Origin of the sequence: Streptomyces sp. NPDC101191, from assembly GCF_044767915.1 — a bacterium.
Classification (GTDB): Bacteria; Actinomycetota; Actinomycetes; order Streptomycetales; family Streptomycetaceae; genus Streptomyces.
Genome location: NZ_JBIWOU010000007.1, coordinates 394,773 through 486,061, shown reverse-complemented (window position 1 = coordinate 486,061; position 91,289 = coordinate 394,773). Strand labels below are relative to the sequence as shown.

Here is a 91,289-nt window from a genome sequence, read left to right as displayed (position 1 = left end):
GTACTCACCCTCGCGGGCTTTCCTCCGGGCGCTTCCTTCGTTTCCGACTCTATCAGATCTTTCCGATCCGATTTCCTCGGTGCTTTCCGGTCCCGAATTCTTGGCTTTCGCCTTTCGGGCCCTTCGGCGGGGTCAAACACTACCAGGCTTTCTCACTCCCCCCGACCACGCTCTCCGCGATGCAAGCACGCAGAGGTGTAGACCACTGGGGTTAGTATCTGGCTTGATAGGTGCTGCCGACCCACGACTCAATGTCGCGTTGGGGTCAGGCAGGAGTACGACAGTACATCCCTACGTCACCTGAGGCAAATCGTTTCCGGTAGTCCCTAGGTCCGCCCAACTGGTACGTCTCGGGCGGAACCGGGACTTCCTATGACATAGGCTTCTGAACAGTACGCCGTCCAGGACAGGTAGTGACGGCGCCACACAATCTCCGCCCCTGGGAGGCCTCCCATGACAACCGTGACGTCGCCACTCGCTGGACGCGCCATCGGTCTCGCTGCTGTACCCGACCCCGTCTTCTCCGGCGCGATGGTCGGTCCCGGCACCGCCATCGACCCCGTGCGTGAGCCCTCCGAGGCCGTCTCGCCCGTTGACGGCGTCGTCGTCTCTCTCCACCCCCACGCTTTCGTCGTCGTCGACGACGAGGGTCACGGTGTGCTGACCCACCTCGGGATCGACACCGTGCAGCTCAACGGTCAGGGCTTCGAGCTCCTCGTGAACAAGGGCGACACCGTGACGCGCGGACAGGCCGTCGTGCGCTGGAACCCTGCCGAGGTCGAAGCGGCCGGCAAGTCCCCTGTCTGTCCGATCGTGGCGCTCGAGGCCACCGCAGACTCCCTCTCCGATGTCCTCGACGCCCAGGACGTCAAGGCCGGCGACGCGCTCTTCTCCTGGAGCTGACCGCCGGCCCGTCCTTGATGACGGGCACGAGTACGACATTCATCGCGGCGGTTCCGGCCGCCGCTCTACCGGAGACGGGTGAGATGGAGACAACGCTGCGAGGCGTCGGGGTCAGCCACGGGGTGGCGATCGGCGAGGTCCGGCACATGGGCACGGCGGTCCTCGAACCGCCGGCGAAGCAGATCGCGGCCGATGAGGCGGAGCGCGAACAGGGGCGCGCCCGCCAGGCCGTGGAGGCCGTGGCCGCGGACCTTATCGCCCGGGGCAACCTGGCCGGTGGCGAGGCGCAGGCGGTGCTGGAGGCCCAGGCGCTGATCGCGCAGGACCCCGAGCTGGCCGCCGACGTGGACCGCCGGATCGCGGTGGGCAGCACGGCGGAGCGGGCCGTCTACGACGCGTTCTCGCACTACCGGGAGCTGCTCGCGGGTGCCGGTGAGTACATGGCGGGCCGGGTGGCCGACCTTGACGACGTGCGGAACCGGATCGTGGCGCGGCTGCTCGGTGTGCCGATGCCGGGTGTTCCGGACAGCGACGAGCCGTACGTGCTGATCGCGCGGGACCTGGCGCCCGCCGACACGGCGCTGCTCGACCCGACGCTGGTGCTCGGTTTCGTGACCGAGGAGGGCGGCCCGACCAGTCACAGCGCGATCCTCGCGCGGGCGCTGGGGGTGCCGGCCGTGGTCGCGCTGCCGGGTGCGGGCGAGCTGGCCGAGGGCACGGTCATCGCGGTGGACGGTTCCACGGGCGAGATCTTCGTGGAACCGAGCGAGGAGAAGCGGGAGGCGCTGACCAAGGCCGCCGAGCAGCGGAAGGCGGCGCTGTCCGCTTCCAGCGGTCCCGGGGCGACCTCGGACGGGCACAAGGTGCCGCTGCTGGCGAACGTGGGCGGTCCCGCGGACGTTCCGGCGGCGGTCGAGGCCGGTGCCGAGGGCGTGGGTCTGTTCCGTACGGAGTTCCTGTTCCTGGACGACAGCAAGCAGGCGCCGTCCGAGGAGAAGCAGTTCGAGGCGTACCGCAAGGTGCTGGAGGCATTCCCCGAGGGCCGTGTGGTCGTGCGGGTGCTGGACGCGGGCGCCGACAAGCCGCTGGACTTCCTGACGCCGGCGGACGAGCCGAACCCGGCGCTGGGCGTGCGGGGTCTGCGGACGCTGCTCGACCACCCGGAGGTGCTGCGCACGCAGCTGTCGGCACTGGCGAAGGCCGCCGAGGGTCTGCCGGTGTACCTGGAGGTCATGGCGCCGATGGTGGCCGACCGTACGGATGCGAAGGCCTTCGCCGACGCGTGCCGTGAGGCGGGGCTGCGGGCGAAGTTCGGCGCGATGGTGGAGATTCCGTCCGCCGCGCTCCGGGCGCGTTCGATCCTCCAGGAGGTCGAGTTCCTGTCGCTGGGCACGAACGACCTGGCGCAGTACACGTTCGCCGCCGACCGTCAGGTGGGTGCGGTGTCGCGGCTGCAGGATCCGTGGCAGCCGGCGCTGCTCGACCTGGTGGCGCTGTCCGCCGAGGCGGCCAAGGCCGAGGGCAAGAGCTGTGGTGTCTGTGGTGAGGCCGCGTCGGATCCGCTGCTGGCCTGTGTGCTGGCGGGTCTGGGCGTGACCTCCCTGTCGATGGGTGCGGCGTCGATTCCGTATGTGCGGGCGACGCTGGCCAAGTACACGCTGGCGCAGTGCGAGCGTGCGGCTGCCGCGGCGCGTGCCGCGGACACCGCGCACGACGCGCGCATGGCGGCGCAGGCGGTGCTGTCCGGGGAGTGATTCCCGGTCGGCGGCCGGGGCTGCCGTGGTTCTGTTCGAAGGGGCTTCCCGCCCGTGTGGCGGGGAGCCCCTTCGGCGTCAGTGGGGGTGGGTGGTGTCGGGGGGTGCGAGGGGGAAGCCGGCGCGGTAGTCGACGTGGGGTTCGGGGGCGATGGGTTCGCCGGTGAGGGCGTCGGTGCAGTAGGCGTCGAAGACCTCGGCCTCGGTGAGGGGGTGGAGGTGTCCGCCGCGGAGGCGCCAGCCGTGGAGGCGGTCGGGGGCGCCGGGGGTGGTGGTGCGCAGGACGACGCCGCCGGGGGTGTCGAGGGCGAGTCCGGCGGCGAGGACGGTGACGAATTCGGCGCCCTGGGAGCTGTCGAGCCGTGCGGGTCCTGTGGTGTCGCGGACGGTGTGGAGGGTGGCGCGGACGGTGTGGAGGGTGGCGCGGACGGTGTGGAGGGTGGCGAGGAGCTGTTCGTCCTCGGCGGGGATGCTGCAGACGAGGTGGTGGGTGCCGGCTCCTGCGGCGTCGAGGAGGCGGAAGAGGAGCTGGGAGGCGTGGTCGAAGGAGGCGCGGCCGATGTCCTGGCCGCAGTCCGCGCAGGTCCCGGCGTCGGCGAGGAGCAGGGTGGCGTACTCCCAGGTGGCGCGGCGGGCGGCGGTGTCGACGAGGGTGGGGACGAGTGTGGTGAGGGGTTGGCCGTTGTAGAGGACGCGGGCGCCGGTGGCGGCGCGTTCGGCGGTGTAGCGGCTGCGGCTCGTGGGGTGGTCGGGGTCGATTCCGGTGTCGGCGCAGTAGTCGGCGTACTCCTCGGGGTCGAAGAGGGCGACGGTGGTGTGGCCGCCGTCGGCGGCGAGGGTCTTCAGGAGTTCTTCGACGTGGTGCAGATAGTGCCCGTGGTCGTCGAAGGCGAAGGTCGCGTACTGCCGCATGGTGGTGAAGTCCTCCTCGTCGGCGAGGAGGGCGACGGTCTCGGCCACTTCGCGGCGCAGGGCGCGGCGCAGTGTGGCGGTGGTGTGGTGCGTGTTCATGTCTCCCCCTGAGCGCTGTCGATCAGTGCTCACTCACCGTAACCGCGGGGACTGACAGTGACGACGGGGCCGGTTCGATCACGCGGTCGCGGGTCACGCGGTACTGGGCGGCGCCGGCGGCGACGAGGGCGAGGCCGAGGACGGGCCAGGCGAGGGGGCCGACGGTCATGACGCCGGTGACGAGGAGGGGTCCGGCGAAGCGCTGGGTGGACTGGGCGAGTCCGTGGACGCCGAGGTAGGCGCCCTGGGCCTCCGCGGGGGCGAGGGCGACGGAGAGTTCCCAGGAGGCGGTGGCGTGGATGATCTCGGCGAAGGTGAGGGCGATGACGGCGACGACGAGGGCGCTGATGGCGAGGGTGCGTCCGCCGGCCGCGGAGGCGGCGAGGCCGAGGGTGCCGATGACGAAGAGCCCGGCGAGCGGGACGAGCAGGCGGCGGGCGGCCCGGGTGGTGGCGCCGTAGCGGGAGAGGGGGACCTGGAAGAGGACGACCAGGACGGTGTTGAGGACCAGGAGCAGCGGGGCGAGGCCGACGGGTGCGGCGGTGGCGTGGACGATCCAGAGGGGGACGGCGACCTGGAGGATCGTGTCGTCGAGGAAGAGGGCGGCCTCGGTGGCGGTGTAGGCGAGGAAGGTGCGGTCGCGCCAGGGGTTGGCGGGCCGGGCCTTGGGGGCGTCGGCCGCGGTGGCGGCGACGCGGGAGGGGGCGGGGGGTTCGGCGCAGCGGAGGGTGAGGGCGGCGATGACGAGGTAGGTGACGACGTTGCCGACGAGGAGGAGGCCGTAGGCGCGGGTGCTGCCGGTGGCGAGTGCGGCGGCGGCGCCGAGGCCGCCGATGGACCAGCCGATGTTGACGGTGGTGCGCTGGATGGCCTGGTAGCGGACGCGGTCGGGGCCGGCGAGGCGGGCGGCGTAGAGCTTGATGAGGACGCTGCCGGCGCGGTCGGGGAGGGCGCCGAGGGCGGAGTAGAGGGTGAGGAGGAGGAAGTGGTCGGTGGTGAGGAGGGCGAGGAGGGCGGCGCCGCGCATGAGTTGGGCGCCGACGATGACGCGGACGAGGGGGAAGCGGTCGGCGAGGCGGCCGGCGAGGGGGGCGCCGGCGATGCCGACGCCGCCGGAGACGGTCATGAGGAGGCCGACCTGGCCGAGGCCGAGTCCGGAGACGTAGGTGAAGTAGAGAGCGGTGCAGCCGGCCCAGAGGCCGGTCCCGGTCTTGTCGATGATGCTCACGAGGAGCATGCGGCGGCCGTCACGGCCGCCGGGTATGCGGTCGAGAGCGGTGCGGTGCCATGAGTCGGTGCGGCTCACTCGGTTCCCCCTTGACGCGAGTTTTGTATTGATACATAATTCAGTACGTGGCAACACAATATTCGATCAGTGGGGCGACGGCCAAGGGGATCGCCGCGTCCGTCGAGCGCGGCGTCACCGAGGGCGAGCTCGCTCCGGGCGACGCGCTGCCTCCCGTACGGCGGCTCGCCGACGAGCTCGGCGTCAGTCCCGGGACCGTCGCGACGGCGTACAAGGAACTGCGGCAGCGCGGGCTGGTGGTCACGCGGGGCCGGGGCGGCACCGTGGTGGCGGAGGCCCCTTCGGTGGCCTCCCGGCGCCCGCCGCGAGTACCGCCGGGGGTGGTCGACCTGGCCACCGGCCTTCCTGACCCCGCCTTCCTGCCGGTGCTCCGGCCCCCCGCCGAGGTGCGCCCGGTGTACGGCTCGCACCGTGCCGCCCCCCGACTCGTGGCGCTCGAGGAGCTGACGCGTGCCTGGTTCGCCAGGGACGGCGTACCGGCGGAGCGGGTGACGTTCGCGCACGGGGCGCTCGACTGCATCGCCCGGCTGCTCTCCGTCGAGCTGCGGCCCGGGGACGCCGTCGCCGTGGAGGACCCCGGATTCCACCATCTCCTGGACCTCGTACCGGCCTTGGGGCTGCGCATGGTGCCGGTGACGGTGGACCGCGAGGGGATCGTCCCCGAGTCGCTGCGGACGGCGCTGCGGACCGGGGTGCGTGCGGTGGTCTGCACCCCGCGGGCCCAGTGCCCCACCGGCGCGTCCTTCTCCCCCGCCCGGCGCGACGAGCTGGTGGGACTGCTGCGGGAGTTCCCCGAGGTCCTGGTCGTCGAGGACGACTACAACGTGGAGTTCACGGGCGCGGTCGCGCCCACGCTCAGCGCGGTGGGTCTGGACCGCTGGGCGCAGGTGCGGACGGTCTCCAAGCGGCTGGGGGTCGACCTGAGGTGGGCCGCGGTCGCCGGCGATCCGGTGACCCTGGCGCGGCACGACGGGCGCATGGTGATGACGTCCGGGTGGGTCAGCCACATCCTGCAGGAGACGGTCGTCGGCCTGCTCTCCGATCCCGCGGTCACCCGGCTCGTGGCCGCCGGCGAGGTCGCGTACGCGCAGCGGCGGCAGGCGCTGACCGCCGCCCTCGGCTCGTACGGCATCCGCTGCCTCGGGGAGAGCGGGCTCAACGTGTGGGTGCCGGTGCGCGACGAGTCGGCGGTGGTGAACGGACTGCGGACACTGGGCTGGTGGGTCGCGGCCGGGGCGCGGTTCCGGATCGCCGCGCCGACGGCCGTACGGATCACGACGTCGACGCTCGTCCCGGCGGAGGCCGGGCGGCTGGCGGCGGACTTCGCGGCGGTGCTCGGCGACGCGCAGGCCACGTACGGAGGATGAGGGGAGGGAGAAGGGCCCCGCGGCGCGCGCCGCGGGGCCCTTCTCCTCTCGTGCCGTCCGTTTACCCGGCGCGGCGGGTGCGGGCCAGCTCCTCGTAGAAGTGCAGCAGGCCGATGTCGTCGACCGAGCCCGGGTTGACCGCCTTGGCCATCGGGGTGCCCTGGAGGAGGCGCTTGACCGGGACCTCGATGCGCTTGCCGGTCAGGGTGTGCGGGACGGCCGGGACCTCGATGATCTCGTCGGGGACGTGGCGCGGGGAGAGCTCGCTGCGGATCGTGCTCTTGATGCGGCCGATCAGCTCCTCGTCGAGGGTGGCGCCGTCGGCGAGGTGGACGAAGAGCGGCATCCAGTAGCCGCCGTCCGGCTCCTCCAGGCCGATGACGAGGGACTCACGGATCTCCGGGAGGCGCTCGACGGCCTCGTAGATGTCGGCGCTGCCCATGCGGACGCCCTGACGGTTCAGGGTGGAGTCGGAGCGGCCGTGGATGACCACCGAGCCGCGGTCGGTGATCGTGATCCAGTCGCCGTGGCGCCAGACGCCGGGGAACATCTCGAAGTAGCTGTCGCGGTAGCGGCTGCCGTCCGGGTCGTTCCAGAAGTGGATCGGCATGGACGGCATGGGGCGGGTGACGACGAGCTCGCCGACCTCGCCGACGAGCGGCTTGCCCGACGGGTCCCACGACTGCAGGTCGGTGCCGAGGCCGGCGGCCTGGAGCTCGCCGATGTGCACCGGGAGGGTGGGAACGGCGCCGGCGAAGCAGGAGCAGACGTCGGTGCCACCACTGACGGAGGCGATCCACAGGTCCTCGCGGACCTCGTCGTGGAGCCAGCGGAAGCCGTCGGGCGGCAGCGGGGAGCCGGTGGTGGCCACGCACTTCACCCGGGAGAGGTCGAAGTCGCGGCGGGGGTGGACGTCGGCCTTGGCGCAGGCCATGACGTAGGCGGCGGAGGTGCCGTACAGCGTGGCGCCGGTGCGCTCGGCGACCCGCCACTGGGCGCCGGTGTCGGGGTAGCCCGGGCTGCCGTCGTAGAGGACGACGGTGGTGCCGGTGAGCAGGCCGGAGACGAGGAAGTTCCACATCATCCAGCCGGTGGAGGTGTACCAGAAGAACACGTCCTCGGGGCCGAGGTCGCAGTGCAGGCCCAGCTGCTTGACGTGCTCGACGAGGATGCCGCCCTGGGACTGCACGATCGCCTTGGGCAGGCCGGTCGTGCCGGAGGAGTAGAGGACCCACAGCGGGTGGGAGAACGGGACCTGCTCGAAGACCGGCTCGGTGTCGGCGGCGGTGAGCGCGGACCAGGCCAGGGCGCCGTCCGGGGTGGGCGTGCCGAGCAGCGGGATGTGCACGACGGCGCGCAGCGAGGGCAGTTCGGCCCGGAGCTCGGTGACGGTGTCGCGGCGGTCGTGCTCCTTGCCGCCGTAGCGGTAGCCGTCGACGGTGAACAGCACGACGGGTTCGACCTGCTGGAAGCGGTCGAGGACGCTGCGGGCTCCGAAGTCGGGGGCGCAGGAGGTCCAGACGGCGCCGACGGCTGCGGTCGCGAGGAGCGCGACGACGGCCTCGGGGATGTTGGGCAGGTAGCCGCTGACGCGGTCGCCCGGCCGGACGCCGAGGCGGCGCAGTTCGGCGGCGAGGGAGCCGACCTGGCGGCGGAGCTCGGCCCAGCTGATCGGGGTCGGCTCATGTGTTTCGTCCACATGGAGCAGAGCCGTGTCGTGGGGGCGCTCCTCCGCGGCGCGCAGCGCGTGCTCGGCGTAGTTGAGGGTGGCGCCCGGGAACCAGTCGGCGCCGGGCATCGAGCGGTCCCCCAGGACCCGCTCGTAGGGGGTGGCGAAGCGGAGCTCGAACCACTCGGCGACGGCGGCCCAGAAGGCTTCGAGGTTCTCGACGGACCAGCGGTGCAGGGCCTCGTAGCCGCCCTCGGCGGGGGCTCCGTGGCGCTCGGCCGCCCAGGCCTGGAAGCGGGTGACGGCGGCCGCGGCGACGCGGTCCTCGTCAGGCTGCCAAAGCGGCTCGGTCTGGGCTGATGTCATGGGTCGGCTCCCTGGCTGTACGCGGGGTCTGCGTGTGTCTCGCGCACGTGCTGGGGTGTGCGCGTGACGCGGCTGACAGGGACGATGCCATGTGATCCTCTTTCGCACCAGGGTTCCCCGCCCATGGTCGGGCAGCTGAATATGTGCTCCCACCACGGGTGAACGGCAGTTGAACGAACCCCGCACGCCCTCACCCGGATGGCAGGGTGAGCCGCATGGACGGTCGTGAGCTGGTGCGCTCGGTGAAGGTGCTGGGTTCGGTGCAGGGGTTGCAGGCGGTGCGGTCGGCGTTGCGACAGCGCCGCACCGACGCGAGGGCGCTGCCGCCGAGGGGGGCGGAGCGGGCCCGGGTGCCGGGTCCGGTGGACACGGCGGAGCCGTTGCCGGGCGGGGGGATCGTCCGATTCGCCCGTTCGGTGCTGCGGATCTCGGTGTCGGCGGGCGGCACCGTCTTCTGGGGCTGGGACGAGGCGGGGCCGCTGCCCTCGTACGCGCTGGCCGGCGAGCCGCCCGAGCCGGACCCGCGGGCCGTCCTGGAACCGGACACGGACGGCGGCTGGCGGGTGGTGTCGGAGCGGGTGACGGTCGCGGTGTCCCGGCACGGGGCGGTGGAGGTGCGCACCCCGGGCGGGGTGGTGCTGCGCCGCGACCTGCCGCCCCGCTGGTGGGAGCCGGTGCGCGGCGGGGCCGCGCGCTGGGTGCAGCGCAGCGAGGTGCCGGCGGACGCCCGGTTCTTCGGTCTGGGCGGCCGCTCCGCCGGGCCGCGGCTGCGGAACGGGTCCTACCGGCTGTGGAACACCGACCCCAAGGGGCGGTTCGCTCCCGGGGACGATCCGCTGTACATCACGATGCCCGTGCAGCTGGTGGTGGCGGACGCGGGCACCCATCTGGCCTTCCACGACAACTCATGGGACGGGCGGATCGTCCTGACGGAGGGCGAGGAGGGCGCCGGGTCCGGGCACGACAGGCCGGGGACCAGCGAGGTGCGGATGGACGGCGGGCCGCTGCGCTGCTGGGTCGTGGTCGGCACGCCCGCGCGCGTGCTGCACGGCTGGGCGGCGCTCACCGGCGCGCCCGCGCTGCCGCCGTCGTGGGCCCTCGGACCGCAGCACGCGCGCTGGGGCTTCGGCAGCGAGCACGAGGTGCGGCGCATCGTGGACGGCTACCGGGACCGGGAGCTGCCGCTGTCCGTGCTGCACCTGGACATCGACCACTACGACGGGCACCGGGTGTTCACCGTGGACCGGGAACGCTTCCCCGACCTGCCCGGGCTCGCGAAGGAGCTGCGCGGACGCGGAGTGCGTCTCGTGTCGATCGTGGACCCGGCGGTGAAGGTGGAGCCGGGCAACGAGGTCTACGACGGCGGGCGGGCTGTCGGGGCGTTCGTACGCGACGACCGGGGCGACGAGGTGCACGGGGTGGTGTGGCCCGGGGAGTGCGCCTATCCGGACTTCACCGATCCGGAGGCCCGGAAGTGGTGGGGGACGCTCTACGAGGAGCGGCTGGGGCAGGGCTTCTCCGGTGTGTGGCACGACATGAACGAGCCGGTCTCGTTCGCGCCCTTCGGCGACCAGACGCTCCCCCGCTCGGCCCGGCACAGTCTGGAGGGCCGCGGCGGGGACCACCGCGAGGCACACAACGTGTACGGGCTCATGATGGCCCGCGCCGGGTACGAGGGGCTGCGCGCGCTGCGGCCCGATGAGCGCCCCTTCCTGTTCTCCCGGTCCGGCTGGGCGGGGATGCAGCGGTACGGCGGGACCTGGTCCGGCGACGTGTCCACGGGCTGGCCGGGGCTGCGGGCCTCGCTGGCCCTGGTGCTCGGGCTCGGCCTGTGCGGGGTGCCGTACTCGGGACCCGACGTGGGCGGCTTCGACGGGAGCCCGTCCCCCGAGTTGTTCGTGCGCTGGTACCAGCTCGGCGCGTGGCTGCCGCTGTTCCGTACGCACGCGGCGATCGGCGCGGGGCGGCGCGAGCCGTGGGAGTTCGGGCCGGAGGCGCTGGAGCACGCGCGCGTGGCACTGGCGGAACGGGAGCGGCTGCGGCCGTACTTCGTGACCCTGTCCCGGCTCGCGCGGATGACGGGGGCGCCCTATGTGCGCCCGGTGTGGTGGGGGTCGCCGGAGGACCGGGCGCTGCGCGACTGCGAGGACGCCTTCCTGCTCGGCGACTCCCTGCTGGTGGCGCCGGTCCTCACCCGCGGCACGGACCGGCGGGCCGTACGGCTGCCGCGCGGGCGCTGGTACGACACGGCGACCGGGCAGCCGTACGAGGGCCCCGGGCAGGTGCTCCTCGACGCGCCGCTGTCGCGCGTGCCGGTGCTCGCCCGGGCGGGCGCGGTGATCCCCGTGCGGGACGAGGAGGACGGGGAACTGGTCCTGGAGGTGTGGGCGCCGGCCGCGGGGAGGACGGGCGGCGGCCTGGTGGTGCGGGACACCGGCGACGGCTGGGAGCCGGCGGAGATCGAGCGCTATCAGTCGCGTCTGGCGGACGGGCGGGTCGTGGTGGAGCGGGTGACGGACGAGGGCGTGCGGGAGGCGGAGCTGCCGGTGCGGGTCCGCGGGGTGGTGGGCTGATCGGGTCCGGTGTCCGCGAGGGGTGTCGGACGGCGGAGCCGACGGCTGACGCAAGCCGGAGACCGACGGATCTCCGACGGCGGATCCGAGGACTCACGCAAGCGGGAGACCGACGGATCACCGACGGCGGGTCCGAGGACTCACGCAAGCCGGAGACCGGCGGATCACCGACGGATCACCGACGGCGGAGCCGACCGCTCACGCAAGCCGGAGACCGGCGGATCAGCGAGATCGGACCCGCCACCTCGTGCGGTCGGATCCGGTCGGCCCTGACCTCACCCGTACGCCCCCGCGAAGAACCGCCGCACGACCTCCGTGTGCAGGGGGAAGGCGAGTTCCTCCGGGCCGTGGAGGAGGTGGTGCCCGCTCGTCTCGTCCGTGGCGGCCGGGGGCGGGAGCTCGGCGGCGGGACGCGGCGGGAGGAGGCCGAAGAGGAGGAGGTGGCCGGCCGGGGAGCTCAGGGCGTCGGCGAGTCGGACGTCGGCGGCCCCGGCCGGGATGCCGGTCTCCTCGCGCAGTTCGCGCACCACGGCCTCCTGCCAGTCCTCGCCGAAGTCGATGAAGCCGCCGGGCAGGGCGACCCGGCCGGACTGCGGCGGGATGGTGCGGGTGATGACGACGAGCGCGGTGCCGCGCGCGTCGGTGACGGGCAGCAGGGCGACGGCGACCGGGAGCGGGTTGCGGTAGGCGGTCGTGCCGCAGGCGGGACAGGGGCGGGGCCAGCCGGCGTCGGCCGGGTAGGGGGCGCCGCAGGAGGAACAGTGCGAGTGCGGTGAGGAGTCGGTCACGAGCCGACCGTATGCGATCACCCTTTCCCGCCGCTGCCGTACCTGATAGACGGTCACCATGACAGGACTGAAGCGACTGACACGACGTGCCTCCGTTCTCCGCGGTCTCTGCGCGCTGGCCACCACCGGCCTGCTGACCGCCATCACCGCCGTCCCCTCCGCCGGTGCCGCCCCCTCCGCCGAGGCCGCCGGTGCCGCGCCGGAGCCGAAGGCGCCGCGGGAGTTCGTGGCGCTCGACCGCGTGGACCGGACGATCGTCCAGGAGATGCGCTACACCACCGCGCACAACTTCGTGGGTGAGCGGGTCGACGGCTACCGGCAGCCGGTGTGCATCCTCACCCGGCCGGCCGCCGAGGCACTGCACCGGGCGCAGGCGAAGCTGCTCGCCCGCGGCTACACGCTGAAGGTGTACGACTGCTACCGGCCGCAGCGGGCGGTGGACCACTTCGTGCGCTGGGCGAAGAACCTGGACGACAAGCGGATGAAGCGCGAGTTCTATCCGCTGGTCGACAAGTCGCGCCTGTTCGCGGACGGTTACATCGCGGAGAAGTCCGGGCACAGCCGCGGCTCGACGGTCGACCTGACGGTCGTGCGGCTGCCCGCCCTGCCCACCCGCCCCTATGTGCCGGGCGAGCCGCAGGCGGAGTGCTTCAGGCCGCAGGCGGAGCGCTTCCCGGACAACTCCGTCGACATGGGCACCGGCTTCGACTGCTTCGACACGCTTTCCCACACCGACGACCCGCGGATCGGCGGCGTGCAGCGGGCCAACCGGGATCTGCTCCGTGCCGCGCTCGCCGAGCAGGGCTTCGTCAACCTGCCCGAGGAGTGGTGGCACTTCACGTTCAAGCCGGAGCCGTTCCCGGCCACCTTCTTCGACTTCCCCGTGGCGCGGAGGTCGGTGGCGGGTCACTGACCCTTCCCCCCGCCGGGCGCCCGTGCCAGACTTCTGACGCATCGTCAGATCACGGGAGGGGCGACGGATGGCACGGACGCGCAGGCCGGTGGTGGCCGGCTGGTTCAGCGACGACACGCTTCCCGAGGGGGAGTTCAGACTCCTGGGGACCCGCTGCACGGCCTGCGCCTCGGTCTTCTTCCCCCGTGAGGACGACCGGTGCCGCAATCCGCGCTGCCCCGGCGGGGGCGAGCTGGCCGAGACACCGCTGTCCCGGCGCGGCACGGTCTGGTCGTACACCGACGGCCGCTACCGCCCGCCCGCGCCGTACGTCTCCGACCCGGACCTGCCCTGGGAGCCGTACACGCTCGTCGCGGTGGAGCTGGCCGCGGAGGCCATGGTGGTCCTCGGACAGGCCGCGCCGGGCGTGCGGACGGCCGATCTGACCGTCGGCGCGGAGGTGGAACTGGTGCCCGGTGTGCTCCACGAGGACGCCGAGCACGTCTGGACCACCTGGCACTGGCGGCCGGTCGCCGGAGGGGGCGCGGCATGACCGACATCGCCGTCCTCGGCGCGGGCATGCACCCGTGGGGCAAGTGGGGCCGCTCGTTCGTCTCGTACGGCACGGCGGCCGCCCGGGCCGCGCTCGCCGACGCGGGGCTGGAGTGGGCGGACGTGGGGTCCGTCGTCGGCGCGGACACGGTGCGGGGCGGCTATCCCGGGTACGTGGCCGGGGCCACCTTCGCCCAGGCGCTCGGCTGGCAGGGCGCCCGGGTCACCAGCGTCTACGCGGCCTGTGCCTCCGGCGCCCAGGCCATCGGCACCGCCCGGGCGCAGATCCTCGCCGGGCTCGCCGACGTGGTCCTCGTCGTGGGCGCGGACGCGGCCCCGAAGGGCTTCTTCGCCCCCGCGGGCGGCGACCGCCCCGACGACCCGGACTGGCTGCGCTTCCGGGTGCTCGGGGCCACCAACCCGGCCTACTTCGCGCTCTACGCCCGCCGCCGGATGGCCCTGTACGGGGACACGCCGGAGGACTTCGCCCAGGTGAAGGTCAAGAACGCGGCGGCCGGCGCGCTCAATCCGCTGGCCCGCTACCGCAAGCCGGTGACCGCGGCGGAGGTCGCCGCGTCGGCGGTCGTGGCCGATCCGCTGCGGCTGCTCGACATCTGCGCGACCTCCGACGGGGGCGCGGCGCTCGTCCTGTCGAGCATGGACTTCGCACGCCGGCACGGGCGGCCGGACCCGGTCCGCGTCCGGGCGGTGTCCACCGTCACCCCGACGTACCCCAGGGCCGTCCTGGACCTGCCCGACATCGCGACGGACTCGGCCGTCGCGGTCTCCCCCGCACCGCACACCTTCCGGGCCTCGATCGCCCGCGCCGCCTACGAGGAGGCGGGGCTCGGACCGGAGGACCTGTCGCTGGCCGAGGTGTACGACCTGTCCACGGCCCTGGAGCTGGAGTGGTACGAGGACATCGGCCTGTGCGGGCGGGGCGAGGGCGCGAAGCTGGTGCGGGACGGGGTGACGGCGCTCGGCGGGCGGGTGCCGGTCAACGCGAGCGGTGGGCTCGCCTCGTTCGGCGAGGCCGTGCCGGCGCAGGCGATCGCGCAGGTCTGCGAGCTGACCTGGCAGCTGCGGGGCACGGCGGGCGACCGGCAGGTGCCCGGGGCGCGGGCCGGCATCACCGCCAACCAGGGCCTGTTCGGCCATGGTTCGGCGGTGGTGGTGGTCCGCTGAGCGGCGGCTCGTCAGGACGGCAGCGCGCCGAGCTGACGCAGCTGCGCGAGGACGTCCACGACGCCGCGGATCTCGACGATGCGCCCCTCGGCGAAGCGGAGGACGAAGATCTCGCTGTAGTCGACGGTCCTGCCGGTGGGCCGCAGGCCGCGGTACTCGCCCAGGTGCGTGCCCGTCACCCTGTTCCTGCTGACGACCTTGTCGCCCTCCGCGACCGTCTCCTCGACGGTGACGTGGAGGTCGGGGAAGGCGCGCAGCAGCACCTCCCAGACCTGCTTGAGGGCGGCCACGCCGGTCGCTCCCGTCGGTACCGGCGCGTGGAACCGCACGTCCGGTGCGACGAACGCGTCCATGGCCTTCGCGACGGTGTCCGGGTCGCCGCTGTTCGTCGCGGTGTGGAACCGTTCGAGCGTCGCCCTGTTGCGGATCGCCTCTGCTGCCGACATGGTCTCTCCTCTGCCTGGTCCTGAATGGTGTCCCGGCAGGAGGACGAGACGGCGGTCGGGAATGTGACACGCGGCGAGGGCGGGCCGCCCTCGCCGCTCAGGTGGCGACGGGGGCGGGTCCGTGGCCGGCGAGGACCAGGGCGTGCTCGACGACGGCCACGAGGACGTTCTTGACGGACTCGCGGTCGCGGGCGTCGCACAGGAGCAGTTCGACCTGGGGGTCGAGGTCGAGCGCGCCGCGGACGGTCTCCGGCGGGTAGCGGCGGGCACCCTCGAAGCAGTTGACGGCCACCGTGAAGGGGATGCCGCGCCGCTCGAAGTAGTCGATGGCGGCGAAGCTGTCCTCCAGGCGCCGGGTGTCGGCGAGCACGACCGCGCCGAGGGCGCCCTGGGCGAGCTCGTCCCACAGGAACCAGAACCGGTCCTGGCCGGGGGTGCCGAAGAGGTACAGGACGAGGTCCTCGCGGAGCGTGATCCGGCCGAAGTCCATGGCGACGGTGGTGGTCGACTTGGACTCGACGCCGTGCAGGTCGTCGACCGGCCGGCCCGCCTCGCTGAGGATCTCCTCCGTCCGCAGCGGCCGGATCTCGCTCACCGCGCCCACCAGCGTGGTCTTGCCGACGCCGAAGCCCCCCGCGACGAGGATCTTCAGCGTCACCGGCTCGACCGGCGGCTGCTTGCGGCTGGAGCTAGAGCGCCCGAAGGCCATTGATCACCTCGCGAAGGATGCTCACGTCCGGCAGCTCGGCCGGCGGAACGGGGCGGGTCACGTGGACGAGCTCGTCGTCGACGAGGTCGCCGACCAGGACCCGTACCACCCCGACGGGGAGGTCGAGTCCCGCGGCGAGTTCGGCGATCGACTGCGGCTGCTCGGCGCAGCGTTCGACGATCTCCACATGCTCGGGGGACAGCGTCTGGTCTCGGCCGGGGTCGTCGGCGGCCGGTTCGGGCACCACCAGCGCGATCAGGTCGAGCCGGTGGCGGGTGGCGGCGCTGGTGCGGCCGCGGGTCATCGCGTAGGGGCGGACCACCGGGCCCGCCTCGTCGTCGAACCAGTGGCCGACCGCGTCCTCGTGGGACTGGTCTGCGTCGGTCATGCCGTCCCCCCTACTCATCCTCCGTTGGGCAGCCCGGTCCTGGGCGCCGTGGTGAGATGCGCTCCGACCCGCTTGACCATGAGGGTCATCTCGTACGCGACCTGGCCGACGTCCGAGTCGGCGTCGGCGAGGACGGCCAGGCAGCTGCCGTCGCCGGCGGCCGTGACGAAGAGGAAGGCGTCCTCCAGCTCGACCACCGTCTGCCGGACCCTGCCCGCCTCGAAGTGCCGGCCCACGCCCTTGGCGAGGCTGTGGAAGCCGGAGGCGACGGCGGCGAGGTGCTCGCCGTCCTCGCGCGAGAGGTCCTGCGAGGCGCCGGTGGGCAGGCCGTCGCTGGAGAGCACCAGGGCCTTGCGGATGGAGCCGACGCGCTCGACCAGCTCGTCGAGGAGCCAGTTCAGCTCCCCGTTGCCGTGGGCGGAGCTCTGGCTTGCTGCGGCGTTCGGTGCGGTCATCGACCGTCCCCCTCGGGTGTCGTTCCTGGTGCTGTCGTTTCGGCGTTCTGCCGTCGGCCGCGCTGCCAGCCGCGCTGCATGGACGCCATGCGGCTGCGCACCTCCTCGGCGTCGCGCTCGAAGGAGTCGGAGTCGGTGCCGGAGGGTGCGGCCGCGGCGGCCGGCTGCTCGTCGGCGCGCCCGTCGCCGGCGCGCAGCTGCGGCGCGAGGCTGGCCTGCCGGACGCGCCGGGGCAGCCCCCCGAACGGGGCCGGGCCCTCCGGCGGTACGGGGACGAGGGTGGGGCCGGGCCGCACGCGGGCGAGCTCCATCGTGTCGTCGGCGCCGGAGCCCGTGGCGGACGAGGGCCCGGCCTCGGCGCGGAGTCCCGTACGGGACTCCGGCCGGGCGCCGTTGCGGGATCCGTTGCGGGGCTCGTCCCCGTCGGACGGGCCGCCGGCCGGGTGGGCACGGCCCGCCTCGTCGACGCGGCGGCCGTGGTCGACGACGAGGGTCGGCGGCCGGCGGCGCGGCAGCGCGACGGGGGCCGCCGGCGTGTCGTCGTCGCCGCGGCCGCCCGGGGCATGCGGGTGCTGGTCGCCACGGCGGCGGTGCTCGCGGGCCCGGAAGAGTCCGCCGCGCTCGCTCTCGGTGTCGAGCAGGTCGGCCGCGCCGCTCAGCAGGTCGTCGAGGCCGTCGCCCAGGGGGGCTTCGAGCTCGACGGGACCGTCGAGGCCGGTGTCACGGACCTGGGTGAGGGCGGGGCGGCGGCCCGGCAGCCCCTCGGGGCCGGGGACGCCCTTGCGGTCGGGGCCCTTGCGGTCCGGGTTCTTGCGGTCGAGGCGGAAGCCGGCGCCCTGGGTCTCGGGCGCGTCGGTGAGCAGCGCGGCCGGGATGAAGACGACCGCCGTGGTGCCTCCGTACGGCGAGGGCTGCAGCGAGACGCGGACGTTCTGGCGCTGGGCGAGGCGGCTGACCACGAACAGGCCGAGACGGTCGGTGTCGGAGAGCTCGAACTCGGGGGTCTCGGCGAGCCGGAGGTTGGCGTCGAGCAGGGCGTCGGGGTTCATGCCGAGGCCGCGGTCGTGGATCTCCAGGGTGAAGCCGTTGGCGACCCGCTCGCCGAGCACCTGCACGGCGGTGTGCGGGGGCGAGAACACGGTGGCGTTCTCGAGGAGTTCGGCGATGAGGTGGGTGAGGTCGGCGACGGCGGGGCCGCCGACGCCGAGCCGGGGCAGCCGGCGGACCTCGATGCGCTCGTAGTCCTCGACCTCGGCGACCGCGGCGCGGACGACGTCCATGAGCTGGACGGGCTTGCGCCACTGGCGGGAGGGCGCGGCGCCGGAAAGGATGACCAGGCCCTCGGCGTGGCGGCGCATGCGGGTGGTGAGGTGGTCGAGCCGGAACAGGTCGGCGAGCTCGTCGGTGTCCTCGGTGCGGCGCTCCATGGTGTCGAGGAGCGTCAGCTGGCGGTGCAGCAGGACCTGGTTGCGGCGGGCGAGGTTGACGAAGACCTCGGCGACGCCGCGGCGCATGTCGGCCTGCTTGACCGCGGCCTCGACGGCGGCGCGCTGGAGCGTGTTGAGGGCCTGGCCGACCTGGCCGACCTCGTCGTCCTCGTAGCGGAGGTGGGGCACCTCGGTCTCGACGTCGACGTGTTCGCCGGCGGCGAGGCGCCGCATGACGCTGGGCAGGCGGACGCCGGAGACCTCCTGGGCCTCCTTGCGCAGCCGGCGCAGGTCGCGGACGAGGTCGCGGCCGATCCGGACGGAGACGATGACGGACACGAGGAGCGCGACGAAGCCGAGGACGCCGGCGACGCCGGCCTTGAGCAGCACGCTGTACGCGGCGGGCTGGACGCGCTCCTGGTAGCGGTCCCCGGCCGCGGTGTTCTCGCGGGCGAGCGCGTCGAGGACGGGGCTGGTCTGCTCCTGCCAGCGTTCGGCGGTGACGGCGCGCGGGTTCTCGGTGGCGCCCGCGTCGATGAGCGCCTCCTCCGACCTGCGCAGGGGTGCGGTCTCGGCGCCGGCCCAGTACTTCTCGAAGCGGTCGCGTTCGGCGCCGGGAAGGATCTCCAGGTTGGCCTCGTAGTAGACCTTGCGGCCCGCTGCGAGGTCGCCGATCGTGCGGATCTCCTCGGCGGTGACGCGCTCGGCGAGGAGGGCGGACACGACGAGGGCGTCCTCGCGGGAGAGGAGCTCGCGGGCGCGGGTGATGCCGACGAGGGCACGGCCCTGCTTGTCCATCTCGACGTTCTCGAGCGCGTGGAGGCTCAGCAGGAAGCCGTAGCAGGGATCCACGAGGCGGTTGTAGAAGTCGAGGGCCTGCACCCGGCCGATGCTGCGGTTCTCGACGGAACGGCGCAGCGAGGAGAGGTCGTCGAGGGCGTCGAGGAGGCTGCTGAGCCGCTGGGCGGTCACGGGGTTCATGTCGCCGCGCACGCCGGGCTCCGCGGCGTTGCGCCGGATCAGCGCGATCTGCCGGTCGGTGGCCTCGCGTTGCACGCGCAGGGTGGTGAGGGCCTCGGCGGCGCGGGGGTCGGCGAGGTAGACGAGGGACTGACGGCGTTCCTTCTGGATGACGCGCGCCGTGTCCTCGATGGGGTAGCCGATCTTCTCGACGATGTACCCGACGTCGAGGAGTTGGCGGGCCTCACGGCCGGTGAGGACCGTCGCGAAACCCCACAGGCCGGTGAGCGAGACGAGCGGCACGAGGAGCAACGCCACGATCTTCCTGCGGATGGACTTCCCGCGAAAGCGCATGGCCTCCCCCAGCTCGGCCCCCGCCGCCACGGAGGTCTCTCATGTCGGCACGCCTAGATGTCAACACGAAAGGTCAACATGAAGCGTCAATCTTCATCTTCAACAAACGGCGGCGTGAGCCTACTACTGCATCACGGCCATCTCTAAGACGCGTCCGGGCGATTTTCAGCCGGTCGAGTGAGTGTTGATCATGAGATGTCCCGGTATTCGGGGAGTTGGGTTGCGTCAGTGTGGCGTAGGACACCTGACAGTGAGGCATTTTCCGTCCTCGGACCAGCGATTGACAGATGGCTGGAACTGTTTGTTCCGCTCGCGGTCTGCGGGGACCCCGGCGAAACCTTTTCCCTCCGTGGTGCGTCATTCTGTACCGGGGAGGGCTGTGTCCGCGTAAAGCGACGCAAGACGGGCAGACGCCACCCTGGAGACGTCGGTGGTGGGGAGAGACAGCGCGATGGAACACGAGGCGCGACCGGTGGGACAGTTGTGGGTGGAGGACGAGAAGGGCCGGCGGCGGATGCCCGATCCGGTCCGCAGGGCGGCGGTGCGGGCCCTGCTGCTCACCTCGGTGACGATGATTCAGGCGATGGTCGCCTTCTTCTGTTCGGTCACCGGATCGTGGCTGGCGTTCCCCGCGACCGTCGCGGCGGTGGCCGGCACCGTGGTGGCGACCTGGAGCGTGCTCGACGTGTGGATCACCCGTCAGGTGTGGCGGCAGCGCAACGGCGTCGTCTCGGAGCCGAGCAGCGCGGAACGCGGAACGCGTCGTGAGAAGCACCGCGAGGACCGGGCGCCGCTCACGGAAGCCGCCTGAGCCGGACCGCGCGGAACGGGTGAGGGCCCGCCCCCGGCCGGGGGCGGGCCCTCACCCGTTCCGTCACTCCTCGCCGGGCGTCCCCGCCGGCTCCAGCGGCGTACGGCGGAACATGCGCGTCGCCGTGATCTCGCCGTGGATGGTCTCGCCCTCCATCCGCGGCTGCGGCAGGCCCGGACGCAGGTGCTCCTCCACGCTGATGTACTTCAGACCGGCCCGCAGGTCGGCGTCGTTCCGCAGCCGGATCACCAGCGGGAACTCGGCGAGGGCGGTCGTGTCGAACAGACCGGTGGTGTACAGCAGCTGGACGCCCAGGGCGTCCGACACGGCCCGCTGGAGCTCCAGGAGGTACGTGGCGTTGGCGCGGCCGATCGGGTTGTCGAGGAACAGCGTGCCCGCGTGACGGTGCTTGTCGCGGCCCCGGTCGTTGGAGCGCAGCGCGGCCATCGTGCAGTAGAGGGCGATGGCGGCGGTGAGCAGCTGGCCTCCGGAGAAGACGTCGCCCATCTGCCCGACCGGGACGCGCTCGGCGCGCAGCACCGCGTCCGGCTTGAGGATCTCCACGGCGATGCCCTTCGGTTCGAGGGCGGCCTGGACACCGCGGAGCAGCAGGGACATGCCGTCCCGGCGGAGGTCGGAGTTCTTCTTCACGGCCGCGCGGGTGGCCTCGTCGACGACCTCGCCGAGCCGCTCGGTGAGCGTGGCCTGGTCGGGTTCCTCGAAGCGGATGCGCAGGAACTCCTGGCCCGACCACTCCCCCAGGCCCTCGGGCAGCCGGGAGAGCCGCTGGGCCGAGCGCAGCGTGGTGAGGGCGGACTCCACCAGGCCGCGCAGCCGGTCCACGATCGAGTCGCGGTTGCGCTCCAGCTGCGCCAGCTCGTCGGTGAGCACGCGCAGCCGCGGCGCGAACGCCTCGGCCCACTTCGCGGCGTGCTCGGGCAGGGCGGCGGCGGGCAGTTCGCGGATCTGCTGCCGGGCCGGGGTGCGGACCTGCTCGAAGCGCGTCGCGTTGGCGTGCCGTACGAGGATGTCGCCGGCCTCGCGGACGGCGGCGTCGGCGCCGGACAGGTCGGCGGCGCAGGCGCGCAGTGAACGCCGGGCCTCCGCCGCGGAGTCACGTGCCTCGGCCAGCGGGCCCGGGTACGGCTCGGGCTGCTCCTGCTCCTCGTCCGCGTGGTCGCGGAGCAGGTCGCGCAGGAGGGCCGCGGTCTCGTCGAAGCCGCCGGCGGCGTCCTCGGCTGCCCGGTGGGCCTGGAGCAGGCCCGTGTGGGCGGCGCGCGCGGCCTCCAGGGCGTCGGTGCGGGCGGCGAGTTCGGTGGTGGCGGTACGGAGCAGGGCCTGGGCGTGCTCGGCGTCGGCCGGGATCAGCTCCTCGGGCAGCGCGGTGTGCTCCTCGCCGTCCTCGGGGGCGAGCCGTTCGGCCTCGCCGCGGAGCCGGCCCAGCTTCTCGCTCGCCTCGGAGGCGCGCGTCTCCAGCTTCTGGACCAGGGCCTCGGCGCGGGCGGCGGCGGCCTGGCGGGACGGGCCGTCGGCACCGTCGGTGGACTCCAGGAGCTGCTCGGCGCGGGTGCGGACCTTGTTGGTGAGCCGGTCGAGCTCGGCGAGGGCGGCGGACTCGTCGCTCTCGGCGCGGGCCTGCTCGGCGCGCAGGTCGGCACCGACGCCGACCTTCTCGTACACCTGGGAGGCGGCCCGGTAGGCCTCGCGGAGGGTGGGGAGCGCGACGCGCGGCGCGTCGGCGTCCTGCTCGGGGAGGACTTCCGGGGCGCCGGCGATCTCGGCCCGCTCGGCGCGCAGGGCCCGGGCGGTGCGGTGGGCGTCGTCGGCGGCGCGCTGGGCGGCCCGGCGGTCCTCGTCGGCGGCGCGGGCGCGCTCCAGGCAGGTCTGGGCGCGGGCCTCGGACTCGGTGGCGTCGTCGGCGAGTTCGCGCAGCTTGGCCTGCCAGGCGGAGCGCTCCCGCAGCCGGAACGCGAGGCCGGCGAGGGCGTCGGCGGCCCGGCGGGCGCGCTGGGCCGCCTCCTGGCGCTCGTCGCGCACCCGGGCGGCGTCGGCGGCGGCCTCGGCGGCCTCGGCCCGCACGGTGCGGGCCTCGGTGAGGGCGGCGACCGCGGCCTCGGCGGCGGTGCGCGCGGAGGCGGCGACGGCGGACAGCTCGGCGAGCATGCCGGGCAGGCAGTCGGCGCGCCAGGCACCGATCCGGGCTGCGAGGGAACGGTCGCCGGTGAGCCGGGCGGCGAGGCTGCGGATCTCCTCGTCGCGGGCGGCGGCTCGGGCACGCAGTGCCTGGCGCTCCTCGTCGGCGGCGTGCTCGTCGTGCATGGCCGGGTTCGGCGGCACGAGGAAGACGTCCGTGTCCTGTCCGCTGTCGGGCGCGGGGACCGGCGCGAGCAGCGCGGCGGCGGTGCCGACGGCGACGGTGGAGCGGGGCAGCAGGGCGGCGGCGCCGAGCACCTCGCGGGCGCGGGTGTACGACACGGGGTCGGTGATCACGACGCCGTCGACCAGTTCGGGGCGGGCGGCGAGGACGGCAGCGTGGTCGGCCGGGTCGACGGCCTGGGCGAGATAGCGCCAGCCGGGGAGGGCCGGGATGCCGTGCTCGCCCAGGTACTCGACGGTGGCGAGCACGTCGGGACCCGGCGGCAGCAGACCGCCGTCGCCGAGGGCGCCCAGGATCCGGTTGTCGTCGGCGGCGGCCGTACGCAGGTCGAAGAGCTTGCGCTCGGCGGAGGCGATGGACTGGTCGAGCAGCGCACGCAGGTCGTCGGCGTACCGGTCGAAGTCGGTGACGGTGAGGGGGCCCTGGGAGCCGTCGGCCGGCTCGGCGCCGGGTCCGAAGGCGGCGCCGGGGGCGGAGGTGTCCGCGGCCGGGTCGCCGTGGCGGCCCGGGACGTCGCCGGTGGCGCCGGAGCGCTGGCCCGGCAGCGGGGCGGTGGGGGCGCTCGGCAGCGAGAGGAGCTCGGCCAGGCGCGGGTCGGCGGCGAGGGACTCGGCGGCACGGCGCTCGGCGTCGTAGGCGTTCTCGGCGGCCTCGGCGGCGTCGGAGGCACGGGCGGAGGCCAGTTCGGCGCGGGACTCGGCCGCGGCGGCCTCGCGGGCGCGCTCGGCGGCCGTGCGGGCCACCTCGCGGGCCGCGTCCCAGGCGGCGACGGTGGTCTTCTCGGCGTCGCTCGCGGCGAGCGCGGCGCGGGCCGGGTCGGCGTCGGGGGCGGAGTCGTCGAGCCAGCCGGCCCGGACGGCCTCGGCCGTCTCCTGCTCGACCTCGGCGAGCCGCTGCCGCAGGTGGCCGGCCTCGCTGCGGGCGCGCTGGGCCTCGGTCGCGGCGGCGGTGGCGTCGCGGTGGGCGGCCTCGCCGGCCTCCTGGAGGGCGGCCGAACGCTCCTCCTCCTCGGCGGCGTGCCGCTCGCCCTCCTCGGCGGCGGCGGCCAGGGCCCGTACGAGGTCGGCGGCGGCCGTGGCACGGGCGGCGAGCGCCGGTGCGGCGTCCCGCTCGGCCTCACGGATCGCGACGGCCACCCGCGCGGAGCGGTCGCTCGCGGCGCGGTGGCGGAGGACGGACTCGGCGGCCTGCCAGGCGGAGTGCAGGGTGCGGGCGTCGGTGAGCTCGCGGCGCTGCGCGGCGGCGCCCTTCTCGGCGGCGGTCAGGGCCAGCGAGGCGTGCCGGAAGGCCAGTTCGGCGGCGACGAGGGCGCTGCGGCCGCGCGCCGTCTCCGCGTCGGCGACGGCGTGGGAGGCGTGGGTGACCTGCTCGGCGAGTTCGGCCGTGCGGCCGCGTTCCTCGGCGGCACGGGCGGCGAGCCGGCGGGCGAGGCCCCGGGTGCGGCGCTCGGCAGCGGCATGCACGTCACGGGCGCGGGCGCGGGTGTCGGCGGCGTCGACGATGCGGGTGAGCAGGTCGACGGAGCCGGCCGTGAAGTCCCGCTCGGCGGTGAGCTCGGCACGGCGGCCGAGCTTGTTCCCGAAGCCCGCGACCAAGTCGGCGAGGCCGTCGGTGTCGCGGGTGTCGGTGACGGCGCGCAGCAGGAGGTCGGTGAAGTCGGAGTCCTTCTTGACCGCGAAGAGGCCGGCGGCCTCACCCTCGTCGGCGTTCATCTCCCGCTGGTAGCGGAAGAGTTCGGGGTCGAGGCCCAGGTCGCCGAGGTGCTCGTTCCAGCGGTCGTGGATCTCCTCCCAGAAGACCTCCAGGTGCGGGTAGGCCTTGCCGGCCTCGGTGAGGGCGTCGCGGAAGCCCTTCATCGTGCGACGCCGGCCGGAGGCGCCGGAGCTGCCCTCCACGGGCGGGCGGACGGCGGTGGCCTCGGCGACGGGCAGGTTGTCGAGGCTGAGCCCGGGGCCGGGGCGGAAGGAGTACCAGGCCTCGGCGAACTTCCGCGGGTCGTTGGAGACCTGGCGGCCGCGCCACTCGCTGGCCTTGCCCACGACGACGAGTTCGCCGGTGAGGGTGTGCTGCCACTCCAGGGCGACGTGGCCGCAGTCGTCGGCGAGGAGGAACTTGCGGAGCACGCCGGAGCTGGCGCCGCCGAGGGTGTTGCGGTGGCCCGGGAGCATGACCGAGAAGATCAGCTTGAGCAGGACGGACTTGCCGCCGCCGTTCTCCAGGAAGAGCACGCCGGCGGGGGCCGGGCGGCGCGGCGGGCCGACCGGCTCCTCCTCGAAGAACTCCGCCTGGGTGGGAGCGGGGTGCGGCACGGGCGCGCCGACTCCGCGCAGGTCCAGGACGGTGTCGGCGTAGCGGGCACCGGCCGGACCGATGGAGTAGAGGCGGACCCGGGACAGCTCGTACATGCGGCGGACTCTCGTCGTGTCGTTCGTGGATCGGGCGGCGTGGAACGGGCGGTTCGATCAGGCGTGGACGTGATCAGGCGTGGAAGGGCAGGCCGGCGTCGGCGGCGATCTCCAGGTCGTCGCCCTCGGGCGGCGGCAGCAGGGTCGCGGAGCCGTCGCTGACGGGCACCACGCCCAGTTCGAGGAGCTCGGTCAGGGCGGCGCTGCCGGCCATGTCCCGGACCTGGAGCTGGTAGCGGGCCGTGGTGCGGTAGGAGCCGCCAGACTCCTCGCCGGTGCGCTGGAGGAAGCCGGAGTCGGTGAGGAAGGCGACGGCCTTGCCGACGATGCCGGTGGTGGAGCCGGCGAGGCGGCGGGCGTCCTTGGTGGCGCCGGTGGCGCTGCGGCGGGCGTAGATCCGCCAGGCGGCCTCCAGGCCGGGGGCGTCGGTCGCGGGGTCGGTGTTCTCGCCCTGCTGCTCGGCGCGCTCCTCGAGACGGCGGCAGGCCTGGCGGACGAAGGCGTCGACCCCGTTGACCGTGAGCCGGCCGATGTAGCCGTCGTCGGCGAGGTCCTCGGGGCGCGGGAAGGCCATCGCGGCGACGGCGAGGTGGGCGAGGCCGTGCAGGAAGCGGTCGGCCGAGTCGGTGGAGGCGCGGCGGGCGTAGTCGCCCATCCGGACGGCGAAGACGGAGTCCTCGCCGGCGGTGACGGCCATGCCGGCGCGCGGGGAGACCTCCAGGACGACGAGGCCGAGGCCGGTGGCGACGGCGTCGGCCAGGCGCGCGAACGCGGGGTCCTCGCGGTAGCGGCGGAGCAGCTCGGCGTACTCGGCGTCGCGGGCGGGCAGCAGCTTGGGCTGGAGCCCGAAGGAGACGAGCCGGGCCGCGTCGGCCGCGTCGGCGGGCGTCACGGCGGTGTTCGCGGCCGGCGTCTGCGGGGCCTCCGGCTCGCTCCACGCGTCGGTGTGCTCGACGTGGTGTTCGCTCACGGCTGGGGCTCCTCGGTACGGCGGTTCGGTGACGCGGGTCGGGGCAGGGGCAGGCGTACGGGCGTGACGGTGACCGGCGGCGGCACGGGCGCCCGTTCCACGGCACGCCGGTCCCCCCGCGGCAGCGGCACGGGGCGGACGTACGGCCGCGGGGCCCGGTCCGCCGGCGGTCCGGCGGGCAGCGGGACGACCCCCACCCGCGGCCCGTCCGAGCGGGCCTCCTGCTCCTCCACGAGCGGCCGCGCCACGGTCACGTGCGCCACCCGGGGCCCGGGGGCCCGCTCGGCAGCGGGGCGCGGGGTGGCGGCGGGTACGGGGAGGGGCGGCGGGGCGTGGGCCGGTGCCGGGACGGGGGCCGCGGTAGAGGCTTCGGCCGGTGCGGGGACGGGGGCTTCTGCCGGTGCCGGGGCGGGTGCCGCGGTAGAGGCTTCGGCCGGTGCCGGCAGGGGCGCAGGCGCGGCGAGCACGTCCGAGTGCGGTGCGGCCGGTGCCGGGACGGCGAGCACGCCGGGGTGCGGCTCGGCCGCCACGGACGCGGGCATCGCGTCGGAACGCGGTGCGGCCGGTGCCGGGACGGCGAGGACCTCGGCGTGCGGCTCCGTCGGTGCCGGGACGGCGGGCCGGTCGGTGTGCGGTTCGGGTGCCGTCGACGGCCCGCCCTCGGGCAGGGCGTCGGGGCGCGGTGCTGCCGCGGTGGAGGTCTCGTCCTCCGTGGGCGGGGCGGTCACGTGGCCTCCGTGCGGTCGGCAGCCATGCCCACGGCGTCCAGCAGGGCCGTACCGACGATGAGATCGGCGCCGCCGAACTCGGGGTCGTCGAGGGTCGTGCCGTCGTCGACGGCGAAGAGGAGACGCTCCTCGCCCTGGCGGTAGGCGGTGCCCACCGGCGGGCTCGCGGCGTGGACGGCGAGGAGGGCGACCAGGTACGGGAGGTCCGGGTCGCGGCGGCGGGCGTCGGCGAGGAGGCCGGAGAGGCGGCGCGGCGCGTCGTGCTCCAGGTCGAGGAGCTCCATGGCGCTCGCCAGCTGTTCCTCGCTGAAGCGGCTGTCGTCGGGGGTGGCGATCAGGTCCGGCTCGGGCATCTCGGCGCCCAGGTGCTGGCGCTCCACCGGCGGGGTGAGCAGCAGGTCGACCAGGTCGCCGACGCGGACGGACGCGGGCGTGCGCAGTCCGGTGCCGTGGGCGAAGAAGGCGTCGGTGACCCTGGTGGCCTGCTCGACGGGGAGCGGCAGGATCGGGGCGACCAGCTGCCCGTACAGGTCGAGGCCCGTGTACGCGGTGGGGGCGGCGAAGGCCTGGCGGTCCTGCTCGGCGCGGAACAGCGGGCCGGCCTCCAGGAGGCGGGACTGGAGCTGGGTGTGCCGCCGGATGCAGTCCTTCACTATGTCGACGAGCTCGGCGGCCCGGCGCTTGTGCTCCTGGTCCTCGGCCTCGTCGCGGGCCCGGCGGATGTTGGTGAGGATCGCGTTCTCGTGGCGATAGCGGTCGGCCACGTGGTCGAGCGCCTCGGCGATCATGTCGGGCACGGCGTTGAGCCAGTCGACCGCGCGGACGTTGCGCCGGGTGGCCTCCAGGGTCTTGCGGAGGGTCTCCGCGTACTGCACGGTCCGGTAGCGGGCCTGCTCGGCGGCGAGCTGGGCGTCGGCGAGGCGGCCCCGGCTGATGAGGACCTCCAGCTTCACCTCGGCGGCGATCTGGGCGCTGGTGACGTCCGTGTCGAGGGCGCCGACGAGCACGTTGACGGCCTCGTCGGTGGTGCGCAGATAGATCCCGCCGCCGTAGCCGGGGACCTCTTCGATCAGCTTGAAGTCGTAGTCACGCCGCGTGTAGACGCCGTCGGTCCCGAAGGTCCCGTACACGGCGCGGAAGCCCCGGTCGACGCTGCCGACGTTGATCAGGTTCTCCAGGACCCAGCGGGCCACGCGCTCGTGCTCGGCGGAGGGCCGCTCGGGGGCCTGGGCGGCGACCCGGGGCAGCAGGCGGGCGATTATCTGCTCGCTGTCGGCTCCGGTGTCGAAGTCCATGTTGAGCGTGACCAGATCGATGGCGGAGAGGGCGACCTCGGCCATCGCGTAGACCGAGTACTCCCCCGCCAGGTTCGCCTTGCGCGTGTCCAGGTCGTGCAGCGGAGCGGTGCACGCGAGCGCGCGGAGCCGCCGCGCGAGCCCTTCGTCGGCGGCCGGGCCCTGCGCGGGGCGCGGCCCCGCGCTGAGCTGGGGCGGAGCGAGGTCCGTCGAGGCAGGCGAAGTCACGGTGCACAGAGTAGGTCCTCGCACAGACAACGGTCGAAACGGCGCTTAAACGACCCCGGCCCACGCCCCCGTACGCCCCCGGTCAACGCGGCCGTGCGCCCCCGGCCCACGCCCCGGCGCGCCCCCGGTCAACGCGCCGTGCACCCCGCTCCACGCGCCCGCTTCCCGCCGGCGGCTCCGGCGCCACGCCGGCTCGCGGCCTCGGCCCCTCGCATCCGTCTCGTGCCGACGGCTCCGACGGCACGAGACGGACGCGCGCGCCCCCCGCATGCGCCCCCGCCCGCGCTTCGCCTTCCCCTTCGTCTGGGATCCGTCTCCGCCTCCGCCCCCGCCGCCGCCATCAGCGCTCAGGCTCGTCGACCGCCTTCGCGTACGCCTCGCCGATGCGGGTGCGGGAGTCGTCCAGGTAGCGGGCGAGGAGGTGCTCGGCCCGATCGCGGTCACCCTCCCGCAAGGCGTCCAGAATCTCCCGGTTTCGCAGGAGATAGGGCTCATGGAGGCCACGTGGGTCGTCCACGATGTGGAAGGCGAGCCGGAGTTCGGCGAGAACACCGCGCATGAGTTCGTCGGTGCGGGCGCTGCCGGCCAGGGCGACGAGTTCGCGGTGAAAGTGGATGTTGGCGGTGGAGACGCCCTTCCAGTCCTCCTCCCGCGCGGCCCGCCCGCCCTCCGCGACGGCGGCCGCGAGCCCGGCGACCGGGAACGGGGGCTCGCCGAGTCCCCGGACGACGGCGCACTCGACGAGCCGGCGGGTGCGGTAGATGTCGGCCACGTCGTCGACCGCGAGAACCCGGACGAACACCCCCCGGTTGAGCCGGTGGACGAGCAGCCGCTCATGGGTGAGCAGCCGGAACGCCTCGCGGAGGGTGTTGCGGGAGACCCCGAGGGCGCCGCCGATGCTGTCCTCGGACAGACGGGTCCCGGGCGGGAAGAAGCCCTCGGCGATCCGCGTGCGCAGGATGTCGGCGACCCGTTCCGCCGTGCTCGTGCGGCCCAGCAGCGCGCGGTCGTCCGCCAGTTCGCCGATCGAGTCCATCGTGCCTCGTTCCCTCCGTCGTTCGCCGCCGAGTCAATCGCAGGACCTCCGCCGAGACAAGAACAGACCTCCGCGAGGGTTGTCGGATCGTTGAACGATCCCTACATTGAACGACACCGCACGGCCAGTCAGCACGTCTCTCCGGCACCCTCCCCTCCCCTCTGCGAGGTGCAGATGAGCACGACCCAGACTCCGCGGCAGTCCCTCGGTGAACGCCCCGACGACACCGGCGCGTTCGCCTGGCTGCGCGCCCTCGGACCGCGCGGCAGGCGCGCGTTCGGCGGAGCTTTCGGCGGCTATGCCCTTGATTCGTACGATTTCTTCACGCTGCCGCTGTCGATGGTGGCCATCGCCGCGTACTTCGGCCTCGACAAGGGGCAGACCGGTCTCCTGACCACCGTCACGCTCGTCGTCTCCGCCGTGGGCGGCGCGCTCGCCGGCATCCTCGCCGACCGCATCGGGCGGGTCCGGGCGCTGATGATCACGGTCGTCACGTACGCCCTGTTCACCGTCCTGTGCGGCTTCGCGCCCGACTACGAGACGCTCATGGTCTTCCGCGCCCTCCAGGGCCTCGGCTTCGGCGGCGAGTGGGCGGTCGGCGCGATCCTGGTCGCCGAGTACGCCTCCGCCAGGCACCGGGGCCGGACCCTCGGCGGCATCCAGAGCGCCTGGGCGGCCGGCTGGGCGCTCGCCGTGATCGTCTACACCCTGGTCTTCCAGTTCGTCGACGCCGACACCGCCTGGCGGGTCATGTTCTGGACCGGCGCCCTGCCCGCCCTGCTCGTCGTCTACGTGCGCCGCGACGTCGAGGACGCGCCCCAGGCCGCCGAGGCGCGGCGCGCGAGCACCGACCGCGGCTCCTTCACCGCCGTCTTCCGGGGCCCGCTGCTCCGCACCACCCTCTTCGCGGTGCTGCTCTCGACCGGCGTCCAGGGCGGCTACTACACGCTCGCCACCTGGGTGCCCACCTACCTGAAGACCGAGCGCGGGCTCACCGTCGTCGGCACCGGTGGCTATCTCACCTTCCTCATCTCCGGGGCCTTCATCGGCTACCTCACCGGCGGCTACCTCACCGACCGGCTCGGCCGGAAGAACAACATCGCGCTCTTCGCGGTGCTGTCCGCCGTCGCCGTCCTCGCCTACACCCACATCCCGGACGGGGCGAACACCCTGCTCCTCGTCCTCGGGTTCCCCCTCGGCTTCTGCATGTCGGCCATCTTCAGCGGCTTCGGCTCGTTCCTCGCCGAGCTCTATCCGACCCCCGTCCGTGGCACCGGACAGGGCCTCACCTACAACACCGGGCGCGCGATCGGCGCGCTCTTCCCGACCCTGGTCGGCTACCTCGCCGACAGCTGGGGCGTGGGCGGGGCGCTGGTCTTCGGCGCGGTCGGCTACGGACTCGCCGTCCTCGCCCTGCTGGGCCTGCCGGAGACCCGCGGGAGGGAGCTCGTATGACGCGCGCGACCGACCCGGCCCCGGTTCCCGACGCGGGGCACCGCGCTCCGGCCTGACCGGAACCGGGCTCTCTTGCGCACGATGGAAGGAAACCTCTTGTGACCACGGTCTCGATCGACCTCAACGCCGACCTCGGCGAGGGCTTCGGCCGCTGGACGCTGACCGACGACGAGCAGCTGCTCTCCGTCGTCACCAGCGCCAACGTGGCCTGCGGCTTCCACGCCGGGGACGCGGCGACCATGCGGCGCGTCTGCGAGCTGGCGGCGGAGCGCGGGGTACGGATCGGGGCCCAGGTCTCCTACCGCGACCTGGCCGGCTTCGGCCGGCGCGCCATGGACGTGCCGGCGGACGAACTGGCGGCGGAGGTCGCCTACCAGATCGGCGCCCTGGGGGTGTTCGCCCGGGCGGCCGGCGCTCGGGTGGCGTACGTGAAGCCGCACGGCGCCCTCTACAACCGCGTGGTGCGCGACGAGGAGCAGGCGGCGGCGGTCGTGGCGGGGGTGCTCCTCGCCTCGGCCGGCGGGACCGGGCCGGAGCTGCCGGTCCTCGGACTGCCCGGCTCTCGGCTCCACGAGGCCGCGCGGAAGGCCGGGCTGCCCGTCGTCGGCGAGGCGTTCGGCGACCGCGCCTACCGGGCCGACGGCACCCTGCTGCCACGGGGGCAGGAGGGCGCCGTGGTGACCGAGCCGGCCGAGGTCGTGGAGCGGTCGGTGTCCATGGCCCGGTTCGGCGTGGTCGCCGCCCACTGCGGGCGCTCGGTAGCGGTACGGGCCAGGTCGCTGTGCCTGCACGGCGACACGCCCGGCGCCGTGGACCTGGCCCGCCGGGTGCGGGCCGAGCTGGAGTCCGCCGGGGTCCGGGTGGAGGCCTTCGCATGAGGGCGCGCAGGGTGTTCCGGGTGGGGGAACGCGGACTGCTCGTCGAGCTGGCGAGCGGCGAGGCCACGGAGGCCTTCCACGCCGAGTTGCTGCGCCGCCGCGCGGAGGGCGCGCTGCCCGCCGTGCGGGAGATCGTGCCGGCGGCCCGGACCGTGCTCCTGGAGGGAGTGACCGGCCCGGACCGGCTGGCGGACGAGCTGCGCTCCTGGGACGTTCCCGCGCTCCACGCGCGCGTGGCGGCGTCCGTGACCGTGCCGGTGCGCTACGACGGGCCCGATCTGGCCGAGGTCGCCGCCCTGTGGGACGTGTCGGTCGAGGCGGCGGTGCGGATCCACACGGAGACCGCCTTCCGGGTCGCCTTCTGCGGCTTCGCGCCGGGCTTCGGCTACCTCACGGGTCTCGGGCCGCGCCACGAGGTGCCGCGCCGGGCCACTCCGCGCACGGCGGTGCCGGCCGGGTCCGTCGCGCTCGCGGGGCCGTACACGGGGGTGTATCCGCGCTCCTCGCCGGGCGGTTGGCAGCTGATCGGGCGGACGGAGACGGTGCTGTGGGACACCGCCCGGGAGCCCGCCGCGCTGCTCTCGCCCGGCACGCGGGTGCGTTTCACGGCGGTGTGCCGATGACCGACCGTGCCTTCGCCGTCGTCCGGGCCGGGGCACTGACCACTGTGCAGGACCTGGGGCGCGCGGGGCACGCGCACCTGGGAGTGCCCCGCTCGGGAGCGCTCGACCCGGGCGCGGTACGGCTCGTGAACCGGCTGCTCGGCAACCCCGAGGACGCCGCCGTCCTGGAGACCACCCTCACCGGGTGCGCGGTGCGCCCGCGGTGTGCGGTGACGGTCGTCGTGGGCGGGGCGCCGTGCCCGGTCCGGGTCGACGGCCGGCCGACCGCCTGGGGCTCGCCCGTACGGGTCGGGCCCGGGAAGCTCCTGGACGTGGGCACCGCGGAGCGCGGGCTGCGCTCGTACGTGGGGTTCGGCGGCGGCGTCGCCGTCGACCCGGTGCTCGGCAGCCGCTCCACCGACCTGCTGTCCGGGCTCGGCCCGGCGCCGCTGGCGGACGGAGCGGTGCTGCCGCTGGGAGCGGTCGCGGCCGTACGGGGGTCGGTCGACGCTCCCGCCTGGCCGGGCCCGCCGGACGAACTCGTCCTGCGGGTCCGGCTCGGGCCGCGCGACGACTGGTTCACCCCCGGCGCGCTGCGGGCGCTCGCCACGCGCGCGTGGCGGGTGTCCCCGGCGACGAACCGCATCGGGCTGCGCACCGAGGGACCGGCCCTGGAGCGGGCGGTCGGCGGCGAACTGCCCAGCGAGGGCATGGTCCTGGGAGCGGTGCAGGTGCCGCCGGACGGGCGTCCGGTGGTCTTCCTCGCCGACCATCCGACGACCGGCGGCTATCCGGTGGTGGCCGTGGTGCGGGAGGCGGACCTGGCGGCCGCGGCGCAGGCGGTGCCGGGGACGGTGGTGCGCTTTGTGCCGTATGCCTGAGGCTCCGTGGAGCGGCTCCGTCAGACGGTGAACTGGCGGCTCGCGCAGTACTGGAAGCTGCCGGTGGAGCCGTTGCGCAGGCAGACCCTCAGGGTGTAGGTGCCGGCCGGCATGGTGCCCGGGAGCCAGGTGTCGTCGTCGTTGCACGTGTCGGAGCCGTGCTCGGCGTCCACGTACGCGTAGTACCCGTGGTCGGAGCTGCGCCATATCTCCGCGGTCGCGCGCAGGCCGTCCGGGGTGCCGTGGTCGCACACCTGCAGGAAGGTCACGTCGTGGAACGCGGAGTCCACGTAGACGACTCCGACGCCGTAGCCGCCCCGGGCCGAGGTGCCGGACGCCTTGGCGATGGTGGCGGCGTGGGCGCTGCCGGCCGTGGCGAGGCCGAGGGCGACGGCCGCGGCGAGGGTGCCGGTGGTGGTGAGCGTGCGTCGCAGGTTCATGGGCTGCTCCTCCGTGAGGTGGCGTCGTGGTGCTCGGGTCGGTGACCGGGCACCACGCTTCTGCCGCCGGAACCGCAGGTCAACGGGGTCGGGCTGTCCCGGACAGTCCCGGACGCGTCACCGGTCGGGGTTCTCCTCGGGGGGCGGCCCGTAGCCCCCGCCACCGGGCGTGCGGACGACCAGGACGTCGTCGGGGCCGACGTCGGTGCTGTCGACGCCCTCCAGGTACTCGACGGTGCCGTCGGCGCGTTCGACCGAGTTGGCCCCGAGCGCTCCCGGGGCGCCGCCCGCCATGCCGTACGGCGGGACGCGGCGGTGGCCGGTGAGCAGGGCGACGGTCATCGGTTCGAGGAAGCGGATGCGGCGCTCGACCCCGCCGCCACCGGGCCAGAGGCCGCGGCCTCCGCTGCCCTCGCGGACGGCGAAGGAGTCGACGCGGACGGGGTGGCGCCACTCCAGGATCTCGGGGTCGGTGAGCCGGGAGTTGGTCATGTGGGTCTGCACGGCGTCGGCGCCGGCGAAGCCCTCCCCCGCGCCGGAGCCGCTGGCGACGGTCTCGTAGTACTGCACGCGGTCGTTTCCGAACGTGACGTTGTTCATGGTGCCGGAGCCCTCGGCCTGGACGCCGAGGGCCGCGTAGAGGGCGCCGGTGACGGCCTGGGAGGTCTCGACGTTTCCGGCGACGGTGGCGGCCGGGTAGCTCGGGGCGAGCATCGAGCCGGGCGGGACGCGCACGTCGAGCGGTTCGAGGCAGCCGCTGTTGAGGGGGATGTCGTCGTCGACGAGGGTGCGGAAGACGTAGAGGACGGCGGCCATGACGACGGAGGTCGGCGCGTTGGTGTTGCCGGGCTGCTGGGGCGAGGTGCCGGCGAAGTCGAGGACGGCGGAGCGCTGTTCGCGGTCGACGCGGACGGTCACCTGGATAACGGCGCCGCCGTCCGTCTCGTAGCGGTAGGAGCCGTCCCGCAGGCGGGCGACGATCCGGCGCACGGACTCCTCGGCGTTGGCGCGGACGTGGCGCATGTAGGCGTGGACGACGTCGAGGCCGAACTGGTCCACGGTCCTGCGGAGTTCCTCGATGCCCTTCTCGTTGGCGGCGATCTGGGCGCGCAGGTCCGCGAGGTTGGTGTCGGGGTCGCGCGAGGGGTACCGGGCTCCGGTGAGCAGGGCCCGGGTCTCCGCCTCGCGGAGCCGGCCGTCGCGGACGAGCAGCCAGTTGTCGAAGAGGACGCCCTCCTCGTGCACGGTGGTGCTGAAGGCGGGCATGGAGCCGGGGGTGATGCCGCCGATCTCGGCGTGGTGGCCGCGCGAGGCGACGAGGAAGCGCAGCTCGGTGCCGGCGTCGTCGAAGACGGGGGTGACGACGGTGACGTCGGGCAGGTGGGTGCCGCCGTGGTACGGGTCGTTGATGGCGTACACGTCGCCGGGACGCAGTTCGCCCTCGTTGCGGCGCAGGACCTCCTTGATGGACTCGCCCATGGAGCCGAGGTGGACGGGGATGTGGGGGGCGTTGGCGATGAGGTTGCCCTCGGGGTCGAAGAGGGCGCAGGAGAAGTCGAGCCGTTCCTTGATGTTGACGGAGTGGGCGGTGTTCTCCAGGCGCACGCCCATCTGCTCGGCGATCGCCATGAAGAGGTTGTTGAAGACCTCCAGGAGGACGGGGTCCACGTCGGTGCCGGCGGCCGTGCGGGCGGGGCGCGGGGTGATCCGGCGCAGGAGGAGGTGCCCCTCGTCGGCGGCGGTGGCGGCCCAGCCGGGGTCGACGACGGTGGTGGCGTCGGCCTCGGCGAGGACGGCGGGGCCCGTGACGGTGTCTCCGGGACGCAGGTCCTCGCGGCGGTGCAGCGGGGTGGGGGTGGGCTCTCCCCCGCTGTACGTGGTGACGGTGGCCCGGGGCGCGAGGTCGCCCTCCCGCGCGCCGTGCGGGACCACGACGGGGCCGTGCGCTCCCGCGGTGCCGACGGCCTCGACGGAGACGGCCTCGACGACGAGGGGCGCGTCCATGGTGAAGCCGTAGCGGCTCCGGTGGGCCGCGGCGAACGCGGTCCTCATCTCGTCCGGTGCGGCGAGCGGGACCGGCAGGCTCGCGTCGGTACCGGCGTAGCGCAGCAGCACGCGCGCGTGGGTGCCGATCGCCTCGTCGGGCAGTCCGTCGGCGCGCAGTGCGTCGCGGGTGCGCCCGGCGAGCTCGTCGCAGAGCCCGGTGACGCGCGCGCCGGCGCCGGGGGCGTCGAGTGCCGCCCCGACGGACTGCTCGCGCATGGCGGTGGCGTCGGCCAGGCCGATGCCGTACGCGGAGAGGACGCCGGCCAGCGGCGGTACGAGGACGGTGTCGATGCCCAGGGCGTCGGCGACGGCGCAGGCGTGCTGGCCGCCGGCGCCGCCGAAGCAGGCGAGGGCGTAGCGGGTGACGTCGTGGCCGCGCTGGACGGAGATCTTCTTGACGGCGTTCGCCATGTTGAGGACGGCGATCTCCAGGAAGCCGGCGGCGACCTGCTCGGGCGTGCGGCCGCCGCCGGTCTCCGCGGCGAGGGCGGTGAACCGTTCGCGGACGACGGCGGCGTCGAGGGGCTGGTCGCCGTGCTCGCCGAACACGGCGGGGAAGTGGTCCGGCTGGATCCGCCCGAGCATCACGTTGGCGTCGGTGACGGTCAGCGGGCCGCCGCGGCGGTAGCAGGCGGGGCCGGGGACCGCGCCGGCGGAGTCGGGACCCACGCGGTAGCGCTGCCCGTCGTAGTGGAGGACCGAGCCGCCGCCGGCGGCGACGGTGTGGATGTTCATCATGGGGGCGCGCATCCGGACCCCGGCGACCTGGGTGCCGAGCTCCCGCTCGAACTCGCCCGCGTAGTGCGACACGTCGGTGGAGGTGCCGCCCATGTCGAAGCCGACGACCCGGTCGAATCCGGCCTGTTCCGAGGTACGGGCCATGCCGACCACGCCGCCCGCGGGGCCGGACAGCACGGCGTCCTTGCCCCGGAAGTGGGCGGCCTCGCGCAGGCCGCCGTTGGACTGCATGAACATGAGGCGGATTCCGGCGAGTTCGCGGGCGACCTCGTCGACGTAGCGGCGCAGGATCGGCGAGAGGTAGGCGTCGACGACGGTGGTGTCGCCGCGGGGCACGAGCTTGATGAGGGGGCTGACCTCGTGGGAGCAGCTCACCTGGGTGAAGCCGGCGGCCCGTGCGAGATCGGCGACGCGGGACTCGTGAGCGGAGTGGCGGTAGCCGTGGAGGAGGACGACGGCGGCGGAACGCAGCCCCTCGCGGTGGGCGGCGGCCAGGGCCTCCGCGACGGCGGGCTCGTCGAGCGGGGTGAGGACCTCGCCGTGGGCGTCGACCCGCTCGGGGACCTCGATCACGCGCGCGTAGACGGACTCGGGGAGCACGATGTGGCGGTCGAAGATCCGCGGCCGGTTCTGGTAGGCGATGCGCAGGGCGTCGCGGAAGCCGGCGGTGATCAGCAGGACGGTGGGTTCGCCGCGTCGTTCGAGGAGGGCGTTGGTGGCGACGGTGGTGCCCATCTTGACGGCGGCGATCCGGTCGGCGGGGACGGCTTCGTCGGGGCCGAGGCCCAGGAGGAGCCGGATGCCGGCGACGGCGGCGTCGTGGGGGCGGGCGGGGTCGTGCGAGAGGAGCTTGCGGGTGACGAGCCGCCCGTCGGGGCGCCGGCCCACGACGTCCGTGAAGGTGCCGCCCCGGTCGATCCAGAACTCCCAGCGTCCGGTCATTCCCTCATTGTGGCCGCGAGGGCGCGGGTGAGGGCGTGTTCGGCGCGTGCGTCGAGGCGGGCGCTCGTCCCCGTGGCCGCGTGGCGGAGCTCGGCGGCGGCGAGCAGGAGCAGCTGGGGCAGCAGGTCGCCGCAGCGGCGCAGCACCCATGCGGTCCCGGCGGTGGCGAGCCAGAGCACGGCGTCGGTGCGGGTCGGCGGGGTCTGCTCGGGTTCGGGCGACGGGGGTGTTCCGTGGGCGAGCCCCCGGTCGCGGAGCAGCCGGTGGAAGGCGCCCGCGACGGCACGGTGGCCGCGTTCGCCCGGGTGCAGCCGGTCGGCGCTCCAGAGGGACCGGTCGTCGGTCCAGGCCGGGGCGTCGAGGTGGAGGTGGACGGCGCCGTGGCGGGTGGAGAGCGCGTGCACGACGGCGTTGACGGCCCGCTGCCGCCGGGCCAGCGGCCGCGCGAGGGGGACGGGCAGGCCGAGCATGCGCCCGGGGTCGGGCAGGCAGGCGGTGAGCAGTACGGTCCCGGCCTCGGTGAGCTCGGCGCAGACCCGGTCGAGGCGGCGGGCGAACTGTCCGATGTCGAACGTGCGGCGCAGGGTGTCGTTGACGCCGACCACGACGGAGGCGAGCTGGGGCCGCAGCGCCAGCGCCTCGGTCAGCTGGGTCTCGGCCACGTCCCCGCTCTGCGCCCCGCTGACGGAGAGGTTGGTGAAGGCGACGCCCGCGCCGTCGGGCCGCAGCCCCTCGGCGAGCAGGGCGGCCCAGCCCCGCCACTGCTCCCCCACGCGGTCCCCGACGCCCTCGCTGAGCGAGTCGCCGAGCACGACGAACCGGGTGACGGGCGACGCCTCGGGCGGACGGGCCGGCGGCACGGCGCCGCCGAAGGGAGCGGTGGCCCCGGGCGCCGCCGCGGTCCCGTCCCCGTCGGCGGAGGCGGGGACCGAAGCAGCGGCGGGTGCCACCGCGGCAGCGGTGGCCGGAGCAGCGGCCGCCGGGGCAGGCGCGGGAGCCGGGGAGGTCGCCGGGGCAGGAGCGGACACCAGAGCGACCTCCGAGGCAGGCACGGGAGCCCGGGAGATCGCCGGGAGAGGAGCAGACACCGAAGCGACCTCCGAGGCAGGCACGGGAGCCCGGAAGGTCGCCGGGCCAGGAGCGGGAGCGGTGGCGGACATGATGACCTTGGCGGTCTCGGCAGCCGGGGCGGCCACCCCGGACGGGGCGGTGCCCCCGGACAGGGCGGTCACCCCGGACAGGGCGGTGCCCCCTGACGGAGCGGGCGCCGTGGGGGCGGCCGGGGCCTGACCGGGCGTCATCGGCGGGTCTCCTGAGGCGTGCTGACGTCGAGGGACGTCCCGCACGCGTCATGGGCCGCGAGGAAGGCGGCGGTCGCGCGCGGCCAGGAGAAGAGTTCGGCGCGGGTGCGGGCGGCCGCACGGCGCGGCTCCTCGGCCCGGGCGATCAGGGTGCGGACGGCGCGGGCGAAGGAGGCGGGATCGTCGGCGGCGCAAGCGCCCGCGTCCGCGACGACCTCGGGGAGGGCCGAGGAGGCACTGCACACGACGGGGGTGCCGCAGGCGAGCGCTTCGAGGGCGGCGAGGCCGAAGGTCTCGGCGGGTCCCGGGGCCAGGCACACGTCGGCCGCCGCCTGGAGGTCGGCGAGGGCCTCGCGGTCGGCCAGGTGGCCGAGGAAGCGCACCGGGAGCCGCCGGTCCCGCGCGCGGCGCTCCAGGGCGCGCCGCAGCGGCCCGTCGCCGGCGACGACGAGCGCGGCCCGCACGCCCTGGGCGCGCAGCACCGCGAGCGCGTCGAGGGCGGTGCCGGGGCGCTTCTCGACGGAGAGCCGCGAGCACAGCACGAGCAGCACCCGCTCGCCGGCCGCGTAGCGGGCCCGCACCACGGCGCTGCGTCGCTCGGGCCGGCAGCGGCCCAGGTCGACGCCCAGCGGCGCCCGTACGACATTGCGCGCCCCGATCCGCACGAACTCCCGCTCGGCCCATTCCGTGGTGCAGACGATCCTCGAATAGGCCCATGCCGTACGGCGGTTGAGCCGGTCGGCGGCCCGCTCCGCGAGCGCGCCCGGCACGCCCCAGGTGCGGAGCACCCCGTCGGCGGTCTCGTGGGAGACCATCACGGACGGCACCCGGGCGCGGCGGGCCCACTCCCCCGTCCACCGCAGCGTGGTGCGGTCGGAGACCTCCAGACGGTCGGGCGCGAGCTCCTCCAGGAGCCGGCGCAGGCGGGGCCGGTCGGCGAGGACGCGGTAGCCGCCGGTGCCGGGGACCCCGGGGCCGGCCAGGGTGATCACCCGGCCCTGTTCGGTCTGCCGGTCGCTCGCCACGTCGCCGGGGATGACGAGGACCGGCTCGTGGCCGGCGGCGCGGTAGCCGCGGCCGAGCTGGTCCAGGGCGGTGCGCAGGCCGCCGGAGGTGGGGGTGACGAAGTTGGCCAGGCGGACGATGCGCAGCGAACCTTCGGTGCCGGTCACGCGGCCACCGCCGTCCGCTCGCGCAGCACGTCCCGGTAGTGCCCGATCAGTTCGTCCCCGACGGCCTCCCAGGTGCGGCGTTCGACGGCGGCCCGGCCCGCTGCGCCGTAGGCGGTGCGCAAGGCGGGCGCGGCCGCCAGGGCGGCGACGGCGTCGTGCAGGGCGTCGGGGTCCCCGGCCGGGACGAGGAGCCCGGTGCGGCGGTGCGCGACCAGGTCGAGGGGCCCGCCGGCGGCGGGGGCGACGACGGCGACGCCGCTCGCCATGGCCTCCTGCACGGTCTGACAGAAGGTCTCGTACGGCCCGGTGTGGGCGAACACGTCGAGCGAGGCGAAGATCCGGGCCAGGTCGGTCCCGGTACGCCGGCCCAGGAACACGGCGCCGGGCAGCGCGTCGCGCAGGCCCGGCCCGCTGGGCCCGTCGCCGACGACCACGGCCCGGACGCCGGGCAGCCGGCAGGCCCGGGCGAGCAGGTCGACGCGCTTCTCGGGCGCGAGCCGGCCCACGTAGCCGACGATCGTCTCGCCGCCGGGAGCGAGCTCGCGGCGCAGCCGCTCGTCGCGGAGCCCGGGGCGGAAGCGTTCGGTGTCGACGCCGCGCCGCCAGAGCCGTATCCGTCCGACGCCGTGGGCCTCCAGGTCGCGTACGGCGGCGGTGGACGGTGCGAGGGTCCGGTCGGCGGCGCCGTGCACGGCGCGCAGCCGGCGCCAGGCGGCGGACTCGCCGGCGTTGAGGTAGGTACGGGCGTATCCGGCGAGGTCGGTCTGGTAGACGGCGACGGCCGGCAGCCCGAGGCGGGTGGCGGCGGTCATGCCGCGCACGCCGAGGACGAAGGGGCTCGCCAGGTGGACGATGTCGGCTCGGTGCGCGGCGATGGCGGCGGCGACCCGCCGGCTGGGCAGCGCGACCCGCACCTGGGGGTAGCCGGGGAGCGGCAGGGAGGGGACGCGGACGACGGGGCAGGGCGCGTCGGCGTCCGGGCCCAGGGCGGCTGCGGGAACCGCGGGGGCCACGACCAGGGGGTCGTGGCCGCGGCGGACGAGGTGGCGGGCGGTCTGCAGGGCGCAGTGCGCCACACCGTTGACGTCGGGCGGGAAGGACTCGGTGACGATGACGACACGCATACCCGTGTTGTCGTCGGATTCGGCGTGTCCCCGTCAAAGTGGATCTGGACACCCGGGGAACGTCCCATGAGCAATTGCCCCGGGCGTCACGCGGTACGTCCCGGCGCGGGCGCGCCACGCCGCGGCCCCCGGCACGGAAGCGGGGGCGGCCCCGTCGGCCGCCCCCGCTCACCCGGTCACGTGGGCGTCAGACCTGCAGGTCGAGGTCCGGCCCTATCCGGTTGCGCACGGCCGTCTGGACCTCCGCCTCCTCGGCGGGGTCGGCGGCGAGCCGGCGCAGGCGCTCGGCGACGCGTACGTCACCCGTCTCGGCGTGGAGCGCGGCGAGCTCGCGGGTCGTCTCCTCGCAGTCCCACAGGCACTCGACCGCGAATCCGTTCGCGAAGCCGGCGTCGGTGGCGGCGAGGGCGCGCGCGGTGCGGCCGCGGAGCTGGGAGGAGGCGGTCTCGCGGTAGACGTGGCGCAGCACGGGGGCGGCGCACGCGATGCCGAGGCGTCCGGCGCCGTCGACGAGGGGATAGAGGGCGAGGGCGTCGGGGCCCTGGGCCCGGACCGTCTCGCGGAGGGCACCGAGGACGAGGGGGGAGTCCTCGGGGCCGCCGCGGAAGGCGAGCGTGCCGGCCGCGGCCGCGCCGAGCGCGTCCGGGCGGTGGATCCAGCCGCGGGCGCGGTCGACGGCGGCTTCGCCGCTCATGCGCTGGTACGCGGCGACGGCGGCGTCGGCGACCGTGCGGGAGCCGTCGCCGACGGCGAGCTCGACGAGGTCGAGGACCGCGGGGTCCTGCGACTCGGCGAGGTAGTGCAGGGCGGCGCAGCGGGCTCCGTCGGGGCCGCTGCGGGCGGCGCCGAGGATGGTGTCGCGGTCCTCGGGGCCGGCGACGGCCGTCAGGCAGCGGGCGGCGGGCCCGTGCAGCTCGGCGCCGCGCTCGTGGCCCTCCTGGGCCCAGTCGAGGACGGCCTGGACGCTCCAGCCGGGGCGGGGGCCGGTGGGGCGGAGCTGGCGCTGCCAGCGGTCGAAGGAGCCCTGTTCGCGGGCGGCCTTGATCCGGGCGCCGACGGACTCCCTGGGGTCCTCGGCCCACAGGCGCCAGGGCCGTGGCTCGAAGGCGTCGCGGACGGTGGCGGCGAGCTCGGCCTCTCCCTCGGCGGTGGCCGGGAAGCGGGCGAGCACGGGTGCGGCGAGGGCGCGCAGGCCCGCGTCGTCGTCGCGCAGGGCGAGCTCGTCGAGGGCCCACGCCCAGTTGGTCCCGGTGGCGGCGTAGCGCCGCAGGAGCAACAGGGCGTCCTGGCGTCCGTAGGAGGCGAGGTGCCCGAGGACGGAGAGCGCGAGCCCGGTCCTGCACTCCTCGGTGTCGAGGTGGTCCTCGGCTCCGAAGAGGTGCGCCTCGATCTCCTCCAGACCTCCGTGGAGGTCCAGGTAGAGCCGTGCGTAGTAGAGGGAGCGGTTCTCGACCTGCCAGTCGTGGCGGGGATCGTCGAGAACGCAGTGGTTGAGGGCCGCGACGGCCTCGGCACGTGGCGCGGCGAGCGCGTGGAGGGTGCCGTCGCCGCGGCCCCTCTGCAGCAGACCGAGCAGGGTGCCGCTCGGCGCTATGACTGGATCGAACATGGAAGACGCCTCACATCAAGCTGTCGACACGACCGGGGGGAGTCCCGGGATGAACCGGGTCAGGCTGTTCGCCTAGGCCGTGCGGCAACATGTCGGGCCGCCCGTCGTCCTGCGCTTGCCAGTGACCATCTTCCTCTGCCTCTCGTCGGTGGCCCCCTGCGGGCCCGACGTCATGATGACCCACCCATTTCGCCACCGCGACCACATTTACGGCGCCGTCTCACCTGGGGTTCAACCCTTGTTCACCCGGTTCGTTCACCGTGCGCCGAAGAGGTCCAGGAGTTCCGTCTTCCCGAACATCCGCGCCGTATCCACGGCGGACGGAGTTCCGGCTTCCGGATTCGCCCCGCCGGCGAGGAGCGCGCGGACCACGGCGTCCTCGCCCTTGAAGACGGCGCCGGCGAGCGGGGTCTGGCCGCGGTCGTTGGCGCGGTCGGCGTCGGCGCCGCGGGTCAGCAGGGCGGTGACCGCCGCGGCGTGGCCGTGATAGGCGGCGAGCATGACGAGCGAGTCGCCCTTCTCGTTGCCGAGGTTCACCGGGACGCCGGCGTCGAGGTACGCGGCGAGGGTCACCGCGTCCCCGGTGCGCGCCAGGTCGAAGACCTTGGAGGCCAGCTCGACGACCTCGGGGTCCGGGGTCTCGTTCTCGCTCATCGTTCACAACCACCCTTCGTGCTCGTCCCCGCACGCCGGGCGCGGCCGTACGAGTGAATCGACAGGGTACTGCCCGTCGGACGACATGAGGGGGCGCGTCCGCGGCAAGGATCACCGCAGCTCGCACCGGGGAACCGGTGCACTACCGCACCCGGCGGGTTTCGCCACCCGGGGGGCGGGTGGCCGTCCGCCGGTCAAGTGAAATAGCCAGCGATTCACCCAATTGCACCTTTAGTCATATAGATACTCGCCGTGAACCTGGAAGGACTCAAGGTGACTGTCCCCTCAACCAGGAGAACACCTCATGATCCTGTCCTTCTCAGTGGTCGTCCTTCTCGGCATCGTCTGCTTCTTGTTCTTCAAGAAGGACGGACTCAAGGTCTCGCACGCGCTCGTCTCGGCGCTCTTCGGCTTCTACCTGGCGGGCACGGCCATCGCCCCCAGCATCACCGCCGGCGGCCAGAGCCTCGCCAGCCTCTTGGGCGGGATCAAGTTCTGACCTCCCTCCACCCCTTCCACCCCTTCAGGAGTACGACGTGGCCCGGCGACCACTCCCCCGCATTCTGAGCAGCGGCAGCGCCCAGATCGCTCGCAGCCGAGAGATCGCGCGCACGGCCGCCGACAGCGCCACCGACGTGCTCCATCCGCTGATCACCATCTCGCGTGGTCTGCGGAAGCTGGCCGCGACCGCGCGCGCCAGGTGGGCCGCGACCCCCAAGGAGCGGCGTGGTCCCACGCTGTTCCTGGTCGCGGCCTGCATCCTGGTCGTCGCCCTCGTGCCGTACGGCCCGCTCCTCGCGCTCGTCGCGGTGATGGGCGCGGCCGCCTGGCAGGGCCGTGAGCGCCCGGTCGTCAAGACCGGGCCCGACGAGGCGGAGATCGCCCGGCTGAAGGGCCTCTACGAGGCGCTGGTGCCGTATCTCTCGCACCCGGACGACCCCGAGCCGCTCTTCTCCCACGGCGGCGACTGGAGCGGCGCCTTCTCGGACCACGCCTTCGACGAGGACGGGCGGCTCACGCAGCTGCGGATCTCCTACCCCCCGTACTTCACCGACGGCGAACCGGCCGCACGGGCCCGGATCGAGCAGCTGCTGCACGCCAAGTCGGGCCGCGGCCGCGAATACCTCTTCGACTGGGACGAGGAGGGCAACCGGCTCACCCTCCACGTGCTGCCCGCGCTTCCCACGACGATCGCCGCGCAGCGCTTCGTCACCGTGCCCGGCGAGACCGTACTCGGCTTCACCGACGCGGACGCCGTCCAGCGCACCGTGCCGGTCCGGGCCTCCGACGGCACCGAGGACGCCCCGGCCGTCGTCTGGCGCACCGGCCCCCGCTCCACCGAGCCGCACCTGCTCGCCGTCGGCCAGCCCGGCAGCGGCACCACCTCCCTGCTGCGCTCGATCGCGCTCCAGGCCCTGCCGCACGGCGACGTCCTGATCGTCGAGGGCAGCGGCACCGGCGAGTACGCGTGCCTCGTCGGCCGGGACGGCGTGCTCGCCGTCGAGTGCGGCCTCTCGGGCGCGCTCGCCAGCCTGGAATGGGCCGCCCACGAGACCGAGCGACGTCTGATCGCCGCGAACCGGGCCCGCCAGGCCGGGCACGCGGCGCCCGAGGACACCCGTCGCCCGCTGTGGATCCTGCTCGACCGGCCGAGCGTCCTCGGACACCTGGCCGCCGCCGACGGCCGTCCCGACCCGCAGGACCTGCTCCAGGTGCCCCTGCGGCACGGGCGCGCCGCACAGGTGACGGTCGTGGTGGCCGAGCAGTTCGACAGCCTGGACGCGCTCGGCGAGACCGTACGGAGCCACACCCGCGCCCGGGTCGTGCTCGGGCCCGCCGCGGCGGAGCAGATCGCGGCCGTCCTCGGCGCCGGGCCGCACACCACCCCGGTGCCGGACGTGCCGCCCGGACGCGGATACGCCCGGCTCGGCGCCGGCCCGGTGCTCCGCCTGCAGGTCCCGGCGACGCCCGACCCGTACGACGACGCGACCGCCGAGGCGCACCGCAGGGCGGTCCTGGAGCTGCTGCCGGAGCGCCGTACGGCGACGTCCGCGGCGATCGAGACCGTGCCGGGCTCGGCCCCCGAGCCGGAACCTGACACCGACACGGCGCCGGCCCTGCGCAAGGAGCCGGGCGCCACCCCGTTCCCCTCCCCCGTCCCGGCGGAGGGCTGAGCGCCCGCCGTACGCACGAGTGAGGGGCCGCACCCATCCCGGTGCGGCCCCTCACTCGTGCGTGCGCCCGGACGCGCCTCAGGCCACGAAGGGCCGGGGCGTCTCCACCCCGGCGCCCGCGCCCGAATCCACCAGGCGGGCGGCCGCGGCCAGCCGGGCGGCGGCCTCGTCGGCGACCGGGCCGCCGACGGTGAAGGGCAGCCGGACGTAGCCCTCGAAGGCGCCGTCGACGCCGAAGCGGGGCCCGGACGGGACGCGCACGCCGACCCGTTCCCCGACCTCGGCGATCCGCGAGCCGGACAGGCCTCCGGTGCGCACCCAGAGGGTGAGACCCCCGCGCGGGACCTCGAACTCCCAGTCGGGCAGCTCGCGGCGGACGGCGGACACGAGCGCGTCGCGGTTCTCGCGGGCCTGGCCGCGGCGCAGGCCGACGGCCTCCTCCCAGCCGCCGGTGCGCATCAGCCAGTTCACGCCGAGCTGCTCCAGGACGGGGGTGCCGAGGTCCGCGTAGGCGCGGGCCGCCACCAGGGAGCGGATGACGTCGGGCGCGGCGCGCACCCAGCCGATCCGCATGCCGGCCCAGAACGCCTTGCTCGCCGAACCGACGGTGATCACCGTGGCTCCGGCGGGGTCGAAGGCGCAGACCCGCCGGGGCATGTGGAGGTCCTCGTCGAGGAACAGCTCGGTCATCGTCTCGTCGACCACGAGCACCGTGCCGGCCGAGCGGGCCGCCTCCACGAGCTGCCGTCGCTGGTCCTCGTCGGCGAGGGCGCCGGTGGGGTTGTGGAAGTCGGCGACGACGTACGCGAGGCGGGGAGCCGCGTCCCGCAGCACCTGGCGCCAGCGGCCGAGGTCCCAGCCGGCGAGCCCCTCGGCCATGGCGACGGGCACGAGCCGGGCACCGGCCTCCCGCATCAGCTGGAGGATGTTGGCGTACGACGGGGACTCGACCGCGATCCGCTCGCCGCGGCCCGCGAAGAGGTGGCAGATCGCGTCGATCGCGCCCATGGCGCCGGTGGTCACCATGATCTGCTCGGGCATCGTCGGGATGCCGCGCTCGGTGTAGCGGTCGGCGAGCATCTGCCGCAGCGCGGGCAGCCCGGCCGGGTAGTCGCCGTGGGTGTGCGCGTACGGCGGCAGCTCCTCCAGGGCACCCTGGATGGACCGGGTGAGCCAGGGCTCGGGCGCGGGCAGCGCGGCGCAGCCCAGGTCGATCATCGAGCCGAGCGACTCGGGCGGCAGCGGTTCGAGACCGCGGGCGGGCAGCGGATTGCCGGCCGGGACGGCGGTCCAGCTGCCGGCGCCGCGCCGGGACTCCAGGAAGCCCTCGCTGCGCAGCGCCTCGTAGGCGGCGGCGACGGTGGTCCGGCTCACGGTGAGGGCGAGGGCCAGTTCGCGCTCGGCGGGCAGCCGGGCGGCGACCGGGACCCGGCCCTCCAGGACGAGCAGGCGGATGCCGTCGGCGAGGGCGCGGTAGGCGGGCGGCTTGCGGGCGCCGTGCACGGCGGGCCGGGGCTGCTGCGCCTTGAGCTGTCGGGCGAGCTGGGCAGGCCCCACGGCCGAGGTCCACTGGGCCATGGAAATCAGTCCACCTTCCGCGAATTGGCCATGGTTGGCATGTCGCCTCCCGCCACAGAGTGTCATGAGCCAGTCCACCATCACCACTCCGGTCGTCACACACCGGGTCGTCTCCCAGGGGGGCAGTCCCTTGTCCATCGCCTCCGGTCTCCGCGGCCGGCATCTGACCCGCCGACTCGTCCAGCTCTACGCCGGTCTCGCGCTCTACGGGATCAGCTCGGCGCTGCTCGTGCGCGGCGGCCTCGGCCTGGAGCCGTGGGGCGTGCTGCACCAGGGCCTCGCCGAGCGGACGGGGCTCAGCATCGGCGTCGTGTCGATCATCGTGGGGGCGGCCGTGCTCCTGCTGTGGATCCCCATCCGGCAGAGGCCGGGCCTGGGCACCGTCTCCAACGTCTTCGTCATCGGCCTCGCCATGGACGGCACCCTGGCCCTGGTCCCGGAGACGGACGGCCTCCCGGCCGGGATCGCGCTGCTGCTCCTCGGCATCGTGCTGAACGGCGCGGCGACCGGCCTCTACATCGCGGCCCGCTTCGGCCCCGGCCCGCGCGACGGCCTGATGACCGGTCTGCACCGGCTGACGGGCCGCTCCATCCGGCTGGTCCGGACGGCGATCGAGGTCGCGGTGGTCGCCACGGGCTTCCTGCTCGGTGGCTCGGTGGGCGTCGGCACGGTGCTCTACGCGCTGGCGATCGGACCCCTGGCGCAGTTCTTCCTGCGGTGGTTCGCGGTGCCGGAGGAGGACAGCGGTTCTCACGGCGCCGACGCCCCGGCGACCGCGTCCGCCGCCCCGGACCCCGGATCACCCCTGCGGGAGGGTGGATCCGCCCTCTCGGACCCCGCAGCCGGTGTCCCGGACCCCGCATCCGGGGTCGCGGACCCCGCATCCGGCGTCCGGGCGGCCTGATCCGACATTCCGGATTCGGGCTCCCGTCCCGTCGTACCGGGAGCAACGATTCAGATTCCCGGCTCCGAACCCGTTGCCCGCACTACACCCGATCAGGCCATACTGCGGCGGTGACGCGCGTACCCCACCCCTACCTCGCCCATCCGGCCCCCATCCCCTTCGCCCACCGCGGCGGCACGGCGGACGGTCTGGAGAACACCGCGGCCGCCTTCCGGCGGGCCGACGCGGCCGGCTACCGGTACTTCGAGACCGATGTCCACACGACCGCGGACGGGCGGCTCGTGGCCTTCCACGACTCGACGCTGGACCGGGTCACGGACGTCCAGGGCCGGATCCGCGACCTGCCGTGGGCGGCGGTCCGGGAGGCCCGGGTGGCCGGCAAGGAGCCGCTGCCGCTCTTCCAGGACCTCCTGGAGGAGTTCCCGGAGGCCCGCTGGAACGTCGACCTGAAGACCGAGTCGTCCCTGGTGCCGCTGCTCGACCTGATCCGCAGGACCGACGCCTGGGACCGGGTGTGCGTCAGCTCCTTCACCGAGTCCCGGATCGCCCGGGCCCAGAAGATCGCCGGGCCGAGGCTGGCCACCTCGTACGGGGTGACCGGCGTCCTCGCCCTGCGACTGCGTTCCCTCGGGATCCCGGCGGCGCTGCGCGCGGGCGCGGTCGCCGCCCAGGTCCCGGAGCGCCAGGCCGGCATCACGGTGGTGGACCGGCGCTTCGTGCGCGAGGCGCACGCCCGCGGTCTCCAGGTGCACGTGTGGACCGTGAACGATCCCGCACGGATGAACTCTCTCCTCGACCTGGGGGTCGATGGCATCATGACCGATCATCTGGAGACGCTGCGCGAGGTCATGACCGAGCGGGGAGTCTGGTCCTGAAGGGCCGGAACCCGCGCGCGCGTCCCGTCCACGGGGACGAACGAGGGGGCGCACGCGTGACCGCAGGGACCACCGATCCGGACGGCCTGACCGTCGACCCGGCCGAGCGCCGGCGCGAGCAGCGGGGCTGGTACTTCTACGACTTCGCGTGCTCGGTCTACTCGACCAGCGTCCTGACCGTCTTCCTGGGGCCGTACCTGACCTCGGTCGCGAAGGCGGCGGCGGACGCGGAGGGCTTCGTGCACCCGCTGGGCATACCGGTGCGGGCCGGCTCCCTCTTCGCGTACGCCGTCTCCGTCTCGATCGTCGTCGCCGTGCTCGTGATGCCCCTGGTGGGCGCCGCGGCCGACCGTACGGGCCGAAAGAAGCCGCTCCTCGCCGCCTCGGCGTACGTGGGCGCGGCCGCGACCACGGGGATGTTCTTCCTGGGCGGCGAGCGCTATCTCCTCGGGGCCTTCCTGCTGATCGTCGCGAACGCGTCGCTGTCGGTGTCGATGGTGCTCTACAACGCGTACCTGCCGCAGATCGCCGAGCCCGACGAGCGGGACACCGTGTCCTCGCGCGGCTGGGCCTTCGGCTACACCTCGGGCGCGCTGGTCCTGGTGCTCAATCTGGTCGTCTACTCGGGCCACGAGTCCTTCGGCCTCTCGCAGGGCATGGCGGTACGGATCTGTCTCGCCTCGGCCGGTCTGTGGTGGGGCGCCTTCACGCTCGTCCCGCTGCGCCGGCTGCGCGACCGGCGCATCCCCCGCGAGCACGGCGAGGGCGCCGTCGGCAGCGGCTGGAAGCAGCTGGTCGCCACGCTGCGGGACATGCGCCGCCATCCGCTGACGCTGTCCTTCCTCCTCGCGTACCTGATCTACAACGACGGCGTGCAGACGGTGATCTCGCAGGCCTCGGTGTTCGGCTCCGAGGAACTGGGCCTGGACCAGACGACGCTGATCACGGCGGTGCTCCTGGTGCAGGTCCTGGCGGTGGCGGGCGCGCTCGGCATGGGCCGGATGGCGCGGTCGTACGGCGCCAAGCGCACGATCCTGGGGTCGCTGGCGGTGTGGACCGGGATCCTGCTGGCCGGCTACTTCCTGCCGGCCGACGCGCCGGTCTTCTTCTACTGTCTGGCGGCGGCGATCGGCCTGGTCCTGGGCGGCAGCCAGGCGCTGTCGAGGTCGCTTTTCTCACATCTGGTGCCGCGCGGCAAGGAGGCGGAGTACTTCTCCGCCTACGAGATGAGCGACCGGGGACTGAGCTGGCTGGGTCCTTTGGTGTTCGGTCTCGCGTATCAGCTGACCGGGAGCTATCGGGATGCCATCATCTCCCTGGTGATCTTCTTCGCCGTCGGCTTCGTCCTGCTCGCCAGGGTCCCGGTGCGCCGCGCCGTGGCCGCCGCGGGCAACCCCGTGCCCGACCGGATTTAGACGCGGGAATGAAAGAGCGGTAGTGTACGCGTTTGGCCTGCCAGGCGGACCGTTACTGCGTGCTCACTTGGTGAAGACGTTGCGTTACATCTGCTGCCAGATGTGACAAAACGGGCACTGGTGGGTACAACAAGGGGCGGCACGACGGGCGACGCATGACCCGGAACGGGAATCTTTACCGCCGACCGGACGTTGACCGGATGACGACGACAGCGACACCTGTCCTGTGGGCGACAAGCCCGGGAGGCACGATTCATGAGTGAGCGAGCTCTTCGCGGCACGCGCCTCGTGGTGACCAGCTACGAGACCGACCGCGGCATCGATCTGGCCCCGCGCCAGGCGGTGGAGTACGCATGCGAGAAGGGGCATCGTTTCGAGATGCCCTTCTCGGTCGAGGCGGAAATTCCGCCGGAGTGGGAGTGCAAGGTCTGCGGAAGCCAGGCACTTCTGGTGGACGGGGACGGCCCCGAGGAGAAGAAGGGCAAGCCGGCGCGTACGCACTGGGACATGCTCATGGAGCGGCGTACCCGCGAGGAGCTGGAGGAGGTGCTGGCCGAACGGCTGGCCGTCCTTCGGTCCGGCGCCATGAACATCGCCGTGCATCCGCGCGACAGCCGGAAGTCCGCCTGACGGACGGCCGCACGGCCTGAGAGAGCAACGCCGCGGGGCCCGGTACACACATCGTGTACCAGGCCCCGCGGCGTTCGCGTGCGTGCGGGACGGTCCGGCCGGTACGGGTTCCTCGTCCGCGTCTCGCCCGTACGGCCCTGCACGGAGACGGCGCGGGGCTCGCCCGTACGGCCCTGCACGGAGACGTCGCGGGCCTCGCCGTACGGCCCCTGTACGGAGGTCCGGACGGCGGAGGTCCGTCGGCCGGACGGACGAAACCCCCGGGGCCGGACGGTCGCGGAGCCTCGGCAGGTCCCGTAGGCCTCGGCGCAGGCCCGACGGCTGGGCACGGGTGTCCCGCGGGGGGCTGGGCGGCGGGTCCCCTGGAGCGCGCGGCCCTCACGACGCCGGGCAGAGGTCCGACCCGGGCCCCGCCGATGCCCGGAGGGTCCAGGGACGCGGGCGAGGTGGGCAAGAACGCGGCGGACGCCCCTCCCACGCGGCAGGACCTGCGCGGGAGGGGCGTCCGCTCGACGTCGGCTTAGGGCATCAGGGCATCAGGGGCGGACGCGACCCGTCGGACCGCCGCGCCCCCTGGGGTGCGTCCTCGCGGATGACCTCACCCTGCACAACCTTCCCGTCCGGTCGGTGGATGCGGGCCTGCTGGAAGGCGTCCTGGAGGCTTCCGGGCTGCGCGGCGCTCATCCGGCGCTCCACAACCTTCTCCGCGTACCTGCCGACGGCCGTGCGGACCTGCGGGACGAGCAGCAGCAGACCGGCCGCGTCGGAAAGGAGGCCGGGGAGCATCAGGAGGAGTCCGCCGAGCATCAGGAAGCCGTTGCGGTCCTCCGCGCCGGCCCGGTCGGTCGCCGAGGGCGCCTCGCCGCGCTGCGCGGCCTCCTGGGCGCGCTGGAACGTACCGGTGAGGTTGGCGAAGGCCCGGCGGCCGGCGCGCTTGATCACGGCGGCGCCGAGCACGGCGCCGGCGAGGAGCAGCAGGAAGACGGCGAGGCCGCCCACCGCGTTCGCCACGACGGTGAGCAGCCAGATCTCCAGGACCAGCCAGGCGGCGAGGCCCAGCGGGAGGAACGTACGCGCGCGGGAGCGCTGGGGGGCGAGGGGAGGCGGTGCGCCGGTCGTCATGCCCCCAGTGTGCCTGGGGGCCCGCCGGAACGTCGTAAAGGAGAGATCAGTGCGACGGACCGGGCGCGGGGTCAGGCGGACCGGCGGCCGAGCAGCTTGCCGACCTTCTGCGCGCGGGCCGAGAGTCCCCAGCCGGTGACCCGCCACAGCGCCTCGACGAGGATGTCGCGGCTCATCTTGGAGTCGCCGATCTCGCGCTCGACGAAGGTGATGGGCACCTCGACGACGTGGTAGCCGGCGGCGACCGCGCGGCGGGCCAGGTCGACCTGGAAGCAGTATCCGGCGGAGGCGACCTCGTCGAGGCCGAGGCCCTCCAGGGTCTCCTTGCGGAAGGCCCGGTAGCCGCCGGTGACGTCACGGATCGGCACGTCGAGCATGAGGCGGGAGTAGAGGCTGCCGCCACGGGAGATGAACTCGCGGGACTTGGGCCAGTTCACGATCCGGCCGCCGGGCACCCAGCGGGAGCCGAGCACCAGGTCCGCGCCCTTGAGGGCGGTGAGCAGCCGGGGCAGCTCCTCCGGCTGGTGGGAGCCGTCGGCGTCCATCTCGACGAGCACGCCGTAGCCGTGGTCGATGCCCCAGCGGAAGCCGGCCAGGTAGGCGGCGCCGAGGCCCTCCTTGCCCTTGCGGTGCAGCACGTGGACGTGATCGTCCTCGGCGGCGATCTCGTCGGCGAACTTGCCCGTGCCGTCGGGGCTGTTGTCGTCGGCGACGAGGACGTGCGCCTCCGGCACCGCCTCCCGCACCCGCGCGACGATCGGCTTGATGTTCTCCGCCTCGTTGTAGGTCGGGATGATCACCAAGGCCTTGCCGAGCGGGCCGTAACGCCTCTGGCCACCGTCGTTCACTACTGCCCCTTCGGATACATACGCGAGCCCCCACCATAGCGAGCCTTGCGTGCGGGGTGCGGGATCGGGGCCCGGCGTCCTTCGGGCCGACCCGGGATCCGCTGGCTGCGGATCGACCGAGGCCGTTGTCTACTGAACGCCGGGGCCCCACCCGGGTCGCACCCTCCGCCGGAAAAACCTTCCCTCGCCCCCGAGGCGCGGGCGGCGTTCGGTGCCTGCGTGGAGGTTTGAAACCGGTCGGACGTCCTTGGTGGACGCGCCGAACCTACCGGCCGGTGGCGCCCCGCTGTCAACACCCGTTTGACCTGCGGCGATGAACCGTTCCCCCTGGTCGGCCAGGAAGATCCGCAGGTCGTGGGCGACCGCGGCCGGGATCGAGCGGCGGTACGAAATGTCCTTACGTCACTCGTTCGGCCGTACGAACACCGTTTGCCCGAAGACGACGGTCCGGAGGCATACGGGCAGCTCGCCACCAGGGGACAGATCGGGCAGACCGGGCGTCCCGGAGCGCGGATCGGTCGACCAGCGGGCCACCCGGTCGTCCGGCGCCTGGACCACCAGTTCGCCGGTGCGCCAGATCGCGTAGTCGGCCGGGGCACCGGGCACGAGGGTGCCGGCGTCGTCGCGGCCGACCGCGCGCCAGCCGCCCCGGGTGTGCGCGGTGAAGGCGGCGCGGACGGAGATCCGATGCTCGGGCGTCCGGTGGAACGCGGCCGCGCGCACGGTCCCCCACGGGTCGAGCGGGGTGACCGGGCTGTCCGAGCCGAAGGCGAGCGGCACGCCCGCGCGCAGCAGGGCGGCGTACGGGTTGAGGGCCCGGGCCCGCTCGACGCCGAGGCGGTCGGCGTACATGCCGTTCTCACCGCCCCAGTACGCGTCGAAGGCCGGCTGCACGGAGGCGGTGAGGCCCAGCTCGGCGAAGGCGGCGATCGACTCGGGGCTGAGCATCTCGGCGTGCTCGACACGGTGCCGGGCGGCCCGGATCCGGGCCAGGCCCAGCTTGTCGGCGGCGCCGCGGACGCCGTCGACGACCGCGTCGACGGCGGCGTCGCCGATGGCGTGGAACCCGGCCTGGAGGCCCGCCTCGGTGCAGCCCACGACGTGCGCGGTGACGGCGGCCGCGTCGAGGTGTGCGACCCCGGCGCCGGACCGGTCGGCGTACGGCTCGTGGAGGCAGGCGGTGTGCGAGCCGAGGGACCCATCGGCGAAGAGGTCTCCGGCCGCGCCGAGGGCACCCAGCGCGCGGGCCCGCTCGACGTCGAGGTCGGCCCAGTAGCCGACGATCCGGGGGCCGGGCTCGCTGCGGGCGAGGTCCAGCAGTCCGGTGAAGTCGTCCTCCGAGGAGATCTCCGGGCCGCCGCATTCGTGCAGGGTGCCGATGCCGAGCGAGGCGGCGTGCTGCCGGGCGGCGCGCTGCGCCTCGGCGCGCTGCTGCGGGGAGAGCGCGGCGTACGCGGCGGCCCGGACGGCGTGGTGGGCGTCGCCGGTGAGCGGCTGCCCGTCGCGGAAGCCGTCGCGCTCCCGGATGCCCGGGACGAGGTCGAGCATCGCGGTGGTGACGACGGCCGAGTGGACGTCGATCCGGGTGAGGTAGAGGGGGCGGCCGCCGGTGAGCTCGTCCAGCTCGGCGCGGCCCGGCGGGCGGCGCTCGGGCCAGCGGGCCGCGTCCCAGCCGTGGCCGATGAGGATCCGGTCGGCGGGGCGGGCGGCGGCGTAGGCGCGGATCCGGTCCGCCGCCTCGGCGAGCGAGACGGCGGCCGACAGGTCGAGCCCGGTCAGGGCGAGACCGGTGGCGGTGGTGTGCACATGGGCGTCGACGAACGCGGGGGTGACGAGCGCGCCCTCCAGGTCGACCACCTCGTCCACGCCGGAGACGAAGGCGTCGGCCGCGCCCTCGGAGCCCACCCAGGCGACGTGCCCGCGCTCCACCACCATGGCGGTGGCGAAGGGATCGGCGGGGCTGTGGACTTCTCCACCGCGCAACAGCACGGTGCGGTGTTCGTACGCGCTCATCCCACCAGGCTAGGGCGTGGTGGGACCCGAAACGCGCGCCGGGGCCCGGTGCGCGCGAGGTCGAGCCGCGCATGATCCGGAGGACCCGGGCCTAGGTGTGGGACAACACACCTAGATGCGCGGCGGCCGGGACTCGTAGGGGGTGGACAGGACGACGGTGGTGCGGCTGGAGACGTGGGCCTGGGAGCGGATGCGGCTGAGCAGGTGCTCCAGCTCCAGCGGCGTCGCGACCCGGACCTTGAGGATGTAGTTCTCGTCTCCCGCAACGCTGTGGCAGGCCTCGATCTCGGGGATGTCCGCGAGCCGGTCGGGGGTGTCGTCCGGGGCGCTGGGGTCGAAGGGTTTCACCGAGATGAAGGCGGTGAGCGGCAGGCCCACGGCCTCCGGGTCGACGACGGCGGCATAGCCGCGGATGACGCCGCGCTGCTCGAGCCGGCGAACGCGCTGATGCACGGCCGACGTGGACAGGCCCGTGGCCTTGCCCAGGTCGGTGTAGCTCATGCGTCCGTCCTTGACCAGCAACTCGACGATCTGACGATCCAGCTCCTCCATGCGGTGACCCTATTGCCCCGGAGGGGCGGCGGCACAGTCCGGACCGGCTCCTATCCCACCCTTTGGGCACTTGCGGGGCACCTGCGCCAGGCATGTGACGAACGCCACAGGTTTTGCGGGGTCTCGGGCGTGACCTCACGGTTATGCGGTCCGCCGCATGGGAATTGGTTGCTGTGGTCGAGGCCACTCAGATCCGGCCGACCCGTCCGAGGGGGAGATTCTCCATGCAGGAGCCTGTTGATTCCGTCGACACGTCCGACGAGCTCGACGCGTACGACACCTTTGAGATGTACCGGGTGATCTGCCCGGACTGCGAGCAGCCGATCGCGCTGCTCGCGGACGAGGACGTCCTGCCGGAGCACGCGCTCTGCCCGACGCCGTGGAACCCCTTCGTCCTGACGGTCTGCAGCGGCACCGGCCGGTTCGCCACCGAGACCCGTCCCGCCGACGAGACCCTCGAGGTCCAGGAGCAGGACACGGCCCTGCTCCTGACGCTCCCCCAGGGTCTGGACTGGCGGATGCAGCCCTTCTCGCACGTGGGCGGTCCGGGCTCGCGGCCCATCAAGCCTGCCCAGCTGCGCCGCGCGGCCTGAGCCGCGCGACCCGGCCCCGTTCACCAGTAGCGCCCCTGCACCATCGCCGCGAGCGTGGCGTGGTGCAGGATCAGCCCGTCGACGTCCCCGGCGTTCGCCGGCACCTGGACCTCGCCGAAGTACGCCTGGCGGTACGCGATCCTGAGCATCACGATCGCGTGCCGCAGCGCCGCGTACAGGGTGTGGAACTCCATGGCGCGCGGCGTGTGACCGGTGAGTTCGGCGTAGCGCCGTTCAATGGCGTCGCGGCGGAGGAAGTCCGGCAGTCCGGGCTGGCCGAAGCCCACGGTGAGGTCCTGGAAGAAGCGGTGCAGATAGACGGTCCAGCCGAGGTCGACCTCGCGCGGGGCGAAGGACGCCATCTCCCAGTCGAGGACGGCCGCGGGGCGGAATCCGTCGTAGACGATGTTGCCGATCCTGGCGTCGCCCCAGATGAGGACCGCCGGGCCCTCGTCGTCGGGCCAGTGCCGCTCCAGCCAGTCGAAGGCCGACTCGATGAGCGGTGAGGGTGCGAGCCCGTCCACCACCCACGCGTAGTAGGCGCGTTGGGCGTCGACGTGGCGGCGCAGCGGGCTGGCCTCGCCCGCCGGCATGAGGAACTCGGCCTCCTTCGCGGGGAAGCGGTCGTGCAGCCGGGCGAGCACACCGACCGACTCGGCCTCCAGCTCGGCCCGTTCGGCGTCCGTTGCGGCGTGCAGCCAGTTGCCCTCGTACGTGTAGGGCATGACGTCGGGCGGGACGCGGCCCTCGGCGCGGGCCATCACGAAGAACGGCGCGCCGAGCGGGCCGGGGTCCTCCTCCAGCCAGAGCACCCGGGGCACGGGGACGTCGGTGTGCTCGCCGACCAGGCGCATCACCCGGTGCTGGCGCGCCATGTCGTAGACGGGGAAGACGGTGTACGCGGCGGGGTCGGCGGCGAGCCGGAGCGCGCAGCCGCGGACCGGGGCGTCGGGGTGTTCCAGGTCGAAGAGCAGCGTCTCGCTGGACATGCCGTTGGAGCCGGGTACGGAGAGTCCGGTGACCCGGGCGCCGGGGAGCCGCCGGTCGAGCCAGGCGGTGAGCCGGCGGCCCAGCTCCTCGGGGTCCCGGGTGGTGGTGCGGGGTCGGGGCGCGGTGGCCATGGAGGCTCCTCGGGGCTCAGGGGGCGGTGGCGGCGTAGTCGGCGAACCCGCTGGGGTCGTGGCGGCCGAAGGAGCCGTGCTCGAAGATGCCGTAGCCGGTCCGGCCTTCGAGGGTGAAGCGGGCGGCGTGGTCGGTGACGCCGTAGGCGGCCATGGGGTGGGCGGTCGGGTCGGAGAGGTCGTAGACGCGCCGGTCGGTCCAGTTCCGGCCCTGCCAGCTGCCGTGCTGCCAGTCGGGGGCGGGCGGGTAGCCGGCGCCGACCGCGAGCGGGGAGGAGGCGAGGATCTCGACGCCGATCTCCAGGGGCTTGCCGGCCGGGTCGGTGACGTGCACGACGGCCCGTTCGGGGTCGCGGGTGCCGGGGCGGTAGGTGATGTCGGTACGGGGCCAGCCGAGCTGGGCGTCGCGCCGTCCGTCGCGTACCAGCAGGGCCTCGTTCAGGGTGCGGTAGCCGTCGGCGTCCTCCTGGGCGATGACCATGAGGAAGCGGTCCTCGAAGCGCATCGGTATCCAGAGCCAGTGGAAGCCCTCGGGGCGGAACTCCTCGGCACGGCCCGGCTCTTCGCCCGGCAGCGGGCGGACTCCCCAGCTGCGGTCGCGGGTGCCGGTCCACTCCCCCGCGGTGACGGCGAACTCCTCGCCGCCCGCCCGGATGGTGCCGGTGGCGTGGCCGGCCTGGACGAAGCGGCGACCCTCCAGGGTGAGGCGGTCGCCGCGGCGCTGGGTGTGGTGCGGCTCCCAGACGGTCGGGAAGTCCCCGGTCCACGCGAGATCGAAGGACAGCCCGTCCGGGTCGTCCGGGTCCGCCTCGCAGTGCAGACCGAGCCTCTTGAGGGGCTCGTCCACGGTGATGCGCAGCGGGCCGACCGAGAGGTCCATCCGGTCCTCGCCGAGGGCGTCGGAGGCGCGCACGGCGTGCAGCCGGTCGCCGGTGCGCAGGGTCGCGTAGGCGTCGACTACGCCGGCGTTGGGGTAGACGCCGAGACCGGCGATGAGCAGGGCGCCGCCGTGGTGGTCGAAGACGTGGAAGATGCACCGGTCATAGGCGTTCCGGTCGCCGCTGACGTGGTGCTTCATGGACAACGGCGCCTGGTGCACCGGGTATTCGTCGAGCGGGACGGGCCGGTCGTCTGACACGTGTGACCTCCTGGTCGGCGAGCAAGAATTGACGGTACGTCAGAAACTGCGTCGGGGGCCAGAGTCGTGCAGGGCGGCGGGCACCCGCGGGGCGGGGCGAGGGGACGATGGGGCGACTGGGGACGGGGGCGCGGGGGCCACGCGGCGACTGGGGACGGGGGCACGGGTACGGGTACGGGTACGGGTACGACGGGGCTACGGGGCACGGAAGACGACCGGGGAACGGGAACCGGCCCCGCGGAAGCGGAAGCGGCGGCGGGGCGGAGGCGCGCGGTCTCCGGGGGCGGTCGACGTGGGGCGCCGAAGCCCCCGGGGACGCGTCGAACTGCCGCTCTACGGGCCTCGGCGGTGACCGGCGGCGGGCCGGGAGCGTTGGACTGGGCATGAGCACGCTGTATACGACACCCAGCGGATACGGCCGGCACAGGCAGCCCGGGCCGCACTTTGAAGAATCGGTTCAGCAGGAAGGCCGGGCAGCCGTGCCGGCCGCAGCGCCGGCGGCCGCCCCCGCGCCGGCGCCGGCGCCCGGACCGATGCAGTCGCCCTCCCGCGGACCGATGCCGTCGCCCTCCCCGGGACCCGCGCCGGGGGCCGCGCCGGTCCCGCAGCCCGTGCCGGTGGCGGTGGCGGTGGCGGCGCCCGCGGCGGCGCCGACGCCGACCCAGGTGACCGCGTCCGCACCACCACCCCCGTCGCAGCACCCCGCGGACCCGCCCATCTACTCGGCGGTGCTCCTGCTGTGGGCCAGCCACGGCCGGACCCTGCCGGGCCACCGCGACCAGGAGTGGAGCCGGCTGGCGGCCGGTCCCGTCTGGGCCGACCGCACCGTACGGGTCAACGGGACTCTGGTCCGGCCAGGTGACGTGCGATGACCACGCGCTGGATCTGATTGGTGCCCTCGACGATCTGGAGCACCTTCGCCTCGCGCAGGTACCGCTCGACGGGGAAGTCCGCGGTGTAGCCGTAGCCGCCGAGCACCTGCACGGCATCCGTCGTGGTCCGCATCGCCGCGTCCGAGCAGAAGAGCTTCGCCATCGCCGCCTGCCGGCCGAACGGGCGGCCCTCGTCCCGCAGCCGCGCCGCCTCCAGGTACAGGGCCCGGCCGGCCTCCACCTGCGTGGCCATGTCGGCGAGGAGGAAGCGCAGGCCCTGGAAGTCCGCGATCGGCCGGCCGAACTGGCGTCGCTCGCGCGCGTAGCCGACGGCGGTGTCCAGTGCGGCCTGCGCCAGGCCCACCGCGCACGCCGCGATGCCGAGGCGCCCCGAGTCCAGGGCGGCGAGGGCGATCGTGAAGCCCTGGCCCTCCGCGCCGATGCGCCGCGCGTCCGGCACCCGGACGCCGTCGAGGTGCACCTGGGCGGTGGGCGAGCCCTTCATCCCCATCTTCCGCTCGGGCGCGGCGGCGCTGAGCCCCGGTGCGTCGCCGGGCACCAGGAAGGCGGTGACCCCCTTCGGACCCGCGCCGCCGGTGCGCGCCATCACGGTGTAGAAGTCGGCGATCCCGCCGTGGGTGATCCAGGCCTTCGTCCCTTCCAGCACCCAGTCGTCACCGTCGCGGACCGCCCTGGTGCGCAGGGCGGCCGCGTCGGAGCCCGAGGACGGCTCGGAGAGGCAGTACGCGCCCAGGAGGCCGCCGCCGAGCATCGCGGGCAGATGGGCGGCCCGCTGCGCGTCGGTGCCGAAGGCGGCCAGGGCATGACAGGACAGGCTGTGCACGCTCACGCCGAGGGCCACGGTGAGCCGGGCGGCGGCCAGCTCCTCCAGGACCTGGAGATAGACGGTGTACGGCTGGTCGCCGCCGCCGTACGCGGACTCGTACGGGAGGCCGAGCAGCCCTGAGGTGGACAGCAGCGAGAAGAGTTCCCGGGGGAAGTGACCGGCCTCCTCCTCCTCGGCGGCGCGGGGCGCGATCTCGCGCGCCGTGATCTCGCGGACGAGGGCGAACAGCTCCCGGGCCTCGTCGGTGGGCAGCCGGCGTTCCACGGGCTGCGGGGCGCGGTCGGGCATGGCGGCGCACTCCTCCCTGTCGGGCTTCGACACTGCGCCGATGCTGCCTCGGGGGCGGGGGGTACGGGGGCGGCCGGCGGCCGTGGCGGGTGGAGTATGCCCGTTCGGCGGCGCCTCCTCACCCCCGACGCCCGCACCTGCGCACCGACCCGCCCGGGAACCCCGCGTCCCCCCGCGTCCCCGCGTGCGGGCGCACAGCCGGGCGCGCGCCCCCTCGATGCCCCCTGGTGTGCGGCGTCGCCGGGGTGCGGGCGGGCGCAGGGCGCGGGCGCGCCGCCGGCGCGGTCCCGTGTGCCCACCCGTCCCGCCCCAGCGGGACGATTGCCCACACGGAGGCGGAGTTCGGCGGCGTCACCGTCGGGGGAGCGCGCGCACAGGGCGGCGTGAGAGCGCACACGGGGCGGTGAGCGCTCATGTGCCCGCACAGCGGGGGAGGCGGGGCTCGGGGCGTTGACTTGTTCGGGGGGCGGGTCTGCTGCCGCTCGCCCGGTCGGCAGGGCTCGTCGCCGTGGGGCTCACGGGCGTCGGGTCGGTGGGCGTCGGTCTCGTTGCGCTCGTCGCCGCGATGGTGCTGTGGCGCCGGCCGGCCTCGCCCGGGCAGGCCTGGGTGCTCGCCGGGCTGTCGTGCGCCGCGACCCTGCTCGGGGGCTACCCGGTCGGCGTGGTGCTCGGCGTGCTCGCCGGGTTCACATCCATCCGGTCCGGGTGACGAACAGGGCGAGGACGACCACCAGGGTCCAGCCGAGGAGGTGCTCCAGGACCTTCGGTCCGGTGTCCTTGGGGCCGCCGGTGCGCGCGCGGAGGCGCGCGGCGGCGTAGGAGGAAGCGGTCATGCGGGCCAGGGTGCCGGAGTCCCGGCCCCGGGGCAGCGACGCAGATCACGTCCCCCCGGGGCCCCGGACCGCTTCAGAGGACGCCGACCGCCGCAAGGGCCTTGCGTTGAGCGGGAGTCGGGCGGTCGGGGAAGTAGAGGTAGCAGACCCCTCCTGTGCCGGACACCACTTTCCCGCTCGCGTTGTAGCGCTTCGTCCGCAGCCAGATGTTCTCCCACTCGCGCCGCCGGTAGACCCGGCGGACGGCCGGGTTGTCGGGTGAGGCGGGGTCGTTGGCGATCACGTCGCCGGAGGAGGTGAAGCCGATGACGGTCATCAGGTGGCCCGAGGTGCCGTATCCGGCGCCCGTCAGCTCCTCCTTGCGGAAGGACTGGGACGTTATGGCCGGGATGCCCGCCCGGATCAGGGTCTCCAGGTCCGTCAGGGATTCCAGGCGGGTCACCACCGCGTTCATGTCGGGGTAGGTCGCGGCGTAGGCGGCGTTGAAGGGCCAGTTGCCGCAGCCCGCGTACTGGTAGTCGTAGGTGAAGCGGGCCGCGTGGCACACCTGGGGATCGGCGAAGTCCGGGTTCACCCACGCCAGGTCCTCGGCGGCGGGGGTGCGGCCCCAGTATTCGACGATCATCTGCGAGGAGGTGGGGCTGCACCAGGCCTCGCCGCCGTTGTCGTACTCGGGGTACTGGCCGACGTGGATGTTCTGCGAGTAGCGCGGCACGATCAGCTCGTGGTCGAGGCCGGGCTCGGAGGCGGGCACGGTGAAGCGGTCCGGGATGTCGGACGCCATGGCGCCGACGCGTCGGACGACGGGGGTCAGCCTCGTGCCGGGCTCGCGGTAGAGGGTGAGGCGCAGTCGGTACGAGAGCAGGCGGAGGCCGCTCGCCGCGTCGTCGACGGCGAAGGTGTCGGTCCAGATGGAGGCCTTGCTGTCGCTCTGGTCGTCGACCGAGGTGCGGCGGATGTCGCCGTCGCCGGCCGCCCAGCGGCCCATGACGAACCAGGGGGTGTCGGTGCCGTCGCCGTAGGTGCCGCGCAGCTCCACCTGGAGCCAGGTGCCGGGCGGGGTGTGGGCGTTCCAGGAGGCGATGACCTCGGTGGCGGGGACCGTGGAGGTGTGGGTGGGCGAGGTCCAGCTCGCGTACTCCCAGGTGCTCGTCCGGCCGGTGTGCGGGTCGGTGTAGTCGGTGCGGCCCGCGGGGGTGTCGATGACCAGGCCGGGGCGGTGGCCGGAGACCGCCCGGGTGCCGGCGGCGGTGCCGCAGCGCCAGTCGGTGTACGTGCTCCAGAAGCGGTTGTCGACGAGGCCGGGCGCCGGGGCGTGGCCGCGCTCGGTGTCGGCTGCGCAGGCCTCGGTCGCGGTGGCGTCACAGGCGTCGACCGCGGACGTGGCGGAGGCGGGCGTGGCGGAGGCGGCGGTGACGGTCGCGGCGGTAGCGGTCGTTCCCGCGGCCGCGGCGAGGGCCGCGGCAAGGACGGTTCTGCGCGGGGTGGCAGGGGGCATGGGCGGTGACCCTCCAGTCGGTGGTGGCGAACGGACGGACGGCGCGCCCACTATCGCGGCTCGCGGGCGTCTTCTGCCAGCACTTCGACGCGTGCCGCCCGAGCAATATTGGTCTCCACCAGTGGCGCTCCGCGCCGCGCTGACCTGCGGCGGACCGCCACCGGGCGGTCCCCTACCCTGGGGTCATGAACGATCTCGACCGCGTGGCCACCGCTCTGCGCCGGCTGCCGCCCTCCTGCGGCGCGGTGCGGCTCGTCGCGGTCGACGGGCACGCGGGTTCGGGCAAGTCCACGCTCGCCGCCCGCCTCGCGGTCGCCCTGGGCGACGCCCCGGTCCTCCACGTCGACGACCTCGCCACGCACGAGGAGCTCTTCGCGTGGGCGGGCCGGATGCTCGCCGAGGTGATCGGGCCGCTCTCCCGGGGTGAGACGGCGTCGTATCACCCGTACGACTGGCAGCTCCGCGCCTTCGGTGCGCCGAGGCCGCTGGAGCCGGCACCCGTGGTGCTGGTGGAGGGGGTGGGGGCCGGGCGGCGGGAGCTGCGGCCCTTCCTGGCGGGGCTGCTGTGGATGGAGCGCGGCCCCGAGGACTCCTGGGCGCGTGGCCGGCGCCGGGACGGACCGGACCTCTCCGCCTTCTGGGACGGATGGACGGTGGCAGAGACTCGCCATTTCTCCGCGGACCCTTCGCGCCCGTTCGCCGACGCCCTGGTGAGGGAGCGCGGCGAGGGGTACGAGTGGCTGCCCGGCCCCTCTGTGACAGCAGGCCCGAACCAGATCATCACCCAATGTGACGACTCCCCGGCCGCAAACTGAGTGGCCTGAACTCCGCTTCCGCAAGTGCCTCAACTCGGCTTGACCCAAGGGGCGTACAGGTCTTACGTTCTCAATGTGCGGCTCTCCGGAGTCGCCGCGGACGCGAAGCCCCCGGTTGTTCCCCCGTGATCGGGGGCTTCGTTCTGCCCCTCCGCTCACCGAGGGTCACCGACGGTGAGCCCGCGCCGGATCGCGTCGATCACGACCGATCGGCTTCTTCTCCCTCATCACGCACCCCCTGCGCAGGTACGATGCCCCCGGTGCGGTCAATTCCCGTCCACGTGTAGACGGTTGTGGGGGACCCGATGGACTTCGGCACACAGGGCACGCATGCCCCCGCCGAGCTCGCCTGGCTGCGTGGAATCGACGCCTACACGATGGGCGCCTATCCGCAGGCCGAGGAGGAGTTCCGTACGGCGGTGCGCATCGACCCCGGCATGGCCGACGGCTGGCTCGGCCTGCACGCGCTGCGGGTGGACACCACGACCGCGCTGCTGCGGATGTACCGCAATCGCGAGCGCTTCGGCGAGCAGCGCACCCGGCACCGCAGGACGCTCAACTCCTGGTACTGGCTGGGCTGGTGGGTGCAGCCGGTGCTCGAGAGCCCGCGGGACCTGCTCCTCGCGCACGCCTCGCACTGGCTCGACGGGCGCCATGTGCCCGAGCTCGACCGGGCGCTCGCCGGGCTCCCGCCCGTCGACGCCGACCCGCAGGTCCGCTTCCTGCACGCGTGCCGCTCGTACCTGGTCAAGGACTGGGACCAGCTGGTCCGCCACACCGAGCCGCTGGTCGACGATCCGCTGCTCGGCATCGAGGCGGGCCTCTTCGGCGGCATGGCCCGGGTGCGGCTGGAGATGTACGGGCAGGCCGAGCCGATGCTGGCCGCGGCGCTCATGCGCTGCCGCAGCGAGCAGCCGCAGCGCAAGGAGCTGCGCTACTGGCTGGCCCGGGCCCACGAGGGCACCGGCCGCACCGCCGCGGCGCTCCCGCTGTACCGGGCGGTGCACCGGATCGACCCGGCGTTCATGGACACGGCGGCCCGGCTCGCCACCATCGCGGAGTACGACGGCTTCGAGGGCCCGGACGACCCGGTCGGACTGGCCCCCGCCCTGTACGGCGGGCTCGGCGGCCAGGACGCGGTCGACGGGGAGCGGCTCGACCCGGACGGCGCGGCCGGCGAGGGGCTGCTGGTCAAGCCCGGGGCGGTGGCGCCGCCCGCGCCGCCGGAGCCCCCCGAGTTCGTCCGCCAGAAGGCGGCGGTCCCGCCGCAGCCGGTGCCGCCCCGCTTTCCGGCGAGCCCCACGGACCCGGCCCTGCTCGCCGAGGCGCTCGCGGAGCTGGAGCGGATGGTCGGCATGGAGCCGGTCAAACGGCAGGTCAAGGCCCTGTCGGCGCAGCTGGAGATGGCCCGGCTCCGCGCCGGGCAGGGCCTTCCCGTCCAGCCGCCGAAACGTCACTTTGTCTTCTCGGGCCCCTCGGGCACCGGGAAGACGACCGTCGCCCGCATCCTCGGCCGGGTCTTCTACGCGCTCGGGCTGCTCGGCGGCGACCACCTCGTGGAGGCCCAGCGGGCCGACCTGGTCGGCGAGTTCCTGGGCCAGACCGCCGTGAAGGCGAACGAGCTCATCGACTCGGCGGTCGGCGGCGTGCTCTTCGTCGACGAGGCCTACTCGCTGTCCAACAGCGGCTACAGCAAGGGCGACGCCTACGGCGACGAGGCCCTCCAGGTCCTCCTCAAGCGCGCCGAGGACAACCGCGACCACCTGGTCGTCATCCTGGCCGGCTACCCGGAGGGCATGGACCGGCTTCTCGCCACCAACCCGGGGCTGTCGTCCCGCTTCACGACCCGCGTCGACTTCCCCTCGTACCGTCCGCTCGAACTCACCGCGATCGGCGAGGTCCTCGCCGCCGCGAACGGCGACGGCTGGGACGAGGAGGCCCTGGACGAGCTGCGCTCGATCAGCGCGCACGTGGTCGACCAGGGCTGGATCGACGAGCTCGGCAACGGGCGCTTCCTGCGCACCCTGTACGAGAAGTCCTGCGCCTACCGCGACCTGCGGCTCTCCGGCTTCCCGAACACCCCGGGCCGCGAGGACCTCGCCACCCTGCGCCTGCCGGACCTCATGCAGGCGTACGGCGAGGTCCTGTCGGGCCGCGGCCCTGCGAGCCGCGGCCCGCAGGAACCTCCGGGCATCTGACCCGGACCCGCGGCCCGGGGATCCGCTCAGCCCGTCAGTGCCTCGGCCGGAGTCTCCGCCGGCACCGCGTCCGCCGGCCGTTCCGGCCTCGGAGCCGGGGCGAGGCGGTGGGCGGGGTCGCGGACCTCGCCGACCAGCATCTCCAGGACGTCCTCCAGGGCGACCAGGCCGAGGACCCGGCCGGAGGCGTCCGACACCTGGGCCAGGTGCGTCGCGGCGCGGCGCATCACGGTGAGGGCGTCGTCGAGCGGCAGCTCGGCCCGCAGCGTGGCCATCGGGCGCCAGAGCTGCTGGGGCACCGCCCGCTCGCGCTCCTCCAGGTCGAGGACGTCCTTCACGTGCACGAAGCCCATGAAGGTGCCGCGGCCCTCGCCGCGCACCGGGAAGCGGGAGTAGCCGGTCCGGACGGTCAGCTCCTCGATGACCCGCGGGCTGACCGACGGCGGGACCGTGACCAGCGCGGACGAGGGGATGAGGACGTCCGTGACGGGGCGGGTGCCCAGCTCCAGGGCGTCCTCGAGGCGCTCCTGCTCGCCCGGGTCGAGCAGACCGGCCTGGCCGGCGTCCTCGACGAGCCGGCCGAGCTGGGCACTGGTGAAGACGGCCTCCACCTCTCCCTTCGGCTCGACCTTGAAGGCCCGCAGGACCAGGCGCGCGCAGGTGTCGAGCGCGTTGGTCACCGGCCGGCAGACACGGGCGAACCCGACGAGACCGGGACCGAGCGCGAGTGCGGTGCGCTCCGGGTCGGCCATCGCCAGGTTCTTCGGGACCATCTCGCCGATGACGAGGTGGAGGAAGACCACCGCGGCGAGCGCGAGCACGTACCCGAGCGGGTGGATCAGGCCCTCCGGCACGCCCACGGCGTGGAAGACCGGTTCGAGCAGCCGGGCCACGGTCGGCTCGGCGACCGCGCCGAGCGTCAGGGAGGCGACGGTGATGCCGAACTGGGCCGCGGCCATCATCTGGGGCAGGTTCTCCAGGCCGTACAGGACCTGGCGGGCCCGCTTGCCGCCGAGCGGCTCGATCTGGCTGCGGCGCACGGAGACGAGGGCGAACTCGGCGCCGACGAAGAAGCCGTTGGCGAGTACCAGGAGGACGGCGAAGAGCAGGGGAAGCAGACTCATCGGGCCGCCTCCGCGGCGACGGGCACCGGGGCGGTGCGCACGATCCGCACCCGTTCGGCGCGGTAGCGGTCGACCTGGCGCACCGAGAGGCGCCAGCCGGGGAGTTCGGCCCGGTCGCCGGGGGCGGGGATCCGGCCGAGCAGATCGGCGACGAGCCCGGCGACCGTCTCGTACGGGCCGTCGGGCACGTCGAGTCCTATCCGGTGCAGGGTGTGCACCCGGCAGGAGCCGTCGGCCTCCCAGACCTGGGAGCCGTCCTCGGAGGGCACGGGGGCCAGTTCCGGTCGCTCGTCGGCGGCGGTGTCGTGCTCGTCGCGGACCTCGCCGACGAGTTCCTCGACGATGTCCTCGAGGGTGACGACGCCGGCGGTGCCGCCGTACTCGTCGACGACGACCGCGATGGGCTGTTCCCGGCGCAGCCGCTCCAGGAGGGCCTGGGCCGGCAGCGACTCGGGGACGAGCACCGGCGGGACGGCGATCCGGCCCACGGGGACCCGGTGCCGCTCCTGCGGGACGACGGCGAGCGCGTCCTTGAGGTGGACCATGCCGACGATCTCGTCGATCCGCTCGCGGTAGACCGGGAACCGGGACAGGCCGGTGGCCCGCGTGAGGTTGAGGACGTCGGCCGCGGTGGCGTCCGACTGCAGGGCGCTCATCTTCACCCGCGGGGTCATCACCTGCTCGGCGGTGAGCCCGCCCAGCGACAGGGTGCGTACGAAGAGGTCGGCGGTGTCCTGTTCCAGGGCGCCGGCCTGGGCCGAGTGGCGGGCGAGGGAGACCAGCTCCCCCGGGGTGCGGACCGAGTCGAGCTCGTCGGCCGGCTCCACGCCGAACAGCCGGACGAGCCGGTTGGCGACGGTGTTCAGGAGCGTGATCACCGGCCGGAACAGCGCGGAGAACACGTGCTGCGGTCGGGCGACGAAGCGCGCGACCTGGAGGGGCCGGGAGACCGCCCAGTTCTTGGGGACGAGCTCGCCGACGACCATCTGGACGGCGGAGGCGAGCAGCATGCCCACCGCCACGGCGATGCCGGAGACGGCGCCCTCGGGCAGCCCGGTCGCGGTCAGCGGCCCGTGGAGCAGCCCGGCGAGCGCGGGCTCGGCGAGCATGCCGGTGACGAGCGAGGTGATCGTGATGCCGAGCTGGGTGCCGGAGAGCTGGAAGGACAGCTCGCGCAGGGACCTGACGACGGTGCGGGCCCGGCGGTCGCCTTCGGCGGCGGCGCGCTCGGCGTCGGCGCGTTCCACGGTGACGAGGCCGAACTCGGCGGCCACGAAGAATCCGTTGGCGAGGATCAGGACGAAGGCTGCGGCGAGCAGCAGAAGGGAGACGATCATGCCGCCGCCTCGGGTGAGCGGGCGGCGCAGGTACTACCGGACGATCCGTCCATTGCCGGAGGGAGTCACTCCTCGGGTCGAAGGGCTGCCTCGCGGGCCGCCGGCGGGCGGCCCTGCACATGCGAGGCGGTGGTGCCGCTCGGCACCACCGCCACAAGAGTAGTCACGCCCGTGCCGGTACGGGCAGGGGGTCGGCCCCGTATGGGGGACGGATCAGGGTCCGCCCCCGGGTGTCCGCGGGGTCAGTCCCGCTCCGCTCCGCTGCCCCGGCTGTCGGCGAGGCCGCGCAGCGCGCGGGCGTCCTGGATGGCCTGCTGCTTGGCGATTCCCGGCTGGATGCCGAGCGCGGGCAGGCTGGTGCCGTCGCTCAGGTCGAGGAAGACCCAGGGGTCGCCGGGGCGCAGGTTGACCCGCAGGATCTCGGCCCAGGCGAGCCGGCGCGTCCGGGTGATGTTCACCACCGTGACGCCCTGCTCGTCGGCGACCACCTTGGGACGGGCGAGCAGCACCAGGACGCCGAGGAAGAGCGCCGCGGTGAACACGAAGCTGGCCCGCTCCCCCGGCCCGAGCTTCTCCAGCATCATCCCGACGGTCGTGACGACGACGAACATCGCCACTCCGGCGGTCAGCAGGACGGCCCGGGTGCGGGACGGCCGGAAGGTGACCGGGAGGGCGGGGACGGTGGGCTCGGGCATGGTGTTCCTAGCGGGCGGTGCGTCGGAGTGGGCGGCGGGTCAGAGGCGGCAGGCGTGGATGGCCGTGGTGAGGATGGCGCGGGCGCCCAGCTCGTACAGGTCGTCCATGACCTTCTGCGCCTCCTTGGAGGGGACCATGGCGCGGACGGCGACCCAGCCCTCGTTGTGCAGCGGCGAGACGGTGGGGGACTCGAGGCCGGGGGTGAGGGCGACGGCCTGCTCCAGGTGCTCGGCGCGGCAGTCGTAGTCCATCATCACGTACGACCGGGCGACGAGGACGCCCTGGAGGCGGCGCAGGAACTGCTGGACCTTGGGGTCGTCGGCCGGGGCGCCGGTGCGGCGGATGACCGTGGCCTCGGAGGTGAGGATCGGCTCGCCGATGACCTCCAGGCCGGCGTTGCGCAGGCTGGTGCCGGTCTCCACGACGTCGGCGATGACCTGGGCGACGCCCAGCTGGATCGCGGTCTCGACGGCGCCGTCGAGGTGGACCACGGAGGCGTCGACGCCCTGCTCGGCGAGGTGCTTGGCGACGATGCCCTCGTAGGAGGTGGCGATCGTCATCCCGTGGAAGTCCTCGGGGCCGTTCGCGGTGCCGGGGCGGGTGGCGTAGCGGAAGGTGGAGCGGCCGAAGTTCAGCGGCAGGATCTCCTCGGCGTTGGCGCCGGAGTCCAGGAGCAGGTCGCGGCCGGTGATGCCGATGTCGAGCCGGCCGGACGCCACGTAGATGGCGATGTCCTTGGGACGCAGGTAGAAGAACTCCACCTCGTTGTCCGGGTCGACGGTGACGAGCTCCTTGGACTCCTTGCGCTGCCGGTAGCCCGCCTCATGGAGCATCTCCATCGCAGGTCCGGAGAGGGAACCCTTGTTGGGGACGGCGATGCGCAGCATGGGGTGGGCTTCCTTTGCCTCAGGAGTTGCTGGGGTGTTCGGTGCTCGGTGTGCGGTGCGTGCTCAGAGGTGGGCGTAGACGTCGTCGAGGGAGATCCCGCGGGCGACCATCATCACCTGGACGTGGTACAGCAGCTGCGAGATCTCCTCGGCGGCGGCTTCCTTGCCCTCGTACTCGGCGGCCATCCAGACCTCGGCGGCCTCCTCGACGACCTTCTTGCCGATGGCATGGACGCCCTTGCCGACCAGTTCCGCGGTGCGGGAGGTCGCCGGATCGCCGTTCTCGGCCTTGAGCTTGAGCTCGGCGAAGAGCTCTTCGAAGGTTTTGTTCGCCATGATGTCCTAAGAGTACGGGGTGTGAGAGGCCGGGCGCTCAGCGCCTCCATCAGGTGGGACGGAGGGCGGAGCGGGCACTCAGCGCCAGGGCTCGCTGACCGTGCGCAGCGTGGTCGCGGTGGCGACGGCGGCGGTGACGGCCTCGTGGCCCTTGTCCTCGCGGGAGCCTTCGAGACCGGCCCGGTCGAGGGCCTGCTCCTCGTTGTCGACGGTCAGAACGCCGAATCCGACGGGTACGCCGGTGTCGATCGAGACCTGGGTGAGGCCGTGGGTGACGCCCTGGCACACGTACTCGAAGTGCGGCGTTCCGCCGCGGATGACGACACCGAGCGCCACGATGGCATCGTAGCCGCGCCCGGCGAGCACCTTGGCCACGACCGGGAGCTCGAAGCTGCCGGGGACGCGGAGCAGGGTGGGCTCCTCGATGCCGAGCTCGTTCAGCGCGCGCAGGGCGCCGTCGACGAGGCCGTCCATGATCTTCTCGTGCCACTGGGCCGCGATGACCGCGACGCGGAGGTCGCCGCAGTTCTTCACGCTGAGGACGGGTGCGCCCTTGCCGCTCATGTTGCTCCTTGCCGGTGTACGTACGCGTTACGGACGATGAAGGGGTACGGGATTACTGGTTGCCGCAGGTGCCGGCCGGAGTGCCTTCCAGCCAGGGCAGGTCGTGGCCCATCCGGTCCCGCTTGGTGCGCAGGTAGCGGAGGTTGTGCTCGCCCGCCTGGACGGGCATGGGCTCGCGGCCCTCGACGGTCAGGCCGTGCCGGGTGAGGGCGTCGATCTTGTCGGGGTTGTTGGTCATGAGCCGCAGGGTGCGGACCCCGAGGTCGGTCAGGATCTGCGCGCCGGCCGCGTAGTCGCGGGCGTCGGCGGGCAGGCCCAGCTCCAGGTTGGCGTCGAGGGTGTCGCGGCCGCGCTCCTGGAGCTCGTACGCGCGCAGCTTGGAGAGCAGGCCGATGCCGCGGCCCTCGTGGCCCCGGAGGTAGACGACGACTCCGCGCCCGGCCTCGGTGATGCGGTCCATGGAGGCTTCCAGCTGGGGGCCGCAGTCGCAGCGCAGCGAGTGGAAGACGTCGCCGGTGAGGCACTCGGAGTGGACCCTGACGAGGACGTCCTCGCCGTCGCCGATCTCGCCGTGGACGAGGGCGACGTGCTCGACGCCGTCGACGGTGGAGCGGTAGCCGTACGCGGTGAAGTCGCCGTGCCGGGTGGGCAGGTGGACCTCGGCCTCGCGGCGGACGGTCGGTTCGGCGCTGTGCCGGTAGGCGATCAGGTCCTCGATGGAGATGATCGTCAGGCCGTGCTTGCGGGCGAACGGGATCAGCTCGGGCAGCCGCAGCATGACGCCGTCCTCGCCGGCGATCTCGACGATCGCGCCGGCCGGGCGGAGTCCGGCGAGACGGGCGAGGTCGACGGCGGCCTCGGTGTGCCCGTTGCGGGCGAGGACGCCGCCGGGCTTGGCGCGCAGCGGGAAGATGTGGCCGGGGCGGACGAAGTCACCGGGCTCGTAGGTCCCGGCGGCCAGCATGCGCAGGGTGGTGGCGCGGTCGGCGGCGGAGATTCCGGTGCTGACGCCGTGGGCGGCGCTCGCGTCGACGGAGACCGTGAAGGCGGTCTTCATGGACTCGGTGTTGTCGTCCACCATCTGCGGCAGCCGGAGGCGCTCCAGCTCCTCGCCCTCCATGGGGGCGCAGATCAGTCCGCGGCATTCGCTCATCATGAAGGCGACGACCTCGGGGGTGGCCTTCTCGGCTGCGATGACGAGGTCGCCCTCGTTCTCGCGGTCCTCGTCGTCCACGACGACGACGGGGCGACCGGCGGCGATGTCCGCGATGGCCTGCTCGACGGGGTCGAGGACGAGGTCGGTGGCGTCCCACAGGCGCTTCTGGGGGGCTGCGTGCAGCGCATCGGGAAGGGCGGGGGTGGGCGACGGACGGGCGCTCATGCGTGAGCTCCTTCCAGAGCGGCGGGGGCGGCGGCGCGGGACCGGAGCCACCAGTCGCGCATGCCCCAGATGACGAGGGCGAAGTAGATGACGTAGACCAGGCCGGAGAAGGCGAGTTCGCTCTTGAAGGCGAGGGGGACGCCCACGAGGTCGACGAGGAGCCAGGCGAACCAGAACTCGACCAGGCCGCGGGCCTGGGCGACCATCGCGACGAGGGTGCCCACGAAGATGTACGCGTCGGCCCACGGGCTCCAGGAGAGCGAGGGGTAGAGGGTGAAGAGGCCGCCGACGGCGAGGGTGCCGAGGGCCGCGCCGGCCAGCAGCACCCCGCGCTCCTTCCAGCTGGCGAAGCGGACGGCGATGGAGCCGTCCTGGGCCTGCTGCCGGCCGCGGTTCCACTGCCACCAGCCCCAGGCGGCGACGCCGATGACGAGGAGCTGCTTGCCGACGCCGCCGGCCAGGTGGGCGGAGGCGTAGGCGCCGACGAGGATCAGGCCGGAGAGCAGCTGGGCGGGCCAGGTGAGGATGGAGCGGCGCCAGCCGAGGGCCAGGGCGACCAGACCGATCGTGTTGCCGATCATGTCGGACCACATGATGTGCTGGCCGAAGACGGTGAACGCCTCGGAGTTGAGCCAGTTCACTTGACGTTCTCCTGTGCGTTCGGGCCGAGCAGGCGCTCGACGTACTTGGCGATGACGTCCACCTCGAGGTTGACCGGGGCGCCGCTCTGCTTGAGGCCGAGCGTGGTCAGGGCGAGGGTGGTGGGGATGAGGCTGATGGTGAACCAGTCGTCGCCGACCTCGACCACGGTGAGGCTGACGCCGTCGACCGTGATGGAGCCCTTCTCGACGACGTAGCGCGCGAGCGGGGCGGGCAGGCCGACCTTGACGATCTCCCAGTGCTCGGAGGGCTCGCGCTCCAGGATGGTGCCGGTGCCGTCCACGTGGCCCTGGACGATGTGGCCGCCGAGACGCCCGCCGACGGCCATGGGCCGCTCCAGGTTGACGCGGGAGCCGACCTCCAGGGCGCCCAGGGAGGAGCGCTTGAGGGTCTCGGCCATCACGTCGGCGGTGAACTCGCCGTCGCCGAACTCGACGACCGTGAGGCAGACGCCGTTGACGGCGATCGAGTCGCCGTGCTGGGCGCCTTCGGTGACCACGGGCCCGCGCAGGCGGAAACGGGAGGCGTCCGCCAGCTGCTCGACGGCGACGACCTCGCCCAGCTCTTCGACGATTCCGGTGAACACGGTCAGGCTCCCTTGGTGGTCGGGACGGCGGTGATGCGGACATCGGGTCCGACGCGCTCGGCCTCGGTGACGTGGAGGCGCAACGCGTCGGTGATGGTGGTGATTCCGGCGTCGGCGAGGGCGTGCGGGCCGGCGCCGAGGAGGACGGGGGCGAGGTAGCCGACGACCTGGTCGACGGCGCCCGCGGCGACGAAGGAGCCGGCGAGCGTGGGGCCGCCTTCGAGGAGCACGGAGCGGACACCCCGCTCGTGCAGCCCGTCGAGGAGCTCGGTCACGTCGATCCGGCCCTGGTGCAGGGGCAGTCGGAGCAGTTCGACGCCGGGCAGGTGTCCGGTGTCGGCGTCCTCGCCGACGACCAGCAGGGTGGGCGCGGCGTCGTCGAGGAGGCGGGCGGTGGGGCGGATCCCGGCGCGGGTGTCGACGGCGACCCGCAGCGGCTGGACGGCTCCGTCGATGCCGCGTACGGCGAGGTGGGGGTTGTCGGCGCGCAGGGTCCCGCCGCCGACGAGGACGGCGTCGGACTCGGCGCGCAGCCGGTGCACGTCGGCGCGGGACTCGGCGGAGCTGATCCAGCGGGAGGTGCCGTCGGCGGCGGCGATCCGGCCGTCGAGGGTGGCGGCGTACTTCCAGCGGACGAAGGGGCGGCCACGGCGGACGGAGGTGAGCCAGGCGAGGTTGCCGGTCTCGGCCTCGTCCTCCAGGAGGCCCTGCTCGACTTCGACACCGGACGCGCGCAGGGTGTCGGCACCGCCCGTGGCCTGCGGGTTCGGGTCGCCGACGGCGTAGACGACGCGGGCGATCCCGGCCTCGACGAGGGCCTGGGCGCAGGGGCCGGTGCGGCCGGTGTGGTTGCAGGGTTCGAGGGTGACGTACGCGGTGCCGCCGCGGGCCAGGACACCGGCCTCACGCAGCGCGTGGGTCTCGGCGTGCGGGCCGCCGGCGCGCTGGTGGTAGCCCTCGCCGACCTGGTGGCCGGAGGCGTCGGTGATGACGCAGCCGACGACGGGGTTGGGACTGGTGGAGCCGAGACCGTGGGCGGCGAGCGCGACCGCGCGTCGCATGGCGGTGATGTCGGCCTGGGTGGCCACCGGGTCCTCCTGCCTCTTCGGGCACGGACTCCGGGGCCTGTCGATGACGACAGAGAGCGGATACGACGGCCTTGCACAGGGTGCGCCGAAGCCGAGAGTCCTCCGGTGCACCTGCCGATCCCTGGGGACCGGTACGGCGACCAGCGGACGTACGGCCGGCTCACCCCTGAGTAGGGGTCGCCCGCCGCGCACTGCCTCCCATCCGGACTTTCACCGTCGGTCCAGGAATTTCACCTGGTCAACCGGCCGCTGGCTGCGGACGGGTCGCGGACTATACCGCCGGTTCGGAATTACACCGACCCCGGAGTGCGCTGCTGCTGATACAGGGCCAGTGTGCCACGGCCGGGGACCGGCCATACGGGTGAGGCCCTGTGGGCTGGCTCACAGTCGGCGCTCGACCGCCCACAGAACTCCGCTTTGGTCCAGACCTATTGACGCACTGGTCTAGTCCTCTTAATCTCCGTGTCACCTCCGAGGTACGGCCCGCCGGTGTGCGCACTCCACGGGCCCGACACGACCCACCCCCTTGTTCGTTGTGTTCTGCCGACCTCCCCTGGAGGAACCGAACGTGCTGTCCCCCACGAAGAAGAGAGCGAGCCTGCTCGCGTCCGGCGCCGCCGTCGCCGGCCTGCTGATCAGCTCCCTCGCAGCCGGCGGCGTCTCGTACGCGGCCGACAACGAGTCCTGTCGGCCGGACGGGCTCTACAAGACCCCCGGCGTCGACGTCCCGTACTGCTCGGTCTACGACGCCGACGGCCGCGAGAAGATGGGCGCGGACCACCAGCGCCGGGTCATCGGCTACTTCACCGGTTGGCGCACGGGGAAGAACGGCCAGCCGGCGTACCTCGCCAAGGACATCCCGTGGGACAAGATCACCCACATCAACTACGCCTTCGGTCACGTCGGCGGCGACAACAAGCTGTCCGTGGGTGCGGACGGTCCGGACAACGCGGCCACCGGAATGACCTGGCCCGGTGTCGCGGGCGCCGAGATGGACCCGGCGTACGCCTACAAGGGCCACTTCAACCTGCTCAACAAGTTCAAGAAGCAGCACCCGAACGTCAAGACGCTGATCTCGGTCGGCGGCTGGGCGGAGACCGGCGGCTACTTCGACGACAACGGCGGCCGGGTGAACTCCGGCGGCTTCTACTCGATGGCGACCAACGCCGACGGGTCGGTCAACCAGGCCGGGATCGACACCTTCGCCAACTCGGCCGTCGACTTCATCCGGAAGTACGGCTTCAACGGCGTCGACATCGACTACGAATACCCGACGACGATGAAGGACGCGGGCAACCCGCTCGACTGGCAGCTCGCCAACGCGCGCCGCGCCGGTCTCGTCCAGGGCTACGCGGCCCTGATGAAGTCCCTGCGCGGGAAGCTCGACACGGCCGGCGCCGCCGACGGCAGGCACTACATGCTGACCGTCGCCGCGCCCTCCTCCGGCTACCTGCTGCGCGGCATGGAGACCTTCCAGATGCAGAAGTATCTGGACTACGTCAACATCATGTCCTACGACCTGCACGGCGCCTGGAACGAGTACGTCGGCCCGAACGCCTCGCTCTTCGACGACGGCAAGGACGCCGAGCTCGCCGCCGCCAACGTCTACGGCTCCGCGCAGTACGGCAACATCGGCTACCTCAACACCGACTGGGCCTACCACTACTTCCGCGGCTCGATGCCGGCCGGCCGGATCAACATCGGCCTGCCGTACTACACCCGCGGCCACAAGAACGTGCAGGGCGGCACCGACGGCCTGTGGGGCAAGGCCGCCGCGACCAGCTGCCCGGCCGGCGCCGGTCTGACCAAGTGCGGCGACGGTGCGGTCGGCATCGACAACCTGTGGCACGACAAGGACACCAACGGGCAGGAGTCGCCCGCCGGTTCCAACCCGATGTGGCACGCGAAGAACCTCGAGAAGGGGATCGTCGGCGACTACGTCACCCAGTACGGCTTCCCCGCGAACACCACGCTGACCGGCACCTACGCCCGCAGGTACGACGCGACCCTGGTCGCCCCGTGGCTGTGGAACGCCCAGAAGAAGGTCTTCCTCTCCACCGAGGACGAGCAGTCCGTGGCCGCCAAGGCCGACTACGTGGTCGACCGCGGCATCGGCGGCACGATGGTCTGGGAGATGGCCGGCGACTACGCCTGGAACGCCACCAAGGGCCAGTACGAGATGGGCTCGACGCTCACCTCGCTGATGTACGACAAGTTCAAGGCCGCCACCCCCTACGGCGCGAAGAAGTCGAACAAGGCGCTGCCGACGCAGGCCGTGAACGTGGGTGTGGAGTTCACCGAGTTCAAGCTGGGCGACTCCAACTACCCGATCACCCCCAAGATCAAGATCACCAACAACACCGCGACCGCGCTGCCGGGCGGCACCGAGTTCCAGTTCGACTACGGGACCTCGGCCCCGGGCAACGCCTCCGACCAGTCCGGCTTCGGCACCAAGGTGATCAGCAGCGACCACACCGGCAGCAACGTGGGCGGCCTGAAGGGGGACTTCCACCGGGTGTCCCTGAAGCTCCCGGCCTGGCAGTCGCTCGCCCCGGGCGCGAGTGTCGACCTCGCGTTCAACTACTACCTGCCGGTCTCGACCCCGTCGAACTGGACGGTGACGATCAACGGCACGGCGTACGCCCTCGCCGGCGACCTGGCGCGCGGCACGACGCCGGTGGAGCCGGGCACGACGACCCCGCCCACCACGCCTCCCACCACCCCGCCCACGACTCCCCCGACGACCCCGCCCACGACCCCGCCGACGACGCCGCCCACCGGCTGCACCGCCCCGGCGTACGTGGCCGGCCAGGTCTACACCGGCGGCACGCTCGTCTCCCACAAGGGCCACACCTGGAAGGCCCAGTGGTGGACCCAGAACGAGGAGCCGGGCACGACCGGCGACTGGGGCGTCTGGAAGGACCAGGGCGCCTGCTGAACCGCACCGCCTGACCGGCGGGTCCCCCTCCCCTGACCCGCCGGCCGCGGCACGCGCCCATCGGTCCGCACTCCGAGAACCCCCGGTGGCGGTCTCACGGCCCTTGCCGCCGCCGGGTCCTCCCCGCCCGCGCCGCGTCCCCCTGTCCGGGGCGCGGCGCGGCCGCGTTCGTCAGGGGAACAGGGCGTCCTGGGCCGCGTCGCGGGCGGTCAGGAGGGCGCCGCGCAGGATGGCCGCGTCGCCCAGGGTGGTGGCGCGCACCTCGGTGCGCAGCGGGGAGAGGTCCGCGAGGCGGGCCTCGACCCGGGCGGCGAGCTCGGGGCCCCCACGGTGGCCGGTCTCGCCGGCGAGCACCACGCAGCCGGGGTCGAGGACGGCGGCGACGGAGGCCGCGCCGATGGCGAGGCGCTCGGCGAGGGCGTCGACGAAGGGCTGGTGGCCGGATTCCAGGGCGGTGTCCGGGTCCAGGCCGTGGGCGCGCGCGAGGGCGTCGACGGCGGCGACGCAGGCCAGCTCGTCGAAGCCGCCGTCGCAACCGTGCGCGGAGGGCAGCCGGGAGGTGCCCGGCACCGGCAGGAAGCCGATCTCGCCCGCCCCGCCGGAGGCCCCGCGGCGCAGCCGCCCGTCGAGAACGACGGCGGCGCCGACGCCCTGGCCGAGCCAGAGCAGCACGAAGGTGTCGCGGCCCTCGCGCGCGGCGCCCTCGCGGAGTTCGGCGACGGCGGCCAGGTTCACCTCGTTCTCCACGAGGACCGTGGCCGGCAGCCGGTGCTGGAGGGCGGCGACCAGGCGCCGGTGCCATGCGGGGAGCTGCGCGGTGTCCCGCAGCTCCCGGGTGGCCGGGTCGATGAGTCCGGGCGCGCCGACGGTGACGCTGTGCAGCCGGGCGGCGCCGGCCTCGGCGGCGGTGCGTTCGAGGAGAGCGACGGCGCGGTCGACGGCGGGGCCGGGGGCGGCGCCGTCGCCGACGGGGAGGGATGCCTCGGCGAGGGTCGTGCCGAGGAGGTCGGAGACCACCACGGACACCGAGGTGGTGCGCACGTCGAGGGCGGCGAGGTGGGCGCGGTCGGCGACGATCCCGTACAGCCTGGCGTTGGGGCCGCGGCGCTCGGCCCCGGCCTCGCCGACGACATGGACGAGTCCCGAGCCGCTGAGCCGTTCGACGAGGTCGGCGACGGTGGGGCGGGACAGTCCGGTGAGCGTCTTGAGCTGGGTCGCCGTCAACGGGCCCTCGTCCTGGAGCAGGCGCAGGGCGAGCCGGTCGTTGATGGCCCGTGCGGTGCTCGGGGATGCGGCCATGCGGCGATCCTCTCAGACGACGTCGGGCTTCCGTTTTTCCGCCTCGGGCCCCGCCCACTATTTATCAGGCAGGGTTCCTGATAGTTTACGCGCTCCAGACTGTACGCACGGCCACACCGGCTCCGGGGAGGGCACACGACATGGCGGACGGAACCGTCTTCACCACCCAGCGGCTACGGCGGGCCCGGTTCGCCGTGGCCGCCGTCTTCTGCGTCCACGGCGCCGTGACCGGCAGTTTCGCCACCCGCATCCCGTGGATCCAGGAGCACGCCGGGGTCGGCGCCGGCCAGCTCGGGCTCGCCCTCGCCTTCCCGGCGATCGGCGCCTCGCTGGCGATGCCGCTGGCCGGCGCGATCAGCCACCGCTTCGGCGCCCGCACCGCGCTGCGCGGGCTGCTCGCGTTGTGGACCCTCTCGCTGACCCTGCCCTCGCTCGCGCCGAACATCTACGGACTGTGCGCGGCCCTCCTGGTGTACGGCGCCACCGCCGGCATGTCCGACGTCGCCATGAACGCGCTCGGCGTCGAGACCGAGAACCGGCTCGGCCGCTCGATCATGTCCGGCCTGCACGGCATGTGGAGCGTGGGCGCCCTGCTCGGCTCGGCCGCCGGCACCGTGGCCGCCCATCTCGGCGGCGACGCCCGGCTGCACCATCTGCTCGCCGCCCTGGTCCTCACCGTGCTCGGCCTGATCAGCTGCCAGGGCGTGCTCGACCTGCACAGCGCCCCCGAGGAGGAGGCGCCGCCACGCTTCGCGCTGCCCCCGAAGTCCGCCCTGGTCATCGGCGCCATCGGCTTCTGCGGGGTCTTCGCCGAGGGCGCGAGCCTCGACTGGTCGGCGGTCTACCTCAAGGACGAGCTGGGCACCTCCGCCGGTCTCGCCGCGGCCTCGACCACCGCGTTCGCCCTCACCATGGCCGTGGCCCGGCTCGTCGGCGACCGCGTCGTGGACCGCTTCGGCGCCGTGCGCACCGTGCGGGTGGGTGGTCTGGCGGCCACGCTCGGCGGCCTGCTCGTGGTCTTCGCCCCGCACGCGGCGCTCGCGATGGCCGGCTTCGGCCTGATCGGGCTCGGGGTCGCGGTCGTCGTCCCGCTCGCCTTCGCCGCCGCCGGCCGCAGCGGCCCGAACCCCAGCCAGGCCATCGCGGGCGTCGCCACCATCACGTACACCTCGGGCCTCGTCGCCCCCTCGGCGATCGGTGGTATCGCCAACGCGACCTCGCTGGTCCTCTCCTTCGGCCTCGTCACGCTGCTCACCTTCGGCCTCGTCGTCGGCGCGGGCGTGCTGCGGCCCGGTGCCCGCACCAGGACGGGGGACGCGGCCGAGGCCGACGCCGTGCAAGGGGTCCGCTGACCTGCGGCGCATTACCATGTGGCTGATCTTTTTCGGCTCCGACACGGCGGGGCCGGAAGCCATCGGAACCCGGAGAACTGGAGCGACCCCATGAGCCTCGGCGTGCGCTGGACCCTGCACGGCGACGGGAGGACACCCGCACCGGGAGCCGTCGTCCGGCCGGACGAGCGCCTCTCCTGGCCCCGTACGGTCGGCCTCGGCGCCCAGCACGTGGTGGCGATGTTCGGCGCCTCGTTCGTGGCTCCGGTCCTCATGGGTCTCGACCCCAACCTCGCGATCATGATGTCCGGTGTCGCCACCGTGATCTTCCTGCTCGCGACCCGCGGGACGGTCCCGTCGTACCTGGGCTGCTCGCTCTCCTTCGTCGGCGTCGCCGCGGCGATCCGGGCCTCGGGCGGCACCAGCGCCACCGTGACCGGCGCGGTCTTCGTGGTCGGCGCGGCGCTGTTCCTCGCGGGCCTGGCGGTGCGGAAGTTCGGCGCGCGGATCATCCACGCGGCCATGCCGCCGATCGTCACCGGCGCCGTGGTCATGCTGATCGGCTTCAACCTGGCCCCGGTCACCGCGGCCACCTACTGGCCGCAGGACCAGTGGACCGCGCTGCTCGTCATGTTCTTCAGCGGCCTGGCCGTGGTCTGCCTGCGCGGCTTCTGGTCGCGGATCGCGATCTTCCTGGGCCTGATCTTCGGCTACGGCATCTCCTGGATCTTCGACCTGGTCTTCGGCAAGATCCACTCGATCTCCCCGAGCGGCCAGGTCACCGACCACTGGCGGCTCGACCTCTCCGGCGTCGGCAAGGCCGACTGGATCGGCCTGCCCTCCCTGCACGGCCCCAGCTTCGAGTGGTCCGCGATCCTCGTCGCGCTGCCCGTGGTCATCGCGCTGATCGCCGAGAACGCCGGACACGTCAAGGCCGTCGGCGAGATGACCGGCGACGCGCTGGACGGCAAGCTCGGCACCGCCATCGCCGCCGACGGAGCCGCCTCGATGCTGTCCACCGCGGTCGGCGGCCCGCCGAACACCACGTACTCCGAGAACATCGGCGTCATGGCCGCCACCCGGGTCTACTCCACCGCCGCCTACTGGGCCGCGGCCGGCTTCGCCCTGCTCTTCGGTCTGTGCCCCAAGTTCGGCGCGATCGTCGCCGCCATCCCCGGCGGCGTGCTCGGCGGCATCACGGTGATCCTCTACGGCATGATCGGCCTGCTCGGCGCCCAGATCTGGATCAACGCCAAGGTCGACCTGCGCAACCCGCTCAACCTGGTCCCCGCCGCGGCGGGCATCATCATCGGCGTCGGCGGCGTGAAGCTCACCTTCACCGACACCTTCGAGCTCGGCGGCATCGCGCTCGGCACGCTCGTGGTCATCACCGGCTACCACGTGCTGCGGGCCTTCGCCCCGGCGCACATGAAGGAGCAGGAGCCACTGCTGGACGCCGGCACGAGCTCCTACGAGACCGGCACCGAGGAGACGTCGAAGAACTGAGTGATTCGCCCGTTCTGGGGAAGCCGGGCCCGAGGAGTTCCCTCCCGGGCCCGGCGGCTGGGAGCCTGCCCCCATGGCGCAGACCCAGCAGACCAGCCGGAAGATCGGGCCGTTCGTGGCGGTCGACCCCGTGGTGGACCGGATGCGGTCGCTTCGCGCGGCCTGGCACCCGGCGGACGGGGTCGCGGTGTTCAACCGGGTCTACCTGACGGTGACCGAGGAGATCGGCCGGGCCATCGAGGCGGGCACCTTCACCGACCGGCGGGCCGCCGCCACCCTCGACGTGCGCTTCGCCCAGCGCTATCTCGCGGTCGTCGACTCCGTCGCGACCGGCCGCCCGGCGCCGGCCTGCTGGCGGCCGCTCTTCCACTACCGGCGCCACCCCGGCGTCCGGCCGCTGCAGTTCGCGCTCGCCGGGATCAACGCGCACATCGGGCACGACCTGGCCCTCGCGGTGGTGGACACCTGCCGGGCCCTGGACTGCGCGCCCGCGGACCTGGAGGACGAGTTCGACCGGGTCGGCGACGTCCTCGTGCTGCTGGAGGAGCGCATCCGGGACGAACTGATGCCGGGCCCGGACCTCCTGGAGATCGCGGACCCGCTGACGCATCTGCTCGGCTGCTGGAGCCTGGACCGGGCCCGCGACGGGGCCTGGCTCGCCGCCCGCTCGCTGTGGCAGCTGCGGCGGCTGCCCGACCTGGCCGAGGAGTTCACCGAACGCCTCGACCGGTCGGTAGGGCTGGTGGGGCGGATGCTGCTCACCCCGCTCGCCCGGCCCTGAGGGTGCGGAGGCTCAGTCCTCCGGCAGCTCGACGGGGGCGATCTCGTCGTACACGTCGCCCGGACCGGGGTTGGTGCTGTCGGTGGCGCCGCCGAAGTGGTGCATGACGCCCCAGACCGCGTTGAGCGCCGTCTGCACCGCGCCCTCGGCCCAGCCGGCCGTCCACGAGATGTCGTCGCCGGCCAGGAAGATGCCCCGCTTGTCCTCGGGCAGGCGGTCCTGCATGAAGTGCGTGAACAGGCGGCGCTGGTAGCGGTAGTGGCCCGGCAGGTTGGCCTTGAAGGCGCCCATGAAGTAGGGCTCGTTCTCCCAGGAGACCGTCACCGGGTTGCCGATGATGTGCTTCCGGATGTCGACCTTCGGGTAGATCTCGCCGAGCGACTTCAGCATGACCTCCATGCGCTCGTTCGCGGACAGCGGCAGCCACTTCAGGCTGTCGTCGCACCACGTGTACGAGAGGCAGATGGTGGCCGGCTTGTCCGGGCCGTCGTCCAGGAGGTAGGTGCCGCGGGTCATCCGGTCGGTGAGCGTCATCGACATGACGTCACGGCCGGTCTCCTCGTCCTTGTCCAGCCAGAACGGCCGGTCCACGGGCACGAACAGCTTCGAGGACTCCATGTAGTGGGTCCGCTCCATCGCCGTCCAGTGGTCGATCGGGAAGAGCGAGTCGTCGCACGCGATCTTGGACAGCAGCATCCACGACTGGGCGGTGAAGATCGCCGCCTGGTACGTACGGATGTCGCCGGACGCGTCGGTCACGGTGATCCGGTTGCCGGCGGCGCGGGTCAGACGGGTCACGGCCGGGCGGGGGGTTCCCTCGTGGAGGGAGCTCAGCGAGGTGCCCTGGGCCCAGTGCAGGATCTTCTCCGGCTCGCGCTCCCACAGGCGCAGCGGCAGCTGCTGCGAGCCGCCGACGATGCCGCGGTGGTGGTCGTCCGCCTCGGTGTAGACGACCCGGAGGATCTCCAGGATGGAGTTCGGGAAGTCGGTGTCCCAGCCGCCGGTGCCGAAGCCGACCTGGCCGAAGATCTCGCGCTTGCGGAAGGACTGGAAGGCCTCGGACTTGCAGAGGAAGCCGTAGAAGGTCTCGTCGTCGAGCTTCTCGACGAGCTTGGCCCAGATCTCGCGGATGCGCGGGACGTCGCGCTCGCGCATCGCCCGGTTCATGTCGGAGAAGTCGGCGCCCTCGTCGAGGCAGGCGCTCCACGCCGCGGCGACGTCGCGGTAGATCTGCGGCAGGTCGTCGATGGTCTCGGCGTAGTGGGTCTCGCCCTTGAGGTCGACGACGGTCGACGGGGTGGCCTCGGCAAGCGGGTTGGGGAACGGCGTGGTCTCCAGGCCGACCAGGTCGATGTAGTGCTGGAGCGCGGTCGAGGAGGGCGGGAACCGCATCGCGCCCATCTCGGCCGTCAGACCCTCGGTCTCCGGGCCCTCGAAGCCGACGGTGCGCAGCCGGCCGCCGATCTGGTCGGCCTCGTAGACGACGGGCTTGAGGCCCATCTTCATCAGCTCGTACGCGGCGATGATGCCGGACAGACCGCCGCCGATGATCGCGACCTCGGTGCCGTGCTCGGTGGCGGGGACCTGCCCGAGACCGGCCGGGTGGGCCAGGAAGTCGTCGTAGGCGTACGGGAAGTCCGGGCCGAACATGGTGATCGGCGGCTGCTGCTCGTCGGCGTGCTCGACGGCGTTGGGCACGGTGGACGTCATGGGGTACGGACTCCTTGCACGAAGCGGTGAAGCTGGGGGAGGAAGGGCGGGGGCGGCTCAGGCTCGGTCGTGGACCAGGGGGCCGTACAGGCCGGGGCGCCGGTCGCGGAGGTAGGGGTTCTCCGCGCGGGAGGCCGCGAGGAAGTCGGTGTCGACGTCGCCGATGACCAGGTCCTCGCCCCGACCGGCGCGGGCCCGGGCGGTGCCGTCGGGGGCGGCGAGCGTGGACAGGCCGACGAACTCGAAGTCGCCCTCGGGGCCGGTCCGGTTGGCGTACGCGATGTAGATCTGGTTCTCGAAGGCGCGTACCGGGACGACGGACTCGGGGACCACCTCGGCCGGGTGCATGAGCGCGGTCGGCACCAGGAGGAGGTCGGTGCCGGCCAGCGCCTGCGCCCGTACGTTCTCGGGGAACTCGACGTCGTAGCAGATCATCAGGCCGACGGTGAGGCCGGCGAGCTCCGCCTGGACGACGGCGCGGTCGCCGGGCGTGAACCACTTCAGCTCGAAGTCGCCGAAGAGGTGGGTCTTCCGGTAGTGCGCGAGCACGGCGCCGTCGGCACCGAAGAGCTGCGCGGAGTTGTGGAGCACCCCGTGCGCCTCGGTGTCGCGCTCCGGGTAGCCGTAGCCGACGGCAAGGCCGTGGCGGACCGCGATCTCGGCGACGGCCTTCGCGGAGGGCCCGTCGGAGGGCTCCGCGAGGCGGGCGATGTCGGCGCCGATGGCGTAGCCCGTGAGGAAGAGCTCGGGGGCGAGGAGCAGCCCGGCGCCGGCGGCCGCGGCGCGGCCCGCCGCCTCGTCGAGGATCTTCAGATTCGCGGCCACGTCACCGAGCTGTCCGGAGCTCTGGAGCAGGGCGGTGCGCAGCGCGGGCATGGGCGATCCTCGGGTGACGGAAGGTGAGGGAGAAATTCAAAGGGAAGACGTCAAAAACGGTACGGTTTCGGGCTCTCCCGGGACAAGGCGAGACCGTTGCGGACCGACCGCCGAACCGTTGCGCGATCGTCGGCCTCGACGGCGATTCGTTGCGCGTGGCTGCGACCCGGGTCGTACGGCGCCCCCGCCGCGTGGCGGAGGCAGGGACCGTTCCCAGGCCCGACGCCGTGCCGCGGCCGGGGCGGAAGAGTGGTGGTCGTCCGGTTGACCTGCCGAAAGGACCGAAACGACATGGACCGCCGCACGAAGATCGCCGCCGTGGCCGCCGCTCTGCTGATCACCGCCGGAGCGGCCGGCTCCGCCACCGCGTCGGGCGACGGGAAGGGGGGCGTGCGGGAGGCCGCCGCGTTGACCGGCACCGCGAAGCTCTACCGGCCCGCCGGCGACGACATCACCTTCAGCTTCGACGCGCATCTGGCGGCGAAGGACCGGAACGATCCGCTGGCCGCCACCGGTACCTTCCGCTACAGCCACTACAAGGGGGACTGGGGCGGCACCGCCGAGGTGAAGGTCGACTGCCTCGCGACGGGCGGCGAGGTGGCCACGGTCACCGGCATCGTCACCGCGACCGACGTGCCGGGCCTCCTGCACAAGCGGGTCGGCGTGTCGGTGTACGACAACGGCAGGCACGACCGGCTGGGCTACAGCTGGCTGGCGTCCGACCCGACGAAGGACGAGGTGCCGCCCTGCAACAGCGCCGCCCCGTACGAGCGGGTCAGGGCCGGCACCGGCGACTTCACGGTGCTGCCCTGGCGGTTCGCGTACCCGGCCGAGTAGTCCGCAGGAAGCCGGCCGGTCCGCCGAGGGCCGAGCAGGCCGCAGACCGCCCCACGGGGGTGGGCGGGCGAGGGGCGGTGCGGGAACCACGGCCCGCGCCGCCCGGACCCGCCGGCCCGCGGGGCACGCCCTACGCGGGCGAGCCGGAGGAGAAGCGCCGCAGCAGCGGCGAGAGCACCAGGACGGACTTGGTCCGCTCCACGAAGGGCTCGCCCGCGATCCGCTCCAGGACGCGCTCGAAATGGCGCATGTCGGAGGCGAAGACCTGGACGACGGCGTCCGCGTCACCGGTCACGGTCGACGCGGACACCACCTCGGGGTACCGCTCCAGACCTCGCCGGATGTCCTCCGGCGAGGTGTTGTGGCGGCAGTAGATCTCGACGAACCCCTCCGTCTCCCAGCCCAGCGCCGCCGGGTCCACCCGGACGGTGAAGCCGGTGATGGCACCCTCGGCCCGGAGCCGGTCCACGCGCCGCTTCACGGCGGGCGCCGAGAGTCCGACGAGCGAGCCGATGTCGGCGTAGCTGCGGCGGGCGTCTTCCGCGAGGGCGTGGACGATGCGTTCGTCGAGGTCGTTGAGTCGCACTACGGGTGGATCACTTCTCTGCGGGGGCCTCTGCCAGGGCCGGGGCCGTGGCCAGTCGGGAGCGGCGCATGCCGTACAGGAAGTAGAACACGAGTCCCGCGACCATCCAGCAACCGAAGACCACCCAGGTGACCGAGTCGAGGCTGAACATGTTGTACGCGCAGAAGACGAAACCGAGCACCGGGAAGACCGGACCGAGCGCCACCTTGAAGGTGCGCGGCATGTCGGGGCGCGAGTAGCGGAGCATGATCACAGCGATGTTGACCAGCGCGAAGGCGAAGAGGGTGCCGATGCTGGTGGCGTCGACGAGCTTGCCGAGCGGGATGACCGAGGCGAGGGCGGCGCAGAACAGCGAGACGATCACCGTGTTGACGCGCGGCGTGCCGGTCTTGGCGCTGACCCTGCCGAAGGCCTTGGGGACGAGACCGTCGCGGGACATCGCGAAGAGCACGCGGGTCTGGCCGTAGAGCACGGTCAGGACGACGCTGGCGATGGAGATGACGGCGCCGGCGGCGAGCAGGGTGCCCCAGAAGGTCTGGCCGGTGACGTCGTTCATGATCGCCGCGAGGGTGGCCTCGGAGCCCTCGAAGTCCTTCCAGTGCCAGGCGCCGACCGCGACGGCGGCGACGAGCACGTAGAGGACGGTGACGATGAGCAGCGAGAGCATGATCGCCCGCGGCAGGTCGCGCTTGGGGTTCTTGGCCTCCTCGCCGGCCGTGGAGGCGGCGTCGAAGCCGATGTAGGAGAAGAACAGGCTGGCGCTGGCGGCGCCGACACCACCGATGCCGAGCGGCATGAAGTCCTTGTAGTTGCCGGACTTGAAGCCGACGAAGCCGATGGCGCAGAAGAGGATCAGCGCGGCGATCTTCACCACGACCATGATCGTGTTGACCACGGCGGACTCGCGGGCGCCGCCGAGCAGGAACACCATGGCGAGCAGCACGACGATGAGGCCGGGGAGGTTGATGATGCCGCCCTCGCCCGGGGCGGAGGACAGCACGTCGGGGATGGTGACGCCGATGGTGCCGTCGAGCAGCTCGTTGAGGTACTCGCCCCAGCCGACCGCCACGGCGGCCACGGACACGCCGTACTCCAGGACCAGACACCAGCCGCAGACCCAGGCGACGAGTTCACCCATCGTTGCGTACGCGTACGAGTACGAGGAACCCGCGACCGGTATGGAGCCGGCCAGCTCGGCGTACGAGAGGGCCGAGAAGAGCGCCGTGAGGCCGGCGATCACGAAGGACAGCGTGACGGCCGGACCGGCCTTGGGGACCGCCGAGCCGAGCACGACGAAGATGCCGGTGCCGAGCGTCGCACCGATGCTGATCATGGTCAGCTGCCACATGCCGAGCGAGCGGCGGAGTGAGCCACCCTCACCCTGGCCACCCTCCGCGACCAGGTTCTCTACCGGCTTGCGGCGGGTCAGGGCGGAGAGCCCGGAGGTCGTGCGGGCGGTCGGGACGGTCGGGTCCTCGGCCGGTGGGGCTGCGCCGTGGTCAAGCACTGCGGGGGCTCCTTATCGCTGCCTGTCGACGAGCGGGGACCGCGGCGGTCGCGCGGGCGTGCCGAAACAGCCCACGGGGGAAGAGGAGACCGCCGAGCAGGCGGTCGCCGCCACTCCTGGTACGAGGCATGAGCCTAAGCGCTAGAGCTTCGCACTTGTAATGCAGGGTTGTTGCGCACTGTCGGATGATCATTGCGCGCTTCGTGCGCAGACGGGGAAACATTGCGCTCCCCCGCATGAATCGACACATCGGGGGCATGACGTGACCTGCGCACATGCATTGACTCCTCGGGCCCGATGACCCACCCTGCACCCGCCCGAACGGAGGCCCTCGTGAGCTGGCTGGAGCCTGAACCCTTTCTCCGCGGCACGGCGTGGCTGGACGGCGACCGGCCCGTCCGCGCCGACCCCGCCGACCTGGAACGGCTGCCCTGGGACATCGCCGAGCGGGCCGCGCTGCCCATCGGCGTACGCGTGGAGTTCACGGCCGCGCCCGGTACCCGGGCGGTCGAGCTGCGCTACCGGGCGGCGCTGCCGGCGGACGGGGACGCGCTGCGCGCCCTGCGGCACTGCTTCGCGCTCTGGCGGGGCCGGCGGTGCGTCGCCGAGGTGTTCGCCGATCCGGTCGAGGAGGGTGTCGTCCGGATCGCACTTCCCCCCTCGGGCGGGGAGTTCACGGTCCACCTGCCGGAGGCGCAGGCCCCCGTCGTGCGCGGCCTGCGGCCGGTCCGCGGCCGCCTCTCCCCCGCGCCGCGCCGCCCCCGCTGGCTGGTGCACGGCGACTCGATCACCGAGGGCTGGTGGTCGACCCGCCCCGCGCACTCCTGGCCCGCGACGGCCGGGCGGGCCCTCGGGCTGGACCCGGTCAACCTCGGCTACGCGGGCGGGGCACGCGGCGAGCTGCCTCTCGCCGAGCAGCTGGCCCGCCTCCCGGGCGCGCTGATCACCCTCGCGTTCGGCACCAACTGCTGGGCGGCGGTGCCCAGTTCCGGGCCGCTGCTGTACGAGACGACCCGGGCCTTCGTCACCCTGGTCCGGCGCGGCCACCCTGACACCCCGCTGCTGCTGCTCTCGCCCGTCCTGCGCCCGGCGGCCGAGCACACCGGCAACGCCCTGGGCGCGACCCTCACGGAGCTGCGCACGGCGATGGAGGAGGCCGTGCGGGACCTCGTGGCGGACGGTGACGCCCGGCTGGCCCTGCTGCCCGGGGGCCCGCTGCTCGCGCCGGAGGACCTGGCGGACGGGCTGCACCCGAACGACCGGGGGCACGCGCGGATCGCCGAGGCGGTCGCGGGGGCGCTGCGGGCGGCGGGCTTCGTGGACCAGCCGGTCAGCCCGGCCGCCTGAGGCCGGTACCGTCGCCTGACGTCGGTCCGGCCGCCCGAGGCCGGTGCCGTCCGCTTGACGTCCGGCCGCCCGCGGTGGCCCCGTCGCTGACGCCGGTCCGGCCGCTCGTCGTCAGTCCAGCCGCTTGACCAGGAAGGTGCAGGCGTCGGCGCAGGCGTGCCGGAGACCGGCCGGGTCCGTGTACGCGTAGCGGTCGGTGTACGCCGTCACCGGCGCGTAGCCCAGGCGGGCGTAGAGCGCCGCCGCCCGCGGGTTGTCGTGGGCCACGCCGAGGCCGAGCAGTGTCCTGCCGCGTTCGCGGGCCAGTTCCTCGGCCGCCAGGATCAGGGCCGTACCGACGCCCCGGCCGCGCAGCTCCTCACGCACGTCCAGACCGTTGAACTCCGGGCAGTCCCCGACCGCGGCCCGCACCTCCGGCGCCGCGCAGCCGTCCCAGCGGACCTGCCCGTGACCGGCCGGCCGGCCGTCCCGCCAGGCGATGAGATACGTGCCCTGTCCCGCCTCCTGGCGGGCGAACCGGTCGGCGTGGCGGGTGGGCGCCCCCGGGGCGGGCAGATGGCGGTCGAGCGGGGCGATGTCCTCGGCGCGGCAGGGCCTGATCTCCGTACGGTCCATGCGGCCGACCGTACGGGAACGCCGTGGGCCCCCGGGAGGGATTTCCCGGGGGCCCACGGCACGGTTCGGCGCGTTCGGCGCGGAGGTCAGCTCCAGCTGGCGTGCAGCGGCTTGCCCTCCGCGTAACCGGCGGCGGACTGGATCCCGACGACGGCCTTCTCCTCGAACTCGGCGAGCGAGCCCGCACCGGCGTAGGTGCAGGAGGAGCGGACACCGGCGATGATCGAGTCGATCAGGTCCTCGACGCCCGGACGCTGCGGGTCGAGGAACATGCGCGAAGTGGAGATGCCCTCTTCGAAGAGCGCCTTGCGGGCGCGGTCGTAGGAGGACTCGTCACTCGTGCGGTTGCGGACGGCGCGGGCCGAGGCCATGCCGAAGGACTCCTTGTAGGCACGGCCCTGGGCGTCGTGCTGGAGGTCGCCCGGGGACTCGTAGGTGCCGGCGAACCAGGAGCCGATCATGACGTTGGAGGCTCCGGCGGCGAGCGCCATGGCCACGTCGCGGGGGTGACGGACACCGCCGTCGGCCCAGACGTGCTTGCCATGCTTCTTCGCCTCGGCGGCGCACTCCAGGACGGCCGAGAACTGCGGGCGGCCCACACCGGTCATCATGCGGGTGGTGCACATGGCGCCGGGGCCCACACCGACCTTGATGATGTCCGCGCCGGCGTCGATGAGGTCCTTGACGCCTTCGGCGGCGACGATGTTGCCGGCCACGATCGGGACCTGCGGGTCGAGCCCGCGGACGGTGCGGATCGCGGAGATCATCGACTCCTGGTGGCCGTGCGCGGTGTCGATGACGAGCGTGTCCACGCCCGCGTCGAGCAGCTGCTTGGCCTTGCCCGCGACGTCGCCGTTGATGCCGACGGCGGCGGCGATGCGCAGGTGGCCGTTCTTGTCGACGGCCGGGCTGTACAGGGTCGCGCGCAGGGCGCCCTTGCGGGTGAGGATGCCGACGAGCTTGCCGTCCGCGTCCACGGCCGGGGCGTAGCGGCGGTTGGCGGTGTCGAGGGTGTGGAAGGCCTCGCGCGGGTCGATGTCGGCGTCGAGGAGCAGCAGGTCCTTCGACATGACCTCGGACAGCTGGGTGAAGCGGTCCACGCCGGACAGGTCGGCGTCGGTGACGACACCCACCGGGCGGCGGTTCTCGTCGACGACGACACCGGCGTCGTGCGCGCGCTTGGGCAGCAGGGAGAGCGCGTCGGCGACCGTCTGGTGCGGCTCCAGCACGATCGGCGTGTCGAGGACGTGATGGCGGGACTTGACCCAGCCGATGACGTCGGTGACGACCTCGATCGGGATGTCCTGCGGAATGACGACCAGGCCACCGCGGCGGGCGACGGTCTCCGCCATGCGGCGGCCGGCGATGGCGGTCATGTTGGCCACGACCAGCGGAATCGTCGTACCGGTCCCGTCCGGCGAGGAGAGGTCCACCGCCTGGCGGGAACCGACGGCCGAGCGGCTCGGCACCATGAACACATCGTCGTACGTGAGGTCGTACGGCGGCTTGACGTCATTGAGGAAACGCACGTGCTGACATCCCAGTCGTTCGGATCGGCCCCTAGGCATTTCAGCCAGGGGAAAAAGCACGTAGTTCATTCTCCCACGCCAGGGGGCGCAGGCGGTGCGGGCGAATCATCCGAGCCTTGCGCGGGGGCGCCTGTCCGATCCTCCAACCCGGCGGGTTCGCCGCCGAGCAGGAGCAGGACAGCGAGGCCGGCCGCGCTGGCCCGGGCGGCCGCCGAGAAGACTTCCTCGGCGACGGACCACTCGTCCGGTTCGGCCTCCGCATAAGCGTGCCAGTGGGTCACCACGATCGCCATGGGTTCGCGCATATCGGCGAGGCAGTCGGCGAGCGCGTCCCAGTTGCGGCCGAACCACACCGGCAGCGGGAGCGCCCGCACACAGCGGTTCATGAAAGCCCTCTTGTCCGTGACCCCGTGCAGGTCGAGGACGACGACGTCATCGATCCTCATCGGTGACCACCTCCCGGAAGCTCTGGTAGTGGTCGTCCGTGTAATACGTCTCCCCGCCCTGCCCGGTGACGATGCGCCGCGCGCCGCGGTCGCGCTCGCCGGGGGTCCGGACGGTGTACTCGTGGTAATAGCCGCGCTTGCGCTGCGGCAGGACGCGCTCGAAGTTCGAGAAGACGGCGCCGTCCTTGGCGTACGGGAAGGGCCCGCCGCT

The 91,289-nt window shown here is 73.6% G+C and carries 79 protein-coding genes and 1 riboswitch (1 of these 80 only partly in view); of the genes, 28 read left to right on the top strand and 51 right to left on the bottom strand.

Annotation, left to right across the window (positions count from 1 at the left end; translation table 11 throughout):
• Positions 1 to 453 precede the first annotated feature (453 nt).
• The gene (locus ACIRQF_RS28370) at positions 454 to 903 is read left to right on the top strand and encodes a PTS glucose transporter subunit IIA (RefSeq protein ID WP_376638160.1); all 450 of its coding nucleotides are present in this window, start codon (positions 454 to 456) and stop codon (positions 901 to 903) included.
• Positions 904 to 986: 83 nt separating this feature from the next.
• Positions 987 to 2,657: a phosphoenolpyruvate--protein phosphotransferase gene (ptsP, locus tag ACIRQF_RS28365; protein WP_382487370.1), complete on the top strand. Its 1,671-nt coding sequence runs from the start codon at positions 987 to 989 to the stop codon at positions 2,655 to 2,657.
• Between the two features lie 78 nt (positions 2,658 to 2,735).
• Here the strand turns inward: ptsP and ACIRQF_RS28360 are convergent, their stop codons facing one another.
• Both ACIRQF_RS28360 and ACIRQF_RS28355 read right to left on the bottom strand, forming a co-directional pair.
• Positions 2,736 to 3,668, bottom strand: a complete 933-nt coding sequence (locus ACIRQF_RS28360) for a hypothetical protein (RefSeq protein WP_404096086.1) — start codon at positions 3,666 to 3,668, stop codon at positions 2,736 to 2,738.
• A 22-nt stretch (positions 3,669 to 3,690) separates the two neighbouring features.
• Positions 3,691 to 4,974 carry an MFS transporter gene (locus ACIRQF_RS28355; RefSeq protein WP_404096084.1) on the bottom strand — a complete coding sequence of 428 codons (1,284 nt, stop codon included), beginning with the start codon at positions 4,972 to 4,974 and terminating at the stop codon, positions 3,691 to 3,693.
• A gap of 47 nt (positions 4,975 to 5,021) precedes the next feature.
• Here ACIRQF_RS28355 and ACIRQF_RS28350 point away from each other — a divergent pair, with 47 nt between their 5' ends.
• Positions 5,022 to 6,341, top strand: a complete 1,320-nt coding sequence (locus ACIRQF_RS28350) for an aminotransferase class I/II-fold pyridoxal phosphate-dependent enzyme (protein ID WP_404096081.1) — start codon at positions 5,022 to 5,024, stop codon at positions 6,339 to 6,341.
• Positions 6,342 to 6,402: 61 nt separating this feature from the next.
• Here ACIRQF_RS28350 and ACIRQF_RS28345 read toward each other — a convergent pair whose 3' ends face one another.
• On the bottom strand, positions 6,403 to 8,376 hold the full coding sequence (locus ACIRQF_RS28345; RefSeq protein WP_376638155.1) for an acetoacetate--CoA ligase: 1,974 nt from the start codon (positions 8,374 to 8,376) through the stop codon (positions 6,403 to 6,405).
• Positions 8,377 to 8,591: 215 nt separating this feature from the next.
• Between ACIRQF_RS28345 and ACIRQF_RS28340 the strand changes: the two genes are divergently transcribed.
• Positions 8,592 to 10,949: a glycoside hydrolase family 31 protein gene (locus ACIRQF_RS28340; protein WP_404096078.1), complete on the top strand. Its 2,358-nt coding sequence runs from the start codon at positions 8,592 to 8,594 to the stop codon at positions 10,947 to 10,949.
• 275 nt (positions 10,950 to 11,224) lie between these two features.
• Here ACIRQF_RS28340 and ACIRQF_RS28335 read toward each other — a convergent pair whose 3' ends face one another.
• Positions 11,225 to 11,797: an NUDIX domain-containing protein gene (locus ACIRQF_RS28335; RefSeq protein WP_404096076.1), complete on the bottom strand. Its 573-nt coding sequence runs from the start codon at positions 11,795 to 11,797 to the stop codon at positions 11,225 to 11,227.
• On the opposite strand from ACIRQF_RS28335, the gene ACIRQF_RS28330 reads away from it, so the two are divergent.
• The 3 genes from ACIRQF_RS28330 to ACIRQF_RS28320 all read left to right on the top strand — a co-directional run bounded on the left by ACIRQF_RS28330 (position 11,796) and on the right by ACIRQF_RS28320 (position 14,366).
• Positions 11,796 to 12,650, top strand: coding sequence for a M15 family metallopeptidase (locus tag ACIRQF_RS28330; protein ID WP_404096073.1), 855 nt, complete (start codon positions 11,796 to 11,798; stop codon positions 12,648 to 12,650). The genes ACIRQF_RS28335 and ACIRQF_RS28330 overlap by 2 nt on opposite strands.
• A gap of 67 nt (positions 12,651 to 12,717) precedes the next feature.
• On the top strand, positions 12,718 to 13,182 hold the full coding sequence (locus ACIRQF_RS28325; protein ID WP_389754656.1) for a Zn-ribbon domain-containing OB-fold protein: 465 nt from the start codon (positions 12,718 to 12,720) through the stop codon (positions 13,180 to 13,182).
• Positions 13,179 to 14,366 (top strand): lipid-transfer protein, encoded by a 1,188-nt coding sequence (locus tag ACIRQF_RS28320; protein ID WP_404096071.1) that lies wholly within the window; start codon positions 13,179 to 13,181, stop codon positions 14,364 to 14,366. The genes ACIRQF_RS28325 and ACIRQF_RS28320 overlap by 4 nt, the downstream gene beginning before the upstream one ends.
• An 11-nt stretch (positions 14,367 to 14,377) precedes the next feature.
• On the opposite strand, the gene ACIRQF_RS28315 is transcribed toward ACIRQF_RS28320, so the two are convergent.
• The 5 genes from ACIRQF_RS28315 to ACIRQF_RS28295 form a co-directional block, all read right to left on the bottom strand.
• The gene (locus ACIRQF_RS28315; protein WP_389754651.1) at positions 14,378 to 14,812 is read right to left on the bottom strand and encodes an ester cyclase; all 435 of its coding nucleotides are present in this window, start codon (positions 14,810 to 14,812) and stop codon (positions 14,378 to 14,380) included.
• Positions 14,813 to 14,909: 97 nt separating this feature from the next.
• Positions 14,910 to 15,521, bottom strand: a complete 612-nt coding sequence (locus ACIRQF_RS28310) for an ATP/GTP-binding protein (RefSeq protein WP_376638149.1) — start codon at positions 15,519 to 15,521, stop codon at positions 14,910 to 14,912.
• Positions 15,502 to 15,909, bottom strand: a complete 408-nt coding sequence (locus ACIRQF_RS28305) for a DUF742 domain-containing protein (protein ID WP_376638148.1) — start codon at positions 15,907 to 15,909, stop codon at positions 15,502 to 15,504. The genes ACIRQF_RS28310 and ACIRQF_RS28305 overlap by 20 nt, the downstream gene beginning before the upstream one ends.
• Before the next feature lie 14 nt (positions 15,910 to 15,923).
• A complete protein-coding gene (locus ACIRQF_RS28300; RefSeq protein ID WP_376638147.1) occupies positions 15,924 to 16,364 on the bottom strand; it encodes a roadblock/LC7 domain-containing protein in 441 nt (146 codons plus the stop codon).
• On the bottom strand, positions 16,361 to 19,105 hold the full coding sequence (locus ACIRQF_RS28295) for a nitrate- and nitrite sensing domain-containing protein (protein WP_404096067.1): 2,745 nt from the start codon (positions 19,103 to 19,105) through the stop codon (positions 16,361 to 16,363). The genes ACIRQF_RS28300 and ACIRQF_RS28295 overlap by 4 nt, the downstream gene beginning before the upstream one ends.
• A gap of 451 nt (positions 19,106 to 19,556) precedes the next feature.
• On the opposite strand from ACIRQF_RS28295, the gene ACIRQF_RS28290 reads away from it, so the two are divergent.
• The gene (locus ACIRQF_RS28290; RefSeq protein WP_389754646.1) at positions 19,557 to 19,916 is read left to right on the top strand and encodes a hypothetical protein; all 360 of its coding nucleotides are present in this window, start codon (positions 19,557 to 19,559) and stop codon (positions 19,914 to 19,916) included.
• A 63-nt stretch (positions 19,917 to 19,979) separates the two neighbouring features.
• Here the strand turns inward: ACIRQF_RS28290 and ACIRQF_RS28285 are convergent, their stop codons facing one another.
• The 5 genes from ACIRQF_RS28285 to ACIRQF_RS28265 form a co-directional block, all read right to left on the bottom strand.
• Positions 19,980 to 24,698 (bottom strand): hypothetical protein, encoded by a 4,719-nt coding sequence (locus ACIRQF_RS28285; protein WP_404096064.1) that lies wholly within the window; start codon positions 24,696 to 24,698, stop codon positions 19,980 to 19,982.
• Positions 24,699 to 24,771: 73 nt separating this feature from the next.
• Positions 24,772 to 25,668: a hypothetical protein gene (locus tag ACIRQF_RS28280; RefSeq protein WP_404096061.1), complete on the bottom strand. Its 897-nt coding sequence runs from the start codon at positions 25,666 to 25,668 to the stop codon at positions 24,772 to 24,774.
• On the bottom strand, positions 25,665 to 26,396 hold the full coding sequence (locus ACIRQF_RS28275) for a hypothetical protein (RefSeq protein ID WP_404096058.1): 732 nt from the start codon (positions 26,394 to 26,396) through the stop codon (positions 25,665 to 25,667). The genes ACIRQF_RS28280 and ACIRQF_RS28275 overlap by 4 nt, the downstream gene beginning before the upstream one ends.
• Positions 26,393 to 27,919 (bottom strand): hypothetical protein, encoded by a 1,527-nt coding sequence (locus ACIRQF_RS28270; RefSeq protein ID WP_404096055.1) that lies wholly within the window; start codon positions 27,917 to 27,919, stop codon positions 26,393 to 26,395. Before ACIRQF_RS28270 ends, ACIRQF_RS28275 begins: the two co-directional genes overlap by 4 nt.
• Before the next feature lie 340 nt (positions 27,920 to 28,259).
• Positions 28,260 to 28,955, bottom strand: coding sequence for a GntR family transcriptional regulator (locus ACIRQF_RS28265; RefSeq protein WP_404096053.1), 696 nt, complete (start codon positions 28,953 to 28,955; stop codon positions 28,260 to 28,262).
• A 174-nt stretch (positions 28,956 to 29,129) separates the two neighbouring features.
• On the opposite strand from ACIRQF_RS28265, the gene ACIRQF_RS28260 reads away from it, so the two are divergent.
• The 4 genes from ACIRQF_RS28260 to ACIRQF_RS28245 all read left to right on the top strand — a co-directional run bounded on the left by ACIRQF_RS28260 (position 29,130) and on the right by ACIRQF_RS28245 (position 32,771).
• A complete protein-coding gene (locus ACIRQF_RS28260; protein WP_404096051.1) occupies positions 29,130 to 30,410 on the top strand; it encodes an MFS transporter in 1,281 nt (426 codons plus the stop codon).
• 98 nt (positions 30,411 to 30,508) lie between these two features.
• On the top strand, positions 30,509 to 31,288 hold the full coding sequence (locus ACIRQF_RS28255) for a LamB/YcsF family protein (RefSeq protein WP_404096048.1): 780 nt from the start codon (positions 30,509 to 30,511) through the stop codon (positions 31,286 to 31,288).
• Positions 31,285 to 31,911 carry an allophanate hydrolase subunit 1 gene (locus tag ACIRQF_RS28250; protein WP_376638137.1) on the top strand — a complete coding sequence of 209 codons (627 nt, stop codon included), beginning with the start codon at positions 31,285 to 31,287 and terminating at the stop codon, positions 31,909 to 31,911. The genes ACIRQF_RS28255 and ACIRQF_RS28250 overlap by 4 nt, the downstream gene beginning before the upstream one ends.
• Complete coding sequence (locus ACIRQF_RS28245; protein WP_404096045.1) at positions 31,908 to 32,771, top strand: biotin-dependent carboxyltransferase family protein; 864 nt, start codon at positions 31,908 to 31,910, stop codon at positions 32,769 to 32,771. Before ACIRQF_RS28250 ends, ACIRQF_RS28245 begins: the two co-directional genes overlap by 4 nt.
• Before the next feature lie 20 nt (positions 32,772 to 32,791).
• Here the strand turns inward: ACIRQF_RS28245 and ACIRQF_RS28240 are convergent, their stop codons facing one another.
• The 7 genes from ACIRQF_RS28240 to ACIRQF_RS28210 form a co-directional block, all read right to left on the bottom strand.
• Positions 32,792 to 33,211 carry a hypothetical protein gene (locus tag ACIRQF_RS28240; RefSeq protein ID WP_376638135.1) on the bottom strand — a complete coding sequence of 140 codons (420 nt, stop codon included), beginning with the start codon at positions 33,209 to 33,211 and terminating at the stop codon, positions 32,792 to 32,794.
• A gap of 117 nt (positions 33,212 to 33,328) precedes the next feature.
• Entirely contained in the window at positions 33,329 to 36,937 is a 3,609-nt protein-coding gene (locus tag ACIRQF_RS28235) for a hydantoinase B/oxoprolinase family protein (RefSeq protein WP_404096043.1), read from the bottom strand.
• Positions 36,934 to 37,797, bottom strand: a complete 864-nt coding sequence (locus tag ACIRQF_RS28230; protein WP_404096128.1) for an SGNH/GDSL hydrolase family protein — start codon at positions 37,795 to 37,797, stop codon at positions 36,934 to 36,936. Before ACIRQF_RS28230 ends, ACIRQF_RS28235 begins: the two co-directional genes overlap by 4 nt.
• Before the next feature lie 437 nt (positions 37,798 to 38,234).
• Entirely contained in the window at positions 38,235 to 39,410 is a 1,176-nt protein-coding gene (locus ACIRQF_RS28225) for a glycosyltransferase (protein WP_404096041.1), read from the bottom strand.
• Entirely contained in the window at positions 39,407 to 40,534 is a 1,128-nt protein-coding gene (locus ACIRQF_RS28220; protein WP_404096038.1) for a glycosyltransferase family 4 protein, read from the bottom strand. The genes ACIRQF_RS28225 and ACIRQF_RS28220 overlap by 4 nt, the downstream gene beginning before the upstream one ends.
• Positions 40,535 to 40,721: 187 nt before the next feature.
• Positions 40,722 to 42,143 carry a HEAT repeat domain-containing protein gene (locus ACIRQF_RS28215; protein ID WP_404096036.1) on the bottom strand — a complete coding sequence of 474 codons (1,422 nt, stop codon included), beginning with the start codon at positions 42,141 to 42,143 and terminating at the stop codon, positions 40,722 to 40,724.
• Between the two features lie 255 nt (positions 42,144 to 42,398).
• On the bottom strand, positions 42,399 to 42,797 hold the full coding sequence (locus ACIRQF_RS28210; RefSeq protein ID WP_404096033.1) for an ankyrin repeat domain-containing protein: 399 nt from the start codon (positions 42,795 to 42,797) through the stop codon (positions 42,399 to 42,401).
• 304 nt (positions 42,798 to 43,101) lie between these two features.
• On the opposite strand from ACIRQF_RS28210, the gene ACIRQF_RS28205 reads away from it, so the two are divergent.
• On the top strand, positions 43,102 to 43,296 hold the full coding sequence (locus tag ACIRQF_RS28205) for a hypothetical protein (protein WP_362537449.1): 195 nt from the start codon (positions 43,102 to 43,104) through the stop codon (positions 43,294 to 43,296).
• A gap of 37 nt (positions 43,297 to 43,333) precedes the next feature.
• The gene (locus ACIRQF_RS28200) at positions 43,334 to 44,971 is read left to right on the top strand and encodes a hypothetical protein (RefSeq protein WP_404096030.1); all 1,638 of its coding nucleotides are present in this window, start codon (positions 43,334 to 43,336) and stop codon (positions 44,969 to 44,971) included.
• Positions 44,972 to 45,049: 78 nt separating this feature from the next.
• Here ACIRQF_RS28200 and ACIRQF_RS28195 read toward each other — a convergent pair whose 3' ends face one another.
• A complete protein-coding gene (locus tag ACIRQF_RS28195; RefSeq protein WP_404096027.1) occupies positions 45,050 to 46,549 on the bottom strand; it encodes a PLP-dependent aminotransferase family protein in 1,500 nt (499 codons plus the stop codon).
• Positions 46,550 to 46,679: 130 nt separating this feature from the next.
• Here ACIRQF_RS28195 and ACIRQF_RS28190 point away from each other — a divergent pair, with 130 nt between their 5' ends.
• From ACIRQF_RS28190 to ACIRQF_RS28175, 4 genes are all read left to right on the top strand, one after another.
• Positions 46,680 to 47,453, top strand: coding sequence for a YitT family protein (locus tag ACIRQF_RS28190; RefSeq protein WP_404096125.1), 774 nt, complete (start codon positions 46,680 to 46,682; stop codon positions 47,451 to 47,453).
• Positions 47,454 to 47,563: 110 nt separating this feature from the next.
• Positions 47,564 to 48,328: a glycerophosphodiester phosphodiesterase gene (locus ACIRQF_RS28185; protein ID WP_404096024.1), complete on the top strand. Its 765-nt coding sequence runs from the start codon at positions 47,564 to 47,566 to the stop codon at positions 48,326 to 48,328.
• 56 nt (positions 48,329 to 48,384) lie between these two features.
• On the top strand, positions 48,385 to 49,743 hold the full coding sequence (locus tag ACIRQF_RS28180) for an MFS transporter (protein WP_404096021.1): 1,359 nt from the start codon (positions 48,385 to 48,387) through the stop codon (positions 49,741 to 49,743).
• A gap of 255 nt (positions 49,744 to 49,998) precedes the next feature.
• Positions 49,999 to 50,373 (top strand): RNA polymerase-binding protein RbpA, encoded by a 375-nt coding sequence (locus tag ACIRQF_RS28175; RefSeq protein WP_026278069.1) that lies wholly within the window; start codon positions 49,999 to 50,001, stop codon positions 50,371 to 50,373.
• A 528-nt stretch (positions 50,374 to 50,901) separates the two neighbouring features.
• Here the strand turns inward: ACIRQF_RS28175 and fxsA are convergent.
• The 4 genes from fxsA to ACIRQF_RS28155 all read right to left on the bottom strand — a co-directional run bounded on the left by fxsA (position 50,902) and on the right by ACIRQF_RS28155 (position 54,908).
• Complete coding sequence (gene fxsA, locus ACIRQF_RS28170; protein WP_404096018.1) at positions 50,902 to 51,495, bottom strand: FxsA family membrane protein; 594 nt, start codon at positions 51,493 to 51,495, stop codon at positions 50,902 to 50,904.
• Positions 51,496 to 51,566: 71 nt separating this feature from the next.
• Positions 51,567 to 52,343 (bottom strand): polyprenol monophosphomannose synthase, encoded by a 777-nt coding sequence (locus ACIRQF_RS28165; RefSeq protein WP_404096016.1) that lies wholly within the window; start codon positions 52,341 to 52,343, stop codon positions 51,567 to 51,569.
• A gap of 402 nt (positions 52,344 to 52,745) precedes the next feature.
• The gene (locus tag ACIRQF_RS28160; protein ID WP_404096013.1) at positions 52,746 to 54,356 is read right to left on the bottom strand and encodes an amidohydrolase; all 1,611 of its coding nucleotides are present in this window, start codon (positions 54,354 to 54,356) and stop codon (positions 52,746 to 52,748) included.
• A 111-nt stretch (positions 54,357 to 54,467) separates the two neighbouring features.
• Positions 54,468 to 54,908, bottom strand: coding sequence for an Lrp/AsnC family transcriptional regulator (locus tag ACIRQF_RS28155; protein WP_376637428.1), 441 nt, complete (start codon positions 54,906 to 54,908; stop codon positions 54,468 to 54,470).
• Between the two features lie 224 nt (positions 54,909 to 55,132).
• Between ACIRQF_RS28155 and ACIRQF_RS28150 the strand changes: the two genes are divergently transcribed.
• Positions 55,133 to 55,501 carry a hypothetical protein gene (locus tag ACIRQF_RS28150; RefSeq protein ID WP_376637427.1) on the top strand — a complete coding sequence of 123 codons (369 nt, stop codon included), beginning with the start codon at positions 55,133 to 55,135 and terminating at the stop codon, positions 55,499 to 55,501.
• Between the two features lie 20 nt (positions 55,502 to 55,521).
• On the opposite strand, the gene ACIRQF_RS28145 is transcribed toward ACIRQF_RS28150, so the two are convergent.
• The 4 genes from ACIRQF_RS28145 to ACIRQF_RS28130 form a co-directional block, all read right to left on the bottom strand.
• Entirely contained in the window at positions 55,522 to 56,622 is a 1,101-nt protein-coding gene (locus ACIRQF_RS28145; protein ID WP_404096010.1) for a phosphotransferase family protein, read from the bottom strand.
• 16 nt (positions 56,623 to 56,638) lie between these two features.
• Complete coding sequence (locus ACIRQF_RS28140) at positions 56,639 to 57,760, bottom strand: hypothetical protein (protein WP_404096007.1); 1,122 nt, start codon at positions 57,758 to 57,760, stop codon at positions 56,639 to 56,641.
• Between the two features lie 457 nt (positions 57,761 to 58,217).
• Positions 58,218 to 58,478: a hypothetical protein gene (locus ACIRQF_RS28135; RefSeq protein ID WP_404096004.1), complete on the bottom strand. Its 261-nt coding sequence runs from the start codon at positions 58,476 to 58,478 to the stop codon at positions 58,218 to 58,220.
• Positions 58,479 to 58,594: 116 nt separating this feature from the next.
• A complete protein-coding gene (locus ACIRQF_RS28130; RefSeq protein ID WP_404096122.1) occupies positions 58,595 to 59,767 on the bottom strand; it encodes an acyl-CoA dehydrogenase family protein in 1,173 nt (390 codons plus the stop codon).
• A 508-nt stretch (positions 59,768 to 60,275) separates the two neighbouring features.
• On the opposite strand from ACIRQF_RS28130, the gene ACIRQF_RS28125 reads away from it, so the two are divergent.
• Positions 60,276 to 60,476 (top strand): hypothetical protein, encoded by a 201-nt coding sequence (locus ACIRQF_RS28125; protein WP_404096001.1) that lies wholly within the window; start codon positions 60,276 to 60,278, stop codon positions 60,474 to 60,476.
• On the opposite strand, the gene ACIRQF_RS28120 is transcribed toward ACIRQF_RS28125, so the two are convergent.
• On the bottom strand, positions 60,454 to 60,600 hold the full coding sequence (locus ACIRQF_RS28120; RefSeq protein WP_376637422.1) for an SCO1431 family membrane protein: 147 nt from the start codon (positions 60,598 to 60,600) through the stop codon (positions 60,454 to 60,456). The two genes, ACIRQF_RS28125 and ACIRQF_RS28120, sit on opposite strands and share 23 nt — an antisense overlap.
• Before the next feature lie 73 nt (positions 60,601 to 60,673).
• Positions 60,674 to 62,098: a peptidase C39 family protein gene (locus tag ACIRQF_RS28115; RefSeq protein ID WP_404095997.1), complete on the bottom strand. Its 1,425-nt coding sequence runs from the start codon at positions 62,096 to 62,098 to the stop codon at positions 60,674 to 60,676.
• A gap of 185 nt (positions 62,099 to 62,283) precedes the next feature.
• On the opposite strand from ACIRQF_RS28115, the gene ACIRQF_RS28110 reads away from it, so the two are divergent.
• Complete coding sequence (locus ACIRQF_RS28110; protein WP_404095994.1) at positions 62,284 to 62,913, top strand: uridine kinase; 630 nt, start codon at positions 62,284 to 62,286, stop codon at positions 62,911 to 62,913.
• Positions 62,914 to 63,218: 305 nt separating this feature from the next.
• The gene (locus tag ACIRQF_RS28105; RefSeq protein ID WP_404095991.1) at positions 63,219 to 65,111 is read left to right on the top strand and encodes an AAA family ATPase; all 1,893 of its coding nucleotides are present in this window, start codon (positions 63,219 to 63,221) and stop codon (positions 65,109 to 65,111) included.
• Positions 65,112 to 65,137: 26 nt separating this feature from the next.
• Here ACIRQF_RS28105 and ACIRQF_RS28100 read toward each other — a convergent pair whose 3' ends face one another.
• The 10 genes from ACIRQF_RS28100 to ribD form a co-directional block, all read right to left on the bottom strand.
• Positions 65,138 to 66,235 carry a hemolysin family protein gene (locus tag ACIRQF_RS28100; RefSeq protein ID WP_376637418.1) on the bottom strand — a complete coding sequence of 366 codons (1,098 nt, stop codon included), beginning with the start codon at positions 66,233 to 66,235 and terminating at the stop codon, positions 65,138 to 65,140.
• Positions 66,232 to 67,572 (bottom strand): hemolysin family protein, encoded by a 1,341-nt coding sequence (locus ACIRQF_RS28095; RefSeq protein WP_376637417.1) that lies wholly within the window; start codon positions 67,570 to 67,572, stop codon positions 66,232 to 66,234. The genes ACIRQF_RS28100 and ACIRQF_RS28095 overlap by 4 nt, the downstream gene beginning before the upstream one ends.
• A 242-nt stretch (positions 67,573 to 67,814) precedes the next feature.
• Entirely contained in the window at positions 67,815 to 68,267 is a 453-nt protein-coding gene (locus ACIRQF_RS28090; protein WP_376637416.1) for a PH domain-containing protein, read from the bottom strand.
• 39 nt (positions 68,268 to 68,306) lie between these two features.
• Complete coding sequence (gene hisG / locus ACIRQF_RS28085; protein ID WP_376637415.1) at positions 68,307 to 69,155, bottom strand: ATP phosphoribosyltransferase; 849 nt, start codon at positions 69,153 to 69,155, stop codon at positions 68,307 to 68,309.
• 63 nt (positions 69,156 to 69,218) lie between these two features.
• A complete protein-coding gene (locus tag ACIRQF_RS28080; protein ID WP_376637414.1) occupies positions 69,219 to 69,491 on the bottom strand; it encodes a phosphoribosyl-ATP diphosphatase in 273 nt (90 codons plus the stop codon).
• Between the two features lie 78 nt (positions 69,492 to 69,569).
• Positions 69,570 to 70,055, bottom strand: a complete 486-nt coding sequence (ribH, locus tag ACIRQF_RS28075) for a 6,7-dimethyl-8-ribityllumazine synthase (RefSeq protein ID WP_376637413.1) — start codon at positions 70,053 to 70,055, stop codon at positions 69,570 to 69,572.
• Between the two features lie 52 nt (positions 70,056 to 70,107).
• Positions 70,108 to 71,436 carry a bifunctional 3,4-dihydroxy-2-butanone-4-phosphate synthase/GTP cyclohydrolase II gene (locus ACIRQF_RS28070; protein WP_389754587.1) on the bottom strand — a complete coding sequence of 443 codons (1,329 nt, stop codon included), beginning with the start codon at positions 71,434 to 71,436 and terminating at the stop codon, positions 70,108 to 70,110.
• Positions 71,433 to 72,029 carry a nicotinamide riboside transporter PnuC gene (locus ACIRQF_RS28065; protein WP_376637433.1) on the bottom strand — a complete coding sequence of 199 codons (597 nt, stop codon included), beginning with the start codon at positions 72,027 to 72,029 and terminating at the stop codon, positions 71,433 to 71,435. Before ACIRQF_RS28065 ends, ACIRQF_RS28070 begins: the two co-directional genes overlap by 4 nt.
• Before the next feature lie 44 nt (positions 72,030 to 72,073).
• Complete coding sequence (locus ACIRQF_RS28060) at positions 72,074 to 72,682, bottom strand: riboflavin synthase (protein WP_376637411.1); 609 nt, start codon at positions 72,680 to 72,682, stop codon at positions 72,074 to 72,076.
• A 2-nt stretch (positions 72,683 to 72,684) separates the two neighbouring features.
• On the bottom strand, positions 72,685 to 73,770 hold the full coding sequence (gene ribD / locus ACIRQF_RS28055; protein ID WP_404095984.1) for a bifunctional diaminohydroxyphosphoribosylaminopyrimidine deaminase/5-amino-6-(5-phosphoribosylamino)uracil reductase RibD: 1,086 nt from the start codon (positions 73,768 to 73,770) through the stop codon (positions 72,685 to 72,687).
• Positions 73,771 to 73,954: 184 nt separating this feature from the next.
• Positions 73,955 to 74,084, bottom strand: a riboswitch (FMN riboswitch).
• Between the two features lie 254 nt (positions 74,085 to 74,338).
• Between ribD and ACIRQF_RS28050 the strand changes: the two genes are divergently transcribed.
• The gene (locus ACIRQF_RS28050) at positions 74,339 to 76,708 is read left to right on the top strand and encodes a chitinase C-terminal domain-containing protein (protein ID WP_404095981.1); all 2,370 of its coding nucleotides are present in this window, start codon (positions 74,339 to 74,341) and stop codon (positions 76,706 to 76,708) included.
• 171 nt (positions 76,709 to 76,879) lie between these two features.
• Here ACIRQF_RS28050 and ACIRQF_RS28045 read toward each other — a convergent pair whose 3' ends face one another.
• The gene (locus tag ACIRQF_RS28045; RefSeq protein ID WP_404095978.1) at positions 76,880 to 78,007 is read right to left on the bottom strand and encodes an ROK family transcriptional regulator; all 1,128 of its coding nucleotides are present in this window, start codon (positions 78,005 to 78,007) and stop codon (positions 76,880 to 76,882) included.
• A gap of 140 nt (positions 78,008 to 78,147) precedes the next feature.
• Here ACIRQF_RS28045 and ACIRQF_RS28040 point away from each other — a divergent pair, with 140 nt between their 5' ends.
• From ACIRQF_RS28040 to ACIRQF_RS28030, 3 genes are all read left to right on the top strand, one after another.
• Entirely contained in the window at positions 78,148 to 79,359 is a 1,212-nt protein-coding gene (locus tag ACIRQF_RS28040; protein ID WP_389754574.1) for an MFS transporter, read from the top strand.
• Positions 79,360 to 79,449: 90 nt separating this feature from the next.
• Positions 79,450 to 80,844 (top strand): uracil-xanthine permease family protein, encoded by a 1,395-nt coding sequence (locus tag ACIRQF_RS28035; RefSeq protein WP_404095975.1) that lies wholly within the window; start codon positions 79,450 to 79,452, stop codon positions 80,842 to 80,844.
• 73 nt (positions 80,845 to 80,917) lie between these two features.
• Positions 80,918 to 81,625: a DUF5995 family protein gene (locus tag ACIRQF_RS28030; protein ID WP_376637405.1), complete on the top strand. Its 708-nt coding sequence runs from the start codon at positions 80,918 to 80,920 to the stop codon at positions 81,623 to 81,625.
• A gap of 12 nt (positions 81,626 to 81,637) precedes the next feature.
• Here the strand turns inward: ACIRQF_RS28030 and ACIRQF_RS28025 are convergent, their stop codons facing one another.
• Together ACIRQF_RS28025 and ACIRQF_RS28020 are read right to left on the bottom strand one after the other, a co-directional pair.
• Entirely contained in the window at positions 81,638 to 83,335 is a 1,698-nt protein-coding gene (locus ACIRQF_RS28025; RefSeq protein ID WP_376637404.1) for a flavin monoamine oxidase family protein, read from the bottom strand.
• 57 nt (positions 83,336 to 83,392) lie between these two features.
• Complete coding sequence (locus tag ACIRQF_RS28020) at positions 83,393 to 84,211, bottom strand: carbon-nitrogen hydrolase family protein (RefSeq protein ID WP_376637403.1); 819 nt, start codon at positions 84,209 to 84,211, stop codon at positions 83,393 to 83,395.
• A gap of 291 nt (positions 84,212 to 84,502) precedes the next feature.
• Here ACIRQF_RS28020 and ACIRQF_RS28015 point away from each other — a divergent pair, with 291 nt between their 5' ends.
• The gene (locus ACIRQF_RS28015; RefSeq protein ID WP_389754567.1) at positions 84,503 to 85,048 is read left to right on the top strand and encodes a Repetin; all 546 of its coding nucleotides are present in this window, start codon (positions 84,503 to 84,505) and stop codon (positions 85,046 to 85,048) included.
• 130 nt (positions 85,049 to 85,178) lie between these two features.
• Here the strand turns inward: ACIRQF_RS28015 and ACIRQF_RS28010 are convergent, their stop codons facing one another.
• Together ACIRQF_RS28010 and ACIRQF_RS28005 are read right to left on the bottom strand one after the other, a co-directional pair.
• Positions 85,179 to 85,634 (bottom strand): Lrp/AsnC family transcriptional regulator, encoded by a 456-nt coding sequence (locus ACIRQF_RS28010; RefSeq protein WP_030691274.1) that lies wholly within the window; start codon positions 85,632 to 85,634, stop codon positions 85,179 to 85,181.
• A 10-nt stretch (positions 85,635 to 85,644) separates the two neighbouring features.
• On the bottom strand, positions 85,645 to 87,141 hold the full coding sequence (locus tag ACIRQF_RS28005; RefSeq protein WP_404095970.1) for an amino acid permease: 1,497 nt from the start codon (positions 87,139 to 87,141) through the stop codon (positions 85,645 to 85,647).
• A gap of 333 nt (positions 87,142 to 87,474) precedes the next feature.
• On the opposite strand from ACIRQF_RS28005, the gene ACIRQF_RS28000 reads away from it, so the two are divergent.
• Positions 87,475 to 88,488, top strand: coding sequence for a GDSL-type esterase/lipase family protein (locus ACIRQF_RS28000; protein ID WP_404095967.1), 1,014 nt, complete (start codon positions 87,475 to 87,477; stop codon positions 88,486 to 88,488).
• Positions 88,489 to 88,599: 111 nt separating this feature from the next.
• Here the strand turns inward: ACIRQF_RS28000 and ACIRQF_RS27995 are convergent, their stop codons facing one another.
• The 4 genes from ACIRQF_RS27995 to ACIRQF_RS27980 all read right to left on the bottom strand — a co-directional run.
• Positions 88,600 to 89,103 (bottom strand): GNAT family N-acetyltransferase, encoded by a 504-nt coding sequence (locus ACIRQF_RS27995; protein ID WP_404095965.1) that lies wholly within the window; start codon positions 89,101 to 89,103, stop codon positions 88,600 to 88,602.
• An 86-nt stretch (positions 89,104 to 89,189) separates the two neighbouring features.
• Entirely contained in the window at positions 89,190 to 90,632 is a 1,443-nt protein-coding gene (locus ACIRQF_RS27990; RefSeq protein ID WP_389754555.1) for a GuaB1 family IMP dehydrogenase-related protein, read from the bottom strand.
• Positions 90,633 to 90,697: 65 nt separating this feature from the next.
• Positions 90,698 to 91,078 (bottom strand): barstar family protein, encoded by a 381-nt coding sequence (locus ACIRQF_RS27985; RefSeq protein ID WP_404095962.1) that lies wholly within the window; start codon positions 91,076 to 91,078, stop codon positions 90,698 to 90,700.
• Positions 91,065 to 91,289: the final stretch of a ribonuclease domain-containing protein gene (locus tag ACIRQF_RS27980; RefSeq protein WP_404095959.1), read on the bottom strand. Its footprint extends 270 nt past the window's final position; 225 of the gene's 495 nt are visible here — the last part of the coding sequence; its start codon lies beyond the right edge, outside the window; its stop codon occupies positions 91,065 to 91,067. Before ACIRQF_RS27980 ends, ACIRQF_RS27985 begins: the two co-directional genes overlap by 14 nt.

Excerpts from the sequence above, each read along its gene's own strand:
- ACIRQF_RS28370 (WP_376638160.1), top strand. The coding sequence starts at position 454 with ATGACAACCGTGACGTCGCCACTCGCTGGACGCGCCATCGGTCTCGCT.
- ptsP (WP_382487370.1), top strand. The coding sequence starts at position 987 with ATGGAGACAACGCTGCGAGGCGTCGGGGTCAGCCACGGGGTGGCGATC.
- ACIRQF_RS28360 (WP_404096086.1), bottom strand. The coding sequence starts at position 3,668 with ATGAACACGCACCACACCACCGCCACACTGCGCCGCGCCCTGCGCCGC.
- ACIRQF_RS28345 (WP_376638155.1), bottom strand. The coding sequence starts at position 8,376 with ATGACATCAGCCCAGACCGAGCCGCTTTGGCAGCCTGACGAGGACCGC.
- ACIRQF_RS28340 (WP_404096078.1), top strand. The coding sequence starts at position 8,592 with ATGGACGGTCGTGAGCTGGTGCGCTCGGTGAAGGTGCTGGGTTCGGTG.
- ACIRQF_RS28330 (WP_404096073.1), top strand. The coding sequence starts at position 11,796 with ATGACAGGACTGAAGCGACTGACACGACGTGCCTCCGTTCTCCGCGGT.
- ACIRQF_RS28335 (WP_404096076.1), bottom strand. The coding sequence starts at position 11,797 with ATGGTGACCGTCTATCAGGTACGGCAGCGGCGGGAAAGGGTGATCGCA.
- ACIRQF_RS28325 (WP_389754656.1), top strand. The coding sequence starts at position 12,718 with ATGGCACGGACGCGCAGGCCGGTGGTGGCCGGCTGGTTCAGCGACGAC.
- ACIRQF_RS28320 (WP_404096071.1), top strand. The coding sequence starts at position 13,179 with ATGACCGACATCGCCGTCCTCGGCGCGGGCATGCACCCGTGGGGCAAG.
- ACIRQF_RS28315 (WP_389754651.1), bottom strand. The coding sequence starts at position 14,812 with ATGTCGGCAGCAGAGGCGATCCGCAACAGGGCGACGCTCGAACGGTTC.
- ACIRQF_RS28310 (WP_376638149.1), bottom strand. The coding sequence starts at position 15,521 with ATGGCCTTCGGGCGCTCTAGCTCCAGCCGCAAGCAGCCGCCGGTCGAG.
- ACIRQF_RS28305 (WP_376638148.1), bottom strand. The coding sequence starts at position 15,909 with ATGACCGACGCAGACCAGTCCCACGAGGACGCGGTCGGCCACTGGTTC.
- ACIRQF_RS28300 (WP_376638147.1), bottom strand. The coding sequence starts at position 16,364 with ATGACCGCACCGAACGCCGCAGCAAGCCAGAGCTCCGCCCACGGCAAC.
- ACIRQF_RS28295 (WP_404096067.1), bottom strand. The coding sequence starts at position 19,105 with ATGCGCTTTCGCGGGAAGTCCATCCGCAGGAAGATCGTGGCGTTGCTC.
- ACIRQF_RS28290 (WP_389754646.1), top strand. The coding sequence starts at position 19,557 with ATGGAACACGAGGCGCGACCGGTGGGACAGTTGTGGGTGGAGGACGAG.
- ACIRQF_RS28285 (WP_404096064.1), bottom strand. The coding sequence starts at position 24,698 with ATGTACGAGCTGTCCCGGGTCCGCCTCTACTCCATCGGTCCGGCCGGT.
- ACIRQF_RS28265 (WP_404096053.1), bottom strand. The coding sequence starts at position 28,955 with ATGGACTCGATCGGCGAACTGGCGGACGACCGCGCGCTGCTGGGCCGC.
- ACIRQF_RS28260 (WP_404096051.1), top strand. The coding sequence starts at position 29,130 with ATGAGCACGACCCAGACTCCGCGGCAGTCCCTCGGTGAACGCCCCGAC.
- ACIRQF_RS28250 (WP_376638137.1), top strand. The coding sequence starts at position 31,285 with ATGAGGGCGCGCAGGGTGTTCCGGGTGGGGGAACGCGGACTGCTCGTC.
- ACIRQF_RS28245 (WP_404096045.1), top strand. The coding sequence starts at position 31,908 with ATGACCGACCGTGCCTTCGCCGTCGTCCGGGCCGGGGCACTGACCACT.
- ACIRQF_RS28240 (WP_376638135.1), bottom strand. The coding sequence starts at position 33,211 with ATGAACCTGCGACGCACGCTCACCACCACCGGCACCCTCGCCGCGGCC.
- ACIRQF_RS28235 (WP_404096043.1), bottom strand. The coding sequence starts at position 36,937 with ATGACCGGACGCTGGGAGTTCTGGATCGACCGGGGCGGCACCTTCACG.
- ACIRQF_RS28220 (WP_404096038.1), bottom strand. The coding sequence starts at position 40,534 with ATGCGTGTCGTCATCGTCACCGAGTCCTTCCCGCCCGACGTCAACGGT.
- ACIRQF_RS28215 (WP_404096036.1), bottom strand. The coding sequence starts at position 42,143 with ATGTTCGATCCAGTCATAGCGCCGAGCGGCACCCTGCTCGGTCTGCTG.
- ACIRQF_RS28210 (WP_404096033.1), bottom strand. The coding sequence starts at position 42,797 with ATGAGCGAGAACGAGACCCCGGACCCCGAGGTCGTCGAGCTGGCCTCC.
- ACIRQF_RS28205 (WP_362537449.1), top strand. The coding sequence starts at position 43,102 with ATGATCCTGTCCTTCTCAGTGGTCGTCCTTCTCGGCATCGTCTGCTTC.
- ACIRQF_RS28195 (WP_404096027.1), bottom strand. The coding sequence starts at position 46,549 with ATGGCCCAGTGGACCTCGGCCGTGGGGCCTGCCCAGCTCGCCCGACAG.
- ACIRQF_RS28175 (WP_026278069.1), top strand. The coding sequence starts at position 49,999 with ATGAGTGAGCGAGCTCTTCGCGGCACGCGCCTCGTGGTGACCAGCTAC.
- fxsA (WP_404096018.1), bottom strand. The coding sequence starts at position 51,495 with ATGACGACCGGCGCACCGCCTCCCCTCGCCCCCCAGCGCTCCCGCGCG.
- ACIRQF_RS28160 (WP_404096013.1), bottom strand. The coding sequence starts at position 54,356 with ATGAGCGCGTACGAACACCGCACCGTGCTGTTGCGCGGTGGAGAAGTC.
- ACIRQF_RS28155 (WP_376637428.1), bottom strand. The coding sequence starts at position 54,908 with ATGGAGGAGCTGGATCGTCAGATCGTCGAGTTGCTGGTCAAGGACGGA.
- ACIRQF_RS28150 (WP_376637427.1), top strand. The coding sequence starts at position 55,133 with ATGCAGGAGCCTGTTGATTCCGTCGACACGTCCGACGAGCTCGACGCG.
- ACIRQF_RS28145 (WP_404096010.1), bottom strand. The coding sequence starts at position 56,622 with ATGGCCACCGCGCCCCGACCCCGCACCACCACCCGGGACCCCGAGGAG.
- ACIRQF_RS28135 (WP_404096004.1), bottom strand. The coding sequence starts at position 58,478 with ATGGGCGGGTCCGCGGGGTGCTGCGACGGGGGTGGTGGTGCGGACGCG.
- ACIRQF_RS28130 (WP_404096122.1), bottom strand. The coding sequence starts at position 59,767 with ATGCCCGACCGCGCCCCGCAGCCCGTGGAACGCCGGCTGCCCACCGAC.
- ACIRQF_RS28120 (WP_376637422.1), bottom strand. The coding sequence starts at position 60,600 with ATGACCGCTTCCTCCTACGCCGCCGCGCGCCTCCGCGCGCGCACCGGC.
- ACIRQF_RS28115 (WP_404095997.1), bottom strand. The coding sequence starts at position 62,098 with ATGCCCCCTGCCACCCCGCGCAGAACCGTCCTTGCCGCGGCCCTCGCC.
- ACIRQF_RS28110 (WP_404095994.1), top strand. The coding sequence starts at position 62,284 with ATGAACGATCTCGACCGCGTGGCCACCGCTCTGCGCCGGCTGCCGCCC.
- ACIRQF_RS28105 (WP_404095991.1), top strand. The coding sequence starts at position 63,219 with ATGGACTTCGGCACACAGGGCACGCATGCCCCCGCCGAGCTCGCCTGG.
- ACIRQF_RS28100 (WP_376637418.1), bottom strand. The coding sequence starts at position 66,235 with ATGAGTCTGCTTCCCCTGCTCTTCGCCGTCCTCCTGGTACTCGCCAAC.
- ACIRQF_RS28095 (WP_376637417.1), bottom strand. The coding sequence starts at position 67,572 with ATGATCGTCTCCCTTCTGCTGCTCGCCGCAGCCTTCGTCCTGATCCTC.
- ACIRQF_RS28090 (WP_376637416.1), bottom strand. The coding sequence starts at position 68,267 with ATGCCCGAGCCCACCGTCCCCGCCCTCCCGGTCACCTTCCGGCCGTCC.
- hisG (WP_376637415.1), bottom strand. The coding sequence starts at position 69,155 with ATGCTGCGCATCGCCGTCCCCAACAAGGGTTCCCTCTCCGGACCTGCG.
- ACIRQF_RS28080 (WP_376637414.1), bottom strand. The coding sequence starts at position 69,491 with ATGGCGAACAAAACCTTCGAAGAGCTCTTCGCCGAGCTCAAGCTCAAG.
- ribH (WP_376637413.1), bottom strand. The coding sequence starts at position 70,055 with ATGAGCGGCAAGGGCGCACCCGTCCTCAGCGTGAAGAACTGCGGCGAC.
- ACIRQF_RS28070 (WP_389754587.1), bottom strand. The coding sequence starts at position 71,436 with ATGAGCGCCCGTCCGTCGCCCACCCCCGCCCTTCCCGATGCGCTGCAC.
- ACIRQF_RS28065 (WP_376637433.1), bottom strand. The coding sequence starts at position 72,029 with ATGTGGTCCGACATGATCGGCAACACGATCGGTCTGGTCGCCCTGGCC.
- ACIRQF_RS28045 (WP_404095978.1), bottom strand. The coding sequence starts at position 78,007 with ATGGCCGCATCCCCGAGCACCGCACGGGCCATCAACGACCGGCTCGCC.
- ACIRQF_RS28040 (WP_389754574.1), top strand. The coding sequence starts at position 78,148 with ATGGCGGACGGAACCGTCTTCACCACCCAGCGGCTACGGCGGGCCCGG.
- ACIRQF_RS28035 (WP_404095975.1), top strand. The coding sequence starts at position 79,450 with ATGAGCCTCGGCGTGCGCTGGACCCTGCACGGCGACGGGAGGACACCC.
- ACIRQF_RS28030 (WP_376637405.1), top strand. The coding sequence starts at position 80,918 with ATGGCGCAGACCCAGCAGACCAGCCGGAAGATCGGGCCGTTCGTGGCG.
- ACIRQF_RS28025 (WP_376637404.1), bottom strand. The coding sequence starts at position 83,335 with ATGACGTCCACCGTGCCCAACGCCGTCGAGCACGCCGACGAGCAGCAG.
- ACIRQF_RS28020 (WP_376637403.1), bottom strand. The coding sequence starts at position 84,211 with ATGCCCGCGCTGCGCACCGCCCTGCTCCAGAGCTCCGGACAGCTCGGT.
- ACIRQF_RS28015 (WP_389754567.1), top strand. The coding sequence starts at position 84,503 with ATGGACCGCCGCACGAAGATCGCCGCCGTGGCCGCCGCTCTGCTGATC.
- ACIRQF_RS27995 (WP_404095965.1), bottom strand. The coding sequence starts at position 89,103 with ATGGACCGTACGGAGATCAGGCCCTGCCGCGCCGAGGACATCGCCCCG.
- ACIRQF_RS27985 (WP_404095962.1), bottom strand. The coding sequence starts at position 91,078 with ATGAGGATCGATGACGTCGTCGTCCTCGACCTGCACGGGGTCACGGAC.